This is a genomic window from Veillonella dispar (assembly GCF_900637515.1).
Lineage (GTDB): Bacteria > Bacillota > Negativicutes > Veillonellales > Veillonellaceae > Veillonella > Veillonella dispar.
Map to the genome: position 1 here is coordinate 963874 of NZ_LR134375.1, position 115343 is coordinate 1079216.

Genomic DNA, 115343 nt, shown 5'->3' on the forward strand with positions numbered 1-115343 from the left:
GACGTACATAATACGATCTTGGTCCTTAAAGGATACGACGGCACTAACCTCGAAGAATTCCGACATAATTTAGCCAAGCATGGCGTTATTAAAATATCCTCGACTCCGGAAGTACAAGGCGATGTCGAAGCACTTAACGTTAACGTCGATGCAACTAACTATACGACGATTATTAAAGAACTCGAACGCGCGATTATTACGAATGGACGAGGCTTCGATGCTAAGGACGACCGTATGGCGAATAATCCGAATCAGATGAATATTAATTCGATGTACTCAGATATCGACCTCGACGCTAACGATCTCGAAGCGGAATTCCAAGCGTCGCTGCATCATTTAGTGGACTTTATTAATGCCTATCGTTCCCTTAACAGTCTTCCGATTATTTCTTCTATTAACTTTATCTTTAATAGAGACTTACCAGTTAACCAACAAGATACGATTAATGCAATTAAAGATTCTGTCGGCATCCTTTCCGAAAGAACTCTCGTAGCTAATCATCCGTTTACGCTAAACGTCGACGAAGAACTCGAACAAATTAAGAAAGAGCGACAAGAAGTATTTAACCAAGATTATACATACGAAGGTAACTAATCATGTATTGGGAAGATCGTTTTCTAAGCGATAAAGAACAAAGTATCCTCGATGCACAACAACAGTTTAATGAACTGTCATCGATTACTGAATATGCTCTCGAAAAACAACTATCACAAATACAGTCGTTCTACCAGAAATATGCCGATACTAACGGCATAAGCTTACAAGAAGCCAAGAAACAATTAACGGCAAGAGAACTTAAAGCATTTAAGCTAACACTTAAGCAATATATCAAACTAGCACAACAGAAGAACTTATCTCCTAAGCAGATCAAGCTCCTCGAGAACGCATCCTTGCGCTCACGTCTCTCACGCATCGAAGCGCTCTGGATACATACACAACAATTCGCCGAAGAGATGGCCGCCGATACTAATACCCATTTAACAGATTTCCTTCTTAAGCAATACCAATCTAGTTATTATAAAGCAGCCTATACTACACAATCACTATTAGGTAACTATCAAACATTCAGACAAGTACCTAAGAAACAGATATTAGCCACATTACAGCAACCCTGGAACGAACAAAACTTCTCCGATCGTATATGGCAACAAAAAGACGTACTCATCACAAAGCTACGTCAAGAGATAACACGTTCCTTTATAGCACAAGAACCGTCAGAGCGTACAACAGAACGTATATCACATACATTCGACACACAAATCTCGAATGTACGACGCTTAGTCGAAACCGAAACAGCTTACGTTCAAGAATTAGCTCTACACGATACCTTTAAGGAGTTAAACGTAAAAGAATACCAGATCTTAGCGACGCTCGATAAGCATACGTCCTCGATATGTCGTCACCTCGATAAACATATCGTACCGATGTCCGATTATAAACCCGGTATAACGGCACCGCCATTTCATCCGTATTGTCGTTCGACGATGATACCGAACGTACCGCTTAACTCGCGAGCATCCAGACCAGATCAGAAGACAAAGTACATACCCGATATGACTTATGAAGAGTGGAAGTCCGATTATTTAACCTAATCGGCGCCACTCTTATTATATTGTCTTTTTACATTTTGTAGACGATAAAGAACAAAATTAACTAATTAATTCAATGTGAGATGTGACTCACGATAATCAAACGAACGTATTAATGCAAGGAGTATTTCCCTATGACTAAAGAACAACTATTAGCCCTTAACCTTACCGAAGAACAATGCGCAACTATTCTTGAAGATTATGGTAAGAACTACGTATCTAAAGCTCAATTTAACGAGAAGAACGATGCATACAAGAGCGCTAAGAAAGAAATTGAAAACCTAACTAACGATATTAACACGTTATCGAAAACTAACGAAGCGAACGAAGCATTACAATCTCAAATCAAAGAACTTCAAGACGCCGCAGCAAAAAGAGAAGCCGATTACGTCGAAAATATTAAGAATATGAAAATCGACACAGCCATCGCTAAAGAAGTACTGCAAGCCGGCGCTATGAATCAATCCATCTTAACAGGCTTATTAGATCGCTCTAAGATTACGTACGATAACGATACTATCACTGGTATTCAAGAACAAATTCAATCTTTAAAAGAATCTGATCCATATTTATTTAAACAAGATTCTATTAAAGGAGTTATACCAGGGGAAGCTACACCTAAAACCGATAACGGTTTAACTAAAGAACAATTCAAAAAATTATCTTATCTCGATCGCGTTAAGTTACAAGAATCCGATCCCGATTTGTACGAAGAATTATCTCACTAATTAATTACAAGGAGACCATCTAACAATGGCAAACGAAACGAAACTCGCAAATATTATTAACCCTCAAGTTATGCAAGATATGGTATCTGCTGGCTTGCCTAAAGCATTAAAATTTACACAATTCGCAGCTGTTAACGAAGAACTTAAAGGCGTTCCTGGCGACACTGTAACTATTCCGGCATGGGCTTATATCGGTGCTGCTGAAGACGTAGCAGAAGGCGCTGAAGTAACGACTGCTACTATGTCCGCTTCTACTAAAACTGTACAAATTAAAACAGCTGGTAAAGCTATCACATTGACAGATAAAGCAGTTAACTCTGGTCTAGGCGATCCTGTCGGCCAAGCTACTTATCAATTATCCTTATCTATGGCAGACAAAATCGATAATGACGTATTAGCAGCTTTGGGTACTACTACTTTGGCAGCTACTTCCACAAAAGTTATCTCCTATGAAGGTGTTGTAGCAGCTGTCGATAAATTGAATGAAGAAGGCAACACAGACAAAGTATTGTTCGTAGCTCCTAGCCAAGTAACTACTCTTCGTCTAGATCCTAACTTCATTGACCGCAATAAATATAATGCCGACGTAATGATGAACGGCGAAATCGGTATGATCGCTGGCTGTCGTGTCGTTGCTTCTCGTCGTATCGATGACTCTAAAGCGACTATCGATAACTTCATCGTATGCTTGACTCCAGAAGTCGAAGACGGTACTCCAGCTCTTCCAGCTGTTACTATCTATACTAAAGCAGAAGCTAACCTCGAAACTGAACGTCATGCTAAAGCATTGTCTACTGATATCGTAGTATCTGCACATTATGCCGTAGGTTTGACTAACGAATCTAAAGTCGTAAAAGCAACTTTCAAAAAATAATATAGGTTAATATCATGGATCAAATAAAAGAACTAATACGTATAGCGACACATTTTAACGTGACGCAAGAATACGACTCTGTTCTTCAATATATCTATGATGCGGAACGGCAATATCTTCTTAATATCCTTAACCTAGAAGATTTGCCTTCCGAACTATCTGGGCTGCTCGATAAAAGAGTAGCCGCAAGGTTTATCGATCACCATAAGGATTTAATTCTTAAAGAAGCTGACCTTCAGCCAATCAAACGGTTAAAAGAAGGAGACACTGAAATCGAATTCGGCGGCGATAATACCTTATCATATCTATCTTCTCTTATTAGTAAATGGACTTCATTGGAAGGTACAGACATAACATGTTATCGAACATTAAAATGGTAGCTCGTCAACATTTCGAGCGTCTTTATCAAGATACATGTATTCTTACTGAACAACGAAAGGCTATTCAAGATCCTCTCACTGGCATAATTAAGAACGGCGAACTCGAAGCAATCAGTTACCCTTGTCGAGTTTCATTCAAAACTCTTCAAACTAACGATATTATCAATAAGCTACCATCATCTTCTCAGACAGTAGTCTTATTTATTTCGCCAGATCTCGAGATTAAGCCAGGTACTGATATCGAGGTTATCCGTAATAACCGGCACTTCGCTTATACAGCTTCCTCACAAGTAGCGTTATACGACACTCACCAAGAGATCCAATTAACGCTCAAGAGTAAACATAATGGCTAACGTTACAGTCGACCTCTCGGGATTCGAAGATTTATTAAAGAAGACACAAGAGCTTCAGAATAATATATCGTCTCTTAACGAAGAGATCACCGATAACTTAGCACAACATTATTTGGCAGAAGCTATAGCGAATACTCCAGTCGGAGCGATAGCGATATCGCCGGACGGTAAATACCGTTCAGAATCGGAACACATGAGACGATCGTGGGAAGCAGAACGCATTAACGATACTACCGTTAAAGTACAGAATTCAGCTTCCTATGCTTCGTATGTAAACGACGGCCACAGACAACGACCAGGACGTTTTATACCCGTATTGGGTAAACGTCTTACTAAGTCGTTTGTTAAGGGCTTACATATGCAAGAGAAGGCAGAAGCGGCTACGAGAAGAGCTTCAGACAAGATCATGAAGAACGCGCTCGACGACTACTTATCAACGTGGAGCAAATAATGAACTACATTAACGAAATCATCGACGGCATAGCTAAATCATTATTTAACAGTTTTAAATATCCTATATACATCGACGAGATTAAATCAGATGCACAATTTCCTTGTTTCGTAATAGAGACACTTAATACAGAACAGAAGCATTTACTAGACGTACGTTATGAACGCAGAAATGACTTCGATATTATGTTCTTTATCTCGGACGACGACTATATCGAAGAGCAAAAGGTACAGATTAATCCCGTAACGGAGAGTTTATACTTCGACTTAGAGTATATAACACTCTCTGACGGTTCTCTCCTTAACGGTATCGATATGAGTCACAGGGTTACCGACGGGATACTGCATTTTAAAGTCTCTTATGAATACCATATCTTAAAAGTGTTAGATAAAGATCCTATGCTTACATTAAATCAAACTCAAGAGGTAACAGATAATGCCAAGAACAAAGAAAACTGACGAAGTAGTAGATACTAATGCAGTGAGTGACGTTAACGAAGAAACAACTACTGCTCCAGTTGCTACTTTTAGCCCAGAAGTAATTATCGCTTCTGAACGTTTTAAACAATATGCCGACTTAATTGCCGCTGTCATCGAAGATCGCGAATACAGCATCGAAGAAGTTGAAGCTTTACTACAAGATACTCTTAATAAACCGGTCATTGAAGTTTTCAATGACGAAATCTTTAACGATTAATTATTTTAATAAAGGAGAACTACCCTATGGCATTAGGTGGCGGTTACTGGCTTTTCCAAAATAAAACATTGCCAGGCGCATACATTAACTTCGTTTCCAAGAATAAAGCATTTGCCGAAATCGTAGATCGTGGTTACGCGACTATGGCACTTTCTTTAGACTGGGGCGAAACAGGCAAAATCGTGCGTGTCGAACAAGAAGAATTCCAAAAGGATTCTGTTAAAATCTTCGGTTACGACTATGCACATGAAAAAATGAAAGGTCTTCGTGATCTTTTTATCAATACTAAAACTCTATATCTATATCGCTTAAACTCTGACGCAGTTAAAGCACAATCTACGGTAGCGACTGCTACTTGCGGTGGTGTACGTGGCAACGATATTGCTGTCGCTATCTCTGCCGACATTAACGATGCATCTAAATTCGTCGTAACGACTTACCTTAAAACAGACGATGTCGTTAAGAAAGTCGACGAACAAACTGGTCTTTCTACACCTAAAGAACTCGTTAATAATGCATATGTAACATTCAATGAAATGTCCGCATTCACAGCTCAAGCAGCTACTTACCTTACTGGTGGTACTAACGGTACAGCTGTACAAGCATCTGACTACCAAAAATATATTGAATTAATCGAACCATTCTATTTCAACGTATTAGGTTATACTGGCTCCGATACTACAATTCAAAACTTGTTTATCGCATTCGCTAAACGTACACGTGAAACGACTGGTCAAAAATTCCAAGTAGCACTTTATAACAATACTCGTGCTAATTATGAAGGCGTTATTTCCCTAGCTAACAAAGTAACAGATAGTGGTGCTGAACCTGGTGCTGGTGTCTACTGGTTAACTGGCGCAGAAGCATCTTGCCCTATTAATAAATCTTTGACTAATAAAATTTACGACGGCGAATACAACTTCAACGTTCAATATAAACAATATGAATTAGAACAATTCATTAAAGGCGGCCAAATCGTATTCCATAACGTAGCAGATTCCGCATCTGGCAACGTTAAAGGTAACACTCGTTTGTTATCCGACGTTAATACTTTCACTGAATTCTCTAAAGAACGTACTAAAGACTTCGCTCTTAACCAAGTTATTCGTGTACTCGATAATTCCGCATACGATGTAGCTCGATTATTTAACAATTATTATCTAGGTAAGACACCTAACGATAAAGATGGTCGTATTGCATTGTGGAACGATATCGTTAAATTATTCGAAGACTATGCTAAAGTACGTGCAATTAAAGAATTCGAATCCAAAGACGTTCAAATTCCGACAGAGGGCGACGAAAAAGGTTCTGTAGTCGTAAACTACGAAATCAACCCGACAGTCGCTATGGATAAATTGTACGCTACTTGCTACGTTAAATAAGGAGTTAAATAATGGCACAAATGGCAACAGTTAAAAGCAATGAATTAGCTAAATCTCGTTTAGCTACTTGCTATACCGTTATCAACGGTAAACGATATAGCGTTATGAACGCTAAAAAACTTGAGTATAAGATCGATATCGAAACTCAAGAATTCGGCGTGCTCGGTACTCTTATCGATCAAGCCGGTCAAACTAAAGTTAAAATCACTGGCAAATTATCTCAATTTGATAACGATCCGATCTTCCATGATTTAGCTATTAAATATGCGACTAAAGGCGAACAAACTTTCTTCGATATTTACGCGACTAACGAAGATCCGACTTCCGTAGGTAACATCGGTCGTCGTACTGTTATCTTAAAAGACTGTGTATTTAAAGGTGTTAATACTGTAGCATTCGATGTCGAAGGTAAATACCTCGAAAAAGAAATCGAATTTATTGCTGGCGGTATCGAATACCCAGAACAATTTAAACTTTCCGATAAAATGGAAGGCTAATAACTAACAGGGGGGCGTAAAGCTCCCCATATTTCTTATTCATTTAGGAGAATTTACCTATGTCTAATATCAATCAAATGTCTCTTCGCGGTTTCTTTAAGGACGGCGTTAAAAAGCCTAAAGAATTTGAAGTCGTTATTTCTGAACGTTTTGAAGAAAATGGCGAACCTATTAAATGGGTTATTAAACCATTAACAGGCCGCGAAATCGATTATATTCAAAATCAAGCTAATAAAGTATCTATCGTTAACGGTGTACCTACGACAGAAACTAACCAAGAAAAACTTAAAGAGCTTTTACTCGAAAAAACAGTTAAATATCCAGATCTTATGAATGCAGAATTACAAGATAACTATGGCGTACAATCTGCTAAAGATTTAGCTGGTGAAATGCTAACTGCTGGCGAATATAACTACTTATTCGAAGTGATTCAAAAATACGGTGGTCTTACTACTAAAGTTAACACGGTCGAAGAGTTAAAAAACTAATCCAGCATAGTGGAGAAGACGATGGCAACCCAGAATTTGCCATTTACCACTATGCACTACAAAAACTACATATTAGACCGGGTGAATTTGACGAAATGAGTCTTCAAGAACGAAACTTTATTTTTGCTTCGATTTTAGCTCGAGTAGAAGCCGAGCAAAAAGCCGAAGAGAAAGCTAAGAATAAATAATGGCACAATTACAAAATACCATCACATTAGAGAATAAAGTTTCTCCAGCCCTCGATGAGATAGCTAAGTCTACGAATAAGGCGGCCGAAGATTTTAATAAATTATCTAACAGCATTAATAGATCTGGTGAATCAGCCGAAGCTGCTAAAGGTAGTATGATCGGTTTCCGTGAAGTATTTGCTGGTTCCATACTCGCTAACGTAGCAGTCGGGGCCGTAAATATGCTTACTGATTCTTTCCATAAGATGATCGATACTTCAGAACAGTTTGCTAGTTTCGGTGCACGGTTAAATAATATTGCGGGATCTCAAGCCAAAGCAGCACAGTTAAACGACGAGATTTATGAATCTGCTCAACGTGCTCGTATGGGTTACGAAGATATGATGGAATCTGTCCTTCACTTATCGACAGCCGCTAAGAATATTTTCCCAGATCCACAAGAGGCACTTAAATTTAACGAGATCGTAAGTAAAGCATTCGTCGTTAACGGTGTACAAGGTGAAGCTGCTAAAAACGCTATGACGCAATTAACGCAAGCATTAACATCTGGCGTACTTCAAGGCGATGAATTCCGATCGATTGCAGAACAAGCTCCTATCTTAGAACAGTATGTAGCTGATTATATGAAGGTACCTCGTGAGAACCTTAAGAAGTTAGCTTCTGAAGGTAAGATTACAGCCGATATTGTTCATAAAGCTATTATGGCGGCACAAGACGATGTCGATGCTAAATTTGCGGCTATGCCTCAAACATTTAGCTCTCTCGGTACACAGATCCATAACACTCTTATCAGATCGTTTCAGCCATTATTCGGTTTACTAACTAAGTTAGCTAATGCTCCCGAAGTTAAAGAATTTGTAGCCGGTATCGTTAATAATATTAAATTTATAGCTCCGATTATAACGGGCGTATTTAATGTAATTATCTTTAGTATTCGTAAGGTAATGGCATTCTTCCAACAACATGCCGCTGTCTTCGGTGTACTAAAAGCTGCTATGGCTGTCGTAGCTATCGGTGCTGGTCTATTAGCGGCCGAATATGCCGCTATGGGGATAGCCGCCGCATTTGCCGCGATCAAAACAGCCGTATTAAATTCTGCATTATTAGCATCACCGATTACATGGATTATACTCGGTATCGTAGCGTTAATTATTATAATTTACCAATTAATTAATATGTACGAAGAATGGGCCGGTACTTCCGTTAGCGTTATCGGTGCTATAGCCGCATTATTTGCTCAGTTTGGCGTTCAAGTAGCTAACATATTCGTTGGCTTATGGAACTATATAGCGGCGTTCGCTAATTTCTTTGCTAACGTATGGAAAGATCCATTAGGTGCTGTACAGAACTTATTTATCGATATATGGAATGCGATAGCTGGTTACGTAGCTAAAGCCGTTAATAATATCATCGATTCTATTAACAAGATTCCTGGTATGGATAAGATATTCGGTGGCGCAATAAGTCATGTAGATTCTTTACAGCTAGAACGTGTCGCTATTAATGGTGGCGAAACTACTATTATGGATCGTATGGACTATATCGATGCGTCTCCTTATGTCGATAGTGCTTATAACTGGGGCGCTGGAGTTGGTCAAGGTATATCAGACGGTATTAGTAATGCTATCGGCGGGTTAAATAATGATATTAAAATGCCGGGCGACGATAATAATGCTAATGCTAATGATAAACGTGATGCCGCTACACAAGCCGCTCAAGACACAGCTAAGAATACTGGTAAAACTGCAAAACATACTGAAAAAACTGCTAAAGCACTCCAATTAACAGCTGATGAAATTAAGAACCTTCACCGATCCGTTCAAAACGACGCTATTAAAGAATGGTCTAACAGAACGATCCATATTAATGTGACTAATAACAATAAGATCGATAAAGATGTTAATTACGGCGACTTTACTACTAACTTCGCTAACGGCTTAATCGAGACTGTTAAGAGAAATACCGCGGAGGCACTATAATGTACTATTTTTATTTAAATAATATGCAATTACCTCTTGCTCCTAAGTCATTAGATATTAATTATAACAACAAGAATGAGACCATCGATCTATTACAAACTGGGGAAGTAACGATTCCTAAGCCTATGGGTTTAACTGAATATTCCTTCGAAATCTTTCTACCGAATAGTAAGTATCCTTTTAATCAGTCTTTACTTATGAAAAGTAAGAAGGCCGAATACTACATGAATCAGTTGATCGAAATGAAGAGAGCTGGTAAGCCGATTAATTTTATCGTCGTTCGTATGAAACCGAATGGCGAAATGTTAAGTCAGCTTAATCAACGTGTAACGATCGAAGGTCTTTCACATAAAGAAAGTCATGAATATGGGTTCGATGCTTACCTCGATATCACGTTAAGAGAATGGCGTGATTATGGCACTAAGAAACTCGTAGTCGAAGAAAACAAAGATGGTACGGTTAGTACCGCCGTTAAGACAGAACGTCCTAGCGATAAAATACCAGAGAAAGAAGTTAAATCGCCTAACGGGTTTAATAAAGCCACGTTACAGCGAATCGTAAAACAACAATTCGGCGACACTAATAATTTATTTAAAATCGCCGCTTTAAATAAAATTACAGTACCTTGCTTTTTAGGTGCTAATCAAGCGTTAACTATGTACAAAGAAGGGAAAACTGAAGACTTATGGAAGAATTTAATTCAGAAGTAAAACAAGCGCCTCTTTCTATTGACTATGAGTTAACCGTACTTAAAGGTAAAGAAATTTTATTATTGGATCCTCAAGACGGGGTTACGCTCGATCGTAGCCCTGATCTGGCTCCAGCTAAATTAACGTTTAAAGTATTTAAGGATAGCTTACTCGATATACAAGAAGGCGATCTCGTTAATTTTAAGGTTAACGGTGAACTCGTATTTGTCGGCTATATCTTCGAAAAACGTCGGAATAAAGATAATTTTATTAATGTAACAGCATACGATCAATGTCGTTACTTAAGCTCTGAAGCATACTATATCTTTAACAACGAAAAGAGTGCTTCTGAGTTAATCGTAGCGTTATCGGCTGACGTCGGTATTAAGCTAGGTACCGTTACTCCGACACAACCTAAGATATCGTATGTGTTCGATGGTACGACATATCGTGATATCTTCTTAACAATATTAACGTTAACTTCTGGTCAGTCTCCTAAGATACCGATTAAGTCGACTCCGACTTTAGATCCGAGTCGTTATCGCGGTGGCTTTAGCGGCCTTAATAACGTATCGATGAGTGGTGAGAAAAAAGATCCTACAGAGCGATTAAACTCCTGGGGCAACGAAACCTCAGCTCAGTTACGTGAAGCCAATAAGAAGGATACTGATTCCGATATCGTAGCTCCGAATGGTAAATACTTCGAGAAAAACGATATTCAGTACTTAATGGATAATAAGTACACTAAAGAGCAGGCCATAGCTGAATTATCTAAAACTGATAAGTATAAGAAAAAAGAAGAGAAGCCTAAATTACGCCGACCTTTATATATCGCATATGACGATAACGGTGAATTAACTGTTAAAGAGATAAACGATATGGTAACGGATATCTTAATCGATTCCACTCAAGTAGGCGACTACGATTACATCTCTTCTATCGACAAGAATACATTTACACAGATTTTAGTAGTACGTGAAGCTAACGTTAATGATGGTGGTGTCGAAAAGAAACAGCACTGGAGAACGGGTGCAGCTTACGCTAAAGAACAGTCTAGAAAATGGGGCATACTTCAAAAAGTATTTAAACCTAAAGAAAAAGATATTAACGCTATCGATATGGCTAAGAAAGAACTTGAATTAACGGCTAAGAAAACTCATAGCTTACGTTTAAGTGACTGCTTAGGTCATACCGAGATACGACCTGGTTCTGGTGTATGGCTTAATTTCGATATCGGCGATCAAATCATTAACGAATTAGTGTACGTAGAATCTGTTACACATAAATTTAATAATCATAAACATCTTATGGACTTAGATATCATTTACTTCGACAAAGAAGTACCAGAAATTACGACTGAAGACTGGGGCGATGAAGCCGCCAGAAAACGTATCGAAGAGCTTAAGAAATCTAAATCTAAACGTTCTTCTAAAGGTGGTACTACGACTGGTACTGGTGCTACATCTTCCGCGGCCGTACAAAAAGGGTTAGATTCTGTACTCGGTACATCTTCTCCTTATGGCGATAATGGATGTGTCGATCGTGCTACATTAGCCGGTTCTTACTATAACTCAATGTGTAAAGGTGCTTACGAAGCCGGTATTAAAGACGTACCAGGTCTTAAATCTTACGCAGAAGCTAACGGTTATGCTATCGAAGAGTATACTGGTCAAGCTAATCCTGGCGATATCTTAATTTATGACGAAGAAGAACATGTCGTTGTGGCTGACGGTAACGGTGGCTGTGTCGGCAATAGTACCGATGCTGGTTCTGTAATTCAGTATAGCGATGTTAACTACGCATACCATAATGGCGTACCTCCGACTCATATTATTAGAACGGGTGTTAGATAATGCAAAACGATTATAACAGAATACTTAATACTATTAAGAATGTAGCGGTCGATGCTGTAGCTAGCACTAAGCCGGCTACGATGTTAATCGGTATCGTCGTTTCTGTCGATCCACTACAAATAGCCTTAGACTCTCAATTAATTATCCCGGCTGAACGTATTAAATTAACGAAGAATACGTGTGAATGGACGATGGAAATGAGTGTCGATCATATAACAGAGAACCGAAGTGGTGGTGGCGGTTATGCAGAATTTGCTAGCCATAACCACGAGTATAAAGGTCGTAAGAAGTACTTAGTACATAACGGTCTTAAGGTCGGCGATGAAGTATGGTTATTTCAAGAAACAGGCGGTCAACGATATATCGCTATCGATCGTGTATTTAATCCGAATACGGGGTGTACTACTAAATAATGGCACTAACTCCTACATCAAGCAATAATCAAATAGATAGTAGCTTAGTCGTTACGAAACAAACGTCGAATACCTTTAGAGTTAGGTACGAAAATGACTACAAACTCACTGGTATGTGTGACGATATCGAAGCGATGGAACAAGCTATTTTTAAAATCATTAATACAGAGCGTTATAAATATTTAATTTATGACTGGAACTACGGTATAGAATTAAGCGATTTAATCGGTGAACCTATACCGTATGTTTATGCTGAGATAGAACGTCGCATTAAGGAAGCCTTATTAGCCGACGACCGAATTAAAGAAGTTAAAGACTTTAGATTCTCTAACGAAGGCGGTTCTGTATTATGTTTATTCACAGCCATAACTATATATGGCGATATTAATAACATATCGAAAGAGGTAACGGCATATGTACGAAAATAAAACCTATGAGAACATCTTAGCTGATGCCTTATATAGAACTGGTACTGAGTACGATAAACGACAAGGATCTATGATATATGATTCTCTCGCTCCGTTTTCTTTCGAAATGGCAGAAGCGTATATCATGGCTCAAGTTATTATTAAGCAGACTTATGCTAAGACTGCTGATCGTGATTTCCTAGCTTTAAGGGCACTCGAATTTAATATTATCCCTCGTGAAGCTACAGCGGCCGAAGTGAAAGGTGTATTCGATCGAGCAGTCGATATCGGTACTCGGTTTAACTTCGAAGATCTTAACTTCCGTGTTATCGATGTCATCGATTTATCTAAAAACGAATTTAAGCTAGTATGCGAAACTCCAGGTGCTAAAGGTAACTACTGTATAGGACGTATCACTCCGATTAATACGATCCCGGGGTTACAAAATGCCGAAATTAAAGAAGTATTAGTACCGGGGCAAGACGAAGAAGAAACGGAAGCCTTCCGGGAAAGATATATCCGAGCATTAAAATCTAAAGCTTATGGCGGTAACGGCGCTGATTATAAAGAAAAGGTACTCTCCGTTAACGGCACTGGTGGTTCTAAAATATACAGATGCTGGAATGGTGGCGGTACGGTTAAGGTCGTTATTATCAATAACGAATTTAATAAGCCCTCGCAAGAACTGGTTAAAGAAGTACAGAATGTATTCGATCCGACACCTAATCAAGGTAAAGGCTACGGTTTAGCTCCGATCGGTCATACCGTAACAGTCGAAGCAGCCGAAGAAGTCGTTATTAACTACGAAATCCCTGTCGTAATGGCAGCTGGTCATGAACCTTCTGAGATTCAAACTGAATTGACTAAGAAGATCGAAGAACGTTTGAAAGCTCGACGTAAAGAATGGACGACTCAAGACGAGACTCAATTCTTAACAGTTAGAACTTCTATTGTAACTTCCTTAGCTGTCGATTTAGATAAAGTAATCGATGTAGGCGATATTAAGATTAACGGTCAGAAAGTTAAGCGACTCGATTTACAGCCTAGCCAAATCCCTAAACTCGGTACCGTTACATTAGTTAAAGGTTAATCATCATGACAGAATTCGATAACTATAAACGTATCATCGACCTATCCGAGTTTGCCGTACCGGTATCTGGTAAGGTCGCCGAGATGCAAGAGATCTATAGAGTCGAAAGCATCGAAATGCAAGCTTTATGGAATACTATGGTCGAAATATTCCGAGAGCAATTCATTATAACGGCAGAATCTCATGGTTTAGAACAATGGGAATCCATACTCGATATTATCCCGGCTAGTGACGATACGATCGACGACCGACGCTTTAATATCTTATTAGCCCTTGCCGGTCAACGTCCTTATACCGAGATTAAGCTACGAGAACTTCTCGACGGTATTTGTGGCCCTGGTAACTACCGTATCGTCGAAGATTATAAAAACTATAACGTTCACTTTAAGGTATCCCTCGGCGTTAAAAAACAACGTGATGCCGTATCTAAGCTATTACGAGATTTAATCCCGATGAATCTTATCTACGATGTGGACTTATTATATAACCGTCATATCGATTTAAGCCGATATACACATAAAGAATTAGCTCAATTTACTCATTTTGTATTAAACCAGGAGGTTTTACCTAAATAATGGCTACATATACAAAGAATATTAATTTACTTAAACCAGCCGAACAAGAAAAATACGATGTAAACCTTCGTAATAATAACTGGGATAAGATCGATAAAGCTATCGGCGACACTAGCGATGCTATTAAGGCACATAAAAATGCTAACCCTATCGATCATCCAGACGGTAGTGTTACGACTCCTAAGCTACGCGATAAGAATGTTACGACTGAAAAATTAGCCGATAAATCTGTTACAGCTGCTAAACTAGCCGACGATATTAATATGAAGTTAGATAATAGCTACGTTAAGAAAGCCGGCGACACTATGACTGGCGATCTTAATATCGCTACATCGGCTACGATTAAATTTCAACGTAAAGCCGGCGGTGGCTATCATACTATTTCCGATGGCGGTACTGATGGCGGTGCAACTAATCTCGATTTAGGAAATATTCAATATACACAAGAAGCTAATCTATGCTGTTACAATCGTCCTGGCTGGTATGGTAAAAATAAACAGCGTACATTCCAACCATTCTTAACGATCCCAGATATTAGTGTTACCTATGGCAATATCAGACATGGTGGCACTCTTCCTATTCCAGATGGCTTTAGAGAAGATGAATGTACATGGCTATTATCCGTAGATCAATCAAACGTTGATAGTATTTTCTATGATGTAAATGAAAGTGGTTCTAGCAACATGGTAAATATTCAATGTTGGAGAGAGGGGCGTAAAGTCCATGTAGGAACACTATATAAAGGCTTTGACGGTTTTGCAAGAACATTTAGGGATCAAAGCATACTATATAACAAAAACGGTAATAACACCTACTTTGTGGAAGGTACTGCTAACTATATCTGTATCGCGGTTAAACGAGGTTAGATAATGGAACAAATTAAGCGTAAAGATGAGACATTATATATTGGCTCCGACTGGTCTCGTGTATACGAAATTAAGGGCATGGATCTTAAAGATGCGACAGCCATCTGTAAATTCCGTGATACTAACGATACTTTACTGATCGAGGCCGAATGCACGATACAAGATAATCGCATTTATTTAACCGTTAAATCTGCCCTTAGTCTTAAGATACCGAGAGGCGTTAAGCAAGGTAAATACGATATCTTCCTTATTGGCAATACATATACCTATAAGATCATGATGGGTTCTATTACATTTATTCCAGATGTTTCTATGCACTAAGAGGTTGATATATGGATAAATTAAAAGTTATTACGATCGAACCGACAACTCCTAAAGTAGTCGATGTTACGATCCCATCCTCTAACGTAATCGGTACTGGATATATAGCGGGCCCACAAGGTAAAGATGGCTTACCTGGCCCTCAAGGTCCTCCTGGCCCGAAAGGTGAGAAGGGCGATCCTTTTACATTTAACGACTTTACTCAAGAACAACTCGAATCTCTTAAAGTAACGACTAACGGTGCATCTGTACCTGGTCCTAAAGGTGATAAGGGCGATGCATTTACTTATGCGGATTTTACACCAGAACAATTAGAAGCTTTAAAAGGCCCGCAAGGTGAACGTGGTAACGATGGTTTACCTGGCCCACAAGGTATACAAGGTCCTATTGGTCCTAAAGGAGATACTGGTGAACGTGGTCCACAAGGTATTCCCGGTCCAAAAGGTGACACAGGCTTAACTGGCCCTCAAGGTGCTCGCGGTAATGATGGACAACCCGGTCCTCAAGGTCTAAAAGGAGATCCTGGTCCTAAAGGCGATAAGGGCGATCCATTTAAATTCAGTGATTTCACTCAAGAACAGCTGGCGCAGCTTAAAGGCCCTAAAGGAGATCCCGGTCCGGCTGGTCCTCCTGGTATACAAGGGCCTCCTGGCCCGGCTGGTTCTGGTGGTACTGGTGGTAGTGTAGATTTATCAGATTACACTACTAAAAAAGATGCCGATAATCTTTATCTAAAAAAAGTAGACTTAAGAAATTATTTAACTATGATAGGTGATCCTAAATATGCACTTAAAACAGAGTTAAATAATTATTTGTCTAGAACAGACGCTAATAATCATTATGCTCAAAAGGGCTGGGCGTCTCAAACGTTTGCATATAAAGGTGATTTAGGTAGTTTTATTAAAAAATCAGAGATTGCTCAGTATGCGTTAACACCTGGCGATGCATCTACTCGATACGTCAACAAAATAGAAGGACAATCCTTCGCTAAGAATGCAGATTTAGCTAATTACGTTCCTAAAGCTCAATACGATAAAGATATTGAAGCTCTTAAGAAACGTATAGCTGATTTAGAACACTTATAGGAGTTAAATAATGAATAATATTAGATTCGGCGGCATCCCTTATCTACATCTCGATGTGTATCAAGGACACGATCATGTCTTTAATATTCAAGTCGAAGATGATAGCACTAAGGAGATTATCCGCTACCAAGAAGGAACGTTGACTTGTAAGGTGCGCCGTAATAATCCTCAAGGCGGCGTCGTACTTATATTAACTCCAGTATTTAATAACGATACTAACTGTGTCGACTTATTATTTAACAGTGAAGATACCACTGGCGTTATGTTTTCTTACGATAACATCATGGAGGAAACATTCTACTACGACATTCGTCTCGATCATGACGAGAAAGATGAAGTCGTTTGTTACGGTGATCTCACTATGAAAGCTGGGTGCAGTCAATGATTAAATTAAATCGTGGCCATGATAAGAATATCGTATTATCTAAAGAAGCTCTCAAGGAAATCCGTGGCTTATCGGCTTATGAAATTGCTAAACAAGAAGGCTTTACTGGTACCGTCGATGAATGGTTAGCATCTCTTAAAGGTGCTAAGGGCGATAAGGGTGATACTTTTAAATTATCTGACTTATCACCGGAAGAATTAAACAGTATTAAAGGTCCTCGCGGTGAAACTGGTTATACTGGTCCACAAGGTCCACAAGGCTTACAAGGTCTTAAAGGTGATCGTGGTGAAGTTGGCCCTAAAGGCGATATCGGCTTAACTGGTCCTAAAGGCGAACAAGGTATTCAAGGTGTACAAGGTCCTCGTGGTGAACAAGGTCCTCGTGGTATTCAAGGTAAAGACGGTAAATCGTTTACGTTAAGTCATACTTACTCCACTGTGGAAAAAATGAATGCCGATGCCGATAATATTAATGAAGATGAATTTGTCGCTATCACCGATGGTCATATCTTCATGAAGGATAACGGCGTACTTATCGAAGTATTAAATATCCGTGGTCCACAAGGTATTCAAGGTGAACAAGGTATTCGTGGTGAAGTAGGTCCTAAAGGTGAACAAGGTATTCAAGGCCCAACTGGCCCTAAAGGCGATGCTTTTAAATTTAGTGACTTTACGACAGAACAGCTTGAATCGATTAAAGGTCCAAAAGGCGACAAGGGCGAAGTCGGACCGCAAGGTCCGGCCGGTATTCAAGGTCCAGAAGGTCAACGTGGTCCTCAAGGTGAACGTGGTCCAATCGGTCCACAAGGTATCCCGGGTCTAACTGGTCCAGAAGGCCAGAAGGGCGATAAGGGCGAAACTGGTCCTATCGGTAGAGCTTTTACATACGCCGACTTCACTCCAGAACAGCTTAAAGGTTTAACCGGCCCTAAAGGTGATCGTGGTGAGAAGGGTGACCGTGGCGAAGGTTTCGATATCTATAAAACGTATCCTTCTTTAACGGCTATGAATAACGACGTCGATAATATTCCGTTAAATAAATTAGTTATGATTAGTAGCTCCGTTAACGATGAAGATAATGCTAAAGTTTATATAAAAGAAGCTACCGGCCTCAAATTCTTTATCGACTTAAGTGGTGCTCAAGGTATCCAAGGTCCTGTCGGCCCTAAAGGCGATAAAGGTGATCCTTTCAAATATACCGATTTTACAGCTGCTCAACTACAAGGTCTCAAAGGTCCAAAAGGCGATACTGGTTTACGTGGCCCACAGGGCCCACAGGGTGAACAAGGCTTAACTGGTCCGACTGGTCCACAAGGCCCGATCGGTCGAGCTTTTACTTATAGCGATTTTACTCAAGAACAGCTTAGCGCCTTACGTGGTCCACAAGGTATTCAAGGTGCTCAAGGTATCCAAGGTCAGAAGGGCGAGAAGGGTGAACGTGGCGATCAAGGTCTATCTCCGGAACTAACGTTCTCTCTCGAAGATAATGGCGATTTATTTGTCGACATTAACTACGGAACTTCACCAGCTACTCCGAACACTACATCTGCTACTAAGATATACGATGTCGTATGGGGAATAGCTCAAGCCGGTGCTCCTGGTCCTATTCGTGGCTATCTCGAATATAGTGCATTAAGTGGCTTCGGTAAGCTTCATCTCGATATGAAGGTAACCGGAAATGGGTCGGGCAACGGTGGCGTGTTATGTACGCTTCCTAACGATGCTCCTGTACCGACTCGTCTATTAGAAACTTCTGTCGATGCTGATAATAATAGTGTCTATGTAGAACCTAATAGTCGTGTTGTTAAAGGCTGGGGCGTTGCCGGTAACAATAAACGTTACATATTGGATATCGTAGGTTTCTGGAAGGAGATTTAAATAAATGGCAAGAATTAGATTAGGCAATCTTAAAGGCCCTAAAGGCGATAAAGGCGATCCAGGTCCTCGTGGTCCTCAAGGTATTCAAGGACCTCCTGGTACTGCTGAAAATATCGATTTAACTCCTTTCGTTAAGAAAACCGAAAATACGACTCTAACCGGCCAGTATACTTTTACTAACAATACGCCTATTAAGTTAAATGGCTACAATGTTATATCTGAAAATAATCGTATTTTATTTAAGAATAACGATAATAAGAATGTATTTGCTTTCGATGCCGATACGATTACACATAACGATAAGTCTTTATTAACACAAGATAAAGCTAATACGTTATATGCTCCGATTGGCGATTATGCATTAAGAACAGCATTAAATGCTTATGCTACTAAGACAGATTTAAATAATTACGTCACTACAGTAAATGCTAATAATACGTATCTAAGCAAAACAGATGCAGCTAATACTTATGCTAAAAAAACCGATCTTAATGGTTACGCTACTACAGCTAATTTAAATAACTATTTGACGACTTCTAATGCATCTACTACTTATTTAAATAAAACAGATGCTTCTAGTATGTATGCTAAAAAGACAGATTTAAGTGGTTATGCGGCAAGCTCTACTCTATCTAACTATGTAACGACTGCTAACGCTAATAGTACGTATTTATCTAAAACCGATGCCGATAGTACTTACGCTAAAAAAACCGATGTCGGTAACGGTTTAACTCTTGCTCAAGCTAACGATACTTATGTATCTAAGGCTGGTACTAATAACGTAACCGGTACGATTAATATTAGCCAAACAGCCGGTCTCACCTTAGCTAACCATATCTTAGAGTCTAACCCGACAAACCTCGTTATTAAGAATAAAGCTAACCAACCTATTCTTACAGTATATCCTTCTGTAGCATATCTTAATGGTCGTGAAGTCCTTAACCAATTTAAGGCCGATCAGTTATATGCGCCTAAGACTGCTTTAAATGATTATTTATCTAAAACGGATGCATCTAATACATATGCTACTAAGGCTAACCTTAATAGCTACGTTACGACTAGCCAATATAATAACGATATGAATTCTTTATTAACAGCGTTAAGAAACGTTAATAATTAAGGAGAATACTATATGGCAATACAAGATTTAATTAACGAAGTAAATAGTATTCAATCTAAAAAACAAGCTATTAAAGAAGCTATTACAGCTAAAGGTGTAACCTCGGAAGGTAAATTAAGTAAGTTTGCCGATGAAATTAAGCAAATTACCACTAAGGAACCCGACTGGTACATCGTTAATAAATTCCGATACGATAACGGTAACGAAGCTCTATACGTTAGGACTAGCGATAAAACTGCTGTTTATGCTGATAAATATCAGATGGTTGAAATCGGTGGTGGCGTTACGAGAAGCAATAGTATTAGCAATAGTTTTAATAGTTATTATAATGACGACCTTGGCATCACTAACGGAACTTACTTCCCTCGAGAAACAGCCTACCGTAGCTTTACGACAAAAGACAGCTCTAGTGTTGTATTCGACGGTCATAACGATAATCTTAAATTAACATTTAACAACGGTAAGGATATTGTATTTAACGACGTTAATGCTTATAACTGGTTAAAGGGCTACAGAAATCAGCCTCTAGCCGACTTCAATACTCTTTATCTAAAGTCTGACGGTATTAATAATGAAGGAACAGCTAAGACTTTAAAAGACTTTTTAGCGTCGTCCAATGAAACAAGAATGTCGACGCTAGGAGAATATGGACAAAATCCGTTGTTATTAATAGATTCATCTATTATGATTCAAGCGATGAATCTTAGAAAAATGCCTAAAACAGGCTTTATTTATTATTCTGATAAGACAGTCGATGCTGTTTCCTTAATTCCAGTACTTTATACAAATACTAATAGTGATATTCCATTTTATGAGAACAAAGAGCAATTGTATGGCAACTTGTCTCCAGGCAATTATATCCACTTATACGTAAACAATTCTTTCTTATTAATCGTATTTGTTAGTATAAACTTCGTTGTCGATAGTAATAATCAGAAGCATAAAAATATCGAAGTATATATCTACAACATAGTTAAAGAAAATAAAAATAACATAGACTTTTTCAAACTCATAGACAAACCATTCGAACTGTATCTAACCTTCTCTAACAAGACACAACAACAGTTACAACAAGCTTCTAATACTAAAGTCTTCAGAAATAAAGTACTCGAAGCTAACGGTACTCCAGAAGCTAGAGCAAGTAACTTCTTAACTGGTAGCGACGCTTTGTTAGAAGTTAGTGCGTCTAAAATAACTAATGGTAGATTGCCAGTTAGAAACACAACCGCAAATCTTTTTAAGAAAAACTCAAGAGCAGACAATATTTTTAGGTATCAGACCTCTATTTTTGAAGGCGGTTATATTGCTACATCTTTAGTAGAAGACATTAGATTAAATAAAAAAATAGCTGGCTTTATTCATCTTAATGATGATTCTAATACTATGTTTCCTATTGAGCTAGAAAAAGTACCAGACGAAATAAAAAATAACCCAAAAATTTCATATTATAGACAATATGGTTATTTTTCATCTTGTATAGCTCCTAATGGTATACTTCCAGAGAGAAACAACAAAATGATGGTGTTTGTAAAAGATATACAAGGCGATATCACATGTTTCTACGTCAAAAAAGGCAACGACTATATCACAAATGATATGTTAAGCACTAATCCTAAAAATACTCAACTATATATAACTTCAGATACAGAAAGTCAACAATATTTAACGACTAAGCCGTTAAGCAATATTTGGACTGAAATTAATAGTTTAAATAAAGACGATTTTGAAGCATATTCCGAAGAATAAGGAGAGCCTATGACAACAGCAGAAATTATAACGGCTATAATTAGTGCGATCGGTTTAATATTCGTACTTCTTAAAGGTCTCCATGAACTTGAAGAAGATCGTACTGAACGCAAAGCTTTCGAGAAAAAGGCGACTGCTATTCTCGATAATATCGATGCACAATACCAAGAAATCCAAAAACAGATCGAGGCTTCGAGAGAAGATCGTCGAGTACTCGATCGTCGTATCTCGATAGTAGAGGAATCTACTAAATTAAGTCATACACGTATCGATAGCTTAACTGATAAACTCGAAAAGTTACAAGATAAAATTAAATAAAAACTATTAATAGGAGCCTCTTATAGGGGGCTCCTTTTATAACGAGGTTATGTATGATCGATAATAACAAATTACAAGCTATCGTACAGATATTAGCTGTCGGCGGCTTAGTTATCGCTCTTATTATGTCGATACTATACGACCGAACAGAGTTATCGACGAATATAGCTTCCGGTTTAGTCGGCTTCATTGGTGGAGCTGCTATTATACGCAAAGGAGAAGACAAATGGCATTAGGCGATTTAAGTGCATTATACGAATCGAACGGCGATCCTGGATGTGTATCCTCTGGGGCTGGTGATTTAGGCGGTATTAGTTACGGTGCATACCAACTGGCAAGTAACGCTGGTAGTGTCGATGCTTTCATTGAATGGGGTATCGATTACGGTGCGTATTACCGAGATTATGCAAATAGTTTAAATCAGTACGACGTTAATAGTGATGCTTTTATTAGTCAGTGGAAGTATTTAGCATCGGTAGACCCTCAAGGCTTCTTAAAGATGCAACACGATTACATTAAAAGCGAATACTATGATAAGGCATGTCGTTATTTAGCTAATAATGGACTGCATGCCGACAAACATTCCGAGGCGTTACAAGACGTGATCTGGTCTAGAGCCGTACAATATGGCCCGGGCAACGTAGTCGATTTATTTAACGAAGCATTAACGTATGTACCAGGTTATACAGAAGAATGGAACTTATCCTGGGTCGATGCTTTACGTTTCGATTATGATTTAATTGTCGGTATCTATGAGTCTAATAAATCTAATGAATGGATATCCAATAGCTTAAGCTACGACGTACGACAAGGTGTCTATAACCGTATGGATTCCGAAAAACAAGAAGCACTTACTATGCTTACTAAGGAGATTAACTAATGAACACTTTAACTAAAAACATCATCAACGACGCTATTGAATTGGCAAAAGAAAACGCAGTTAGCGTATTGAAAGGTCTTAAATTCGACGATATTAAAGCTTTAGTCGAAGCCGAAATGACTCGTGTGATTACGCCTCTCGAAGACGAAATTAATAGTACTAACTCTTACTGGGTTAAGATCCGTAACCGTGTCTATATTAGCGTACTAAGAAATAGCGTTAATAGCATCGTTGCTTCTATCCAAAAGAAAATTCAAGAACTATAATCATAGGCCCTGGTTTAACCGCCAGGGCTTTTCTTTTTGTCTTCATTATGCTATCATGAATTTAATATGAAATAGTTGTTTATAGGAGGGTAGTATGGGTACTGACACAGACAAACTAACGACTAGAGATATTGTCAATGCTTTTTATAATAGGTATAGAATACCTAATGAACGAGATAGTATTAATATAGTCGATAGTTTAGGTATACATAATAATGACATTTTTCATCCTAACAGACGATTATCGGTTTGGTTTAGCTTTGGTGAACAGTTATATTTATCGGAAGAAGTATATGGGTATTCACCAGAAAAAATATATAGAGGCTGTTTAAAAGCGATTAGTGAAGATATAGATTCAGAATCGCAACATCAATATTTAGTATTTAGTGTAATTATTCCTTTAGATAAAGCGTTAACTAAAGGCTTCTATGTCAGCCTAGGTGAAGCTTTTACATTACAGAGTTTTTGTAATGACCGTTATTTGTTCAATACTACAAAGTTAGGCATAAGTAGAGACGATACTCAATATAACTACGAGTACTTAGAGGATAATATGTATTTTGGAAATCAGCGGGTTTTTATAGCCAGAGCTGTATTTGTTTTTAATCCTGACAATCCTATACTTCAACAATCGGCTAATGATGAGTTGTTTGAAGACATTATAACTATTAGCGAGGAACTACGGGAATTATACGCACATGAACTCATCGAGCAAGCATATCGTTTCGGCTGTCTTGATCTTATTACTATATAATAGTATTTCACCACGCGTTTCACCATAAGTAGTACACATCCTATTAATATAGATATATACTATATTAATAAGGCGTAGTACCCTCATCTCCACCATATTGAATATATATGCTAGTAGTATAGAATGCTAAATAATGGTTCTATGCTTCTAGCATTTTTTTGTACACAAAAAAATATAAAAGTCAATAATTTTTATCGGTTTGATTGTGCACAATGAATATGAATTAAATCAGATTTTATCTATGTTTTATAAAGGTGGAAGGGTATCGAAAAAATTGACTTTGTCTATAGAATCCTGTAAAATATATAAAGATATTTATGTAATTATGACACATAGATGATTAGTTTCGTGTAAAGGAGTACAGATAATGAAGTTCCGTTATTCCCGTATGTTAGCGGCTCTCGTTGTATCCGCTGTAATGGTTGCTGGTTGTGGCAGTAATCAACAGCAAGCAGGCGACGTGAGTGTCAATGCATACAAAATTACTGCAAGTGATGCACAGGTAAACCAAACCTATGCTGGTACAGTAGTTGCAGAAAACTCTGTAGCTGTACATGCTCGTGTAACCGGTTACGTAGTTGAAAAATATGTTAAAGGCGGGGAGCAAGTTGTTGCTGGCCAGCCATTATATCGTATCGATTCTCGTCAATACGAAGCTACTCTTGCTAATGCAGAAGCACAAGCTGCTCAAGCTAATGCAAACTATAAAAATGCTGAAGTAGACCTTAATCGTTATGAAACATTAGCTCAACAAGATGCTATTGCGCAACAACGTGTAGATACACAACGAAGTACTGTAGAACAAGCTAAGGCAGCTTATGAAGCATACGAAGCATCCGTAAAAATTGCTCAAGATAACTATGGCGATACAATGGTATATGCACCATATTCTGGTACATTACGTATGGATGATATCGATATGGGTACATTTGTACAAGCAGGTTCTACAACATTAGTAACCATTGATTCTATCGATCCAATCTTTGTTGAATTTAGTATGACAGAGCAAGAATATCTTGACTTCATGAAAAATCCAACTGGCGATGATTCCAATGGTCCAAATATTCAATTAAAACTTGCTGATGGCGAAACGTATAATCAACCGGGTTCTATTGTTCAAGCAGCAAAAAGTCTTGATCAATCAACAGGTAAGCTTGTGTTGAAAGCATCTTTCCCAAATCCTGATCACTTGTTATTGCCAAATATGTTTGCTACAGTAATTTCTCCTGGTCAAAAAATTAAAAATGCTATTCTTGTTCCTAGTCGCGCTATTCTTCAAATCATGGATAAAAACTTTATCTTTGTTGTAAATGCTGATGGTGTAGTAGAACAAAAAAGTGTTGAAGTTGGCGGTACAAGTGGTAGCGATACAATTATTAAAGCAGGTTTAGCGCCTGGAGACACAATCATCGTTGATGGCTTAACTAAGGTTAAAAACGGTGCGAAAGTAAATGCAAAATTACTTTCCAAAGAACAATTAAAAGCTACAAAATAGAAGGGGGCTAGATCGTGTCGAAATTCTTTATTAATCGACCTATCTTTGCCATCGTAATAGCCATCGTTATTACTTTGGTAGGTCTCATTTCTATGATGAACCTTCCGATAGCTCGATATCCACAAATTTCTCCTCCTACAGTAAGTGTTAACACAGCCTATACAGGTGCAACGGCTCAAGTTGTTAATGATACGGTAGCCAGTGTTATTGAAACACAAATCGTAGGCGTACAAGATATGGACTATATGACATCTAGTAGCTCTAGTAATGGTAGCTACTCTTTGACTGTTCAGTTCAATCAAGGCACAGATGCCGATATGGATACGGTTAATACACAAAACCGTGTACAAGCAGCACTTGCTCAATTACCTGCAGAGGTACAAGCAGTTGGTGTTACAACTACTAAATCTTCTGGTGATATGGCTATGGTATTCTCCTTGAACTCACCTGATGGTACTTATGATTCTACATTCTTAAAGAACTATGGTACCAACTATATGATGGATGCTATTAAATCTATTAAGGGTGTCGGTTCTGTGCGAGAGTTCGGTTCCGACTATGCTATGCGCATTTGGTTAGATCCAGCGAAGATGCAAAATCTAGGTGTTACTATTTCTGAAGTAACCGCAGCTATTAAGGGACAAAACTTACAGGCTGCAGCAGGTACAGTTGGTCAAAATCCTACTAATGGGGAACAAGCATTTCAATATCCTATCAAAATTGAAGGTCGTCTTGTGACACCTGAACAATTTGGTAACATTGCTATTAAAAGCTCTAATGGTAAGGTATTGCATCTAAAAGATGTTGCTCGCATTCAAATTGGTGCTAAAGGATATGACCTTATTGCTAAGTCCGCGCATAAAGAGGTAGCAGGCTTCGCTATTTCCTTGCAAAATGATGCTAATGCATTAGAAACTATTGCGAATGTTAAGAAGGTACTAGATGAACAATCTAAATCCTTCCCACCAGATATGCAATATAACGTAGTTGTAGATAATACTAAATTCGTAAGTGCATCTATCAATGAGGTAAAGCATACCTTTGTAGAAGCATTACTACTCGTTCTTTTTGTAGTATATGTATTCTTACAATCCTGGAGATCTACAATTATTCCTATGATTGCTGTTCCAGTATCCTTGCTAGGTACATTTGGGGCTTTCGTATTACTTGATTTCTCTATCAATACGTTAACATTATTCGCCATGGTATTGGCTATCGGTCTCGTTGTTGACGATGCTATCGTAGTAGTAGAAGCGGTAGAGTATGAATTAAAATATAATGGCTTACCTCCGAAAGAGGCGGCTATTAAAGCGATGGAAAATGTACAAGGCCCTGTAATTGGTATCGCCTTTGTATTGGTAGCTGTATTCGTACCAGTTGCCTTCATGGGTGGTATGACAGGTATTCTTTACAAACAGTTTGCATTAACAATCGCTGTATCTGTTGTTATTTCTGCGATTATCGCCCTTGTATTAACACCAGCACTATGTGCTACGATGTTAAAACCTCACACACCTAAAGAGCGTGAAGATTGGGTACATCGTCAGTTAAACAAATTCAATGCAGGCCTAGAACGTTTCAGTGATTGGTATGGTATCCAATTGGCTCGTTTAAGTCATCGTTTGAGCTTAACTGTTATTGCATTGTTAATCTTTGCTGGTGGTACTGGTTTAGTATTCCACTTCTTACCAACATCCTTTGTACCTGCAGAGGATAGCGGTTATTATATGATTGCCGTTAATGAACCGCCAGGTGCTACATCTGAGCGTACGATGGCAACACTTGAAAAAATTGCTTCCTTCTTAGAAGGCAAAAATGATCCAGAAAAACCTAAAGATGAGCAATTATTCCAAGGGGTATTTACTGTAGCAGGCTTTGACATCTTAGGGAACGGTCAAAAATCTAGTGCAGGTGTAATCTTTGCCACTATGTCTGACTGGAAGTATCGTACTACACAAGCTACATCTATTAATGCAATGGTTGGTCAAACATTTGGTTTTGCTGCTCAAGGCGTACCAGAAGCAACTGTAGTTGCTTTGAATCCACCATCTATTCCTGGTTTAGGTGCTACTGGTGGTTTCAGTATGTATATCATTAATAAAGCTGGTGACAGCCCTCAAGTTATGGCGGAACGTGCTAATGAATTCTTAGCAGAAGCTCGTAAGAGTCCAGCAATTCAATCTATTTACACTACATTTGATACATCTACACCATCCTTACAGTTTGATGTGAATCGTGAAAAAGCGGCACAAGATGGTGTTGCTTTAGCTGATATTTTCACTACATTACAAGGTTTCTACGGTAGTATTCAAGTCAATGATTTTACCATGTACGGTAAAAACTATAAGGTAGTAGTTCAAGCAGAAGATGCGTACCGCCAAAATGCAGATCAGCTTAATATGTTGGCTGTTAGAAATAGTAAGGGGCTTATGGTTCCTGTATCTAACTACATCACGAAGGAACAAACCGGTATGCCATCTAGTATTACACGTTTCGATAATGCTATGGCCGTACAAATCGGCGGTTCTCAAGCACGTGGTTACTCCTCTGGTGATGCTATTAATGCATTGAAAGAGGCAGCAGCTAAAACTTTACCAGCTGGTTATACATATGACTGGGCAGGTCAATCTCGTGAAGAGTTGAAAGCTGGTTCTCAAACCATCATGATTCTTGGTTTAGGTCTAGTATTTGTATTCTTAATCTTGGCCGCCTTGTATGAATCTTGGAAGGTTCCATTTGCCGTATTGTTCTCCGTACCATCTGGTATGATTGGTGCTTCTTTAGTTCCATTCTTGTTGAACTTTACAGGTAGATATTCTTTAGCAAATGATATTTACATGCAGATTGGCCTCTTAACCCTTGTTGGTTTGGCCGCAAAAAATGCGATTTTGATCATTGAGTATGCTAAGATTCGTGTTGACAAACGTGGCATGAACGTTGTTGATGCTGCTATCGAAGCTGCAAAAATTCGTTTGCGTCCAATCTTGATGACATCCTTTGCGTTCATCCTTGGTGTATTGCCATTGGCAGTATCTACTGGTGCTGGTTCTGGTGCTCGTACATCCATGGGTATTACAGTAGTAGCAGGGATGACAACAGCAACATTGTTTGGTATCTTTATCATTCCAATGCTGTTCATCATCATTGAAACACTTGGACCTGGTTTGTTTACAAACCGCAAAAAAAATCACGACTAATCATTTACATTAGATAATTTTGTAGAATGACAAAAACACGTCACTACTTAGTAGTGGCGTGTTTTTTTATATAATTTATGATATAATAATATAGTTAAAAATCAGATTGACGTAAGTCGATATTAAGTGTGAAATTTATATAAAAGAGGTATATTATGAGTGATGTAAAAACATATGTAGCAGGTCATAAAAGCCCTGATACAGATTCTATTTGTTCTGCTATTTCCTTTGCTAATTTCTTAACACAAATGGGTACACCAGCTACTCCAGTATGTGCAGGTGAAGCAAATAAAGAAACAACATATGTATTGAATCATTTTGGTTTTGAACACCCTCAAATCGTTAAGAATTGGGAAGAATTCGCTCCAGAAGGCGGCAACTTGTACTTAACTGACCACAACGAATCTAAACAAATCATTGATGGTTACAAATCTATGAATATGTGCGGCGTTGTGGATCATCACCGCATTGGTGATTTCGAAACTGATGGTCCTGTATTTATGCGTTTAGAACCAGTAGGTTGCTCCAATACAATCATTACTAAATTGTACATGGAAAACAATCAAGAAATCCCTAAAGCTATTGCAGGCTTGATGTTGTCCGCTATCATTTCTGATACTGTTTTATTCCGTTCTCCAACATGTACTGAAACAGATAAAGAAATGGCTCATAAATTGGCAGAAATCGCTGGTGTAGATATCGAGTCCTATGGCCTTGATATGTTAAAAGCTGGTGCAGATATTTCTGATTTGACTAATGACGATATCGTTCGTACAGATATGAAGGAATTCTCCGAAGCAGGTAAAACAATTTCTATCGGTCAAATTTCTGTTATGGATACTACAGACGTATTGGCTAAACAAGGTGAATTAGTAAAAGCGTTAGAAGCTCTTCGCAGTGCTAACAACTACGATGCATCTTACATCATGATTACAAATATTCTTGATGAAAGCACTACATTATTATTCAGTGGTGATGTGGAAGCAGTAGTAACAAAAGCATTTGAAAAAGAAGTTAAAGACAATGGCGTATTCTTGCCAAATACTATGTCTCGTAAAAAACAAATCGTACCACCAATTCTTGGTGCTATGAAATAGTATAGTAGTATACAAAGGGAAAAGAACGTTGCTTGCAACGTTCTTCTTCTCTATTTATATGATTATCAAATTATAGTATATGTAAGGGCGATAGGGGTGTTCCGATGAATTCATTACTAACAGGTTTAAATAAAGAGCAACAACAAGCCGTTCAACATACGGAAGGCCCTTTATTGATTTTAGCCGGTGCCGGATCTGGTAAAACAAAGGTTTTAACTGTTCGTATTGCACATTTATTAGCTCAAGGTGTTAATCCTTATGAAATTTTAGCTATTACCTTTACCAATAAAGCGGCTAAAGAGATGAAAAGTCGTGTAGAAGGTCTTGTAGGGGATGTAGCCAATCGTATTTGGCTCAGCACATTCCATAGCTTTTGTGCGAAATTCTTGCGCTTTGAATTAGATAACTTCTTGGGTTATAACAGTAATTTTACAATCTATGATACATCTGACTCTCAAGCCGTTATTAAGGCGGCGTTGAAAGCACTAAACTTGGACGATAAATACTATCCCGTTGGTGCTATGATAGCAGCTATTTCAGATGCAAAGAATAAATTACTCTTTGCTTCTGATTTTAGAAAACAAGCGAGAGACTTTTACCAACAAAAGGTTGCTGATGTATATGAGTATTATGAACGTGAATTGCGTAAAAATAATGCCTTAGACTTTGATGATCTTTTATTGGTGGCAGTAAAATTATTGCAATCTAATGAAGCTGTACTAGATAAATATAGCAAGCGTTTTCGCTATGTCATGATCGACGAATATCAAGATACGAACCATGCTCAATATTTATTAGCTAAATTATTAGCCTCTCATTGGAAAAATATTGCTGTTGTAGGTGATGCTGACCAAAGTATTTATGCTTGGCGTGGTGCAGATATTCAAAATATCTTGGACTTTGAAAAGGATTATCCTAACTGTACATCTATTAAACTAGAACAAAACTATCGTTCTACAAAAATTATCCTTGATGCAGCCAATGCAGTAATCGAAAATAACGAAGGACGACCTAAGAAAAATCTGTGGACAGACAAGACAGAAGGCGCTAAAATCCAGCATTTTATAGCTCAATCTGAACATGAAGAAGCGGCTTTCATCGGCGATACAATAGCTAAAAAGCATGATATTCATGGCGTCCCATATGGAGATATGGCTATTCTATATCGTACAAATGCTCAGTCTCGTGTGCTTGAAGAGGCACTTATCAAACGTGCTTTGCCATACACAATGGTGGGGGGCACGAAGTTCTACGATCGGAAAGAAATTAAAGATGTATTGGCTTACTTGCGCGTATTATATAATCCTTTCGATGATTTGAGCCTATTACGTATTATCAATGTACCTAAGCGTAGTATTGGTGCTACTACAGTGGCAAAACTACAAGATTATGCACGTGCAAATGGCACATCCTTGTTTATGACATTAACACAGTTACATCTGGTAGATACGATTAAAGGTAAGACAAAGGAAAAGTTAGAGGAGTTTGGTATCCTTATCTTTACTCTCGTAGCTGAAATGGAAGATAGAACTGTTCTTGATATCTTAGAATCTATTTTAGATAGAACAGGTTACTTGGCACAATTAGAAGAAAGTACAGATCCACAAGATCAGGCTCGCGCTGAGAATATCGGTGAGCTTTTATCTGTAGCTAAAGACTTCCAAGATACAAATCCAACTGGTACAGTGGAGGACTTCTTGGAACAAGTAGCCCTTGTTAATGATGTTGATTCCTTCGAGCAAGAAGAGTCTAAAGTGACATTAATGACATTACATGCTGCCAAAGGTTTGGAGTTTCCAATTGTATTCTTAGGAGGATTGGAGGAAGGTTTATTCCCTCATAGCCGCACCTTGATGAACCCTGAGGAAATCGAAGAGGAACGTCGTCTTGCCTATGTAGGTATTACTCGTGCTGAAAAGGAATTATATATTTCTAATGCCACTACGCGCACCGTATTTGGACGCACTAGCAGCTATTTACCATCTCGCTTTATCGACGAAATTCCTGAAGAGTTAGTAGATGGTTTGCGTGCTAAGCGTAAAGTACCTGATGATATTAAGCGTCATGTGCCGCAACATATGAGTGTCACAAGCCGACCTGTTACGAAGCCAATTGTTCGCAATGAAGTAATTGCTGATTGGAAGATTGGTGATACAGCCATTCATAGTAAGTGGGGCAATGGTAAGGTTATCAATGTTGCTGGTGAAGGGGCTGGTATGAAGCTAACTATTGAATTCCCCACACAAGGTGTACGTGTGGTCATGGCTAAATTTGCACCGGTTAAAAAGGGATAAAACTTATGTATAGCAGTTAACCTCTTTACCTTGCTTGTATGGAACGTATAGATTGTTACTGCATAGTAAAAGGGATGTAATATGAATCCAAAAGATAGAATTAAAGAGTTACAACAAGAGCTAACTCATGCACAGTATTTATACTATGTAAAAGATGCTCCTACAATGAGTGACTTTGAATACGATAAAAAATATCGAGAGCTCGTTGATTTAGAAACAGCTCATCCTGAATATATTGTGCCATCATCTCCAACACAACGTGTAGGCATGAAGGTGGAAGGTTCCTTTGAAAAGGTCGTTCACGGCCGCCCTATGTTGAGCTTATCTAATGTATTTAGTGCTGATGAAGTGCGTGCGTTTGCAAATCGCGTAGAAAAGGAATTGGGCCATAAGCCTTCTGCTTATGTAGTAGAACTTAAAATAGATGGCTTAGCTGTTAATTTGCACTATGAAAATGGCATGTTTGTACGTGCTGTAACACGTGGTGATGGCCGTGTTGGTGAAGATGTTACAGCCAATGTACGAACAATTAAGTCCATTCCCTTATATCTAGAAAATGCACCTGAATTTATTGAGGTTCGCGGTGAAGCCTACATGCCTCATAGCGAATTTAAACGCATAAATGAAGAACGTGATGAAGAGGGCTTGCCAACCTTCGTAAATCCTCGTAATGCTGCGGCAGGCTCCTTGCGTCAACAAGATCCTGCTATTACAGCAAGTAGAAACCTAGCTTTCTTTGCCTATGCTATTGGCTCTGAAGAAGGTGCTAGTATTCATAGCCAAGAGGAATTACTTAAAAGCCTAGAAAGCTTTAAGTTCTCTGTAAATCCTCACTATCGCGTGTGTCAAACCATTGATGAAGTTATTGAAACTATCAATTATTGGGATGAAAAGCGTCATGACTTGCCATACGATACTGACGGTATGGTTATTAAAGTAAATAGCTTTGATGATCAAGAGGCACTTGGCAGTACTGCTAAGGATCCTAAGTGGGCTACAGCTTACAAATATCCGCCAGAAGAGGTAGAAACCATTCTTAAGGATATTACTATCAATGTGGGGCGTACGGGGGTTCTTACTCCAACTGGTGAATTGGAATCAGTATTCGTGTCTGGTACAAATGTGAGTCGTGTTACATTACATAATCAAGACTTCATCAATGAAAAAGATATTCGCATTGGTGACCATGTCATCATTCACAAGGCAGCCGAAATCATTCCTGAAGTTATTCGCGTAGTTCCTGAAAAACGTACTGGTTCTGAAGTTCCTTTCACAATTCCTAACACATGTCCTGTATGCGAATCTCCTGCAGTTCGTCGCGAAGGGGAAGCGGCTGTACGTTGTACGAATAAACATTGCCCTGCTATTGAAAAAGAGCAAATCATTCACTTTGCCTCTCGCGATGCTATGAATATCGATGGTCTCGGGCCTAGCATTGTAGAAAACCTAATCAATAACAAATTAATTACAAATGTTGTTGATTTATATCATTTGACGGTAGATCAACTAGTTACCATGGACCGAATGGGCAAGAAATCTGCTGAGAATTTGGTAAAAGCTATTGCAGATTCTAAAACTCGTGGTTTGGACCGCGTATTATATGGTCTTGGTATTCGTCTAATTGGCTCTAAAGCAGCTGCAACAATTGCTAATGTCGTGAAATCTATGGAACGGTTTATGACTATCACTAAGGAAGAGCTCGTTGCGGTGGAAGAGATTGGTCCTACAATGGCAGATAGTATTGTTGAATACCGTCAAGATTCTGCTCATGTAGAAATCATTGAAGGTTTAATAGCGGCAGGACTTAAGATGACTGTAGATGTTGTTGAAGCTGCAGGCAATCAAATGGAAGGGGAAATCGTCGTTCTTACAGGGAAGCTTGAAGTTATGGGCCGCAGTGAAGCTGGTAAGATTCTTGAAGCTCATGGGGCTAAGGTTACAGGTTCCGTCTCTAAGAAAACAACCCTTGTTATTGCTGGCGAAGATAGTGGTAGTAAGCTTACTAAAGCAAATGAATTGGGTATTCGTGTTATGAATGAAGAGGAATTTGTAGAACTACTTAAGGACCTTGGAGAAATCCAATAGACATACATTCTACAATATTTTGAAAATATATATTATTTGCTTTATAATTAGTAATTATGAAAGGATGTGTCTCGATGAAAATCAGCCAAGAGGAAATTAAAAAAATCGCCTTACTTTCACGCTTGGAAGTTAAGGAAGAACATATGGCACATGTAGAAAAAGAGTTGTCCGACATCTTGACTTATGTTGCTGAACTAGATGCATTAGAACTTGATGGTGTAGAGCCTATGGCTCATGCAGTACCATTGCACAATGTATTTAGAGAGGATGAAACAAAACCATCCCTCGATCATGATTTAGCTTTATCCAATGCTCCAGAAGCAGAGGATGGGTACTTTAAAGTACCTCGTGTTGTACAAGAATAGGAGGTTTCGCTGTGGCAACAATTCATGAATTACACAAGAAACTAGTGAATAAAGAAATCAGCGCTGTTGAATTGACGAATGCTGTTATTGCACATAAAGCGAAAGTGGAACCGACTGTACATGCGTACTTATCCGATTCTCATGATCGTGCTTTGGCTACAGCTAAGCTTGTAGATGAAGCAATTGCTAAAGGTGAAGCTATTTCCCCATTGGCAGGTATTCCTGGTGCAATTAAAGATAATATTTGTATTAAAGATGAACCTGCAACATGTGCATCTAAAATGTTGGAGAACTTTGTGCCTCCATACAATGCGTCTGTTATTGAATGTTTACAAGATAATCATTACATTAGTCTTGGTAAACTTAACATGGACGAATTTGCCATGGGTGGTTCTACAGAGAACTCTGCATTAGCTAAAACTACTAACCCTTGGAATGCTGATTGCGTACCAGGTGGCTCTTCAGGTGGTAGTGCAGCCGCTGTGTCTAGTGGTTCTGCTATTTGGGCTCTTGGCTCTGATACAGGTGGATCTATTCGTCAACCAGCATCCTTCTGTGGCGTTGTAGGTTTAAAACCAACATACGGTAATGTATCTCGTTATGGCTTAATTGCCTTCGCATCCTCTTTGGATCAAATTGGCCCTGTTACTCGAGATGTAACTGATGCTGCTTTAGTATTAAATGCTATCTCTGGTCACGATGCAAAAGATTCCACGTCCATTCCAGGTGCTCGTGTAGATTACACTACTGCCCTTGTAAATGATGTAAAAAATATGAAAATTGGTGTACCAAAAGAATTCTTTGGTGATGGTCTTAATAGCGAAGTTCGAAAAGCCATAGAAGAGGCTATCGAAACATACAAAAAATTAGGCGCTGAAATCGTTGAGGTTTCCTTACCTAACTCTAAATATGCATTATCTGCATACTATATCATTGCTTTGGCAGAAGCTAGCTCCAACTTGGCTCGTTATGACGGTGTAAGTTATGGTATGCGTGTACCTGCAGATAATCTTGTAGATATGTCTACTAAAACTCGTACAGAAGGTTTTGGTCCTGAAGTACAACGCCGTATTTTGTTAGGTACTTATGTATTGAGTGCTGGTTATTATGATGCTTATTATTTGAAAGCATTAAAAGTACGCCGCCTCATTAAAAATGAATTTGATGAAGCATTCTCCAAAGTGGATTTGATTTTAACACCAACTGCACCTAATACATCTTATAAATTTGGTGAAAAAGCAAATGATCCATTGGCAATGTACTTAGAAGATATCTGTACAGTACCAGCAAACCTTGCAGGTATTCCAGGTATTAGCATTCCAGCAGGTATGAGTAGTAGCAATTTGCCAATCGGCTTACAATTGCTCGGTCCTGCTATGGGTGAAGAAACATTGTTACGTGCCGCTTTCACATTTGAACAAGCACGTCCAGACTGTCAATTAGTAGCACCAACTGGGGAGGTTTCTCTATGAGTAGTAAATACGAAACAGTCGTTGGTTTAGAGGTTCATACAGAGCTTAAGACTAAGTCTAAAATCTTCTGTGGTTGTACCACTGAATTCGGCGGCGATCAAAATACACATGTATGCCCAGTATGCCTAGGCTTACCTGGTGCTATGCCTGTGTTAAATAAACAAGTAGTAGAATTTGCTATCAAAGTAGGTTTAGCATTGAACTGTGAAATTCTAAACTTTAACAAATTTGACCGTAAAAACTACTACTATCCAGATTTGCCTAAAAACTATCAAACATCTCAATACGATTTGCCAATTTGCTTGAATGGTCATTTAGACATCGAAGTAAATGGTGAAACTAAACGCATTGGTATTACGCGGATTCACATGGAAGAAGATGCTGGTAAACTAGTTCATAGTGGTAACACTATTTCCGATTCTAAATCTTCTAATGTTGACTATAACCGTACTGGTGTACCTCTTCTTGAAATCGTATCTGAACCAGATATTCGTTCCGGCGCAGAAGCGAGAGCCTATGTTGAAAAACTACGTTCTATCTTGCAATACTTAGAAGTATCTGACGGTCGTATGGAAGAAGGTTCCTTACGTGGTGACTGTAACGTATCCGTACGTTTGCGCGGTACTAAAGAGTTTGGTACACGTACAGAAACTAAGAACGTTAACTCTTTAACAGCTATCCAAAAGGTTGTTGAATATGAAGCATTGCGCCAAGCTAAGTTGATTGAAGCTGGCGGCAAAGTAGATCAAGAAACACGTACTTGGGATGATGCTCAAGGCATTACTATTGGTATGCGTAAAAAAGACGAAGAAAACGATTACCGTTACTTCCCTGAACCTGACTTGGTACCAATTGTAATTACAGACGAAAAAATTGAAGAAGTACGTCGTGCGTTACCAGAATTACAAGATGCTAAGATTGAACGCTTTGTATCTGAATATGGCTTGTCTCGTGAAGATGCTACAACCCTTACTGTATCCCGTAAAACAGCAGATTTCTTGGATGCTACTGTAAAAGCAGGTGCCGATGCTAAGACTGTTGCTAACTGGATGCTTGGTGATTTGTCTAAGATGATTAATGAAAGTGGCTTAACATTTGCTGAATCCAAAGTAAGCCCTGAAAACTTGGCTGGTATGATTGCTCTTATCGATAAAGGTACAATCTCTGGTAAAATTGCGAAAAAGGTTATTGTATCCATGTGGGAATCCGGCAAGGATGCAGATACTATCGTAAAAGAAGAAGGTCTTGTTCAAATCACTGATACTGGTGCTATCGAAGAAATCGTTAAGCAAGTTATTGCTAACAATCCACAACCAGTGGCAGACTTCAAAGGTGGCAATGGCAAAGCTATTGGCTTCTTAGTAGGTCAAGTTATGAAGGAATCTAAAGGCCGTGCTAACCCTGGTATGGTAAATGAATTGCTTCAAAAATACTTGAAAGACTAATTTGTGCGTTAGCCTATAGTCGCATAAGCAATACAAATAAAAATATCCCCTATAGATATATAAACTTATATCTGTAGGGGATATTTATTTGCAATTTTACTGGTAAAATATGGTATAATAGGTTGTATAAAATTAATTATTATTTTGGTCATATAAAGGATTTAACGATGAATGATCAACACAATATAAATAACAATCAAAATACATATAGAAGTAGTGAGCGTAGTGATAGCTACAGTAGTAATACACGTGCTGCAGAACCTAATACACGCGTATTATCTGATGATGAACGCCGTGATTTTGATGGTGTAACCATCGAAGAGGTAGGCGATTCTGTTCATGTGGACTCTACACCTAGTAATATGAATGAAGACTATCAACGTAGTGAAGAATACAATCAATATGGGCCACATGTGAAGGTATATAGCTTTAATAGTACAAGCTGGCTTAGTCGCATCATTTTGATTATCATATTAGCTGTTGTTTTAGCAGCTGTTGTATTCTTTGGTGGCATTATCCTCTCTGTAGTAGGGGTTGTCATTTTAGTGGGTGCTATTGTTTCCTTTATCTTTGGGCTCTTTTAATGGTATAATATATATATTATGACTAGACGGTGGCTGAGCCATTCGATGATTTAAAGGGGACCTATGAACGTAGTTTTATCCACATTAAACTCAAAATTTATACATTCCTCCCTGGCTTTGCGATATCTCAAAGCCTATGGGCAGGCTCACGGACAGGCATACGATATAGTAGAATATACTATTAATATGCCTGTTTTACATATTCTTAGCGATATTACAGAGCGCAATATAGATGTATTGGGCTTTGCTTGCTATATTTGGAACATCGAAATGACATTACATGTGGTAGATATGGTAAAAGCTGTTCGACCAGATATTAAGATCATTTTAGGTGGACCAGAAGTGTCGTTTACGGCAGATGAAATCTTACATCGATGCCATGCTGTAGACTATGTAGTACAAGGGGAAGGGGAAGAAGCCTTTTACCAACTTATTAGTGCATTACAAAATGGTAAGGATGGTTTACAAGAAGAAATTCCTGGGGTACGAGGACGTCATATTTCAGGCGAACTTATGGGCTCTACCGAGGCTGTAGAGGTAAAAGATCTTAGTACTATACCATTCCCATATGTAGAAGAGGATATGGAGGATTTAGAACATAAAATCATCTATTATGAATCCTCTCGCGGTTGTCCATTCTCCTGTCAGTATTGTTTATCTGGTAATAAGAATACAGTACGGTTCTTCCCACAAGACAGAACATTAAAAGAGTTACAATGGTTTATTGATCACAAGGTGAAACAGGTTAAATTTGTAGATAGAACATTTAACTGTGCACCACATCATCATCGTCCGCTGATGGAATTTATGCGTGATGCAGATACAGAGACGAACTTCCATTTGGAAATGGAACCGGAGCTCATGACAGAGTGGGAAACCAATATTCTTTGTGAAACACCACCAGGCCGCATCCAAATCGAGGTGGGCGTACAAAGTACACATAAGAAAACCTTGGATGCTATTAATCGATATAATGATTGGCCGTACATTCAAAAGGCAATTAGACCTATTATTGAAGCAGGTAGAACTCATGTTCATATGGATTTAATTGTAGGCTTACCTTACGAAAATAAAGCACGATTTGGATTATCCTTCAACGATTTATTTAGCTTACAACCTCATGCGCTGCAAATAGGTTTTTTGAAACTTTTAAAAGGCTCTGGTGTACGCCGCATGGAGGAATACCAATACATTAGTGATCCTTTAGCACCTTACGAGGTTTTAAGTACCCATGTATTGCCATATAAAGACGTTCGTTTCTTGAAGCACTTTGAAGATGTATTTGAACGCTTCTATAATAGTGAGCGTTTTAGAACTGTCTTTGGTTATATTGGTAGTAAGCTTATTAAGGAACATACTGATACATCCATAACTGGTGAAGATACAGTAATAAATCATGTACCGACTATGAAAAAGTATGATTCTACCAATGTGGAGCCTAAAAAAGACGCTTTTTCTTATTTTTGTGAAATGACACAAGCTTGGCTCGATGCTGACAATCACAAGGTTAACTTGAAAGATATCGACCAAATCGAGTTCTTATATAATTTCTTTTTGTCTAAAGGCGACAAAGTAGCAGCTGAATTATTACAGTACGATACACTTGTTAGCTATCGAGGTAAGGTTCGAAGTGAAGCCGTAGGTTTGCCTAAGCAGACAAAGGAACTTTTACAAGAAGGGGAAGCATTCTGGCGCAACGAAGAGATTGCAGCCCAGTATATTCCAAACTATACATTTAAAGAGTGGCGTAAGATTCGCCAACAATATGTGGAAATGCCTATGTCTAAAGATACGGCACATGTATTGGGCATAGATAATGTACCTAGTACACCATTTACAGTTGTAATTGACGTTAATAAAGAGGTTAAACCATTTATACGTCCTGACATAGAGGCTTGTTAGTAATACAAAAATAATTTATCTAATTTTGATAGTCGAAATATTACATAACAAGCGATGATTGGTTAGTTAAATAGGAGTGTTATGACCGATACAACGAGACCAAAACGATACCGCATGGTATCTAAATATTATAAAGAAACCTATGGGGAAAAGGTTTATAAATTGCCTGTTGCCTTACCGCTGACGTGTCCAAATCGAGATGGTTCAGCCGGCGTAGGGGGCTGTACCTTCTGTGGTGAAATCGGTGCGGGCTATGAAAATCGTCCTGCTTGGATGACAGTGCGCATGCAATTAGAGGAAAACATTGCTCACATAGGTCCTAAATATAAGGCGAAAAAATTTATACCTTATTATCAAAACTTTAGTAATACCTATTTGGGACTTGATGATTTTAAAAGCTATATGGAGCAAGGTTGCATCGACGAAGCCGTAGGTATTGCTATTGCGACGCGACCAGATTGTATTGCCGATGAATATTTAGATATATTAGCAGACATTAGAGATCGCTTTCAAAAGGATATCTATATTGAATTAGGATTGCAAACGGTCAATTATGATACATTAGAGAAAATTAATCGGGGTCATGATTTAGCTCAGTTTATTGATGCTGTAATACGCATTAAGAGATATGGATTTAATGTAACAACCCATATGATTGTTAATCTTCCATGGGATACTATGAAAGATACCATCGAAGGGGCCCGTATCTTATCAGCCCTCGGTGTGGATCAAGTTAAATTACATGCCTTGTATATCGTTAAAAATACATTGATGGCCAAGTGGTACCAAGAAGGACAGTTCACCTTAATCAGTGCTGAAGAATACGCTGATCGGGTTGTGAATTTTGTTCGTCATTTACACCCTGACATTGTATTGCAGCGTCTTGTTGGGCGAGCGCCTGAAGATAATACATTATTTACGAACTGGTCCATGGGGTGGTGGCGTGTTCAAGATTTAATTGATGATAAATTAGACGAACTGGATGCCCATCAAGGTGATTTATGTGATTATTTAAACGGCAAAGCCGTTCGTAAGTTTATAGATTAGGAGGTTGTATGAGCGAACAAGTATTTACATTTCCTACATATGACCTAGCACAATCCATACTAGGTCAACATAATCGATATTTACATATGATGCTTGAAGTCATCTCTGTAGATGTAGTGGCACGCGGGGATACTGTGGTTATCAAGGGCGATGAAAAGCAAGTAGAGGCTCTGTATCGTACGTTAGAGGAACTGGTATTCTTATATCGTGAAGGCAGTACCATTACTGAGTCCCAAGTTCGTATTGCGGCTAAACTTGTAGCGAACGGTAAAGCTGATGCTGTACATACTATGTTTGAAGATACCTTATCCGTTAATATGCGCGGTAAAAATATTACGCCTAAAACGGAAGGTCAGAAATACTATGTTGATAGCATCCGTAAAAACACTATTACCTTTGGTATAGGCCCTGCCGGTACAGGTAAAACATTCCTAGCCGTAGCGTTAGCCGCATTCTATTTAAAAAATCGCAATGTAGATAAAATCATTTTGACTCGTCCTGCTGTAGAGGCTGGTGAACGATTAGGCTTCCTACCTGGTGAATTACAAGACAAGGTTGATCCTTATTTGCGACCTCTTTATGATGCATTACATGAAATGTTTGGCATCGAGCAAGTACAACGCTTTATGGAACGCGGTACTATCGAGGTAGCACCATTAGCATATATGCGTGGTCGTACCTTAGAAAATGCCTTCGTTATTCTAGACGAAGCTCAAAATACGACGGCTGAGCAGATGAAGATGTTCTTAACACGTTTAGGTAACAACTCTAAAATGGTAGTCAACGGTGATAAGACACAAATTGACTTGCCACCACGTGTTGTGTCTGGTCTCGGCGAGGCTGAAAAGGTATTGCGTCATGTACCTGGTATTAATATGGTTTACTTTAGCGATCAAGACGTTGTTCGTCACGATTTAGTAGGCCGAATTGTAAAAGCTTACGATCAGTATCATGAACGCAAATTAGCTGGTGAGACTGCGGAAACTAACGCAGCATCCAAAGAGCATGTAGCGAAAGGATAAGCATGTATATACATATTAGCTATGATGAAGGAATTCAAGAGGATTCCAATATTGAGGCTGTTATACGCAAGGTCTGTGATGAAGTGAGTCGCGTATATGGTCTTGAAGAAGATGAAATGAGTATTTTACTCTGCGATAATGCTAAGATTCACGAGCTCAATAAAGAATATCGCGGCATCGATAGACCTACCGATGTATTGTCCTTTGCCCTTAATGAAGGGGATGACTACGAAGGCAGTGAAGAGGAACATCACTTACTTGGTGATATGATTATTTCCTTAGAGCGCACTCGTGAACAAGCTATTGAATATGGACATAGCTTTGAACGAGAATTAGCGTATTTAACGACTCACAGTTGCTTACATATCTTAGGCTATGACCATATGAACGACGAAGATAAAAAAGAGATGCGCACTGAAGAAGAATTTATCTTAGGTAATCTCGGTTATGTGCGGGAGGATGCACCATATAATGAATAAGAACGAACATTTTAAATCTGGCTTTGTTGCCGTTGTAGGACGCCCTAATGTTGGTAAATCTACCTTAATTAATGCCCTTATTGGCGACAAAATCGCTATCGTATCCGATAAGGCTCAAACAACCCGTAACCGTATTATCTGTGTATATACAGATGAAGCAAAACAAATCGTTTTCATGGATACACCAGGTGTACATAAGCCAAAACATAAATTAGGTGAATTCATGGTAGATGCTGCCATTGAGTCCTTGAAAGAAACGGAAGCTGTTTTATTTGTAGTAGCAGGCAATGAAAAGCGAGGACCTGGGGACAACTTCATTATTGAACAATTGAAACGTGTAAAGGTTCCTGTTTTCTTAGTTGTTAACAAGATTGATACTCTAAAAAAAGAGGAGCTTTTAGAAGCCATCGTGTCTTATCAAGATGCATATCCATTTGCAGGGGTTATTCCTATTTCTGCAAAGGATAAAGAGAACCTAAATGAAGTTCTAAATGTATTAGAAGAAACATTACCGGAAGGCCCACAATACTTCCCAGAGGATATGATTACGGACCAACCAGAACGTCTTATCATTTCTGATATTGTTCGTGAAAAAATCCTATTGGCTACACGTGATGAAATCCCTCATGCTATCGCTGTAGACGTAGATGAAATGAAAACACGTGATGATGGTACAACCTATATCCGTGCTACTATTTACTGTGAACGAGACTCTCAAAAGGGCATTATCATCGGTAAGAAAGGTGCCTTGTTGAAACAACTCGGTGCTGAAGCCCGTGTAGATATTCAAAAACTATTGGCTACAAAGGTGTACTTAGACCTTTGGGTTAAGGTTAAAAAGGATTGGCGCAATAAATCCGGCATGTTATCTGAACTTGGTTATAGAAAATAATTTTTGCTATAATAAAAACTAACTCGTTTTCCCTATTGTATGAAAGGAATTAAGATGGATAGTGTAGATGGCCTGTTACCCATAGGGTTTGGCCTTGTATGTATATTTTTAATTAATTTTTTTGTGGTCGCAAAGTTCTCCTTTGCTCGCCTTCGTAAAGAGCATGTTGAGGATATGGATATCCTTTTAGAGAAGGATCGAGAGTTTTTATTAAAACTCTATCAAAACCCTGAGTATTTTTTAAATACGACGCAGTTTTTGATTTTATTCTTTATTTTGGCTCTTGCTGGTACAGGCACCTATGTATTTGATAATACCGTAGATCAACTTGTAGCGGTATTTAATGTGCATAGTACATGGATGCACTTCGTATTAGATATACTTTTATTGTTATTAATTAGCTTAATTGTTTTAATCTTTGGTGAAATCGTACCTAAAGCATTGGGCCTTTCGTTCCCAACAAAGTATGTAAATACCTATAGCCGTATCGTAGTAGCGGCTGGTCGTTTGGTATATCCGTTCATTTGGATTGCCAGCAAAATATCCACTGTTATTTTGGACTTTTACAAAACAAAATATTTAACAGAGCTAGACCTTGTGTACTCTGAAGAAGAGATTCGCATGATGATCTCTCGAAGCCATGAAGAAGGTCAACTAGACCAAGTGGAATCAGAGTTGATTGACAATGTATTTAACTTTGTAGATCGTAGAGCTAAAGAGGTTATGGTACCGCGTCAAGATGTGGACTGCATTTTCGTTGAAGACGGCTATGATGAAGCGATGAAATTTATTCGTTCTAAAGCTCATACACGTTACCCTCTATGTGTGGAGGATAAGGATCACATCATTGGTCTAGTTCACATTAAGGACCTCATGGAGCGTCCTAATCAAGCACGTAAGGATTTGCGTAATGTAAAACGAGATATCTTAACTGTGCCAGAGGTAATGAAGTTATCCACACTGCTACAATACATGAGAACTCGTCGTATCTATCAAGCTATTGTTGTAGATGAGTACGGTGGCATGGTTGGTCTCGTAGGCCTTGAAGATATTATCGAAGAGCTCGTTGGGGATATTCAAGACGAACATGAACCACACTTACCAGCTAAAATTGCTTATGCAGATGGTTCCTTCGAATTTGATGGCAAAGTTCTTGTAGATGAAGTAGAGGAAATGATGGACGTTGAAATCGACGATTCCGATTCTGATACAATTGGGGGCTATGTATTTGGTCTATTAGAACGGACACCAATCGTTGGTGATACTGTGGATGCATTGGGATATACCTTTGAAGTAACACAAATGCAAGGTTATCGCGTATCCCGTATTAAAGTAACACCTTTACCTGAAGAGGAAACAACGGAAGAAGAACATGAAGAAGCTTAATGGTGGTTTTAATATACCTGCCATCGTCATTAGTCGAAAAAAACATAAGCTATACTCTGTATTTACTTTTATCACACCTAGCTTAGGACTCATTCGTGCATCTATACCGCATAAGCGAATGATGACTATGCGTAACAGTTCCTATTTACGTCCTTTTAGTGCCATGTATATAACGGTCGTACCTGATGGTGAATATGTAAATGTTACACAGATTGATGGGTCCTATGTGGTAGAATCATTAGATGTAAATTTAGATAATATTGCTTATGCTGCAGTGGCTAGTGAGCTCATTCAAGAACTATTTGCAATGTATGATGTAGATCGCAAGGTGTTTGATACCGTTGTAAACTATTCCAAGCAAATACGGCGCCGCAATGTACAGCTAGGAACGATAATGCTAGGCTGGCAATTACTATCCCTCGCAGGGGTTGTGCCTAGTGCTAATGCTTTTTCACATCAAGATGGTATTGATCCATTCTGGATACAGGTGAAAGAAACAACAAATCTTAGCATTTCGCGTTCTGTGAAAGTTGGATTACCTCAAATTCTCGCTTACCAGTGGGGCGAAGACACGCCTATAGAACTTCCCAAAACAATATGGAAGGAACTAGAAAAACTACTATTTGCATACTGTGAGCAAGAAATCGGTAAACCATTACAAAGCGTTAAGTTTTTAAATTCCATAATTTAATGATAGTAAAAGGCAGTTTGAGAAATCAAACTGCTTTTTTTTATATGTTATGAGATGTTGAATGGAGATATCATTTTCTAGTAAGCATAACTAGTATATATTTTCTGTATCTCAAGACACGTATGAAAAAATATAATACTAATAGACATATGTGCATCTGTAGTTGACACTTTTAATAACAATTATTTATAATATAACAATGTTATATTATAAGTTTTTATAGGAGGTCATTATGCAGCTTTTGGGAAATCTCAAAATACATTTTCTAGCGCTCGTACTAACTGTAGTCGCTGAATTTATAGGCATAAAAAAATTAGGTCCCGTTGTATTATTGCCATTATTGTACACATTGGTTCTAGGTTTATTAATTTCTATTCCTAAGTTTAAAATTCTTACTATTAAACAGATGGAAAAATCTGCTGATTATATCGGTATTGCCGTTATGATCTTGATGGTAAAAGTAGGTTTAGGTATTGGTCCAAATCTTGGTATTCTTACAAGTGCAGGCTGGGCATTATTATTACAAGAGCTTGGTCATTTCTTTGGTACTATTGTATTTGGTTTACCTGTGGCATTATTAGTTGGTATGCGACGCGAAGCAGTAGGTGCTTGTTACTCTGTAGACCGTGAGCCGAACGTAGCAATTATTATCGACAAATTCGGTTTTAGCTCTCCTGAGGGCCGGGGCGTTATGGGTATGTACATCTGTGGCGTTCTTATTGGCGCTATGTGGTCCTCCGTATTGGCTGGTATGTTAGCACAATCTGGTTGGTTCCATCCATTGGCATTAGCTATGGGCGCTGGCGTAGGTAGTGCTAGTATGATGGCTGCCGCTACGGCTCCAATCATTGCAGTATATCCAGATTACGAACAACAAATTATGGCTCTTGCAGGGGCTGCAAACTTGTTGACTACCGTTCTAGGCGTATACTTTGGCCTATTTGTTTCTTTACCAGTTATGGAAAAAACATACAACTTCTTTACAGGTCGTACCCGTGAACAGGATTTAGCAGAGGAGGTAGCAAATCATGAGTAAAAGCGAAAAATTAACACAATTTGTCATCGTTATTTGTATTGCTGCTATCATCACTGCAGTAGGTAATGTAATGGATGGTAAACATCTATTTAGCGATAGCTTAGTTGGCGTAGCTATTTTAGCAGTCCTTGCTACAATTGGTGCATTGCTCTCTAATTTGCCATATGCTAATAAATTACCTATGGTATTCTGGGTTTCCTTAGTCGGTGTTGTTGCATCCTTACCAGGAATGCCTGGCCAAGAATGGATTATTGCTAAAACTAGCCAAGTTACATTCCTTGCTACTACAACACCAGTACTTGCTTATGCAGGTTTATCCTTAGGGAAAGACCTTGGTGCATTCCGTCGCTTATCTTGGCGCATTATTCCTGTTGCACTAGCTGTAACAGCAGGTACTTTCATCTGTGCAACAGCATTAGCCCAATTAGTACTTCATTTAGAAGGTTTAATTTAATACTAAATCATACTGTTAGATGTCTAAATTATGTTAAGATATAATTATAGATTTATATTTTAGAAGATATCTATATATCATGATGACATGATCGACCGTATTTTATACGGTCGATTTTATAAAGGAGATATTATGAGCCGTATGACAAAGGAAGAAGTAAAACAACGTGTTTGTAAAGCTATTGTTGATGCACAACCGCGTTTACGAGAATTAGCAGAATCTATTATGGCTGAACCTGAGCTGGGATTTAAAGAGGTAAAAACCTCTAAAAAGGTTCAAGCTATGTTTGATGAACTTGGCATTTCTTATACTACAGGTCATGCACTGACAGGTGTAAAAGGTAGAATGAAAGGCCGAGATAGTAAATATACGGTTGCCATGGTTGGGGAATTAGATGCCATTCTCTGTCCTCGCCATCCTCGTGCCGATGATTTAACAGGGGCTGCCCATTGCTGTGGTCATAATGTACAAATTACCAATATGTTTGCTGTCGCTATGGGCTTACAAGCGGTGATGGATGAGCTAGCTGGTGATGTCGTATTATTTGCTGTTCCAGCAGAGGAAATGATTGAAATTGATTATCGCAATAAATTGCGTGAGCAAGGAAAATTGAAATATATGGGCGGCAAGCAACAACTCATCTATGAAGGTGCTTTCGATGATATCGATATGGCTATGCAAATGCATGTGGAGACTGCCAAAACACCAGCTGGTGAAATGGGGCTTGGCAGTACATCCAATGGTTTTGTATCTAAACTGATTGAGTATCACGGCAAGGTGGCTCATGCGGCTCAAGCACCTCATGAAGGTATCAATGCTCTTAATGCTGCTTTGATGGGTGTTATGGGGGTTAACTCAATTCGTGAAACTTTCAAAGAAAGCGATTATTTCAGATTCCACCCAATCATTAATCAAGGCGGTACATTGGTAAACTGTGTACCTGATTATGTACAAGTTGAAAGTTATGTACGTGCTTCTAATATCGATGCTATTGTAGATGGTAATCATCGTGTGAATCGTGCCTTAAAAGCCGGTGGTGATGCAGTAGGAGCTACATGTGTTATCAAAGACCTACCTGGTTATTTACCAATGCGTAATGATGAACGTATGAATGCATTATTACGAGAAAATTCAAATCCTATCTTTGGTGAAGCCAATGTATATCAAGGTCCACATATTACAGCTAGTACAGATATGGGGGACGTATCTCACTTGATGCCGGTTATCCATCCATGGGTTGGTTGTATTAATGGTGTACTGCACAGCGCAGAATACGAAATCTCTGTACCTGATGTAGCATACATCAAAACGGCACAAGCCTTGGCTATGACAATTGTAGACTTACTATATGATGACGCAGCAGGCGCTAAAGATGTATTAGACAACTTTACACCAGCATTAAACAAAGAAAGCTATATTGAACTCTTAGATCGTATTGCTAAGGGTGAATAAAATAAACCACCTATCGAAGATGAATTGATTATCTTTGGTAGGTGTTTTTAATTTAAACTCTCTATTGACTTCCGAAAAAAAAAACATAATAAAATATAACAAATGAGTTTATTATTTATTTTTAGAGGATGTATATGAAAAAGAGAGATTTGTTTTTCTGTCTTAGTTTAGCTTGTATTCTACCAATACATATTTATGGTGCTAAACCAATTGATACACAAGCACAACTAGATAGAGCAAGAGAACAGCAATTAGCGAGAGAGGCGCGGCTTGGAGAGGGACGAATTACAGTACAAACAGGTGGATTAGATAGTACATCTGGATCTTTATCATCACAAGGTGGTTATACATACCGGCACAACAGCCAGCACATGTAGGACCATCTTTTTTTGTATCTCAAATACGTATTGTTGAAGAACCTATTAGTCAATCTGCACAATTAACATATAATGATATGACAAATTCAACTATGGATCAGACTACGTTTGTAGATAATAGCTCTGCAGCAAGTGCAAGATTGATTAAAGGTCCTTTGTATTATGAGGCACAAAAAAAGAAACTTCAATTAGACGTACCTAAAGAATTTGGCTTTCTACGAAAAACAATTAAACCATTTATGAATCGTAGACTTACCCTTGAAGATATAAATATTTTATCTAATAGATTAAATAATGCACTTATTGAGTACGGTTATGTCACCTCTAGGATTGGGATTCCATCTCAATCCTTAGCTTCAGGTAATTTACAATTCAATTTACAACTAGGTCGAGTAGAAGCTATATTATATAAACCTTACGTACAGCCATTGCCATGGGAAAATGCATTTCCGATTCGTAAAGGAGATATCTTAAATATTCGGAATATAGAACAAGGTATAGAACAAATGAAGCGTATAGGCTCTCAAACTGTGTCTGTTGAGCTTGAACCTGGTTCAAAACCATTGGCTACTAATATTGTGCTTGAAACGACTAAAAAGCCGCCTATCCATGGAATGGTGTCCATAGATGATTCTGGATTAAAAGAAACTGGAAAACTTCAGTGGACTGCGGCTATTGGTATTGATCGTGTCTTTAATGCTAACGATTCTTTGAATTTAAGTGTTAATCGAGATGCAGCTCAAGATGGTGAACATAAAGGTACCAGAAATCATAGTATTTCTTATTCCATACCTAGAGGAAAGGATACCTTTAGTATTTCCTATAGTGATATGAAATATCACCAAACGATTAATTCTATGGCTACGCCATTTATTAGTTCTAGCCATGCCAAGACAGTTAGAGGTTCATGGAATCATGTATTTCATCGAGATCGAACAACTAAACGTAGTTGGGATATCATTATTAGCAAGCGTAATGCAAAAAATTACATCAATGATGTGGAGGTTGCTGTACAACGCGCCAATACAGCTTCTGTAGAATTCGGTATATCAGAACGAAGATATATTAAACAAAACACGTTATATTCAAGAGCGGCTATTAAACAAGGTGTTGGTTGGTTTGGTTCACAACCTGAATATGGTAATGGAGCACCAAGTACTCGGTTTACACAACTTTTAGTAGATGTGGATTATCAAATGCCTCGTACATGGGGGCATAGGCCAGCAAGTATTACTACATCATTCCATGGACAATGGACATTAGGGGATAAACGTTTATTCTCTAGAGATATGATTAGCCTTGGCAATCGATATACGGTACAAGGGTTTGATGGTGAGAATACATTAATGGCTGAAAGCGGTTGGTATATGCGTAATGAAGTTGCTAGCTATATCCCTAAATGGCGCTCAAGTATCTATGCTAATGTAGATTTTGGCGCTGTATATGGTCCAAGTACAGATGTATTAACAGGTAAATTTATCGCTGGTACTAGTTTAGGGATGAAAGGGCAGTTCAAATCTGGATTATTCTATGATGTATTTGTTGGTGTCCCATTATATAAACCGAGTGGTTATAGAACAGACTCTGTAACTACAGGTTTCCAAGCTGGTATACGATTCTAATTAGTTTGAGTATATGTATTAATAGAGAGAGTAATTATGAAAGAAAAACGATTACAATATAAAATTGCCGTATGGCTTACTATGGGTTTAATGATTGTAGACCCATTAGTAGTTCCATTTGCCTATGCTGCAAATCCTATTGAGGTTGACAAAAATGCACCACATGAAAGACAAGCTACGGTTGGACAAGCTGCTAATGGTATTACATTAGTGAATGTTGCAGGTCCTTCTGCTGGTGGAGTATCTAGAAATGATTATACTAACTTTAATGTACCGCAAAATGGTGTAATACTTAATAACTCCTACCAAATGGCTAATACAAAATTAGGTGGATATGTACCTGGTAATGCTAATATGATGCGCGGTTCTGCCAATGTTATTGTTAACGAGGTTACATCACATAACCCAACTGAGATGAAAGGGTTTATTGAGGTAGCAGGTCGTAAAGCTTCAGTAGTTGTGGCTAATCCAAATGGTATTACTGTAGATGGTGGTGGCTTTATCAATACAGATCGAGCCGTATTAACTACAGGTAAAACAGAATATGATTCAAAGGGAAATCTAAACTCCTATCGCGTAGAGCAAGGTCGTGTTTCTATTAACGGAAACGGTCTTAATGCTAAAGATGCTAACTCACTACAAATTTTAACAGAAGCTACAAATGTAAATGCCGGAGTGTGGGCTAATACAATTGAAACCCGTACTGGCAAAAATACAATAGAGGCTAATACATTAGACACTCAAAAGATTGGTGATTCTAGTAATGTTGGTTTAGATGTCGCTGCTATTGGTGGTATGTATGCTAATTCTATTACCATGAAAGGTACCAATACTGGTCTGGGTGTAAATGTTAAAGGTGTAGTAAGCTCTACACAAGCATCTAGTATTACTAGTGATGGTAAAATTATAGTTGATGGTGGTGTTACAAGTAATGGCAACACTACGTTAGCTGGTCAAAGTATTGCCATTCACAATAGTGGTGTGGTTCAAGGTGATGTATCTACGACGGTAAATAGTCAAGATACACTAAATAATAGTGGTCTTATTAACTCTGGAAACACTACGGCCATAAAAGCAAAATCTGTAGATAATCATGAAGGTGGACGCATTTATGGTGATACTGTAGCTATTGATGCAAATACAGTTATAAATCACACAAATTCTGAAATAGAACAGCGTTACCATAAAGCTGGTAAGGATTTAGAAAAGGCTAAAAATGATCTTGATGCTGAATGGAATGCTGATATCACTAAATATAAAACTAAAACAGAGTTAGAAGCACATCGTCAACGTATTAAAGAGTTAACAAAGACTTATGATGAAGCACAAGAGAACGTTACTGCCATAAAAAAAGAATTAGATACGCATAAGTCAGGTGTCATTGCAGGTCGTAATCACGTTGATATAAATACAGATACAATAAATAATACGGGTAAAGGTTTCATCTATAGTGGTGGCACTATGGACCTTACTGCTAAACAAGGTATAAGTAATACGGGAGCAACTATTAAAGCCGTAAAGTCTATTGAACTAGATACACCTGTAGTAAATAATGAAAATGTTGCATTAGGTGTTAAGCGTATTTCAGATGGTATTACTAAAAATCCTGATAAATTAAAAGTTACTCATCCACATCATAAATTAGAAGGCCAAGTATTTGATAAATCTGAATTCCCTTATGCTGATTATAAAAGTGGCTATGGTACACCTCATGTAAAACCTGTTAAGACTGCTGAAGATGAAGCTTATAATAAAGAAATGGATAAGCGTGAAAACCGTGTTAATGAATTTACTATTATCCGTACCGAAACAGAGCATACTCATAAAGAGGTTACTAATGATGATCCGGGTGTTATTAGTAGTGGCGGTGACGTTGTAACAACAGGTATTCTCCATAATGATAATAGTAAAGTTATTTCTGGGGGCACTGTTCATGCTAAAGGGTCCATACAAAATATATCAGATTCAATAAGTGATAAGACATTCATAACGGGTACTACACAAGAAAGTTATACAACAAAAGTTGATAAAAGCCATCACATAGGGCGTAAAAAGAAACGTAGAAAGTGGAGATCTGAAGTCTATATGACTCCAACTATTACTGAAACCAATCTAAAGCCAATTGGTACAGTTCAAGAGCATGCTGAAGATACATTGTCTAAAGCTACTATTGCTAAGGTAAATGATAGTTTAGATCCCTATGGTTTAGATGGTGGCAAAGGTAAAGAAAGTCATACTATAGATGGTTTATCCTTACCAACAGAGGCACTATATCAAATTCATCCAGATATTACAGCTAATGCTTTGATAGAGACTGATTCTGCTTTTACCAATAGAAAGAATTTCCTATCCTCTCAATATATGATTGATGCCTTAGCAAATGATCCAGAACGAAGATTAAAACGTTTAGGTGATGGATTCTATGAGCAGCAGCTTATTAATGAGCAAATTGTATCAGCTACGGGCAAACAATATTTAGAAGGTTATACAGATAATGAGGCTGAATATAAAGCATTGTTAGAGGCCGGTATAGCCTTTGGTAAAGCTTTTAAATTAGCTCCAGGAATTGCTTTATCTAAAGAACAAATGGAAAGTATAACGACTGATATGGTGTGGTTAGAAACTAAAACAGTTGTAGTAGAAGGAAAAGCTCAACAAGTTCTATATCCTAAAGTATATTTAGCGAAACAACCTGCAAAATCTGTTGATGCAATGGGTGGAATCATAAGTGGTAAAGCTATTGTTAGCAATACTAATGCAGATATTCTAAATCAAGGCATTATGACTGCGGATACAATTGTATTAGGTGCTCATGATGTACAAAATACAGGCCGTATCGATGGACGCAAAGTGAATATTAAAGCATCACAAGATGTAACAAATACAGGTAATATTCATGGTGATAAACAGGTTAACATTAATGCAGGTCGTGATATTAATGTAGGTGCTCATGTAGATAGATTAGAACATCACGATATTGTTAGTCGTCAAGGTACTATTGGTGTAGCAAAAGATGGTGATTTAGTTTTATCTGCGAAACGAGATGTTAACCTTAAAGGTGCTATTGTTCATACTAAAGATAATTCTAAAGCAACGATTGAGGCTGGGAATAATATTAATTTAACAACAGAATCATTATCCTCCAAAAAGGATATGACTGTTAATAGTGATAACTATAATCGTACTGATCGTCGTACAGAATTAGGTACAGCTATTTTAAGTGATGGTCATGTTAATTTGCATGCAGAAAATGATGTAAATATTCGTAATGGTATTGTTAATAGTGAACATGGTGTCACATCTGTTGAAGCAGGAAATGATGTTAACATCACTAATGGAAAAAGTTATAGCCGTGATGAATATGGTCTAAAATACAAAGAAAAGAGTTTACTATCTCGTACAACTAATATCATTCGTACAGATCACGAACATACAGGTGTTTTATCTTCTACGATTGGTGGAGATACGATTAATGTGAAAGCTAATCGCAATGTTTCTGTAACAGGTTCTAATATTTTGGGAACAAAAGATGTATCTGTATCTGCAGGTAATGACGTGCGTACAGATTCTGGTGAAGAAACTCAACGTGATGATGTATATCAATATAGCAAAAAGTCTGGTCTGATGGGGGCAGGTATAGGCTTTACTATTGGTAGTAAAAAAGTGACTGATACATTAGAAGGAAATTCTAAAACTAATGTAAATACATTAATTGGTTCTGCGAATGGAAAAATTAGTATTGATGCTAATAATAAAGCACATCTCACTAGTACTGATATAATTGGTAAAGATGATATTGAAGTTAGTGCTTCTGATATTACTCTTGATGGTAAACATGATACTATAGCATCGAAACAGGAGCATGAAGAAAAACAATCGGGTTTAACTGTTAGCTTAGGTGGATCTATCGCATCAGCACTGACTACTGCACGTGGATTACAACGTAAGGCTAATAGCCGAGATGATAAACGCTTAGGAACTTTAGAATCTCTTGAAGCTGGTAAGGAACTTAAAAAAGGGTACAGTAAGATTCAAGAGTATAAAAACTTTACCCCTGATTTTGTACGAGATGAAGCACAAAAATCAATAGCGTCTGGAATACTTAAAGAACAAAAAGTAAAAGAAATCGATAGTCTTCTACAAAATAATAAATTAACCGACAAAACTAGAAAGGCATTAGAAAAAGAGAGAAAAAGATTAGCTGAAGAAGCAAGTTATGAAAAAGCAAAAGGCTATAATGACTTAAAAGACATAAATGGGGATCAAAAGCAATACAAAGAAAATAAACGGGCAAAAAAAGATGGATTAGCTAATATTCATGTAAGTGTTGGCTCCAGTAAAAGTAGAAGTGAATCAAGATTAGATAGTAGTAAATATGCAGGAGGGCATATAGTATCTGATAATGGAATTAAATTAGTTACAAAACCAACTACAGCTGATTCAGGAGATATAGTGGCTATAGGGGAAACTATTCGAGGAGAATCTGTTGAATTGGATGCGAGTAGAAATCTCTCCTTACAAGCTGGAACAAATACAACTACTATAACTGATAAATATGATAGTAAGGGCTGGTCAATTGGGGCTAACCTTAGTGTAAATGGTGGTGGCTTACTAGGTATTGATGCTAATTATAATAAAGCAAATGAAAATGGTACTACAGTTAAAACAACTCATTCAGGGACGGTTGTTCAAGGAAATAAAGTAATTACAAATTCTGGAGCTGATACTGCTATTGTGGGATCAAAAGTATATGGTGACTCCATTCAATCTCAAATAGGCGGTAATTTAACAATTAAAAGCTTGCAAGATAGTGAAACCTATAGAGGCGAAAAGAAAAATGTAGGATTTAGTATATCTACAAATGGTACAAAATTAGGTGGCGTATCTGCAGAATATTCAAAAGGTAAAATGACTAGTGATTATACAAGTGTTACGGAGCAAGCTGGACTATATGCAGGTGCTGAAGGATTTGATATCACAACTAAAGGAAATACTATATTAGAAGGTGCTGTTATTGATAGTAAGGCAAAAGCAGACAAGAATAAATTATCAACGAATTCCTTAACAGTTAAAGATATTAAAAATAAAGCTGAATATAAATCTAGTAATACAGGTTTAAGTTATACATCTGTATCTGGATTTAAAAATTTAAGTCAAGCAGGTAAAGATGCTGTATATAATTCTCTAGGCTTATTACCAAAATTATTGCCAGATTCAGAAAAATCAGCTGAAAGTACTACAAAGTCTGTTATTTCTAATGGTACAATAACAACAGGATCATCTAATATTGATATTAATAAGATTTCCAAAGATACTAAAAATAGTCTAAATAAACTTGATACTATTTTTGATAAGAAAAAGGTAGAAGAACGGCAAGAATTAGCACGATTATTCGCTAAAGATGCATTTGAGCAACTTCATTATTGGGAGCCTAAAACAAAAGAAGGAAAAGCTGCAAAGGCATTAGCGCATGCAGTAGTTGCTGAAACATCTGCACGTATAGCTGGAAACCCTAAAGGGAGTGGCTTCTATGCTGGTGCAACAAATGAAGCTTTGATTGGTGAAATTCATAAAATTGCTAAATCTAATCCAGCTGTAGCACAATGGCTAAGCGCAAGTTTAGGGGCTTTAGTAAATCACGGGCTTGGTAAATCTTCGATTACTGGAGCTACAGAGGCTCAATATGGAACAAAATGGAACTATGCTGGTGCATTGTTTCGAGTAGGTGTTGGTACGTCCAAAATAGCTGTAAAAACAGCATCTGGAGAAACTATTACAGAGTTTATCCCTTATGTGGGTAACCCGAGCGCATTTGATCAAGTTACAACAAAGCCAGTTTCATTTAGTGATAGAGTTTCTGATCAAAGTACACCTATGGATGATGTAATTCCTCCAGGCTCAGATTTAACTGAATCAAGTAATCTATCATCACCGGTTGTTTTAAAATCAGAGGATTATAAAATATATAACCTTCCACCTGATATAGACAATCAAACTGGTCAAATAAGTGTATGGGATAATGAAAGACAAGAATATGTTAAAACTAATACGTATGAATTTGGTGGAATAAAAGTAAATGATCTAGGGGGTTATGATGAATTTAATCGTGCCATTTTTACTGAGGTCGGTACTGGTAATTTAGTATATGGTATAAATAAATATGGAGTAACCTTATATAGAGGTTCCGATGGTTCACCAAATTGGCATCTTGTTATACCAGAAAATAATTTTGCAAAAATAGGAAAGCTTGATGGAACTTCATTTGAACGTTTAAATATTACAACTGGAGATTTAGATATGCTGAGGGATCCAGGCTCTACAGCTATTTTTGATCCTGTAAATTCACGTATAATAAATAGTAATACAGGAAACCCTCTATCTAATATTGGGTATAAAAATTTTAAAAATAATATTAGTTTAGATACTATATCTAAAAATGATTTGGTCAATCTTCAGTGGGATAACGATGGTGTTACTGTTAAGGTTAAGGGTAAAGATTCTACTACTGATACAATTATTTTTGAAAATATGAGCTCAATGGGATATAAAAATAGTCAAACTGTTTTAGATGGAATACGTAGTGGTGCTATTACTCCAGGTAAACCAAAATTTACCAGAGAGCCTAAGTTTGATTTAGGCTTATCTTCGGTGAAATTAAATGATGGTCCTACAGAAGCTTTTAAAAATTGGAAAGGGATAACTGCTCAAGTAGGCGTAGATTTTCCTGCAACTGAGATTAATATGAGTGCATGGTCCGGAAATTCTGCATGGAGGGATACTAAAATGTATTTTGCTAGAATTAATATTGATACATTTTTAAGAGTAAATAAAAAAGAAGTCTCTATGGGAAGTAAAGGACGTGCTAATATAGGTGAATTAGATTTGAAAAAATCTTTTGATATTGATCGTTTTAAAGTAAATCTTGAAGGGCGTATTGGTTATGGTGCTGGTGCTGGAGTGGAAGGTGGAATCCAATATTCTGATGGTAAGCTAGGTGCTTATTCAAGTTTGCAAAGACCAAAGCTGGGATTGAATGGATCAGCCGGTGTTGATATTGAAATTAATGGTATCAATACTAAATTATTAGAAATAGATAAAAATTTAAATCATGATGATAAAAATAAAACAAAAAAGTAAGAGGTATGAGAATTGACTGTCAAAAATAAATTATTAGATTTTTTAAATGATCAGCGATTTCGTTGGATATCTTCGTTAATTTTATTGCTTGGTTTTTTTATTGGAAGCTTACAAGATATAAATTATGAGTTCTCATTTTCGGTTTTAGAAGGAATGTTTCCCGCTTTTTTATATTCCTGCGTTATGTTGGGACCTTTATATAAAAGAAGAAAACTATATCGATTTATATATAAGCGAGCGTTAAATATATGCGGTTCAAAAACAAAAGTATTTCTTTATATTTTTTTGGGCCTGCATGGTAAATTACTGGGAATTAATGTCACACATAAAAGTAAATTTAAATGGGCGATTATAATTATTAGTTATATAGTTTTTGTAGGCTGGACAATACAAAGTGAGATGCCATTTGTTTTAAAGTTAGTTATTGTAGTTATAGCGACATATAGATTATTAGTTTCTATAAACTCCTAATGAAATAGATGATATTCAGTAGATTGTAATATTTCTAGATAGTGTCAATAATTTAGTGTAAACATCTTTTTATTCTCAATTACCAAACATATTTTGTAACTGGCTAAATGTTACACCAAATTCATGATGTACTTTACCAAAGAATTTAGTATTATACTCAGTAGTAAATGAATATACAAAAGTATCTAATAATTCAATTGACGATATGTAGCCAACAACGTTGAAACCGTGCTCTTGGATATATTTCCTAACAAGCTTATTGCAATCCTTAAAATTCATTACCGACAAAAAGGAGAATGTCCTCTAGACCTTTTTGTTTTGCATGATCTAATAGCCCTTTGTAGACTAATATTCTTTCATTAGGATGTATACCATAATCAACGACATGGTTATCTCTTTATGGTGTAATACCAATTAAAACATGAAGAGCCTCTCTTTGATATGTACCCCCTTTACTGGATAATCAGTAAAGGGGGTACTTTCATGAGATATAGTTATAAATTTAAAAAGAAAGCTATTGAGTTATCTGCCTAAATTATTACTAGATTCAAGTAAATCTTCCAAAAGCACTACGAAGTCTGATATTGCTAATGGTACAATAAAAACACAGACTTCTAATATTGATATTGATAAAATTTCACGTGATACGAAGTATAGTCTAAATAAACTAGATACGATTTCTGATAAGAAAAAAGTAGAATAACGTCAAGAATTGGCTCGGCTATTTGCAAAAGATGCATTTGAACAACTTCACTACTGGCAACCTAAAACTAAAAAAGAGAAAATTTCAAAAGCATTTGCTCATGCTAAAGTAGTAGAATCTTCTGCCCGTATTGCAGGAAATCCAGCTGGAAGTGGATTTTATGCAGGTTTTAGTAATGAGGCGTTGATTGGTGAAATTCAAAAAATTGCCAAATCTAATCCGGCTGTAGCACAATGGTTAAGTGCAAGTTTAGGGGCTCTAGTAAATCATGGGCTTGGTAAATCTCAAATTATTGGTGCAACTGAAGCACAAAATGCAACAAAAAATAATGCATATGGTGTAATGAAAAAGAATACAGAACTCGAACCTTGGGATTATTATATTATCGATCTTTATGGTAACGTATATAAAAGAACTAATACGGACGATTCATTAGTATCGCCATCAGTTGTTCGTAATGGTATCGTAACAACTGTGGTTAAACAAAATCCTGCTAAAGGTTATCAATCTGATGGCCAAGAAGTATTTGTCTATCCAGATGGTCCATATGTTAATATTGATGAGCCATTGGGAAAAGTGCATGTAGGATAAGCACATTTACTAACTAATACAAGTTCTTCATGGGATAATCCTAGTGTAAATAATCCTGCAGTAGTTGAAGAAGCACCAAGAGTTATAGATGCATACCTGAAGAATCCACCAGTAGAATTTATAGAGTTTATAGTAATAGCTCAGAACCAGTATTTACAGGAGAATATCAAGGAAAGAGGAATTTAATGTCAGATGCTACTGCTGTTTATAATCTAGATCATAAAGCTTGATATGCTTGTGGGTATGTTATTTATCGAAATGCAGAAACTGACTCTATTATTCGTAAGCAAAGTTTAGAACAAAAAAAGAGTCAGTAATGGAGGTTATTAATAATCCAGACACTGGCATTGGTATAATGTCTGATACTGTGAGTTATATGACAGACTATAAAGGTCTTGAATACGGTGGAACTGCAGTTACTTTTGGCCAATCTGTACCTAAGTTTTTGGATAATAACTCTCGATTTGAGAGTTTTGAAGGTAAATATTTAGCAGGGGTTAGTGATTTTGGAAGTGAAACGATAAAAGCAAGGTTAAGCCTTAGTACTGCAAATTTATTAGCTCAGGTAAGCAAGTTATGAGTCCATATCCTAATAATTTAAGTATGGCTCAAGAAGTATTGTTTGCTATTTCTGGTGGTTTGATAGTTAATCAGACATTTTCACCAACTATTAATATTACTAATGAAGAAATTAAAAATAAAATCAAAGATATTGAAAAATGAATGGAAAAAATAAAAGATATGGAACTTTTATTAATTGGTTTACTACTATCTAACTATATGTTAATTAAAAATCAACGTAATAATCTCAAAAAATTTATCATAGTTTTTTTATTTAGTAATATATGGGGAGGATTAAATCTTTATTCTATGTTTGAGCATATTAATGGTATTGAAAAAATCAATACATTATGCACATTACTCCTTATTTTGACTGGTGAATATATATTTTATTATCGTTATAAGAAAGGAACATTGTAAGGGATATCTAAAATATATTTTGATATAAATAATTCTTTGTCTATTATTATAATTGTTTCTTTTAGTATTATTGGAATAGTTTTTCTACTCTGGGAACTATTGAGGTGAATATTATGAAAAAATTATTTTTCTATGCATTTGCATTGTTTGTATTAATTTCTATAATTTATTCAATTGTTTATGATTTTATGACCGGTGCTGTAATTCATTATGATTTCTATGGAGCATTCTTTATTTGTTGGTTGATATTCTTTGGTATACTAAAACTTATTCTTAGAGTATAAATTTATTCTTTGACTTAAAGTTAAATTTTTAAATTAATACTAGCTTATTGAGAGGAAAATATAATGCGACGATTAATAGTTTATGGATTTGCAGTATTAGCTATACTAAATATTTTATATGGAATAGTAGATGATCTATTAACAGGAAGTGCAATCCATTATGATTTTTATATAACTTCTTTTATTTGCTTCTCAATATTTTTTATCGTATTAAAATTAGCTTTACGTGTATAAAATAATAGTTTGACATTTTTCCCCCTGTATTGCTACAATATTGTGTATAATATATGCGATGAAGCAGAGTAGTAAACCTCTCTAGCGAGTGAGGATGGTGTAAGCTCACATTTGGTTGAAGGCGCTGTAGAGCATTGGCAGGAACGCAGGTATCTGTTAGTAAAGGCCAACATAGAAAAAAGAGGGCGCAAGCCAAATAGGGTGGAACCGCGGGTATACTCGTCCCTGTAACGTTTTTCGTTACAGGGACTTTTTTGTTTGTAACGAAATGGTTGATTTTATGTCGGTTGTGTAAAGTGGAGGCAGCAATGACATTTCAAGAGATTATTTTAAATCTACAAAAATTCTGGAGCGATCAAGGTTGTATCGTTCAAAATCCATATGACATCGAAAAGGGCGCAGGTACAATGAACCCTGCAACATTCTTACATGCAATTGGTCCTGAACCATGGGCTGTATGTTATGTAGAGCCTTCTCGTCGTCCAGCAGACGGCCGTTATGGTGATAACCCTAACCGTTTGTTCCAACATCACCAATTCCAAGTTATCGTGAAACCATCTCCAGATAACATCCAAGAATTGTATTTACAATCCTTGGCCACTCTTGGTATTCATGCTGAAGATCACGATATCCGTTTCGTAGAGGATAACTGGGAATCTCCAACATTGGGTGCTTGGGGCCTTGGCTGGGAAGTATGGCTTGATGGTATGGAAGTAACTCAGTTCACATATTTCCAACAAGTTGGTTCCATCGACTGTAAACCGGTTTCTGTAGAAATTACATATGGTTTAGAACGTTTGGCTATGTACATTCAAGGCGTAGAAAACGTATATGACCTTAAATGGAATGAAAACGTTACATACGGCGACGTTTGGCATGCTAACGAAGTTGAGCAATCCGTTTACAATTTCGAATTAGCAGATACAGATATGCTTTTCAAATTATTTGATATGTATGAAGCAGAAGCAAAACGCGTTTGCGAAGCGGGCTATGTATTACCAGCTTACGACTATGTATTGAAATGTTCCCACACATTCAACTTGCTTGATTCCCGTGGTGCTATTTCCATCAGTGAACGAACTGCTTTCATCGGCCGCGTACGTGCATTAGCTCGTATTTGTGCACAACAATACCTTGCTAAACGCGAAGAATTAGGTTTCCCACTTTTGAAAGGAGATAAATAAGATGGCAAAGGATTTATTATTTGAAATCGGTGCAGAAGAAATTCCTGCCGGCTTTATGCCAAATATCTTAGGTCAATTGAAACAATTGGCTGAAACAAAATTAAATGATGCCCATCTTCCTTTTGAAAGCATCGCAACCTACGGTACACCACGTCGTTTGGCTCTTATCGTGAAAGGTCTTGCTGACACATCCGCTGAAATCAGCGAACGTCATAAAGGTCCATCTGCATCTATCGCCTATGATGCTGACGGCAATGCAACAAAAGCAGCTATCGGCTTTGCTCGTGGTAAAGGTCTTGATGTAGCTGATCTCGTTGTAGAAGACGGCTATATTTACGCTGAAACTAAAACTGCCGGCGTACCTGCAAAAGATATCGTAAGTGAAATGTTGCCACAATTGATTACAGGTCTTAATTTCCCTAAATCCATGCATTGGGGCAATTTAGATGCTAAATTCGTACGTCCTGTACGTTGGCTTGTAGCATTACTTGATGAAGAAGTAATTCCTGTAGAATTTGCTACTGTAAAATCTGGTAATGTAACACGTGGTCATCGCTTCTTAGGTGCTGATGAAATTACTATTAAAAATGCAGCATCTTATGTAGACACATTAAAAGAAAACTTTGTTATGGTTGATCAAGACGCACGTCGTGAGTTGATTTCCAAACAATTACATGATATAGCAGCTTCTAAAAATGCATCCATTGTTTGGGATGATGATTTGTTAGAAGAAATCAACTATCTTGTTGAATGGCCTACAGCATTGTGCGGTGGCTTTGAAGAGTCCTACTTGGCACTTCCTGATGCAGCTATCATTACACCTATGAAAGATCATCAACGTTACTTCCCATTGGTTGACCAAAACGGCAAATTGTTACCAATGTTCTTAACAGTTCGTAACGGCTCCGATCATTCCATCGAAGTAGTTCAAGCAGGTAATGAACGCGTATTGCGTGCACGTCTTGATGATGCTAAATTCTTCTTCAATGAAGACCGCAAGAAACCTCTTATCGACCGTCAAGATGGTTTGACTAAAATCGTATTCCAAGAAGGTCTTGGTAACTTAGCAGATAAAACTGAACGTTTACTTAAATTGGGCCGTGTATTTGGTGAAGAATGTGGCTTGCACGAAGATGCAGCTGTTGTGTTAGAACGCGCTACAGAGCTTGCTAAAACTGACCTTACAACAGGTATGGTTACAGAGTTCACTGAATTACAAGGTGTAATGGGTAAAGAATACGCTTTACTTGATGGTGAATCTGAAGAGGTAGCAGAAGCTATTTTCGAACAATATTTACCACGTTTTGCAGGCGATGTATTGCCTCAAACTGAAGCAGGTAAAGTATTGTCCATCATCGATAAAGTAGATAACATCGTTGCTACTTTCAGCCGTGGATTAATCCCTACAGGCTCTCAAGATCCATATGCATTGCGTCGTCAAACAATTGGTATCTTGAACATCTTGCTTGGTAGTGAGTGGAATATTAGCTTACGTCCAATCTTCAAAGCATCTATGGAGTTATTGAATGTAGCTGCTGATAAACAAGATGAATTGCTTGGCCAAGTAGAAGAGTTCTTCACACTTCGTTTGAAAAATATCTTCCTTGATCGTGAAGTGCCTCATCATGTCATCGACTTGTTGTTGTCCAACAATGAATTGTCTGTTGCTGATGCAGAAGGTCTTGTAAACGCATTGTTAGCAAATCGCATCGATGAAAATGTTGAGCTTGTTCAAGCTTATACTCGTATGTATAATCTTGTAAAAGATTTAGAATATACAGGCGTTAATAGCGACTTGTTAAAAGAAGATGCTGAAAAAGCATTGTTCGAAGCCGCTTCTAAAGCCTCTGAAGCAAGTCTAGCGGCGTGGGAAGCTAATGATTACGCTGCAGTTGTAGCTGTTCCTGCTACATTAGTTCCAGCAATCAACAAATTCTTTGAAGATGTAATGGTTATGGACAAAGATGAAGCTATTAAATCTAACCGTTTACAACTTGTTCGTTTAGCTTATAGTGTAATGGCTATTATCGGCGATATTAGTGCATTAAAATAATATATTTTGTATTAGATACATTAAATTTTACAGAAATATATGAAAAAAGAGGTACCATTTGGTACCTCTTTTTGCTTTTACGAAGAATATACATATTTTATGCAGGAATTTTTGAGACTATGGCGAATATCTTATAATATACAAAGTTGTATGAGGAGATAACTGTCATGAATCATGATGAATTATATAAAGCCTTATGTAAGGTGCCAAACGGTAAAGAAAAATCTCGTGATAAAATAATTATAGAATTATATATGCGATCTGAAGGGGCATCTCAAAAACAATTAGTGGATGCTCTTAATATGCGTCCTGCTACAGTATCAGAGCAGACCGATATTCTTATTGAATTAGGGTATGTCACAAAGCACATCGATTATATGGATAAACGGATTTCCGTAGTAGGGCTCACTGAAGAGGGGAAACGATTAGGTAAGTCATTATTACATTCATATGACCAATTTCTTAATGTACTATTTTCTGATTTTTCTGATGATGAAAAAGACGATTTATACCGCTTGTTAGGTAAATTAAAGCGCCCAATTTTAAGTAAATAATTAGTTTCTTAAAATTATATAGAAAATACTTGCGAACAGTACGTGATTTATGATACTATATTGCTGTTAATTTGAGACAGTCCGCTGCCTATAAGGTGTAGGTATTGAATGTCTGCAAACAGGAGGAAACAATGAACATTATTAACGTACTTGAACAAGAACAACTTCGTACAGACATCCCTACTTTCCGCGCTGGTGACACAGTTCGCGTACACGTAAAAGTAGTGGAAGGTTCTCGTGAACGTATCCAAGTATTCGAAGGTTTGGTAATTAAACGTCAAAACGGTGGCGTACGTGAAACTTTCACAGTTCGTCGTATTGCATCCGGTGTAGGTGTAGAACGTACATTCCCACTTCACAGCCCACGCTTAGCTAAAATCGAAGTTATGCGCCGTGGTGTTGTTCGTCGTGCTAAATTGTACTACTTACGTAACCTTACTGGTAAAGCTGCTCGTATTCGCGAAAAACGCTAATGTTCATAAAAGGCTGCCGTTGGCAGCCTTTTATTTTTGCTAAAATTTAGATATGAAAGGAAATACTATGGCAGATTCACCTATCGTACATTGGTTCCCTGGGCATATGGCGAAAGCCACACGTATGATTACGGAGTATATCAAAAAGGTAGACGTAGTTATTGAGTTATTAGATGCACGTATTCCTCGTTCTAGTGCGAACCCTGTAATCACAGAACTCGTTGGTCAGAAACCTCATATCGTACTGTTAAATAAAGTAGATTTAGCAGATCCTAAAGCTACAAAGGAATGGACTGAGTTTTTTACTAAGCAAGGTATCACAGTACTAGCTATCGATTCTAAATCTGGCAAGGGGAATAAGAAGTTAATATCTACGGTAGAGCGTTTAAGCAAGCCCATCATAGATCGTTGGGTAGCTAAAGGTATTCGTAGCCGCTCTGTACGTATTATCATCTTAGGGATTCCTAACGTTGGTAAATCTACGTTGATTAACTCCTTAGCTGGCTCTGCTGCAACGCGTACAGCTAACAAAGCAGGTCATACCCGTGGTCAACAATGGGTTAAAATCGGTAAAAATCTTGAATTGCTTGATACACCAGGCGTATTATGGCCTAAATTAGAGGATCAACGCGCAGCGGCTCGCCTTGCTATGACGGGTGCTGTTTCTGATGATGTGTACGACTTAGAGCATGTAATGAAACAGTTATTAAATCATTTATTGACGAATACACCAAATATTCTGGTAGAACGTTATAAATTAAAAGAAGAAGAGATGACAGATGTGGATACTATTCTTGAAAGCATCGGTCGTCGTCGTGGTTGTCTTGTAAGTGGTGGCGTAGTAGACTTTGATAAAGCACGCCGCATCATCTTGCAAGACTATCGCAATACTAAACTAGGTACAATTACTCTCGATAAAGTTGATGAAGAACCATACTATCCTGAAAACGGTGAGGACACACAAAATGGATAAGGATACATTTAGTAAATTAAAAGTGGCAGATATAAAAGCTCTTTTTGAAGCTGAACAAGCCTTAGAGATTTTGCCTTTAGCCCAAGAGGATACTCGTACTTCTGTACAAAAACTGGCCGCTTCTTACATTAAGCGCCAAGAAAAAGAGCTAAATGAACAACAACGCCTCATGAGCATGTATGACTATGAAGGTATGTTCTACGATCAAGGTATGTATCACGTAGCTGGTGTCGACGAGGTAGGTCGTGGTCCTATTGCAGGACCTGTAACGGTAGCTGCCGTTATATTGCCGCCTATGACATTAATTCCTGGTTTAAATGACTCTAAAAAGCTAACAGAAGAAAAGCGTGAAACCCTCTATGATATCATCATGAAAGAAGCCGTAGCAGTAAGCTGTATTTCCTACGGTCCAGAAAAGATTGATGAGCTCAATATCTACGAAGCAACACGCCAAGCTATGTATGAGGCGATTCGAACTCTTAGCGTACCAGCTGAAGCCGTAGTGGCTGATGCTATGAAATTGCCTGATTTGACGATTCCTGTGGAGTCCATAATTAAGGGCGATAGTAAAAGTGCTAATATTGCGGCTGCATCCATCATTGCTAAGGTTACGCGAGATCGATATATGAAGAGCCTTGATGACGAATACCCTGGTTATGGATTTGGTATTCATAAAGGCTATTATACGGAGTTACATAAAGAAGCTGTTGAACAACAAGGTGTAACACCACTACATCGCAAGAGCTTTGAACCTATTAAATCTATCGTTCGTTGGGTTAAACCTGAGTGATTATATTAAATTAAATTTATAATACAAATTGAATATAGTTCATAACCGTAAAGAGGTTCCTATTGGTCACCGATGTGACTATTAGGAACCTCTTTTGTATTTACTTTTATAGTCTCCATATTCTACGCTACAAGTAAGTGTTACCTGTTGAAAGTTTAGATGTAGATTGAGTGATAACTATTCTATAAGTTATTGTAGTTACTACACGTATATAGGAGGTATATATGAAAACGATTAGTACGGGTAAAGCATTCAATGAACTCGATTCCAAGGAACTTGGAAAATGGGGTGAACGGGTGGCCATTAAATATATTGAAAAAATAGGCCTTACTGTCGTAGATACAAATTATCGAACTAGATTAGGTGAAATCGATATTATTGCTAAACGTGATTTAGTGTATCACTTTATTGAAATTAAAGCCCGTCGAGGAATGCAGCATGGATTAGCTCGAGAAGCGGTGACAAAGAAGAAGCAAAAGCATATTAAACGGACAGCCATGTTATTTTTGTATGATCTACATCAGAAAAGACGGCGCTGGAAAGAGTTATCCTTTGATGTAATCGAAGTGTACTTGCATGAAGACTTTCAAAGTTCCATTCATTATTTGCCGCAGTGCTTTTAGAGAGGTTACCTATGTATGCAAAACTTTATGGAGCCACCTTACATGGTATAGACGGATGCATTATTACGGTAGAGGTCGATATATCTCAAGGTTTACCTGTATTTGATATCGTAGGACTGCCTAATCAGTCCGTAAAGGAAGCTCGGGAACGTGTGAGGGCGGCTATCAAAAATAGTGGCTATGACTTCCCTATGAGGCGTATCGTAGTCAATCTAGCACCTGCTACAATTCGTAAAAGTAGTGCAGGACTCGATTTAGCGATTGCATTGGGGGTTCTCGTTGCATCGGGGCAGATAAAGGGACGTAAAGCTAATATTTCAGCTTTATTGAATAGATGTCTATTTATGGGCGAGCTAGCCTTAGATGGTTCCCTGCTACCTACCTTTGGAACCTTGGCGATGTCGTTAGCAGGGTTAGAAGCTAATTACTCTACTATATATACAAGCGTAGAAAATGGATATAATTTGAAAGCTATTCCAAATCTTACTATCTATGGCGAGTCTTCATTACAAAATATTATTACCGTCTTAGAAGACCAAGTTAAATCTAAATCTATTTCAACTTCCAAAAAGGTAAAAATAGGGAACAATCAAGATGAGATATTAACAGATATGATGGATAATAAAAACCATAATACTACGTATGATGTAGATTTTGGTGATGTACAAGGTCAAGAACTTGGTAAACGCGCCATGCTCATTAGTGCTGCAGGACATCATCATTGTATTATGATAGGTCCTCCCGGTGGTGGTAAAACAATGATGGCTGAACGATTACCGACCATATTGCCACCCATGACTTGGAATGAAATGGTTGAGGTCAGTCGCATCCAAGATGTGATCGGTTTACTCGGTGATAAGGGACTCGTTAAAACTAGGCCTTTTAGGCATCCACATCATACGGCGACTTTAGCGAGTATGGTGGGTGGAGGTATACAAGGACGCCCTGGGGAGGTCACACTTGCTCATGGTGGTGTTTTATTTATGGATGAGGCACCTGAATTTCAACGTCAAGTTATTGATGCGTTAAGGCAGCCCTTAGAGTCTCGCACAATTACTATCAATAGGTCTCAAGGTAATTATATGTATCCCGCCAATTTTATTTGTATATTGGCCGCGAATCCCTGTCCCTGTGGTTATTATCATGACCCACATAGGGAATGCATATGTTCTGAAACGATAGTTAAAAACTATCAGCAACGCTTGTCAGGGCCTATTATGGACCGCATTGATTTACATATTCCCGTTGAAAGGCCTACACTAGAACAACTATTAGATAATTCGACGTCTACTATGACAAGTGAAAGCATGAGGCAACAAGTTATGTTGGCAACTGCTTTGCAACAGGAACGTTATGAAAACTTAGAATTTAATTCTAATGGAGCCGTACCTCATAAGGCCATAGGTGAGCTATGTAATATTACTGATAAGGCATGGAGTGTATTGGGCAATATATTTGATCACTTTCATTTAAGTGGGCGTGCCTTTGATCGCATATTAAAGGTGGCTCGTACTATAGCGGACCTTGAGGGAAATCCACAAGTGGAGCCTCATCACATTTCCGAGGCTATGTTGTTTAGAACAGGTAAATAGGTGTAAAGATGACTAGATATGATGATACTATTTATATTGCAGGCTTACAAAGTTTATATAATGTAGGAGCCACACATGTACGGCGTTTCATAGAGGATTTTGGGTCGCCTTATGATGCTTGGGATGCCGTTAAGAAGGTTGAAAATTTAAAGCCTTATACACATATTCCTAACGCTGATAAACGTGCTATAGCATCATCGGCTAAGGATGAAAAGTTAGATTATATAATTCATAAAATAGACGAATATAAGATGGATGTTACTACCTTTTTAGATAAAGATTTTCCATCTATTTTGAACCATATTTATAATCCACCAGCTATATTATTTATGCGAGGCAATCGAGCTTTATTAGATAAAAGACTGAACCGTATTGCTATTGTAGGGGCACGGCGCTGCTCATTGTATGGACGGAATGTGGCGAGAATGCTTGGTAAAGAGCTCGGTAAATACAGCACTATTATAGTCAGTGGAGGTGCACGAGGTATTGATACACATGGTCATGAAGGACTATTAGCTAGCCTAGGGTATGGTATTGTGGTCATGGGTTGTGGCTTAGATATAGTATATCCACGAGAGAATACAAAATTATTTGACCGAATCTTACAAAACAATGGTTTGCTTGTATCTGAATATCCACCTGGTACGCCACCATCTGCTAAACATTTCCCCGCTCGAAATCGTATCATTAGTGGCCTTAGTAGAGGTGTAATCGTAGTAGAGGCAAAAGGAAGTAGTGGTTCATTGATTACAGCGGATATGGCTGTTAGTGAAGGTCGAGATGTATTTGTATTGCCTTGTAATTTATTAGACCATACAGCAGATGGCAATAAATTCCTCATGCGTAATGGAGCCTTTGTATTAACTGGTTATGAGGACATCGTTAAGGAATATCATTTAACCTTACGAGATATGTATAGTACTAAAGAAAAACTTTCACCACCAAATAAAAGAGATACAATGGGCGTAAAAAATAGTAGTCAAATGGTGAATCATGGTCAGGGTGTTGATACACAAGGGCTCTCTATGTTAAGCTTTAGTTTGGATAAGAGTTTAATATTGAGTGAAATACCTCATGATCGTTGTATCACGGTTAGTGATATTTTGAAAGCGACCTCTATTCCATTACAACAACTGCAGCCCTTATTACTAGAGTTAGAAATGGAAGGGGCTATAGAACATCAACCGCCGAGAGGCTATATTAATATGACTAGGAGTGATATACTTGTCCATTAAACGATCAATCGTTATTGGCGAGCCAAAAGTAGCTAGTACTAGTAAAGATACTAAAAAGAAAAGTACTAAGAAAGAGAGTACTACGATAAAGCGTAAGGTTGCTAAAGAAGCCCTTACTCCCATGGGAATTGTACGAGATAAATCTGTACTACAAACGTCCGTGCCACCAGAGCAACGGGAACCACGCGTATATAATCCTGATGGCAAAGTATTGGTTATCGTAGAGTCTCCTGCTAAATCTAAAACAATTGAAAAATTCTTAGGCCCTAACTATGTTGTAAAGGCGAGTATGGGCCACTTACGAGATTTGCCAAAGTCTCAAATGGGCATCGATATCGAACATGATTTCACGCCCCGTTATAGCAATTTGGTAACTCGTAAAAAGGTTATTGATGAACTCGTTTCCTACGCCGATGAAAGTAGTGCCGTATTGCTCGCAACTGACCCTGACCGCGAAGGGGAAGCTATTTCTTGGCATTTAGCGTACATTCTAAATGTAGATCCAACGTCTACATGTCGTATTACGTTCAATGAGATTACTAAAAATGCCGTAGCAGAGGCCTTAGAATCTCCACGTACTATCGATATGAACATGGTTGATGCCCAACAAGCACGCCGTGTATTAGACCGTATCGTAGGCTATAAATTGAGTCCTTTATTATGGAAAAAGGTTTGTAAAGGTCTCAGTGCAGGTCGTGTGCAATCCGTTGCAGTTCGACTTATCTGTGAAAGAGAGCGAGAAATTCAAGCTTTCGTGCCACAAGAATACTGGACTATTGAAGGCAATTTTGAAACGCCTAAAAAAGAGGCTTTCACAGCAGAATTGACTCATATTAAAGGTGAGAAAATCGATATTACTACTGAAAGTGAAGCGCAAGCCGTAGTAGATGCTATTGGCGGAGCCGATGCAGTAGTGACAAATATTGAAAAGCGCAAACGTTCTCGTAAAGCGGCACCTCCCTTTACAACGTCTACGTTGCAACAGGATGGTGTTCGTAAGTTGAACTTTGGTGCAAAGCGTACCATGATGATTGCTCAACATCTTTACGAAGGTCTTGAAATCGGTTCCTATGGTCACGTAGGTTTGATTACGTACATGCGTACAGACTCTACGCGTATCTCTAAAGAGATGCAGGTCATGGCTAAGGATTATATTATTCATAACTATGGTGAAGATTATTATCCTTCTAAACCTAATATGTACGGTGCAAAAGGTTCTGCTCAAGATGCCCATGAAGCAATTCGCCCTACATCTTTAGAGTTAACACCTAAAATGGTAGAGCCCTTCTTGAGTCGTGATGAGCTTAAGTTATATACATTGATTTGGAATCGTTTTATGGCGAGCCAAATGGCACCACAACAAAATGAATCTACAACCATTGAGTTGACGGTTCATGATGATTACACATTTAAAGCGACAGGATCTCGCGTAATCTTCCCAGGTTTTAGTGCTGTCTATGAAGATGCGAAAAAAGAGGATGCTCCTCAATTGCCTGCGCTTAAAAAGAATGATGCAGCTCATACGGTAGAGGTATTGCCTGAACAACATTTCACGCAACCACCTCCACGTTACTCTGAGGCGAGCCTCATCAAAACATTGGAAGAGCTCGGTATTGGTCGTCCAAGTACTTACGCTCCAATTCTAGATACAATCGTAAGCCGTAACTATGTAGAAAATACGAATAAACAATTCGTACCTACAGAGTTAGGCTTTGTAGTGGTAGATTTCTTGATAGCGTACTTTGAAAAAATCATCAATACAGGTTTTACTCGTGATCTAGAAGAAGAACTCGATGCTATTGCATCTGGTAAGGATACATATCTAAAGGTATTGTCTGATTTCTATGAAGTATTCGCTAAAGAGCTAGAAGATGCGAGCGATGTAGATCGCATTGAAATTGCATCTATGGAAAGTGACGAAACGTGCGATCTCTGTCATAGTCCAATGGTATATAAATTTGGTCGCTATGGTAAGTTCCTTGCATGTTCTAACTTCCCAGAATGTAAAAACACTAAACCTATTACGGTAGGGACAGGTGTAACTTGCCCTAAATGTAAAGAAGGGGAAATCGTAGAACGTAAGTCTCGTCGAGGACGTTTGTTCTATGGTTGTAACCGTTATCCACAATGTGATTTCACATTATGGGATAAACCAACCCATGAATTCTGTGATACATGTGGTTCTATTATGGTTGAAAAGACATATAAAAATGGGACGACTAAGAAATTCTGTTCCAATGAAGCATGTCCAACTAGACCTCCAAAGAAAACTAGAAAGAAAAAGAGCGAAGCTAGTGAAGAAACTGTAAAAGAATCTAAAGAAACTAAAGAGTCTAAGAATTCTAAAAAATCTAGCAAAGCTAAAAAAGAGGAAACAACAGTTGAATAATAAAAATGTTATTGTTATTGGCGCAGGGCTAGCTGGCTCTGAGGCGGCTTGGCAACTCGCTAATCGTGGTATTCATGTAGACTTATATGAAATGCGCCCTGTGAAGAGTTCCCCTGCGCACCAAACAGATCAGTTTGCAGAGCTTGTATGTAGTAACTCCTTACGCGCTGGCAATATTGAAAATGCAGTAGGTCTTTTAAAAGAAGAGATGCGTCGTTTAGGCTCCATTATTATGGAATGTGCCGATGCGACAGCTGTACCTGCCGGTGGTGCCTTAGCCGTTGATCGTCACTTGTTCAGTGAAATGGTGACTGAAAAGGTAAAAGGTCACCCTAATATTACAGTGCATCACGAAGAGGTAACCGAGATTCCTGCTGAAGGTACTGTTATTTTTGCTTCTGGTCCCCTTACATCTGAAGCATTAGGGGATAAGATTAAAGAATTAACTGGTGAAACAGGCTTTTACTTCTACGATGCAGCAGCACCTATTGTGACAGCAGAATCTTTGAATTACGATAAAGTATTTGCCGCTTCCCGTTACGATAAGGGCGACGCAGATTATCTTAACTGTCCTATGACAGAGGAAGAGTACAAAGCATTTTGGCATGAGCTTACAACAGCAGAAGCAGTACAACCAAAGGATTTTGAAAAAGAAATCTATTTCGAAGGTTGTATGCCTGTAGAAATTATGGCTAGCCGTGGTGAAGATACATTGCGCTATGGACCATTAAAACCAGTAGGTTTGGTGGATAAACGTACCAATGAGGAGTCTTATGCAGTAGTTCAATTGCGTAAGGAAAATAAGGAAGGTACCATGTTTAACTTGGTAGGCTTCCAAACTCACTTAAAGTGGGGCGAGCAAAAACGTGTATTTGGTATGATTCCAGGCCTTGAAAACGCAGAATTCGTTCGTTATGGTGTTATGCATCGTAATACGTATATCAACTCACCTGAGTTGTTGAACCATGCATTCCAACTAAAAAAAGAACCGCGTTTATTCTTTGCGGGCCAAATGACAGGTGTAGAAGGGTATTTAGAATCTGCTGCTAGTGGTCTTATGGTAGGCTTACAAGTGGATCGTTATTTAGACGACCGTTCATTTATAGACTTCCCTAAAACTACAGCTATCGGTTCTCTTAGCCATTATGTTTCTAACTATGAAGGTTCCAACTTCCAACCTATGAATGTCAACTTTGGCATTATGGATCCATGGCCACAAAAAATCCGCAAGAAAAAAGAGAAAAATGCACTCATTGCTAATCGTGCATTAGAAGAACTAGATGCATTAAAAGCTAAAGAAAATTTATAAGTTTTGGTCTTATAAAATAAATTGCTCAATGCTATATGTGTTTTTAGACTTATAAAGAAAAATCCTTCATTCAATGGGACATCCATGAATGAAGGATTTTTTATTCTCAATATATGTTGCTTATTATATGAAGTTATTTACGTTTTTTTGTTTTAGGCGCTGTCTCTGTAGTTTCAAGTACAGGTTGGTTTTTCTTTTCTAAGTAGCCTAAATAGATAAATAGACAAATGCCTACGATGATGACAATAAGACTAGTCATCTGAGCTGATTTTAAGCCTAATGTTAAGTCTACATAGTCACCGCGTAAGAATTCAAGGAAGAATCTAGCTGTAGAATAGAGAATCGCATAAAGCACGAATACTTGACCTTTAGCATGTTTAAAGGAGCTAAATAATAGGAGGGCTACAAAGATAAGAATGTCGATTTGACCTTCCCAGATTTCGGCTGGCCATAATGGTTGATTGCCGTAGGTGCGATGAGCCAACGTGCTTTCAGGGTAGAGAATACCAAAATTACCGCCCGTAGGATGACCAAAGGCATCGCCATTTAAGAGATTTGCCATACGGCCTACAGATTGTGCCAAAATCAATGCTGGTGCGAATAAATCGGCAAAGGCCCAAAAGTCGATATTATTTTTACGTAAGTACCAATAGCCTGCAATGGTGCCAAGAACGACACCGCCTTGAATGGCCATGCCACCTTGCCATACAAAGGGGATTTCTAGTAAATGATTGCCATAGTACTGCCAATCAAAGAAGAACACATCCCATAATCTGGCACCAATGAGACCTGCTACGGCAACAGTAATGGAAAAGTCGATGATGTGTTCATGCCAACCTCGTCCGTCTTTTTTTAATAAAACATAGGCAACCGAGGCACCACAGATGATAGCTAAGGCTAACATGGCACCATAAGCCCTGATAGGAAAGTCACCTATAAAAAATAGATATTGATGCATATAAAACTCCTTTTGTAATAACTTGTATTGTATAAGGTAAATTATAAATTACATGTACCCTTCATGCAACAACTGAGATGAATTCTATATAATATGGTATAATATAGAGATTGAAATTGTATCCCCTTATGGGGCTAGAGTTAGGAGAGTTCATGATTCGTAAATCTACTATTTTAAAATCCTTAACAGCTTTAGTAATGTCCGCATTATCTACGACTGCAGTACAAGCTGAGGTATTGGTTCCCGTTGACCAATTCTTAGCAAATACAACGCGTCATTACGAAGCAAATCAATATAAAACATCCTATACGGTGTATGTACCTCAAACAGAGTTACAAGGAAATGCTATTGTTTTAAATCCTGCTGCCGTTGGTGAACCTGTAAAATTGCCAACTACAAGTAAAAATGGCATGACCTATGTTGATATTGAGTCTGATCCAGCTATGCTCGGTGTGAGCTATACAAAGGTCAATGGTCAATTAACATTAGGTCCTGCACCGCAAGCCTCTACAGTAAAAGCTCCTTATACAATGCAGACACCATTGTCTTGGGCCTTTGATCCATGGCCAACACAGGGGACTCCATATCAAGCAAAGCTTAATGCTAGCGGTGATAATATTATTTCTCCAAGCTGGTTCAAATTGCATAGCCTTGGACTCGAAGCAAGTCCTAATGTAAGTATTGATTATGTTAACGATTATAAAAGTAAAGGTTATCACGTATGGCCTTTGATTACGAATCGATTTGATCCTGGCTTTACAAGTGGCATCTTAGCAGATCAATCTGTATGGAAAAAATATGCTCATAACCTTGTACAATATGCCTATATTTACGGATTTGATGGTTATAACTTTGACTTTGAAAATATTGATTATGCCGACCGTGATCGTTTAACAGCGTTTGTAGCATATTTATCTAATCATTTACATCAATACAATATTAAAACATCCATTGATGTAACTGGTTATTCTGATAGCCCAGAATGGTCCTTAGTATATAACCGCAGTGCCTTTGCTAATTCCGTAGACTATGTAGTTCTCATGGCGTATGACGAAACATGGGCTAAAAGTACAACAGCAGGTCCTGTAGCAAGTTATCCATGGGTTCGCAACCATACAGAAAAAATGCTTTCTGAAGTACCATCTCAAAAATTGGTACTTGGTGTACCATTCTATATGCGCTTATGGCATGATACTAATGGCTATGCAAAAGGCGAAACTTTGGCTATGAAAAACACGGGTAGCTATTTTGCAAATTATAAAGATAAAATGACTTGGGATGATCGATTGAAACTATATTATTTATCTATCCCAACTGGCTCTGGTTCTGACCGTATCTGGTTCGAAGATAATACGTCTTTAGGTTTGAAACTAGATCTCGTAAAAGAGTTACAGCTCGGTGGTTTTGCTGCATGGCGTAAAGGCTTTGAAGATGAAAGTACTATCGCTATGATTCAAGGTAAAGACTTAGGTCGTGGCATTCCTAAATCTCCTACAGCAGTCGCTCCTGAACCTGTAGTAGAAGAAACAAAACCATTAACTAAACTTGAACAATACAAATTGCGCTTAGAGGAAAAAGAAAAGGCAAAAGCCGCAAAAGCAGAAGCTAAACGCAAGGCTAAAGAGGAAAAAGAATTAGCTAAACGTAAAGCTAAGGAAGAAGCGCAGCAAGCTAAAGCGGAGAAAAAACGTTTAGAAGAAGAGGCTAAAGCGCAAAAGGAACGTGATGCACAAGAGGTAAAGGATAAAATTGCTTCTTATAAGAGTCATGGTTCTGTTCAAAATACAACTACTAAAAACGAATTAACAAAATCTGTACAAGTAGTAAAACGCTAGAGTTTGACTGCTTTCATAGTACGTAGTAAAATAAAAATATTGATTATAAAACGGCAACTAATGAGGTTGACTATATGAGGAGGCCCCTACATGAATGAAAAATATGTAGCCCAAGATATTGAGAAAAAGTGGCAACAGTATTGGGAAGATAACCATACATTTAAAACAGAATATGATGAATCTAAAGAAAAATACTATGTATTAGAAATGTTCCCGTACCCATCTGGCAATTTACACATGGGTCACGTGCGTAACTATTCCATCGGTGACGTAGTAGCTCGTTTCAAAAAAATGAAGGGCTTCAACGTGCTGCATCCAATGGGCTGGGACTCCTTTGGTATGCCTGCTGAAAATGCGGCTATCAAACATGGTATTGCACCTAAAACATGGACACTGGACAATATCGAGAACATGAAATTGCAACAAAAAGCACTTGGCTTGTCCTATGATTGGGACCGTGAAGTTGCAACATGTAAAGAAGATTATTACAAATGGACCCAATGGTTCTTCCAACAATTTTATAAAAAAGGCTTAGCTTATAAAAAAGAAGCGAAAGTAAACTGGTGCGAAACTTGTCATACTGTATTGGCTAACGAACAAGTTATCGATGGCGCTTGCTGGCGTTGTGACAACCCAGTTGAGAAAAAAGACTTGTCTCAATGGTTCTTGCGCATTACAGAATATGCTGATCGCTTGTTAACTGATTTGGACACTCTTGATCATTGGCCACAACGCGTTAAATTGATGCAAAAGAACTGGATTGGCCGCTCTGAAGGTACAGAATTCTCCTTTGAAGTGCCATCCATTAATGAACGCGTATCTGTGTATACTACACGGGTTGATACTATTTATGGCGTAAGCTATGTAGTATTGGCTCCTGAACATCCATATGTAGAACGTCTTATTGAAAATGCTCCTAACAAAGCTGAATTAGAAGCTTTCATTACACGTATGCGCAATATGAGTGATATTGACCGTACATCTACAGAAGCACCTAAAGAAGGTATGTTCACTGGTTCCTATGCAGTAAACCCAATGTCTGGCGAACAAGTTCCTGTGTGGATTGCAAACTATGTATTGGTAGACTATGGTACTGGTGCCGTAATGGGTTCCCCTGCACATGATGAACGTGACTGGGAATTTGCTCACAAATATGATTTGCCTATTAAACAAGTTGTAGCTCGTGAAAGTGAAGAATACAGCCTTGAAAAATGGCAAGAATGGTACCATGAAGATGGTATCCTCGTTAACTCTGGTGAATATAATGGCCAAACATCTGAAGAGGCTCGTAAAACTATTACAGCTGCTCTTAACGAACGCGGCATTGGTGAAGGTAAAGTAAACTTCCGTCTTCGTGACTGGTTGATTTCTCGTCAACGTTACTGGGGCGTGCCAATCCCTGTAGTATATTGTGAAAAATGCGGTGAACAACTTGTTACTGAAGAAGAGTTACCAGTACGCTTGCCAGAGGATGTTAAATTTGAATCTGGTGCTGTATCTCCATTGGCTACATCTGAAAGCTTCCTAAATACTACATGTCCTAAATGTGGTGGTCCTGCACGCCGTGAAACAGACACAATGGACACATTTATCGATTCCTCTTGGTACTTCTTGCGCTATACAGATGCTAAAAATGACCAAGCTCCATTCGATAAAAAAATCGCTAACTACTGGATGAACGTTGACCAATATATCGGTGGTATTGAACATGCTATCTTGCACTTGTTGTACTCTCGATTCTTTGTGAAAGTTATTCACGATTTAGGCCTTATCGAAGCTAATGAGCCATTCCGTGGTTTGTTAACACAAGGTATGGTTCTTAAAGAAGGCAGCAAAATGTCTAAATCCAAAGGTAATGTAGTTTCTCCAGAAGAAATTATCAATACTTATGGTGCAGATACTGCACGTTTGTTCATTCTATTTGCAGCTCCTGTAGATCGTGACCTTGATTGGTCTGACCAAGGCGTTGAAGGTTCTTACCGTTTCTTAGGTCGTGTATGGCGTATTGTTGATGCGTACAACGAAGAAGCTAAGAAAAATGTAACTGGTGAACTTACAAAAGACGAATTTGCATTGCGTCGTGAATTACACCGTGTTATCAAAAAGGTAACAGAAGACCTCGATAACAACTTCAACTTCAACACTGCGATTTCTGCTATCATGGAACTAGTAAATGCTATGTACGCTCATAAGGACAAAGCTGAAACAATCAATAGTGCTTTAGCTAATGAATTAACTCATTCCTTATTACTTCTTTTAGCACCATTTGTTCCTCATATGACAGAAGAGTTGTGGCATGAATTGGGTGAAACTACATCCATCCACGCTGAAAAATGGCCTGTATACGAAGAGGCAGCTCTCGTTGTAGATGAAGTAGAGGTAGTATTACAAGTAAATGGTAAAGTTCGTGATAAACTTACTGTTTCCGTAAATATTACAAAAGAAGAATTAGAAACATTGGCTAAAGAGTCTAGCCGTGTTCAAGAGTTTACAGAAGGTAAAAATATTGTAAAAGTTATTTATGTACCTGGTAAACTTGTAAATATCGTAGTTAAATAACGATATTCTATTCGTTTAATACTGTAAGCCCCCAACTACATAGGTAGAAGGGGGCTTATTTTATAGTGAGGTAATTATGGCAAAACGTAGCGATTATATTTCCTGGGATGAATACTTCATGGGCGTTGCCATCTTAGCAGCGCAACGCTCTAAAGATCCTAATACACAAGTTGGTGCATGTATTGTTAGCAATGATAATAAAATTTTATCTATTGGCTATAATGGCATGCCTTTGAATTGTAGTGATGATGACTTTACTTGGGAACGCGATTCAGCAGACGATAACAAATATTTCTATACTGTACATAGTGAACTCAATGCTATTCTAAATTATCGTGGTGGCTCTCTAGAGGGTTCCAAGATTTATGTTACATTATTCCCTTGTAATGAATGTGCTAAGGCAATTATTCAAAGTGGTATTAAGGCCGTTATTTATCGCGATGATCTCTATAAGGACACAAAAGAGGTAAAAGCATCTAAGCGGATGTTAAAAACTGCAGGTGTAGAGATTATTGAATATAAACCTACAGGCCGTACTTTAAATATCACATTGTAATAGAATAAATTTTTACTATTATCAAAAGACCCTATATACAAGCGTATATAGGGTCTGTTTCATATGTAGTTTTCCAATATAAATTGATATCTACTAGAGACGTTAGACTAGACATATAGTTCTTAGCTGTCATCTAATTTATGATTGTTTTGTAGTTATGTTTTGTAGTTATGTTTATACTTGTAAACGACCATCAATCATAATTTCTACTTCTTGACCGTCACGAGTATAGCCTTTGATGTTCATACGTTCATGGCCAATCATAAAGTCTACATGTGTTAAGGAGTGGTTAAGGCCGCGTTCTTTTAATTCTTCTTCAGATAAACCATTGCTATCTTTGAGGCATGTTGGATAAGAGGCACCAATTGCTAAATGGCAGGATGCATTTTCATCAAACAATGTTTCGAAGAAGATTTGGTTAGATTGACTAATTGGGCTGAAGTGATCAACTAAAGCAACTTCGCCGAGGTAGTGGGAACCTTCATCAGTTTCTACTAATTCTTTCAATACTTCATAACCTTCTTTGGCTGTATATTCAACGATTTTACCTTCTTTAAACGTAAAGGAGAAATCAGAAATAGTATTACCGTGGTAAATTAAAGGTTTTGTACTGTACACAATACCATTAACGCCATTGTATTGTGGAGCAGAGAAAACTTCTTCTGTAGGTATATTAGCATTGAAAATAGTACCATCTTTGGAGGATTCTTCACCACCTAGCCAAATATGACCTTCTGGCAATTCTAATAGGAGGTCAGTACCATTTTCACAAGTATAACGCAATGCCTTTAAGTCTAATTTATTCAATGCTTCACAGCGGTGACGCAATTTTGCCATATGATGACGATACGTATCTTTTGGTTCTACACCTTCAATGCGGCAAAGTTTCAATAATGTATCCCATAATTGGTTAATTTTTTCTTCGTCTGTACCTTTATAGCCTAATAAATCTGCCCAAAGAACTGTTGGTACAGAAGCAACACACCATGTAACAGAAGAGTTCATGATGGCTGTATGATAGAAGGATAACGCTTTATTTAAGTTACGAGATTGTAAGGAAATACGATCTGTTGGAATACCTTCTAAGGCTTTTGGATTAGCGCTGATTAAAGATAAGAAGGCTGCCTTATCATCGATGTATTGTTTGTAGAATTCCGGTATCCAGTTAGCAGGTTTTTCTAAAACAGATTCTTTCGCATGTAATAAACGTTGACGGGCAATTGGGGAGCATCTCCAGTTCAGAACAACCTCCTTAGCACCAAGTTCATAAGCTTCTTCAGTAACAATCACTGCAAAGTCTTTATTTTCTACATCTACAGAAATAACTAATGTTTGGTCTTGCTGCAAGTTTACACCGTATTGTAATAATGTACGGGTATATTTTCTTAATGTATCTTGATTCATAATTTCTCCTTTAATTCGTCATCAATTGTTAAACTCCTGCTAGTGTGACCAATAGAGTCAGTGGTAGGAGTTTTATTTTTCATAGGGAAATCCTTCAGTAGGAGGTGCACTATGAAAGCTAAATTGAAGCCCTATATGATAATTATATTAATCCTATGTGTTTTAGTAGGAATTTGTTTCCTATGGCCTATTATAACAGATGATAGCGATTCTGTCCTAGTTGAAGGGGGTATAGATGGAAATTCTTCTATATCTACTGTAGAACAACAGCCTAATAAACCAATCGCTTATATAACAGGTGCAGTCGCTTCACCTGGTTTATATGAGCTTGAAAGCTCAGCTACTGTAGGTGATATTGTTAAGCTAGCAGGAGGACTATTACCCTATGCAGATGTAGAGTCGGTAAATATGGCTAAGCCAGTTACTGCAGGTGATCATATCCATGTAGTATTTAACTTTCACGGTAATCCTGAAGTGTTATTGCGTGGTAATAAGATAAACATAAACTCTGCCACTGCAAAAGAATTAGACTCTCTGCCAGGTATAGGCCCTGCCATGGCTAAAAGGATTGAAGAATATCGTTCACAAAAAGGCCCTTTTACTTCCGTTGAAGGCATCAAGGGGGTGAAGGGCATTGGTGACGGCGTATTTAAGAAAATTAAAGACAAAATTACAATTTAACAATCAAAATTATAATCACGAAGGTGCGGTTCTGCATACCAATACTATTCATCAAACAAAAGTGGTATTAACTCATAGTCAATGGGCACATGTTATATTAGGATCTATTATTATAGGAACAATACTAGGGTATGGAAATTATTTTCCTGTACTCAATCAAATGCACTACATCTTTGCTATAGGGATAGCCATTATAGGTGTCGGTGTTTTTAAAGCCTTACAATCGGCTAATTGGTGGAGCTCACTTGGTAAGTTAATAGTATTTGTGTCCCTTTTAATAGGACTATCGTATTACCAAACAAATTTACGGATTATACATTTTAATAGCTATACATCATATTATTTGCACCAAGAAGGAGAATATCTTGGTACGGTTGTAATTGCTCCTGAAAGAGTAAATTTGAACGGACATGAGTATTACAAATATACCATTGAAATCCATAGCTTACATCCTTATAAAGATACTGCCAAAAATGATTATATTAATGCTAAGGGCCGTTTACAGATATACTCAAAGGCATCTACCACCAAACATCCCATACGACTAGGGGAATATGCAGTTGTAGAAGGTACCCCAAAGTCCTTATTTCTTATCGAAGAGGAAGGTCGTATTAATCTTCGTGGCCGATATATGAGTTCCAATACTCGAGGACGTATCTATGATGGTGTATATAGAGTTGCGAGTCATAAAGATTTACAAGCATTTCACTTTAAAGAAACCTATTCTGAAGAACTATATAGGAAACTCTTATTTATTTGTGGATTAATACGAGAGTCTATAGATAAAACTATTTCTAATTATCTAGAGGGTCCACAACATGTATTAGCACAATCATTAGCTTTAGGTGGCCATTATAGTGAGCTAGGGGAAGATACAATGAAGGATTTTTCCTACACAGGACTTATCCATATTTTATCCATATCAGGTTCACATATTGCTCTCTTGTTAGCATTGGTATATGGACTGGGACGACTTATTAAATTAAGAAAACGAACCAGTTTGATTATGGGAATTTTAGTGGCCTGTATGTATTGTGGTGTCGTTGGTGGTGATGCTCCTGTTGTACGGACAACGATAATGAGCATACTCATGTGTATGGCTTACATAAAAGGTCGATTATATCAAGCTAAGCAAGCATTATGCATATGTGCCATACTATGTTTAGTATATGATCCTTTTTCTATATTTGATGTAAGCTTTCAGCTATCGTTTGGTGCAACCTATGGTTTGCTCATATGGGGAAAAGTATTATATGAACGTATTCAATGGTTACCTAAATGGATTAAAACACCTCTTGTATTATGTGTATCAGCACAGTTGCTCATCTTGCCTCTACAGCTATATTACTTTCATTATATTAGTATTGCTAGTTTGTTAGCAGCTTGTATAGTGGCACCTTTATTAGATTTATCTATCGTTTTAATTTTTATAAGTACTGTTATTAGCTATGTATTGCCGATATCATTTCTATGGTCATTGATAGATGTACTATTACGTATATCCTTATATTTAAATCATGTGTTAGGTCGTAGTGGCAGTTTACTTTGGTTAGGCATGATGAATCCTTATTGTGCTTATTTGTATTTGGTTCTATTAGGTTTATTTACGTATTTTTTAACCCATAGAAAAAGGTATACTGTTTATATAGTGTTATGTTTAGTTTTTATGGTCACAACCTTTGGTACTTCATATTATGTGACACAGTATCATAAGAATGCATTGGTTCACTATATTCCTATGAAGCAGTGTAATGTATTACTTTGTATAGAACCTAATCACGAAGGGGCCTATGTATTAATTGATGCGCCAGACCATATTAAAACTACACCTAATGAAAGGCTTATCAATCAAGCTATACGGGCATATGGTGTCAATCCAAAAGTTGTAAAAGTAGACTACTTTCATAGTAACGGATCTGCAAAAACAATATATAAAAATAGTATGAAAGAAATCGATGTATATAATGGACAAAGAGGAGAAAAAAATCTAAAATTAAATGATAAGACTAATACATTATTTATTACGAGTCGATCTAGTATAATGAACGAAATTGGTCGCATATTACCGGATAATACTGTTTTATTTAGTAGTCCTCATGGTGCATTACGCGATGTGGACCCATCATCAGAACACATGTATATAATGGGGTACAGTTACATTAAAGATATCTATCTGTGAAAGGAGGAACTATGGTACATATTCAACTCATTTATGGCGATGAGCCACAATTAATTGAAGAAGAAAAACGTAAATTTTTAAGTGCCTATCCTGACCTTCCAGTAACTGTATTAGATGATGAAGCTGGGCCACAGAAAATAAGTGAAAAGCTATGTGAAGATTCGCTCTTTGGCGATCAAAAGGTATTTTGTTTAGTGAATTTACCTATTATTCGTAAAAGCGGTAAAAATAGCGATGCTTGGGTTCCATTATATGAACTCATTATGGAATATAATGGGAATAATCCCATCCTTTTGATTTATCATGATATGATTGATAAACGCATCAAGCAGAATAAAGCGATTTTAGATAAAATTCCCAATCATCAATGTAAGCGCCTTGAAGGGGCAGACCTTGTGATGTGGATACGTCAGTATTGCACTTCTAATGGTTTTAAAATGACACCTGATGCACAGGAATATGTAGCTCATCTCATCGATTTGTGGCAAGATGTACCGGTTTCTTTTATGAGAACCGAATTTGACCGGTATTTTCTACAAATTATAGGTGATAAAGTCATTACTAAAGAGTTTCTCGAAGAAAATGGTAGCGATTATGGGGCTAAAAACATTTTCACCTTTAAAGAGGCTCTGTTAAAACGAGATATTGATACATTGCTTGAACTATTTCCGTTTATGTTCGGCTATAAAGAATTAGACCGTGCAATGAGCTATATTGAGGGGCAATTACGTTTACAGTTACTGGTTAGCGAATGCCGTCAAGCGGGAATGTCTGTTCAAGCTATTCAAAACTTATGTAAGGATCATGATTCGTCATTTAAACCATATCCAATTAAGCTAGCTTATGAGGCGAGTCCTAGAATTTCAATTAAGGCGCTACGAGCTTTATTAAAAGGGCTCTATGAGATTATATTGGATAGCCGTAGCAGCAAGGGCGATATTTGGCGATTTAGAGATTTATGTATTACCTATTGTGGGTATAAGGGATAAAAATGAAAGTACGTTATCGTGTTGTACCAAAACAGAATAAGAAATCATCCTTCTATGTAAACTGTCATAGCCAACATGTGACGATTCAAGCGGCGGACTCGGCCTTTTCCACATTACTTGGTTTGCGTGAAAGATTGTCTGCATGGTATAAGGAAAAAAATATCTCTTTTGACGATATTCCAACTAATACCGATACAGCTTGTTGTTTCGCATGGAAAGTAGATACTGAAACTGGAGAAGGTTTAGATACCTATTATTATGGTGGTGGCTGTGGTGCTGGTGAATGGATAGAAGCGGCAGAAGCGCAACGTGAGGCTGAAGAGGCTAAAAACAAAGTGCCTAGAGGTAAGTCTTTTGCTGGTTATGATCAACAAGATGAATATGATGATGTTGACGAAGATGATTTTGCTCCATTTGTAGAGGCTGTTGAGTTAGGCTATTTCAACAATAGTCCAGTTGTTGTGTCTCGTTCTAATCAAACGGCTGCCGCATCTAGCGGTAGTGATACTGTCGCATCTGTGAGCAGTACACCTAAAGCAAGCAAAGGTTTTGCACCTAAAAGTACTATAAAATCTACTGGAAAAGGTAGTGAAGGGGATAGCAAATATCCTCGTCGTGCACCGAAGGATGCTCCTACTGATGAAGGCATGATTTTAGGACCTAAAATTGAGGGAGTTACCTCTAAAATTATGGGCACTTTGGATACGCCTAGTGTTATTTTTGAAGGTGTATTTGTTGGTCTAGATAAACGTGATACTAAGACTGGTAAAAGTATCGTTAACGGTAGCATCGTAGACGATACGAATAGTATCAAATTTATCAAGTTTACGAACAGCCCTGAAGAAGGGGATGCGCTACTTAAACAATTGAAAGGTTTACAACGTGTACGCGTACAAGGTAGCGTCAGCTTTGATGATCGATTTGATAAGGATTATATCTTATCTATTCGAAGCATTGAAGCTATGGAAACTAATAGCGTGGAGCGCACTGAAAACCGTCCAGACTCCCGTGTAGAGCTGCACTTACATACTAAGATGAGTGATAAGGATGCCCTTGTATCTGTTAAAGACCTATTTAAAACAGTAAAAAAATGGGGTCATCCTGCGGTGGCTATTACAGATCACGGCGTTGTACAAGCCTTTCCAGAAGCTCAAGCTCTTGGTAAAGAGTTGGGCGTTAAGGTTATCTACGGTGTAGAAGGCTATCTCATTGATGATGAAATTGTTGCTCGTGATGAAGAGCTTGTAGTAGATAAGAAGAAGAAAAAAGAAAAAGATAAACGTTACCATATTATCTTATTAGCTAAAAATATGGTAGGTTTGCGCAATCTGTACAAGATGATATCTATTTCTCACCTTGAACACTATAAGGTACGTCCTCGTTTGCCTCGTTCTGTTATTGAAGAACATCGTGAAGGCATTATTATCGGCTCTGCTTGTGAAGCTGGTGAACTTATGCAATCCATTGTTCGCGGCGCTACAAAGGAAGAACTATTAGAGATTGCATCTTTCTATGACTATCTTGAAATTCAGCCACATACAAATAATATGTTCTTGGTTCGTAAAGGGCTTATGCCAGATGAGCAAGCTCTTATCGATATGAATAAAACAGTTATCGAATTAGGGGAAGCTTTAAATAAACCAGTATGTGCTACTTGTGACGTTCATTATTTAACACCAGAAGAAAAAATCTACCGTGAAATCATGTTAACGGCATGTGGTTATCCAGATGCAGATGAACAACCAGATTTACATTTACGTACCACCGATGAAATGTTGGCATCCTTCCCTTACTTAAGTGAAGAAAAGGCCTATGAAGTAGTTGTTACTAATACTCGTGCAATTAACGATAGCATTGAAGATATTAAACCAGTTCCAGATGGCACATATTCTCCAAAGATTGAAGGTGCCGATGAAGCTTTCACAGAAATGTGTTATAGAAATGCGAAAGCCATTTATGGTGACCCATTGCCTCGCGTAGTACAAGAGCGACTTGATTATGAACTAGACTGTATTATCTCCAATGGTTACGGCGTATTGTATTACATTGCTCATAAGCTAGTAAAAAAATCACTTGATGATGGGTATCTCGTAGGTTCTCGTGGTTCTGTAGGTTCTTCCTTTGCAGCAACCATGTCTGAAATTACAGAAGTAAATCCATTACCGCCACATTATGTATGTCCTAATTGTAAGCATTCTGAATTCTTTGAAAAGGGCGAATACGCAGGTGGTTTTGATTTACCACGTAAAGATTGTCCAGAGTGTGGTCATGCGCTACAAACAAATGGCCATGATATTCCGTTTGCCATCTTCCTTGGTTTTGAAGGTGATAAGGTTCCAGATATTGACCTAAACTTCTCTGGTGACTACCAAGCAAAGGCACACAAGTATACGGAAGAATTATTTGGACGCGACAATGTATTTAAAGCGGGTACCATCGGTACTATTGCGGACAAAACAGCATTTGGTTATGTTAAAAAATACGCCGAAATTCGAGATATTCAAGCTCGTAGTGGTTTCTTTGAACATTTGGCAAAAGGCTTTACCAATGTAAAGAATACAACAGGCCAACATCCTGGCGGTATTATGGTATGTCCGCGTGACATGGATGTGCATCACTTTACACCTATTCAGCATCCTGCGAATAAGAAGGAAAGTGGCGTATTAACGACACACTTTGACTATCACTCTATCGAAGGTCGTATGACTAAGCTTGATATTCTAGGTCATGATGATCCGACCATCATTCGTATGCTAGAGGATTTGACGGGTATTGATGCTAAGACAATTCCATTTGATGATCCAAAGACGTTGAGCTTATTCTCTTCTACAGAGGGGATTGGGTTAACACCTGAGCAATTACAAGGTGACCAAGTAGCTAGCTTGGCTGTACCAGAATGTGGTACGAAGTTCGTACGGGGCATGCTTGAAGATTCTCGTCCTCAAACATTCTCTGACTTGGTTCGTATCTCTGGATTCTCTCATGGTACAAACGTATGGCTCGACAATGCTCAAGATCTCATTAAAAATGGTACTTGTAAATTGAATGAAGCTATTTCTACCCGTGATGACGTAATGAACTTCTTGATTCATCGCGGTATGGATAGAAAGCATAGTTTCTTCGTAATGGAAAATGTGCGTAAAGGGAAGGGCATTGAAAAACGGAATAAACAAGGTCAAGCTACGACGGAATTTGAAGCAGAAATGCGAGAAAATAATATTCCTGAATGGTTTATTGAATCTTGTAAAAAGATTTCCTATCTATTCCCTCGGGCCCATGCGGTAGCCTATGTAATGATGGCATTCCGCATTGCCTGGTTTAAGGTATACCATCCATTGGCATTCTATGCAGCATATTTCTCCATTCGAGCGAAGGCCTTTGACTTACGCATTATGACGGGTGACCTTAAAACGCAAATGACTGAGTTCAATCGTATTAAGGCTCTTGATCGCGCTGCCAGTCCTAAAGATAAGGACCTTATGAGCGCTTTAGAAGTATCTATGGAAATGTACCAACGGGGCTATCGTTTTGTTAATGTAGATATTCAACACTCCGAAGCTAGACGCTTTAGCATTAAAGATGGTGCTTTATTGCCGCCATTCTTAGCTATAGACTCCTTAGGTGAAACAGTAGCTGATGCTATTGTAGCTGAACGAGAAGAACGTCCCTTTACATCCCTAAAAGACTTGCAACGTCGTTGTAAGGTATCTAATACCATCATTGATCTTATGAAAGAACTTAAATGCTGTGGTGAACTACCTGAAGACGAACAAATGTCACTCTTTGGGGCATAATAAAACACAAGATAAAACTTAAATACAAAATAAGCACTATATCCAAAATTGGATATAGTGCTTATTTTTCTATATTTTGCTAAAATACAATTAATAATTAATAATGTTACCCACTATAACTATACTACGAGGAGAAAATGATTTTTCTTTTTTTAACATTAATGGCTGTTATTACAGTAGTAGTTCTAGCTAAATCAAAAGAAATATATTTTGTATCTGCTTCTTTTAAAAGAAGTAAATCTTTTTTATTTATACAAATCTTCCAAGTTTTAGTAATTTATTTAGGTTTAATTTTTGCTGATTATAGTAATAAAATATTTGTTATAGTTCTATTCTTAGTATCTATATCCGAAATGCTTAAATTGGTTTATTTGAAGAAAATTGTAAATAAAGAGATTAATAAAGAAACCAATATGCCTTATAAATTAACTGATGTTATTAGTAGATTAAATATCTATAGTCGAATTATCTTTATTATTGTACTCAATACTTTTGCTAATTTTCTTTTATTTAAGTAGATTTTTCTGATAAAGGGAGTGTTAGGAAATGATAAATAAGCATAAAAATCAATCTGTGGAAATAGAATTTTGGGACATTGAGCCTGAGGATGTGCCTGAGTTAGAAGAATCCGATATTCCAGGTGTATATTTTAACGAATTCCGAGAATATGTTGATGAAGAAGGAAATATATTATCTCCATCAGATCTAGATGCAATACGGTATAAAGACGATTACGAAGATGATTATTATAGATAAAAATAATTAAAGTTTGATATTTATTGTGTTTATATTATTGCAAGTTGGTGAATTATGAGAGTTCCGATATATGAAGCTGTAGCACATTATAAAAGGAATGAGACGTTACCTTATACAGAGTATTTTGGCTTAGGCTTTTTTTCCAAGTTATCTTTAGCTGAAAAGGCTTTAGTTGATTCTAAAATATTATCTGGATTTTCTGAGTTAAATGATGATTCCTTTTCTATAACAACTCACTATTTAAATGATTGTGCTCATATAGGTGAGGATATTAACTATGAAATAGTAAATAACAAAATTTATGGTGTTTGGTATGATTACGATATAGATGATTATTATACATGTTTAGGATACATAGGTTTATTTAGTACTTTAAAATATGCAGAGAAAGCAATAGAGTGGTATAAAACCTGGGATATATTTAAAGTACATGGCATAGAGTGTTTAGGAATAAATACTATCACTCTTAATTTGAGGGGATGGACTGAAGGTTTTATAACAATATATGATTAAATTAAGAAAAAAGAGGTGTCATCATTTGATGACACCTCTTTTAAAAGTTTTGCAGTTTATTTAGTTTGGCAGATTTTGTAAATTTGGCAGATTTAGTACAAAGATTTATATTTCATCCAGTTTGTTTTGGCCATTTCTTTAAGTTCTGTACCACGGCCATCAAGGATTGCATTAATCAAGTATTTACTGAAGCCTTTAGCTTGTTGGTAAGCAATTTTTGGAGGCATAGCAAGTTCTTGTTTATCTACGCGAACATTGACGATAACAGGACCATTATGGTTAAGAGCCTCCATAATTTTTTCGTCTACTTCACTAGAATTTTGAATACTTACACCTTTAATACCAGCCGCTTCTGCAAGTTTACCGAAGTCGGGATTTACAAAGTCTGTAGCATAGTCTAAGTAACCAGAAGCTTTCATTTCCATAGCGATGAAGCTAAGTTCCTCGTTGTTGAATACAAAGATTTTGACTGGCAAGTTAAGTTGTTTTAATGTTAACATTTCGCCCATCATCATAGTGAAGCCACCATCACCGGAGAGGGAGATGACTTGACGGTTTGGACATGCATTTTGAGCTCCAATGGCATGCATCATAGCATTGGCCATAGAACCATGGTTATAGGAACCTAAGATACGGCGTTTACCATTTGTTTTTAAGTGACGGGCAGTCCAAATAACTGGAGTACCTACATCAAAAGTAAAGATGGCATCTTCACTTGCTAGCTTATTCAAACGATTAACGAAATATTGTGGATGAATTGCTACACCATCTGGTTCAGCCGCAGCATAGCTATCCAAATTCTCTCTGAATTTTGTATATTCCTTACGTATTGTATCAATAAATTCAGTATTTTCACGTTGACCTACGAGAGGTAACAACTCTTTTAACGTATCTTTTACTGTACCAATAATCCCTTGTGTAAGAGGTACACGGCGACCTAACGCACTAGGATCTCTATCTACTTGAATTACTTTTGCAGTTTCCGGATAGAATGGACGGTACGGGAAGTCTGTACCAAGCATAATGAGTGTATCGCAATGCTCAATAGCACGATAACCAGATGTATAGCCTAATAGGCCTGTCATACCTACATCATATGGGTTATCCCATTCAACCCATTCTTTACCTCTGAAGGCATGTACTACAGGAGCTTGTAAGCGTTTTGCTAATTCAACGACCTCATCATGTGCACCTTCACAACCTGCACCACAGAAGAGGGTAATGCGTTCACCTTTTTCTAAATGAGCAGCCATTTCTTCGATATCTTCACGTTGTGGAACGATATGAGGTAAGCGAGGGTGATGCCATACTGGTAATTCATCAATTTCCGTTTCCATTACTGCTACATCGCCAGGAAGGACGATAACAGCAACATCTTGATTACCAACTGCTGCATTCATAGCACGGAAAAGAATTTCCGGCATTTGTTTTGGATTGGAAACGAGTTCACAGAAACAAGAGCATTCTTTGAATAAGTTTTCTGGATGTGTTTCTTGGAAGTAATTTAAGCCTACTTCGGATTGTGGAATATGGGAAGCAATAGCCAATACTGGAACACGATTGCGATGGCAATCGAATAGACCATTAATCAAGTGTAAGTTACCAGGGCCAGAGCTACCAGCACATACAGTTAATTTATGAGTTAAGGCTGCTTCTGCACCTGCAGCAAAGGCTGCAGTTTCTTCATGTCTAACATGTTCAAAAGCAATCTTACCATTGCGACGTAAACTGTCGTTTACAGAGTTTAAACTATCACCAGTGATACCATAAATGCGTTCGATACCTGCATTGGCTAAGACTTCTATAAGTACATCAGAAATTCGTTTTTTTGCCATATTATCACCTTTATTTAATAAATAATATCAATTAAGTATTGTTATAAAACCATATATTATTATATTAGACCTCTTTGTAGTGTAATTATGTGATAAATGTTACTATTTTATGTATACATAGTTTATACATGTTTATATTGTTATTATAATATATTTTCAATCTAATAAAAATAGAAATAGAACTATAATAATAGTTATTTTATTTCAGGTTATATATTTAATATCTTTTCTCAATAAAAAACTCTTATTGTTGCATAACGTTAATAAAAGTGTTACTATTAATTCATAAACAAAATAGATGAGTCTTTGGGGATAGGTGAAATTCCTTACCGGCGGTATAGTCCGCGAACCTTTTAGGTATGAATCGGTGTAATTCCGATACCGACAGTACAGTCTGGATGAGAAAAGACGAAGCACATTTGACGTGCGTATTTATGATTACCCAAGGACTATGTATATAGTCCTTTTTTTTATTGAGGTGATATGGTGGATGACGTAGCATATATGAAACGCGCCATTGCACTGGCAAAATTAGCCACAGGTCACACCTCGCCAAATCCTTTGGTGGGTGCCGTAGTGGTTAAAGACAATACAATAATCGGTGAAGGTTATCATCATAAGGCTGGTACAGCTCATGCTGAGGTTCATGCCTTAAACCAAGCTGGTGATAATGCTAAAGGTGCTACTTTATATGTAACCTTAGAGCCATGCTCTCATTATGGTAAAACTCCACCTTGTGCGCTGCGTATTATTGAGGCTGGCATAGCTAAGGTCGTTGTAGGTAGTACAGATCCTAATCCACTAGTATCGGGAAAGGGTATGGATTTACTTCGTGAAGCAGGCATAGAGGTTGTTTGCCCTGTATGTAGTGAGGAATGTGCTGAACTAAATGAGCATTTCTTTACATATATACAGACAGGTAAACCTTTTGTAACTATTAAAAGTGCTATGTCCCTTGATGGTAAGATTGCCACTTTTACCGGCCAATCCCAATGGATTACGAATGATTCCTCCCGCCGAGATGGACATATACTGCGTGCTACTCATGATGCCATGCTCGTTGGCATTGGTACAATTTTGGCCGATAATCCTCAATTAAACTGTCGTTTAACTGACACTGAATTATCAGAGGCTTTATTAGATACAAGCATACTTGATGAAACGATTCATGTTCATCAGCCTGATGTAATCATCTTAGATAGTCTAGGTAGAACACCTACCACAAGTCATGTATTTGAAGTAGATAATCGCAAGGTACATATATTTGTATCGAAAGGCTGTCCTAAAGAACGGATACAGGCGCTAGAACAAGTAGGGGCTCTTGTTACTGTTGTTGAATCAGTTGCTACTCGTAAAAGTAAAAGTACAGATATCGTAATAGATATTAAAAAACTATCTATTGATGATATTCTTACGAAGTTGGGTGATTTTGGTTATACTTCAGTATTAGTTGAAGGTGGCTCTGCCATTATAAGTTCATTTGTAGAAACATTGAACTTTGATAAGGTTGTTACCTATATTGGTAATACAATAATCGGTGGAACAGAGGCTACACCTGCTGTAGGTGGTCGTGGCTTTGAAAGTTTAGAATCTTCTCCGCAGTTAACTTTTACAAAAACTAACATATTAGATAATAACATTCGCATCGAAGCGTATCGTCAAGGAAGGAGGGGCGCTTATGTTCACGGGAATCGTTGAAGAAATCGGCCGTGTAGAGAGCATTAAAAAGGGCCCTAAATCCTTAGCCATAACAATTCGGGGGAATAAAATATTTAGTGATTTAAAAATAGGTGACTCCGTAGCTGTTAATGGTGTATGTTTAACGGCTACAACGATTGGTAATGGCGTATTTACAGCTGATGTTATGCCTGAGTCAATCAAGATGACTACGTTCACAAATTTGAAAGTTCATCAACCAGTCAACTTAGAGCGTGCTATGCTCGCTAACGGTAGATTTGGTGGTCATATTGTGGCAGGTCACGTAGATGGGACGGGCCGCATCATTAATCGGGAACAAACGGATAATGCCATTATCTTTACCGTAGAGGCCCCGAAATCCGTAATGGATTACGTTATTTATAAGGGCTCTATTACCATCGATGGTATTAGCCTCACAATTATGCGACGAACGGACAGCAGTTTTTCCGTATCTATCATTCCTCATACCTTGGGCGAAACTATTTTAGGTTCTGCTCATATCGGTACAGAGGTTAATTTAGAAACGGATATCGCTGGTCGATATATTCGTCATTTTATGAATCTCGGTAGTGAACCTACCGAAGAAAAACCTAAGAAATCTATGCAATCCCTCTTAGTAGAGAATGGATTTATATAAAGTAAGGAGCGTTCCTATGAGCGAACAATTACATTCTATTGAAGAGGTCTTACAAGACCTTAAAGCTGGCAAACCTGTTATTATCGTTGATGATGAAAGCCGTGAAAACGAAGGCGATCTTATCATTGCTGCAGAGTTTGCTACACAAGAAAATATTAACTTTATGGTTAAATACGCGCGAGGTATCGTATGTACACCTATGCGTCGTGAAGCCTTAGAAAAGCTTGGCATTCCTGCAATGGTTGCCAAAAATACAGATAACCATGAAACTGCTTTCACCGTAACTGTTGACCATGTAGATACTACAACAGGCGTATCTCCAGCAGAACGTGCGTATACAATTCAAAAATTATTAGATCCTAATGCTAAACCAGAAGACTTCCGTCGTCCTGGTCACGTATTCCCTCTAGTATATAAAGAGGGTGGCGTTTTAGTACGCCAAGGCCATACAGAAGCATCTATCGACCTTTGTCGTTTAGCAGGCTTACAAGAGGCAGCTGTTATTTGTGAAATCACAAAAGACGATGGTGATATGGCTCGTTTGCCAGATCTATTACAATTTGCAAAAGAACATAATCTTAAAATTGCATCTGTAGCAGAACTTATTGAGTATCGTAAACAACATGAAGATATGGTAGAACTCGGTGCTTGTTCTAAACTACCTACTAAATTTGGTGACTTTAATATCTTTGTATTTAAAAATGATTTAGATCATAAAGAACATTTAGCTATTGTTAAAGGTGATGTACAAAACTGTGACGATGTTCTTGTACGTATTCACTCTGAATGTTTAACAGGTGATGTATTCGGTTCTAAACGTTGTGACTGTGGTGAGCAATTAGATAACGCGTTACGTGCCATCGAAAAAGAAGGTAAAGGCGTTGTAGTATATATGCGTCAAGAAGGCCGTGGTATCGGTTTAACAAATAAAATTAAAGCCTATGCTTTACAAGAGCAAGGTTTAGATACTGTAGAGGCTAATGAACAATTAGGCTTCCCTGCAGATATGCGCGAATATTCTTTGGCTGCTCAAATTATCCGTTTCTTAGGTATTAAGAGTATTCGATTGTTGACAAATAATCCAGAAAAACGTCATGGCTTAGAACATTGGGGTATTGATGTCACTAGCCGGGTACCGCTCATTATTGCAGCCAATAAATTTAATGCAGGGTACTTAAGGACAAAAGAAGAAAAAATGGGTCATATGTTAGAAGACTAATCATTTAGTTTTATTTAATAAATTGCTCGTCACATAAGAATTTCCTTTATAGGAATATAGGAGGTCAACATAATGAAGGTTCAAGAAGGTAATTTACTAGGTAGCGGTAAAAAATTTGCTATTATCGGTTCTCGTTTTAACGAGTTCATTACGTCCAAATTAATTGGTGGCGCTGAAGATTGCTTATTGCGTCACGATGTAAAAGAAGAGGATATCACTGTTATCTGGGTACCAGGTGCTTATGAAATCCCATTGATCGCTAAAAAAGCTGCTTCATCTGGTCGCTTCGATGCGATTATCTGTGTTGGTGCCGTTATCCGTGGTGCTACAACTCATTATGACTATGTATGTAATGAAGTAGCTAAAGGTATTGCTCATGTTTCCTTGGAAACAGGTATTCCTGTTATGTTCGGTGTAGTAACTACTGAAAATATTGAACAAGCGATTGAACGTGCTGGTACTAAGGCTGGTAATAAGGGTTACGATTGTGCTATGGGCGCTATTGAAATGGTTAACCTTATCGATAAATTCTAATAATTACATAGTAAACACTCAGTGTCTTATGATGCTGAGTGTTTTTATATTATCGAAAATATGTTCCTTTATCTTGGAAATAGACTAGACGAACATGTATTCTCTATTATTGAAAAGTAAATCTATGACATGATATACTATATAAGCACTATTAAGCGCATATGATGTATTAATTAGAAATAAGGAATGATAGAATGGATTATATAAAACGTTTTACGACCCGCGAAGGGGTCCGTATGTCTTTAGCGGTAACAACAGATACTGTTGAAACAGCTCGCGTGCGTCACGATTTGTGGCCTGTAGCAACAGCTGCTTTAGGTCGCGCTATGACGGGTGCTATTTTGTTGGCAGGGGACTTTAAAAACCATGAAAATGTAAGTCTTCGTATCAAAGGTGATGGTCCGTTAGGAGTTGTTCACGTAGATGCTTTTGCAGATAATACAGTTCGTGGCTATGTGGATGAGCCTCATGTAGATGTACCTTTAAAACGAGCTGGTAAGCTTGATGTAGGTGCTGCTGTTGGTCATAATGGTGAAGTACAAGTTACTCGCTTTACACAATTAGCACAAGATTATACCTCTACAAGTCCAATTCAAAGTGGTGAAGTAGCAGAGGATTTGGCCTACTATTTATATGCTTCTGAACAAGTACCTTCTACTATTAGCTTAGGTGTATTGGTAGACCCAGATTATCATACAGTTGTAGCTGGTGGCTTTATCGTACAAGCTTTACCAGATGCTACAGATGAAGCATTAGCACAAGTAGAAAAGAATATTAACGAACTTGGTCCAATTACAGAGTATTTAAAAGCACATCCAGATGGTAAGGGCCTAATGGAACGCGTTCTTGATGGCTTGACTGTTAATGAAGTATATAATGAACCAATTCAATTCCAATGTCGTTGTGGACGGGATCGCTTTGGTGCCGTACTTATGACATTAAGAGAAGAAGATAAACAGGCTATTTTGGAAGATGAAGTAACAGAACTTGTATGCCATTACTGTAATGAAAAGTATCATTTTAGTCGTGAAGAACTACAAGATATGTTCGAACCAAAAGGTCCAATTCAATAAGATTTTTATAATATGTAGAAAAATACAGGCTACTAGGTTTTTCCTATAGCCTGTTTTTCTATTCTATGAGAAAATAAAAGATAGAGTGATTAATAATAGGAGGTCACAATGAGTGCAATTGGCGTAATTGGTGGTACTGGTGTTTATGATCCGTCCATCTTTGAAAATATTCATGAAGAATCCTTAATGACACCATATGGTGAAATAGATTATGTACAAGGTACATACCATGGAAAAACTGTAATCTTTGTAGCTCGTCACGGCAAAGATCATACAATTCCTCCGCACAAAATTAACTATCGTGCTAATATTTGGGGGCTCAAAAAATTAGGCGTTACATTTATTATCTCTACAACAGCTGTAGGTTCCTTAAATGAAAACTTCAAGCCTGGTCATTTCGTGTTGACTGATCAATTCTTAGATTTCACTAAGAACCGCATCACTACATTCTATGAAGGTGGTGACCGTCCAGTAGCACATCTAGATGTAACAAATCCTTATTGCCCTGAATTACGTGATATTCTTCAAAAGGTAGGTGCTGAACAAGGCCTAACAATTCATAATGGCGGTACCTATGTATGTACAGAAGGCCCTCGTTTTGAAACTCCAGCGGAAATTAAAATGTTCCATATGCTCGGTGGTGATACAGTAGGTATGACAAATGTACCAGAAGTAAATTTAGCTAATGAAGCTGAAATGGCATATGCTACTATTTCTATGATTACAAACTATGCAGCAGGTATTTCTGAATCTGCGTTGACACATGGTGAAGTGGTAGAAATGATGGGTGACATGGCAGCTCAACTTAAAGCTCTTATTTTAGGTGCTATTGATGCAATCGATGTAGATGCTCGTTATGACGCGCATAATCGCATGCAAGAATATGGTGGCTTTAAACTATAATCCATTCATAATGAAATACAATAGTTCATCGAAGGAGAAGGTATGATTAATATTGAATGGCGTAAAGATACGCTGGTATTATTAGATCAAACTAAATTGCCTACTGAAATTACATATGTTCACTGTACAGATTGGCGCCAAGTAGCCGAAGCTATTAAAATGCTTCGCGTTCGTGGCGCACCTGCTATTGGTGTAGCTGCTAGTTATGGCCTCATTTTAGCGGCTATGGAAGCAGGACGTTTGGAGGTTCCTTTTAGTGAACAACTTACAAGCTTATATGAATTTAGTGAGACCTTAAAGGAAACTCGTCCTACCGCAATTAACTTAGCTTGGGCTGTAGATCGTGTTATTTCTCTTGTAAAAGAGCATGTTGAAAGCATGTCTTCTATGAGTGAAGTAGTAGAGCTCATTAGAAAAGAGGCTATTATAATTCACGAAGAAGACGTGTCATTGAACCGTCGTATGGCTGAAGCAGGAGCAACTCTATTTGAAGGTCAAAAAAATATTCGTATTCTAACACATTGTAATGCTGGTGCATTAGCTACAGGTGGTTTAGGAACAGCACTCGGTGTTGTCCGTAAATTACATGAAAATGGACAATTAGAACGGGTATATGCGGATGAAACAAGACCATTATTACAAGGTGCTCGTCTTACTGCTTTTGAACTTCATGAGGATGGTATCCCTGTCACTCTTGAGACTGATAATATGGCAGCTTATGCGATGCAACATGGCCTCATTGATGCCGTTATCGTCGGTGCTGACCGCATCACTACAAAAGGGGATGTAGCCAATAAAATTGGTACCTATGGTGTAGCTGTGCTAGCTAAATTCCATAACATTCCATTTTATGTAGCAGCGCCATATAGTACATTTGACTTTACCCTTGAAAACGGTACGGATATTCCTATCGAGATGCGCGACGATTATGAAGTAACATCTCTACATGGTGTTCAAACAGCGCCTAATGGAATTGATGTACTTAATCCTGCCTTCGATGTGACGCCACATGAACTAGTGACTGCCATCATTACTGAAGAAGGTGTTTTAAAACCAGACTATGAAGAGTCTATTGATAAACTACGTCAAATTGTAGAAGCTAAATAATCTATTATTGTTATGATGTAGATTTATGAGTAAAAGGAGATATTATGCAATCTTTAATTAAAGATATTAATTTAGCAGCAGAAGGCCGCAAGAAAATTGATTGGGTTTCAAACTTTATGCCTACATTAAATACATTAGGCGATCGTTTTGAAGCAGAACAAACTTTCAAAGGTCAAACCATTGTTGTAAGTGTTCACTTGGAAGCAAAAACAGCATACTTAGCTACTGTTTTAAAACGCGGTGGTGCTGATGTTATTGTAACTGGTTCTAATCCATTATCTACACAAGATGATGTAGCGGCAGGTCTCGTTGATATGGGCCTAACTGTATATGCTTGGTATGATTGTACTGAAGAAGAATACTTCAATTTCCTTAATAAGGCACTTGATCATAAACCGCACATTATCATCGATGATGGTGGCGATTTGGTAAACTTGTTACACACAACTCGCCAAGATGCTAAGGAACGCCTTTTAGGTGGTAGTGAAGAAACAACTACAGGTGTACATCGTCTCTATGCTTTAGAGAATGCAAAACAATTGACATTCCCTATGATTGCAGTAAACGATTCTTACTGTAAATATCTCTTTGATAACCGTTATGGTACAGGTCAATCTGTTTGGGATGGTATTATGCGTACTACTAACTTAACCGTAACAGGTAAAAATGTAGTTGTTGCTGGTTATGGTTGGTGCGGTAAAGGCGTTGCTATGCGTGCAAAAGGCCTTGGTGCTCATGTATATGTAACAGAAGTAGACCCAATTAAAGCGATTGAAGCAGTATTTGATGGATTCAAAGTATTACCTATGATTGAAGCTGCTAAAGTTGGGGATATCTTCTGTACTGTAACAGGTTGTAAAGATGTAATCGTGAAAGAACATTACGAAGTAATGAAAGATAAAGCTATTTTGTGTAATGCTGGTCACTTTGATTGTGAAGTTAACGTAGCTGATCTTACAGAACTTGCAGTAAGTCATGAACGAGTTCGTCAAAACATCGAAGGTTATACTATGGCTGATGGCCGTAAACTCTATGTATTGGCTGAAGGTCGTCTAGTAAACCTTGCCGCTGGTGATGGTCATCCTGCAGAAATCATGGATTTATCCTTCGCAATGCAAGCTCTTGCAGCAGAACATATCTTGCATAATGGCAAAGATATGGAACCTAAGGTATATGTATTGCCTCATGAATTAGATGCGGAAATTGCAAAACTTAAATTAAATTCCATGGGTTACGATTTAGATTCCTTAACACAAGATCAAATCGATTACCTTACAAAAGTAAACTAATTTCGAATCGAATTACATCTACATTTAATAGAAAGCTAATGGCTTTGTACTAAACAACAATGTGCTAGATGTATTAGTTTTCTAATTTTACGAATATAACCGAGCTACTTTAGCTCGGTTATACCTATGAGGAAACCTATGTCTGATTTATTGATTACCAATGTAGACGTCCTAACTAATGAGGGCGTTCTTAAAAATCATGCCATTGAAATTGAAAATGGTTATATTGCCGCTATTTTAAAGGATAGTGATATTGAAAAAGCAAAAGATTCTGCAAAGGAAGTACTAGATGGTAAAGGCCAATTAGCTGCACCAGGTTTAGTCAATACTCATACGCACATTGCAATGGGCTTATTTAGAAACTATGCAGATGATCTTGAGCTTATGGATTGGCTAGAAACTGCAATTTGGCCAACTGAAGCCAAGCTTAACGACGAGTATGTACGTTATGGTACACAACTAGGTGTGGCTGAAATGTTACGCTCTGGTACTACAACATTTAGCGATATGTATTTCTTTATGAATACTACAGCTGAGGTAGTAAAAGAAACAGGTATTCGCGCCGTACTATCTCGTGGTTTAGCAGGTGTATCTCCAACAGCCGATCAAGCATTAGTTGAAAATGCTGATTTATTCCGTACTTGGAACGGCTTTGATAATGACCGCATCAAGGTATTATTGGGACCACATGCGCCTTATACTTGCCCAGACGAATATATGGAAAAGGTTATTGCCTTATCCCATGAATTAAATTGTGGTATTCACATGCACTTGTCTGAAACAAAAGGGGAAGTAGAGAATGTTATAAAAGCTACTGGCAAGACACCAATAGCTCATATGCATGACTTAGGCTTATTCTGGAATACTACATTAGCTGCACATTGTGTTCATGTGACAGACGAAGATATGGCTATTATGGCAGAGAATAATGTAGCTGTTGCACATAATCCACAATCCAATTTAAAATTAGCAAGTGGTATTGCTCCAGTGCCTGAAATGATTGCTAAAGGTATTACAGTTGGTCTTGGTACAGACGGTTCTGCATCTAATAATAATGCAGATATGCTTGAAGAAGTACGCCTTGCTGCTACATTGCATAAGGCGCGTCTCTATGACCCTAAAGCGATTCCGGCACAAGCAGCGTGGAACATGGGCACTGTAGAAGGTACAAAAGCCTTAGGTTATAAAGATCTAGGTGTACTAGCTGAAGGGTATCGCGCAGATATCGTATTGTATGATGTATCTGGTATGCACTGGATGCCTCGTTATAACGATTTAGCAGCACTTGTATACTCAGCTAATAGCTCTGATGCTAATACTACAATTGTAGGCGGCAAAGTTCTTATGAAAGATAAAGAATTGCTTACTATTGATGAAGAAAAACTTCGCGTAGAAATTACAAAAGCTCAAGAGTATTTTAGAAACTAATATTTAGCAGCGACTATATTCATTACTATTAACGTATATTAGCTAATAAATGGATTAGTATATAAAGAAAACCCACTCATGATACTTCATGGAGTGGGTTTTGTATTATGTAATAGTAGTTTTACTGACCTATTAGCTATTATTCAATATCTATTTAATTGCTTTTACTAAAAACATAGGTACAGGAATGTAGAATTCATCTTCTTCACTGTAAATACGAGGTCCTACAGTAGGATCAATCGATACAGAGCTGGCACCCATTTTTGTGAGTAGTTCCTTATCCCATTGTGGACGTGTATAGGATGAAATTTCTAGCATATGGTATATTGTGTGGCAACGTTCCTTTAATTCATTGCTAACATGTTCATGCGCATGATGTACAGATTGTGGTAAATCATGATGATTGCGTGCGTGTTCTGCATCATAGTTTAGAATTAAACCACCAGGACGGATAACACGTAACCATTCAGCATAGGCTTTATCTGGATGCGGTAAATTCCATGTCACATTGCGAGCCACAACGATATCAAAGGTATTAGTATCAAAGCTTAGGTTTTCTGCATCCATAACGGAGAAGGTAGCATCAGATTGTAAAGACTCAGCAAGTTGATTAGCCTCATCAATCATATTAGGTGTAATATCGATACCATGTACTGTATGGCCCAATTCAGAGAGAATAATGCTGAAAAAACCTGCGCCACAGCCAATATCTAAAATTCGCAAAGAACGGTCAGAATCAAAAATATGACTCATTAATTCATCGCGCCAAAGTTTAAGCTTAGGGCTTTCCAATTCTTTAGCTCGTAAAGAACCGAAATCACGCGCTCGATCGCTCCAATAAGAGGTAATAAACTCTTTGTCATCCTTCATAGAATGATTTTTTTTAAATATATCGTTCATATTTTTGTTCTCCTCATTTTTAATACACTTAATAGTACCATAAAATGAGAATGTACCATACTATAAATATCACACTTACTACATAAATAATTAATATTGAGTATGATATAATACATCTATATTTTTGTTTTATGAAAGGGCAGGACAATGATTTTACAGACGGGACAACGTACGGATATTCCTGCCTTTTATGGGCAATGGTTGATTAATCGTGTTCATCAAGGATTTGTAGATGTTCGAAATCCTTATAATCTACTGCAGATAACACGGTATCCTATTAATCATGATGTGGTAGATGGTATTGCATTTTGTACAAAGAATCCTTTGCCTTTCATTCCATTACTAAAAGAAATAAATGATTATAGACAGTTTTGGCACATGACCATAACTCCTTATGGTCCAGATATCGAGCCTTATGTACCCAAAGTAGATTCTGTAATAGATGGATTTAAACAAATATCTACGAGACTGAATCCTCAATCCATGGTGTGGCGTTATGATCCTATTATTTTAACCCATAACTATACAATAGATTTCCATTTTGAAAGCTTTTATAACATGGCTAAGGCTCTAGAAGGATATACGGATACGGTAGTTGTAAGTTTCTTAGATATTTTTGATAAGGTGGCTCAGAACTTCCCTGAAGGCTTTAGACCAAGTGTTGATGTACAACATAACCTTATTAAGGAGCTTATTTCTATTGCTCATTCTTGTAATATGGACCTTAAAACCTGTGGAGAAGGGGATACATTTAAAGCATTAGGGGCTAATACGGAAGGTTGTTTAACCTTAGAGTGTTATGAACGGGCTTGGAATGTTTCGTTAAAAGCACCTAAACGGGCACCAGCAAGACCGGAATGTAATTGTTATTTACATGGTGATATAGGTGCCTATGATAGTTGTAGTCATTTCTGTCGCTATTGTTATGCCAATACAAATCAGGCTGCAGTCCGGCACAATCGTATGTTACATGATCCAAATTCTAGTTTACTTATTGGACCGCTTCCAAAAACAGCAATTATCAAAGAAAGCACGGAAAAAAGCTGGATTATTGATACAAATTATAAGCAAGAAACTCTATTTTAGTTGGAATTACGATGCTATATAATGCTTATTTCGTTGACGTATCGTGTAAAATAGATAACAAAGGGGGTTGTCAAAGGGACACCTCAGGAATATAAGAGAGTGAATAGACTTATTAATTGTTTAGTTGTTTTATTATCACAAGGAGGTGTCGTATGATAACCTACAAAAGTGATACTAAAGATTCATCCTTAGTATCACGTGAAGATTCTATGCCAGTTCTTGCCATGTGCTATGATTTTGATAAGACTTTAACCCCGGATGATATGCAGGCACAAGGATTTATTCAATCTGTTGGCTATGATGAGGAGCAAATTAAGCAGTTCTGGCAAGAATCTAATCAATTGGCTAAGAAAAATGATATGGATAATAACTTGGCCTATATGTATAAGATGATCCAAGAAGCAGTAGGTCGCTTTTATGTAACTAAAGAAAAGCTCATGGAATATGGGAATCAAGTAGAGTTGTATGACGGTGTTCGTACTTGGTTTGAACGTATTAGAGAGTATGGATTAGAACATGGGGTTCGCATTGAACATTACATTATCTCTTCTGGATTGAAAGAGATGATAGAAGGCACAGAAATGGCGAAAGAGGGAGCTTTCACCAAAATATATGCCAGTGCATTTATGTTCGACGACAAGGGGGTAGCCGTATGGCCTGCGCAAGCAATTAACTATACGAATAAAACTCAGTTTTTGTTCCGTATTCAAAAAGGAATTCTAGATATTAATGATACAGGCGTTAACGATTATATTAAGCCTGAGGACCAACGTGTACCATTCCGCAATATGATTTATATTGGGGATAGTGATACAGATATTCCTTGCATGAGCCTTGTTAACGCAAATGGAGGTCATTCCATCGGTGTTTATGATCCTATTAAAAAGGACAAAGATAAAGTATATAAAATGATGCGTCATCACCGTATACGCTATTATGCACCAGCAGACTATACAAATGGTTCTCAGTTAGATACATTAGTTAAACAAATTATACGCAAAACAGCAGCATATGAAGTGTTAGAGGGCGAGTATATTCATTGTAAACACGAAGCAGAGGAGTAATATGGAACAATCTAAGTTGACAAGTGAATGGATACAAACGTTTAATCGTTTAGGTTCTGAAGGTAAATTAAAACCTACCGTACCATATCATGATTTATTTAATCGTAAAGAGCTAAAAGGATTTCCGTTACATACATTGCCTATGTGGACTGTAACATTCCCAACAGGCCATATTACGTGCTGTGATCCTTTGGTAACATTACCTAATAAACCAGATACGTATATTAGAACGGTAGAACCAGGTACGTATTTGTTAGAAACAAAAATTATTGAAATTGAACCAAATGAGTATCGCTATGTGGCAAGCCGTGTTGTTTTTAGTGGTAATGAGCCTGTGAACTATGAATTGGCTTTAAAAGGTACGGAAGACTTAACAGATCTTGATGATGGTGAAAGCTACATCGGGTTCCCTGTAGATTCTGGACTTGCTACTGTAGTTGATGCAGAAACTATCGAAACCTATAGAAAGTTTTATGATCAATGGCATACAAACTATCCAGACAAAAATATCTATGATGATTACTACAGTGACTTATTCCAATTAAATGCATTGGCATATCCACAATTCCAACGGTCTAAAGGGGATTGGATTAACTTTACAATTCCTGAAACTGAATTAACAGTACCTATGATTCAATCAGGCTTTGGAGATGGTTTATATCCTGTATACTGGGCCTTTGATAAAGATGGTCAAATCTGCCAACTGATTATGGAATATATTGATTGCAGCGAAGCATATCAATAATATGATCTAGTGTAGTATGTAAAGATATAAACCTAATAAACTTAATATATACAAAAAAGACGCTTAGCATACTAAGCGTCTTTGTCTTTTATATAATATATTTAATTGTAAGGTCTAAACTCCAAAAATCCAGTTAACGAATACACGAAGGATACTAAGGCCTACAATAATTTCAGCTAAGAATCTTAAGGAACCTTCCATACCATTACCTAAATGTTTTAAACTGCCAATTTTGGCTTTACTTACGATGTCACACCAGCACATATAATACCTCCGTGAGAGTTAATATGAGTAAATTACATAATTTATATGACTATTTTACAACCTTATATCAAAAATTTCAATATGTATTTAAAATTAAATAATAATAATTCTACACATACATCTATAATAATGAAATTGTAGTTACCATAAACCTACATAAAATAAGGAATTATAAGCATCTAGTTAGTTTGATATATATTAAGGTTATGTAAGACTTATATAAATATATATAGCTAAATGATGTTATATAAAAAGATAGTTGTATTAGATACTAAACATTATTTAAGAGCTTATATGTATATACACCTAAGGTTAATGATTAATAAGCTTAGAAAACATAATTTAAATATTTACATATATTAATTTTTATATAGTGAGATTAACTAGGTTACATAAATTAAATTAGAATTATAAGGTTAGATAAATTGAGTTAAATATTGTGTAATAGACTGGATTACATAATATGAAACGATAGGATCTGTTGATTGAGTAATTTAAAGGCTTATTTGGGTTGAAATGTAAATAAACTAGCTTATAGATATATAGGTTAGTTTTTTATTTGTTTTTAAATTACTTCCGATAACGATATATTATCGGAAGTAATTATATAAAGAAAATTGGGCCTATATGGCCCAATCCCTTATATTATATAGTTTTTTAGCTATTTAAGCTTATTTACGTTTAAATGTGTATGGTTCGTATTCTACATCATTATGACGGTTAGTCCACCAATTCCAACCGATTCTTGCAAGCTTCCATGCAATAAAGCCTACGATGATTCCCAATACTAAGCCTGTTAATACATCTGTTGGATAATGTACAAATAGATATACTCTAGAAAATGCTACTACTAATGACCCAAGTAATGCTATAATTCCCAAATATCGCTTCTGAGGCGCTATTTGACTCAAGCCTAGGTAAATGGTCATGGCAGATGCAAATGAACCAAAACTATGGCCTGACGGGAATGAATAACTATTTGCTTTTGGTAATGCAGACTCTAATGGTACTGTTACATTAGGAAAATCTACAAATGGCCTTAATCGAGCTACATGTGGTTTTAAACCTTGGTCACCAATGATAAATACAAATCCTAATGCAATTATTATCGCAACGCCTAATACACGATATTTTTTCTGTAACATCAATAATAAGGCAATGACAATCCATAAGGCACCGCTGCCAGTAATTTTTGAAATAAATGCCATAATTGGTGTTAAAAAACTATATACAAGATGGTCATGTACATAGAAGATCAAGGAGTGATCAAATTGTAAGATTGTGTCCATAGTTTCCTCTTCTATTTTACTAAATGATAATTGCTGAGAATGATTGAGAATAGATTATATCCTCAATATTCTGTATTGGATTTCCATATACTTTGTAATATGTATATATTGGTTTCTCAATTACATCCAAATAATAGCCTAAACTATTTATACCTCATGGTCAATAGTTTAGGCTATATTTAATAAAATCTTTAATTATGGTTTCTTTTTATCTGATTTTTTAGTTGAACCTTCAGGTGGCATTGTTATGATCGTATCTACTGGGTCATATACAGATTCAAAGGAATCAGTTTGTGTAACCCAGTTACCATATGTTATGGTTCTATACGTATTCATTGTTAAGCCTACATGCCCCTCTTGTACTTCTTTTTCTTTTAAAGATGGATCTACGCGTGTAATTGTCTTATTTGGTATTTCACTACGATCACCAACTGAAATAGATACATTTTTAGGCTTGTCTTGAGCAGTACCTATAATATAGATGGTTAGTGTACCATGATTCATCACACTGAGAATATAAATGGATTGTTGGTATGGATTTCTAAACTTAAAGTCTAAATAGCCCCATGCTACTGTAGCATCACGACCAGCTTGAATATATCCAACAGGTTCAAAGTGAGGTGTACGTTCTACAATATTCATGCCAGATAATAAGGCTGTATTAAAGATGGTAGAACTAACTTGGCAAATGCCACCACCAATACCTGGAACTAATTTGCCATCAATCATTACCGGTGCATCATCATAGCCAGCCTCAGCAGTACGCTCGCCTACAACATCGTTAAAGGAGAATACTGCACCAGGTTTAATCAATGTACCATTGATTTTATCAGATGCGAGTTGAATGTTATGTGTTCTGCTTTCATTATTTGGATCAAAATCTGTACTAAAGGATGCTAGAACGGTATTTAATGGTTTTAAATCAGAATCAGTAACCTTAATAGTATTTTTTGTGGTAAATACCATAGATAGAGATGTGATGCTTTCTCCAGATTGTAATTGATCCTTAAGGTTTTGTAAGGTTGCATCAATATCAATGCGTTTACCTTCTTTAGCAGGATGGAATACAACTTGACCATTCTCAATGGTTAGATATGCATCATGTCCTGGCGTATCAATTGATTTGGCAAGTTCTGTAAGGTAAGTTTTGCTTTTTACCTCGTCTAGCTTATATTGAGGTTGAAAATGTTGTCCATAATATAAGGCATTAAATCTATGTGAAAGCAAGGTCCACCAATCATCTTCATACCCATATGTAGAAATAGCTTTTACTACAGCCTCAGTATCTACTTGAATACCTAAATCATGATACGTAGCCTGTTGTTTTTTATTATTCCCCATATCAATGGATATAGTCTGTTGTGGTATTTTACTATTTAGTTCTTGTATTCGATCTTGTAATTCACCCTTTGGTGTATTAGATAGATCTGTATCATTGTAAAATACACCATACGATGTATTTTCTGTTGGGATGTATGAGCAGCCGCTCGTACTCAGCAGGACAAGCATAGTCCCTAATATTATATGTTTTTTACTCATTGTATTATAAACTCTCCCAAATTAGTCATTATATTCTCTAATTATAGCATATAAGTACCTATTCTATGGTACAATTATATTGATATTTTTAGGGGTAAGGGTGAATTATGTCAGAGTCTAAGGAACAACAAAAACATTTCTATTTGCGCAATAATGATGCGCTTATGAATAGTACAAAGTTGTCTATGAAAGCCAAGCAAAGTATATTACTATCTAAGGCTGAAAATACTGTGGATGCTTACGAATCGGATTGGGATGATTTCGTAGATTGGTGTACCTATCAAAAGGTATCTTATTTTCCGGCTACACCAGAAACCATAGTTAACTATATTAATGATCTTGCTGATTATGCTAAGGCAAATACAATCTCTCGTCGTATTAGCGCTATATCTGAGAATTATAATGCCTCTGGACATCGGGATAATCCATGTATGGCACCAATCGTAAAACAAGCGTTACGAGGGATTAGACGTTTAAAAGGTACATTCCAACAAGGTAAGACACCAGTTCTATTAGAAGATATCGAAGATATTCTAGATTGTATGACTAAACTAGATGTACCTGAATTACAGCTATTACGAGATAAGGCCATTCTTTTAATTGGATTTATGGGTGCTTTTCGTCGTAGTGAAATTTCAGCTATTACAGTAGAGCATCTACAGTTTTCTCCGCAAGGTGTTGAAATCTTTGTGCCATCCTCAAAAGCGGACCAAGAAGGTCAAGGTGCTGTGGTAGCCATTCCTCATATACCTGGCTCCCCTTTAGATGCTGTGAAGGCCTTACAACAATGGTTACGTGCTTCTGGTATTTCTGAAGGCCCTATATTTAGAGGTTTTACTAAAAATATGTCATTACGTAAAACGGCTATATCCGATAAGATGATTGCAGAAATCGTAAAAAAATATATTTCTCTTATCGGTCTTGATCCAACTATGTATGGTGCCCATAGTCTACGTCATGGCTTTGCAACAACTGCTGCAGCTTATGGTGTAGAAGAACGTAATATTATGCGTCAAACACGTCATCATAGTGTTAATATGGTTCGTCGTTATATTAATGAAGCGAACAAGTTTGTAGACAATCCTATTTCCACAATTTTTGAAAAGCGATTTAAATAACAATCATATATCAGTTAATAAAATAAAGTATATAACAAAAAGCAGCTATCTCTACCGAGTAGCTGCTTTTTTGCGTGGGATATTCCCATATATATTTAGTTTTGAGCCACATAGTCCAAAGCTCTAACTGGACTATTAGATTTATGTGCTGGTACCTTTAATACTGTACCAGGTACAAGTGTACCAGAATCACTGATGTTGTTAAGTTCTTTCATGGCATATACCATTTCTCGAACATCCATATCTTTATGAGCTGTACGAGCTGCAATATCCCACATGGTATCGCCTGCTTGTACCTTTACTTCACGTACTGCATGTGTATTTGTATCTGTTACAGGATTTGTCATATTATAACCAAATAATACTGTTAAACACATTCCTAGCATCATTAATATATTTTTCATATCATACCTCACATTTATATCGAACATAATATCTGAGAACATTTGTTTGTTTACATGAATATGATAGCACACAAACAAATGTTCGGTCAAGACTTTTAGAACAAATGTTTGCAAAAACTTTTAAAATTGCCTATAATAAGTATGTAAGTTAGTAATTATCTTACTTTTTTATTATATAGTATGACATGTGTTATTTTTTACGCATAAAATATTGACAATATATTGACTTTGGAGGTTCATCGTGAGACGCCCTGCTACAGATATTAATACTAAACAGCGCCGTATATTAGATTTTATTAAAGACTCATTACATAATGAATATCGTTGTCCTACAGTTCGTGAAATCTGTACACATGTAGGACTTAGTTCTACATCTACTGTACAATCTCATTTGAATGCTCTTGAAAAGTTTGGTTATATTAAACGAGATCCTAATAAAAACCGTGCTATTACTGTTTTAGAGGATACAAAACCTTCTATTTCTGTAGATGGTAATGAAACTTCCAGTTCAGATAACTTTGAATTTTTAGGTGCCGGTCTTAAACAAGTACCTCTTATTGGTACTGTTCAAGCTGGTATGCCTATTACTGCTGTAGAAAACTTAGAGTCTACCCTTACATTGCCTGTTCAATTGACTGGAGATTCTGATTGTTTTTTACTTCGTGTTCAAGGCGAATCTATGATGAATATCGGTATGTATGAAGGCGATATGCTTATTGTACGTCATCAAAATACAGCTAATAATGGAGACGTTGTAGTGGCTCGTATTGATGATGAAGCTACTGTAAAACGTTTTTATAAAGAAAATGGACATATTCGTTTACAGCCTGAAAATGATGATTTTGATCCTATTATTGTGGATGACTGTCATATTGAAGGCCTAGTAATCGGTCTTGTACGAGATAGAATTTAACAAAAAACGGCTACATATTGTAGCCGTTTTTTTGTTATTATACACTTTATATTTTATTATAACTATTTTTTCTGCGTAGTGTTGCAAATATAGCACCTGAAATATTATGCCATACACTAAAGATAGCTCCTACTAGTGTTGCTAAAGGATTTAATGCAAAATTTGTTGCTGCTAATGTAACCGCTAACCCACTATTTTGCATCCCAACCTCTATCGCTAATGCTGTAGTTTTATCATATCTTAATTTAAGTATATATCCTACACCTAATCCTAACAGCATGCCGAGCATATTATGAATACCAACAACTATTAGTGTTTCTAAGCCAGAAATTAACAGTTTATCTCTATTAACAGCAATAATGGCCGCTATTAATAATATTATAGCAATCATTGAAACAATAGGACTTATACCAGTTAATGTATTAATTCGTGACTTACATACATATTGGATAATTGCACCTAATAAGATGGGGACTATAATCACTTTTATCATAGTTATTATCATTGGTAGTAATGCAACATTTACCCATGTACCTCCAATATATAGGATTAGTAAAGGCGTTACAATAGGGGCTATTAATGTTGACGTAATTGTCATCCCTACTGATAAGGGGACATCACCTTTTGCAATATACGTTATTACATTGCTAGCAGTTCCACCTGGACAACAGCCAACTAATATAACACCTATTGCTATGTCTGGTGGTAACGTAAAAATATGACAGATTCCCCAAGCCAATAAAGGCATAATTGTATATTGAGCAAGTACACCTATACATATATCCTTTGGATGTCGGAGAATACTACACAAATCTTCAAATTTAATAGTTAGCCCCATACCAAACATAGCTATGCCAAGTAAAAATGGTGTATAGGCTACGGCCCAAGAAAAGTAGGAAGGCATTATATAAGCAACACAAGAAAAGCCTATGATTAATATCATTAAGTTTTTAGTTATCAACTGATTTAGTATTATTAGATTCTTCATAACTTCTCCTTCCTAATTTGGATCATAGGAGAAGTTATCTATTAGTCGTGTAGTACCAATATATACTGCCATGGCAACTAGAACAGGTGAAATGACCTTTTGAACAGGTTGCATAGTATTAGCATCTACAACTGAAATATAGTCAATTTTAGCAAGAGGCTCTGACTGTATAATTTCTGTCATAGTATTAATAATGCTATCCGCAGAACAACCTGGTTCAATAGAGGATTTACCTTTTTGAATCGATTTATATAATATAGTTGCTGCTTTACGTTCGTCACTAGATAAATATGTATTACGAGAGGATTTTGCTAATCCATCATGCTCACGCACAATAGGAACACCAATAATATTTACAGGGAAATTTAAATCAAAAACCATTTTACGTATAATAGCTAATTGCTGTGCATCCTTTTTACCAAAATATGCATTGGTAGGCTGTATAATATTAAAGAATTTAGCTACAACAGTACAAACACCTTTAAAGTGAATTGGTCTACGAAGTCCACATAATGTATTAGATAAATCAATAATATCTACGAAGGCCTTTTTATCTTGATACATTTCCTCTGAACTAGGTGTAAATATGAGGTCAACGCCATGTGATTCACACAATTTTTTATCGTTATTAATATCGCGTGGATAGGTGCTTAAGTCTTCATTTTCTCCAAATTGAATGGGATTCACAAAAATAGAGACAATTACCTTATCATTATTCTTTCTAGCTTGATCTATTAAAGAAGCATGTCCGTCGTGTAAAAATCCCATAGTTGGTACATAACCAATCGAATACCCTTCTTTTTTCCAATTACTAATCGTATTGCGTACATCTTCAATTGTAAGTACATGTTCCATAATGATTCCTCCGTTTATTGTAAATACGAAGATAGTCCTATACAGTCTACTGTAATTCGATCAATAACAATTAATTTTGATCAACTAATAAACCATGTTTTTCATAGTTTTTTATTTGATTTATCTTATTGTTTGTATCTACAAATACAACGAGAGGCTTATGGCTCTCAACTTCACTTTCATTTAATTGGGCATAACACATGATTATAATTTTATCATGTACTTGTACATGCCGTGCAGCAGCACCATTTAAACATATAACCCCACTGCCGGATTCTCCAGCTATAGTATATGTACTAAATCGTGCACCGTTATTAATATTTACAATTTGAACTTGTTCATATTCTCGTATTCCTGATGCATTCAATAGATCTGTATCAATAGTAATGCTCCCTACATAATCAAGTTCTGCTTGTGTCACAGTGGCTCTGTGAATTTTACCTTTTAACATTGTTAGTTCCATGTTAAACTCCTTGTGTTTTAATGTAATCGCCTTATGGTCGATTCGAAATATCACAAATTGTTGTTTATCATGAATTAACAGTAGACTAGAGTATAGTTAAAATTACTATCTCCAGAGAGATTATATCATAAATAAAACCTTACATATTATAAAAATTACATCATTTTAGTAATACTATATGAATGCATATTATGCTTCCTACTTATAAAATAAAAACAGTAGCTACTTATGATAGCTACTGTTTTTTTATCTGTATATTTTATTTTACGTATTCTGCTAAAGCTTTATCAATATATGCTGCTTCATCAGCACTAGGATCACACATTGGCAAATTAAATACACCTGCAGGTAAGCCAATTTTACGAGCTGCATATTTAACAGGAATAGGATTTGTAGTGATAAACATAGCTTTTATAATATCTGCTAAGCTTTGATGAATACGAAGTGCTTCGTGATTATGACCCGATTCATAGGCTTGAATCATTGCATTCATATCTTTGCCAGCCACATGGGATACTACGGATACTACACCACATGCACCAACAGATAACATTGGTAATGTAAGTCCATCATCACCGCTGTATACCATGAAATCGTCTCCTGGTATTAAGCGTTTGATTTCAGATGCAATCATAAGATTTCCACTTGCTTCTTTAATAGCGCATACATGTGGATATTCACTGTGTAATTGCGCTAGTGTTGTAGGGAATATACCTGTTCCCACACGGCTTGGTACATTATATACCATGATTGGAAGTGTAGTAGCCTCTGCAATAGCTTTAAAGTGTAAATATTGCCCTTGTTGATTTGGTTTATTGTAGTAAGGTACTACAACTAATAAACCATCAATTCCATCAATTTTAGATACTTCTTTTACAAATTCAACAGAGGATTTTGTGTCATTTGTACCTACATTAGCAATAATAGAACCTTTATGACCACACTCTTTAGCAATAGCTGTAAATAATGCTAATTTATCCTCTTTAGACATGGATGGATTTTCTCCTGTTGTACCGCATACAACAAGTCCATCAGACCCATTATCCAATAAATGATGAGCAATAGCTACACTATTTTCTATATTAAGGGATCCATCATTATTAAATGATGTAATCATAGCCGTTAATACTCGACCAAAGGTTTTCATATCTGTCCTCCCCTTGATAGATTAAAAAGCTTGTTTTTCTACCAAGTATTCAGCAATTTGCAACGCATTAAGTGCTGCACCTTTACGAATTTGGTCCCCTACAATCCAGAAATTCATACCTTTGTCGTTATATAAGTCTTTACGAATACGGCCGATTTCACAGTCGTTTTGATTAGATGTATATAATGGCATTGGGTAAATTTGTTCTGCAGGATTATCTTTTACTTGTAAACCAGGGAATTTCTCACATGCTGCTTTGAAAGCTTCTACAGAAACTGGTTCTTCTGTTTCTACTAAAACAGATTCAGAGTGGGAACGATACACTGGAACACGTACAGTAGTTGGTACAACTTGAATTGTGTCGTCGTGAAGAATTTTTTGTGTTTCATGAACCATTTTCA

At 37.3% G+C, this 115343-nt stretch carries 104 protein-coding genes and 1 riboswitch (2 of these 105 only partly in view); of the genes, 91 read left to right on the plus strand and 13 right to left on the minus strand.

Features of this window, described 5'->3' with window-relative positions:
- The 67 genes from EL171_RS04435 to trmFO all read left to right on the plus strand — a co-directional run.
- Nucleotides 1-594 carry the 3' portion of a phage portal protein gene (locus EL171_RS04435; protein WP_005386440.1) on the plus strand. It extends 810 nt beyond the left edge of the window, so the window shows 594 of its 1404 coding nt (coding positions 811-1404); its start codon lies beyond the left edge, outside the window; its stop codon occupies nt 592-594.
- 2 nt (nt 595-596) lie between these two features.
- Nucleotides 597-1592 carry a minor capsid protein gene (locus EL171_RS04440; RefSeq protein ID WP_005386441.1) on the plus strand — a complete coding sequence of 332 codons (996 nt, stop codon included), beginning with the start codon at nt 597-599 and terminating at the stop codon, nt 1590-1592.
- Between the two features lie 131 nt (nt 1593-1723).
- The gene (locus tag EL171_RS04445) at nt 1724-2317 is read left to right on the plus strand and encodes a phage scaffolding protein (RefSeq protein WP_005386451.1); all 594 of its coding nucleotides are present in this window, start codon (nt 1724-1726) and stop codon (nt 2315-2317) included.
- A 25-nt stretch (nt 2318-2342) separates the two neighbouring features.
- The gene (locus tag EL171_RS04450; protein WP_005386457.1) at nt 2343-3191 is read left to right on the plus strand and encodes a N4-gp56 family major capsid protein; all 849 of its coding nucleotides are present in this window, start codon (nt 2343-2345) and stop codon (nt 3189-3191) included.
- 14 nt (nt 3192-3205) lie between these two features.
- Nucleotides 3206-3571 (plus strand): hypothetical protein, encoded by a 366-nt coding sequence (locus EL171_RS04455; RefSeq protein WP_005386458.1) that lies wholly within the window; start codon nt 3206-3208, stop codon nt 3569-3571.
- A 345-nt stretch (nt 3572-3916) separates the two neighbouring features.
- On the plus strand, nt 3917-4375 hold the full coding sequence (locus EL171_RS04460) for an HK97 gp10 family phage protein (protein WP_005386461.1): 459 nt from the start codon (nt 3917-3919) through the stop codon (nt 4373-4375).
- Nucleotides 4375-4833, plus strand: coding sequence for a phage tail terminator family protein (locus EL171_RS04465; protein WP_005386463.1), 459 nt, complete (start codon nt 4375-4377; stop codon nt 4831-4833). The genes EL171_RS04460 and EL171_RS04465 overlap by 1 nt, the downstream gene beginning before the upstream one ends.
- Nucleotides 4811-5071 carry a hypothetical protein gene (locus tag EL171_RS04470; protein ID WP_005386464.1) on the plus strand — a complete coding sequence of 87 codons (261 nt, stop codon included), beginning with the start codon at nt 4811-4813 and terminating at the stop codon, nt 5069-5071. Before EL171_RS04465 ends, EL171_RS04470 begins: the two co-directional genes overlap by 23 nt.
- 26 nt (nt 5072-5097) lie before the next feature.
- The gene (locus tag EL171_RS04475) at nt 5098-6453 is read left to right on the plus strand and encodes a phage tail sheath C-terminal domain-containing protein (protein WP_005386466.1); all 1356 of its coding nucleotides are present in this window, start codon (nt 5098-5100) and stop codon (nt 6451-6453) included.
- Between the two features lie 11 nt (nt 6454-6464).
- Complete coding sequence (locus tag EL171_RS04480; protein WP_005386468.1) at nt 6465-6950, plus strand: phage tail tube protein; 486 nt, start codon at nt 6465-6467, stop codon at nt 6948-6950.
- Nucleotides 6951-7009: 59 nt separating this feature from the next.
- The gene (locus tag EL171_RS04485; protein ID WP_005386470.1) at nt 7010-7438 is read left to right on the plus strand and encodes a phage tail assembly chaperone; all 429 of its coding nucleotides are present in this window, start codon (nt 7010-7012) and stop codon (nt 7436-7438) included.
- A gap of 187 nt (nt 7439-7625) precedes the next feature.
- On the plus strand, nt 7626-9605 hold the full coding sequence (locus EL171_RS04490) for a tape measure protein (RefSeq protein ID WP_005386471.1): 1980 nt from the start codon (nt 7626-7628) through the stop codon (nt 9603-9605).
- Nucleotides 9605-10315, plus strand: coding sequence for a hypothetical protein (locus EL171_RS04495; protein WP_005386474.1), 711 nt, complete (start codon nt 9605-9607; stop codon nt 10313-10315). Before EL171_RS04490 ends, EL171_RS04495 begins: the two co-directional genes overlap by 1 nt.
- Nucleotides 10291-12147 (plus strand): XkdQ/YqbQ family protein, encoded by a 1857-nt coding sequence (locus tag EL171_RS04500; RefSeq protein ID WP_005386476.1) that lies wholly within the window; start codon nt 10291-10293, stop codon nt 12145-12147. The genes EL171_RS04495 and EL171_RS04500 overlap by 25 nt, the downstream gene beginning before the upstream one ends.
- Complete coding sequence (locus tag EL171_RS04505; protein ID WP_005386478.1) at nt 12147-12560, plus strand: DUF2577 domain-containing protein; 414 nt, start codon at nt 12147-12149, stop codon at nt 12558-12560. The genes EL171_RS04500 and EL171_RS04505 overlap by 1 nt, the downstream gene beginning before the upstream one ends.
- A 113-nt stretch (nt 12561-12673) precedes the next feature.
- Nucleotides 12674-12988, plus strand: a complete 315-nt coding sequence (locus tag EL171_RS04510) for a DUF2634 domain-containing protein (RefSeq protein ID WP_197718129.1) — start codon at nt 12674-12676, stop codon at nt 12986-12988.
- Nucleotides 12975-14057, plus strand: coding sequence for a baseplate J/gp47 family protein (locus tag EL171_RS04515; protein WP_005386480.1), 1083 nt, complete (start codon nt 12975-12977; stop codon nt 14055-14057). Before EL171_RS04510 ends, EL171_RS04515 begins: the two co-directional genes overlap by 14 nt.
- 5 nt (nt 14058-14062) lie before the next feature.
- Nucleotides 14063-14632 (plus strand): putative phage tail protein, encoded by a 570-nt coding sequence (locus tag EL171_RS04520; RefSeq protein ID WP_005386481.1) that lies wholly within the window; start codon nt 14063-14065, stop codon nt 14630-14632.
- Nucleotides 14632-15498, plus strand: a complete 867-nt coding sequence (locus EL171_RS04525; protein WP_005386482.1) for a hypothetical protein — start codon at nt 14632-14634, stop codon at nt 15496-15498. The genes EL171_RS04520 and EL171_RS04525 overlap by 1 nt, the downstream gene beginning before the upstream one ends.
- A gap of 3 nt (nt 15499-15501) precedes the next feature.
- A complete protein-coding gene (locus tag EL171_RS04530) occupies nt 15502-15819 on the plus strand; it encodes a hypothetical protein (protein WP_005386483.1) in 318 nt (105 codons plus the stop codon).
- An 11-nt stretch (nt 15820-15830) separates the two neighbouring features.
- Nucleotides 15831-16904, plus strand: coding sequence for a collagen-like domain-containing protein (locus EL171_RS04535; protein WP_005386485.1), 1074 nt, complete (start codon nt 15831-15833; stop codon nt 16902-16904).
- 10 nt (nt 16905-16914) lie between these two features.
- On the plus strand, nt 16915-17289 hold the full coding sequence (locus EL171_RS04540; protein WP_005386486.1) for a hypothetical protein: 375 nt from the start codon (nt 16915-16917) through the stop codon (nt 17287-17289).
- Nucleotides 17286-19166 carry a collagen-like domain-containing protein gene (locus EL171_RS10050; protein WP_005386488.1) on the plus strand — a complete coding sequence of 627 codons (1881 nt, stop codon included), beginning with the start codon at nt 17286-17288 and terminating at the stop codon, nt 19164-19166. The genes EL171_RS04540 and EL171_RS10050 overlap by 4 nt, the downstream gene beginning before the upstream one ends.
- A 4-nt stretch (nt 19167-19170) precedes the next feature.
- The gene (locus EL171_RS04550) at nt 19171-20286 is read left to right on the plus strand and encodes a collagen-like triple helix repeat-containing protein (protein ID WP_005386490.1); all 1116 of its coding nucleotides are present in this window, start codon (nt 19171-19173) and stop codon (nt 20284-20286) included.
- A 12-nt stretch (nt 20287-20298) separates the two neighbouring features.
- Nucleotides 20299-22032, plus strand: coding sequence for a hypothetical protein (locus EL171_RS04555; RefSeq protein WP_005386492.1), 1734 nt, complete (start codon nt 20299-20301; stop codon nt 22030-22032).
- Nucleotides 22033-22041: 9 nt separating this feature from the next.
- The gene (locus tag EL171_RS04560; protein ID WP_005386493.1) at nt 22042-22350 is read left to right on the plus strand and encodes a hypothetical protein; all 309 of its coding nucleotides are present in this window, start codon (nt 22042-22044) and stop codon (nt 22348-22350) included.
- A gap of 53 nt (nt 22351-22403) precedes the next feature.
- Nucleotides 22404-22586 carry a hypothetical protein gene (locus EL171_RS04565; RefSeq protein ID WP_005386494.1) on the plus strand — a complete coding sequence of 61 codons (183 nt, stop codon included), beginning with the start codon at nt 22404-22406 and terminating at the stop codon, nt 22584-22586.
- Nucleotides 22577-23230 carry a VgrG-related protein gene (locus tag EL171_RS04570; RefSeq protein WP_005386495.1) on the plus strand — a complete coding sequence of 218 codons (654 nt, stop codon included), beginning with the start codon at nt 22577-22579 and terminating at the stop codon, nt 23228-23230. The genes EL171_RS04565 and EL171_RS04570 overlap by 10 nt, the downstream gene beginning before the upstream one ends.
- Nucleotides 23230-23496, plus strand: a complete 267-nt coding sequence (locus EL171_RS04575; protein ID WP_005386497.1) for a hypothetical protein — start codon at nt 23230-23232, stop codon at nt 23494-23496. The genes EL171_RS04570 and EL171_RS04575 overlap by 1 nt, the downstream gene beginning before the upstream one ends.
- A gap of 94 nt (nt 23497-23590) precedes the next feature.
- Nucleotides 23591-24250 (plus strand): hypothetical protein, encoded by a 660-nt coding sequence (locus tag EL171_RS04580; RefSeq protein ID WP_005386499.1) that lies wholly within the window; start codon nt 23591-23593, stop codon nt 24248-24250.
- 367 nt (nt 24251-24617) lie between these two features.
- Complete coding sequence (locus EL171_RS04585; protein WP_039969158.1) at nt 24618-25745, plus strand: efflux RND transporter periplasmic adaptor subunit; 1128 nt, start codon at nt 24618-24620, stop codon at nt 25743-25745.
- 14 nt (nt 25746-25759) lie between these two features.
- A complete protein-coding gene (locus tag EL171_RS04590) occupies nt 25760-28942 on the plus strand; it encodes an efflux RND transporter permease subunit (RefSeq protein WP_005386502.1) in 3183 nt (1060 codons plus the stop codon).
- A gap of 155 nt (nt 28943-29097) precedes the next feature.
- Nucleotides 29098-30039: a manganese-dependent inorganic pyrophosphatase gene (locus EL171_RS04595; RefSeq protein WP_005386504.1), complete on the plus strand. Its 942-nt coding sequence runs from the start codon at nt 29098-29100 to the stop codon at nt 30037-30039.
- A gap of 104 nt (nt 30040-30143) precedes the next feature.
- Complete coding sequence (gene pcrA / locus EL171_RS04600) at nt 30144-32333, plus strand: DNA helicase PcrA (protein ID WP_005386505.1); 2190 nt, start codon at nt 30144-30146, stop codon at nt 32331-32333.
- A gap of 81 nt (nt 32334-32414) precedes the next feature.
- Complete coding sequence (gene ligA / locus EL171_RS04605) at nt 32415-34418, plus strand: NAD-dependent DNA ligase LigA (protein ID WP_005386507.1); 2004 nt, start codon at nt 32415-32417, stop codon at nt 34416-34418.
- Between the two features lie 74 nt (nt 34419-34492).
- Nucleotides 34493-34783, plus strand: coding sequence for an Asp-tRNA(Asn)/Glu-tRNA(Gln) amidotransferase subunit GatC (gene gatC, locus EL171_RS04610; RefSeq protein WP_004696952.1), 291 nt, complete (start codon nt 34493-34495; stop codon nt 34781-34783).
- 11 nt (nt 34784-34794) lie between these two features.
- Nucleotides 34795-36255 (plus strand): Asp-tRNA(Asn)/Glu-tRNA(Gln) amidotransferase subunit GatA, encoded by a 1461-nt coding sequence (gatA, locus tag EL171_RS04615; protein ID WP_005386511.1) that lies wholly within the window; start codon nt 34795-34797, stop codon nt 36253-36255.
- Complete coding sequence (gatB, locus tag EL171_RS04620; RefSeq protein WP_005386512.1) at nt 36252-37700, plus strand: Asp-tRNA(Asn)/Glu-tRNA(Gln) amidotransferase subunit GatB; 1449 nt, start codon at nt 36252-36254, stop codon at nt 37698-37700. Before gatA ends, gatB begins: the two co-directional genes overlap by 4 nt.
- A gap of 167 nt (nt 37701-37867) precedes the next feature.
- On the plus strand, nt 37868-38284 hold the full coding sequence (locus EL171_RS04625) for a hypothetical protein (RefSeq protein WP_005386513.1): 417 nt from the start codon (nt 37868-37870) through the stop codon (nt 38282-38284).
- A 63-nt stretch (nt 38285-38347) separates the two neighbouring features.
- Nucleotides 38348-40186: a B12-binding domain-containing radical SAM protein gene (locus EL171_RS04630; RefSeq protein ID WP_005386514.1), complete on the plus strand. Its 1839-nt coding sequence runs from the start codon at nt 38348-38350 to the stop codon at nt 40184-40186.
- 81 nt (nt 40187-40267) lie between these two features.
- Complete coding sequence (gene mnmL / locus EL171_RS04635) at nt 40268-41233, plus strand: tRNA modification radical SAM protein MnmL/YtqA (RefSeq protein ID WP_024066217.1); 966 nt, start codon at nt 40268-40270, stop codon at nt 41231-41233.
- A gap of 8 nt (nt 41234-41241) precedes the next feature.
- Complete coding sequence (locus EL171_RS04640; protein ID WP_005386516.1) at nt 41242-42255, plus strand: PhoH family protein; 1014 nt, start codon at nt 41242-41244, stop codon at nt 42253-42255.
- A gap of 2 nt (nt 42256-42257) precedes the next feature.
- On the plus strand, nt 42258-42734 hold the full coding sequence (gene ybeY / locus EL171_RS04645) for an rRNA maturation RNase YbeY (protein ID WP_005386517.1): 477 nt from the start codon (nt 42258-42260) through the stop codon (nt 42732-42734).
- Nucleotides 42727-43626: a GTPase Era gene (gene era, locus EL171_RS04650; RefSeq protein ID WP_005386518.1), complete on the plus strand. Its 900-nt coding sequence runs from the start codon at nt 42727-42729 to the stop codon at nt 43624-43626. Before ybeY ends, era begins: the two co-directional genes overlap by 8 nt.
- 54 nt (nt 43627-43680) lie before the next feature.
- Entirely contained in the window at nt 43681-45012 is a 1332-nt protein-coding gene (locus EL171_RS04655; RefSeq protein ID WP_039969164.1) for a hemolysin family protein, read from the plus strand.
- Complete coding sequence (gene recO / locus EL171_RS04660) at nt 44999-45703, plus strand: DNA repair protein RecO (RefSeq protein WP_005386520.1); 705 nt, start codon at nt 44999-45001, stop codon at nt 45701-45703. The genes EL171_RS04655 and recO overlap by 14 nt, the downstream gene beginning before the upstream one ends.
- Nucleotides 45704-45935: 232 nt before the next feature.
- A complete protein-coding gene (locus EL171_RS04665; RefSeq protein ID WP_005386522.1) occupies nt 45936-46739 on the plus strand; it encodes a DUF3100 domain-containing protein in 804 nt (267 codons plus the stop codon).
- Complete coding sequence (locus EL171_RS04670) at nt 46732-47193, plus strand: hypothetical protein (RefSeq protein WP_005386525.1); 462 nt, start codon at nt 46732-46734, stop codon at nt 47191-47193. Before EL171_RS04665 ends, EL171_RS04670 begins: the two co-directional genes overlap by 8 nt.
- 132 nt (nt 47194-47325) lie before the next feature.
- Nucleotides 47326-48645, plus strand: coding sequence for an amidohydrolase (locus EL171_RS04675; protein WP_081442683.1), 1320 nt, complete (start codon nt 47326-47328; stop codon nt 48643-48645).
- Between the two features lie 134 nt (nt 48646-48779).
- Nucleotides 48780-49022: a hypothetical protein gene (locus EL171_RS09985; protein WP_039969167.1), complete on the plus strand. Its 243-nt coding sequence runs from the start codon at nt 48780-48782 to the stop codon at nt 49020-49022.
- A gap of 92 nt (nt 49023-49114) precedes the next feature.
- Nucleotides 49115-50644, plus strand: a complete 1530-nt coding sequence (locus tag EL171_RS04680; RefSeq protein WP_005386531.1) for a ShlB/FhaC/HecB family hemolysin secretion/activation protein — start codon at nt 49115-49117, stop codon at nt 50642-50644.
- Nucleotides 50645-50680: 36 nt separating this feature from the next.
- Nucleotides 50681-57781 carry a two-partner secretion domain-containing protein gene (locus tag EL171_RS04685; protein ID WP_005386533.1) on the plus strand — a complete coding sequence of 2367 codons (7101 nt, stop codon included), beginning with the start codon at nt 50681-50683 and terminating at the stop codon, nt 57779-57781.
- A 12-nt stretch (nt 57782-57793) separates the two neighbouring features.
- Nucleotides 57794-58252 carry a hypothetical protein gene (locus EL171_RS04690; protein ID WP_005386535.1) on the plus strand — a complete coding sequence of 153 codons (459 nt, stop codon included), beginning with the start codon at nt 57794-57796 and terminating at the stop codon, nt 58250-58252.
- Between the two features lie 712 nt (nt 58253-58964).
- The gene (locus EL171_RS04700; protein ID WP_005386538.1) at nt 58965-59546 is read left to right on the plus strand and encodes a hypothetical protein; all 582 of its coding nucleotides are present in this window, start codon (nt 58965-58967) and stop codon (nt 59544-59546) included.
- Between the two features lie 316 nt (nt 59547-59862).
- The gene (locus tag EL171_RS04705) at nt 59863-60126 is read left to right on the plus strand and encodes a hypothetical protein (RefSeq protein WP_005386540.1); all 264 of its coding nucleotides are present in this window, start codon (nt 59863-59865) and stop codon (nt 60124-60126) included.
- 143 nt (nt 60127-60269) lie between these two features.
- Nucleotides 60270-60527, plus strand: a complete 258-nt coding sequence (locus EL171_RS04710) for a hypothetical protein (RefSeq protein ID WP_005386544.1) — start codon at nt 60270-60272, stop codon at nt 60525-60527.
- An 826-nt stretch (nt 60528-61353) separates the two neighbouring features.
- Nucleotides 61354-62229 carry a glycine--tRNA ligase subunit alpha gene (glyQ, locus tag EL171_RS04720; protein ID WP_039969172.1) on the plus strand — a complete coding sequence of 292 codons (876 nt, stop codon included), beginning with the start codon at nt 61354-61356 and terminating at the stop codon, nt 62227-62229.
- Between the two features lies 1 nt (nt 62230).
- Nucleotides 62231-64282: a glycine--tRNA ligase subunit beta gene (glyS, locus tag EL171_RS04725; protein WP_005386547.1), complete on the plus strand. Its 2052-nt coding sequence runs from the start codon at nt 62231-62233 to the stop codon at nt 64280-64282.
- 167 nt (nt 64283-64449) lie between these two features.
- Nucleotides 64450-64836, plus strand: coding sequence for a MarR family winged helix-turn-helix transcriptional regulator (locus tag EL171_RS04730; protein ID WP_005386549.1), 387 nt, complete (start codon nt 64450-64452; stop codon nt 64834-64836).
- 131 nt (nt 64837-64967) lie between these two features.
- Nucleotides 64968-65309 carry a 50S ribosomal protein L19 gene (gene rplS, locus EL171_RS04735; RefSeq protein WP_005377523.1) on the plus strand — a complete coding sequence of 114 codons (342 nt, stop codon included), beginning with the start codon at nt 64968-64970 and terminating at the stop codon, nt 65307-65309.
- A gap of 67 nt (nt 65310-65376) precedes the next feature.
- A complete protein-coding gene (ylqF, locus tag EL171_RS04740) occupies nt 65377-66282 on the plus strand; it encodes a ribosome biogenesis GTPase YlqF (RefSeq protein ID WP_039969175.1) in 906 nt (301 codons plus the stop codon).
- Nucleotides 66275-67072, plus strand: coding sequence for a ribonuclease HII (locus EL171_RS04745; protein ID WP_005386552.1), 798 nt, complete (start codon nt 66275-66277; stop codon nt 67070-67072). Before ylqF ends, EL171_RS04745 begins: the two co-directional genes overlap by 8 nt.
- Nucleotides 67073-67296: 224 nt before the next feature.
- Nucleotides 67297-67695, plus strand: a complete 399-nt coding sequence (locus EL171_RS04750; RefSeq protein WP_005386554.1) for a YraN family protein — start codon at nt 67297-67299, stop codon at nt 67693-67695.
- A gap of 11 nt (nt 67696-67706) precedes the next feature.
- Nucleotides 67707-69287 carry a YifB family Mg chelatase-like AAA ATPase gene (locus tag EL171_RS04755; RefSeq protein ID WP_039969179.1) on the plus strand — a complete coding sequence of 527 codons (1581 nt, stop codon included), beginning with the start codon at nt 67707-67709 and terminating at the stop codon, nt 69285-69287.
- 8 nt (nt 69288-69295) lie between these two features.
- The gene (gene dprA, locus EL171_RS04760) at nt 69296-70522 is read left to right on the plus strand and encodes a DNA-processing protein DprA (RefSeq protein ID WP_005386558.1); all 1227 of its coding nucleotides are present in this window, start codon (nt 69296-69298) and stop codon (nt 70520-70522) included.
- The gene (gene topA / locus EL171_RS04765; protein ID WP_039969181.1) at nt 70512-72911 is read left to right on the plus strand and encodes a type I DNA topoisomerase; all 2400 of its coding nucleotides are present in this window, start codon (nt 70512-70514) and stop codon (nt 72909-72911) included. The genes dprA and topA overlap by 11 nt, the downstream gene beginning before the upstream one ends.
- On the plus strand, nt 72904-74220 hold the full coding sequence (trmFO, locus tag EL171_RS04770; protein ID WP_005386561.1) for a methylenetetrahydrofolate--tRNA-(uracil(54)-C(5))-methyltransferase (FADH(2)-oxidizing) TrmFO: 1317 nt from the start codon (nt 72904-72906) through the stop codon (nt 74218-74220). Before topA ends, trmFO begins: the two co-directional genes overlap by 8 nt.
- 133 nt (nt 74221-74353) lie before the next feature.
- On the opposite strand, the gene lgt is transcribed toward trmFO, so the two are convergent.
- Nucleotides 74354-75178 (minus strand): prolipoprotein diacylglyceryl transferase, encoded by an 825-nt coding sequence (lgt, locus tag EL171_RS04775; RefSeq protein ID WP_005386563.1) that lies wholly within the window; start codon nt 75176-75178, stop codon nt 74354-74356.
- 152 nt (nt 75179-75330) lie between these two features.
- Here lgt and EL171_RS04780 point away from each other — a divergent pair, with 152 nt between their 5' ends.
- The 3 genes from EL171_RS04780 to EL171_RS04790 all read left to right on the plus strand — a co-directional run bounded on the left by EL171_RS04780 (nt 75331) and on the right by EL171_RS04790 (nt 80128).
- Nucleotides 75331-77013: a glycosyl hydrolase family 18 protein gene (locus EL171_RS04780; RefSeq protein ID WP_039969183.1), complete on the plus strand. Its 1683-nt coding sequence runs from the start codon at nt 75331-75333 to the stop codon at nt 77011-77013.
- Between the two features lie 90 nt (nt 77014-77103).
- Complete coding sequence (gene leuS / locus EL171_RS04785; RefSeq protein ID WP_005386567.1) at nt 77104-79572, plus strand: leucine--tRNA ligase; 2469 nt, start codon at nt 77104-77106, stop codon at nt 79570-79572.
- Between the two features lie 76 nt (nt 79573-79648).
- Nucleotides 79649-80128 carry a deoxycytidylate deaminase gene (locus tag EL171_RS04790; RefSeq protein ID WP_005386569.1) on the plus strand — a complete coding sequence of 160 codons (480 nt, stop codon included), beginning with the start codon at nt 79649-79651 and terminating at the stop codon, nt 80126-80128.
- A 174-nt stretch (nt 80129-80302) separates the two neighbouring features.
- Here EL171_RS04790 and EL171_RS04795 read toward each other — a convergent pair whose 3' ends face one another.
- Nucleotides 80303-81532, minus strand: coding sequence for an aminopeptidase (locus EL171_RS04795; protein WP_005386571.1), 1230 nt, complete (start codon nt 81530-81532; stop codon nt 80303-80305).
- A gap of 111 nt (nt 81533-81643) precedes the next feature.
- Here EL171_RS04795 and EL171_RS04800 point away from each other — a divergent pair, with 111 nt between their 5' ends.
- The 7 genes from EL171_RS04800 (at nt 81644) to EL171_RS04830 (ending at nt 90444) form a co-directional block, all read left to right on the plus strand.
- Nucleotides 81644-82213 (plus strand): ComEA family DNA-binding protein, encoded by a 570-nt coding sequence (locus EL171_RS04800; protein ID WP_005386573.1) that lies wholly within the window; start codon nt 81644-81646, stop codon nt 82211-82213.
- A complete protein-coding gene (locus tag EL171_RS04805) occupies nt 82170-84392 on the plus strand; it encodes a ComEC/Rec2 family competence protein (protein WP_005386574.1) in 2223 nt (740 codons plus the stop codon). The genes EL171_RS04800 and EL171_RS04805 overlap by 44 nt, the downstream gene beginning before the upstream one ends.
- 11 nt (nt 84393-84403) lie before the next feature.
- A complete protein-coding gene (holA, locus tag EL171_RS04810; protein WP_039969188.1) occupies nt 84404-85381 on the plus strand; it encodes a DNA polymerase III subunit delta in 978 nt (325 codons plus the stop codon).
- Between the two features lie 2 nt (nt 85382-85383).
- Complete coding sequence (locus tag EL171_RS04815; RefSeq protein WP_005386577.1) at nt 85384-89175, plus strand: PolC-type DNA polymerase III; 3792 nt, start codon at nt 85384-85386, stop codon at nt 89173-89175.
- Between the two features lie 161 nt (nt 89176-89336).
- Nucleotides 89337-89693 (plus strand): hypothetical protein, encoded by a 357-nt coding sequence (locus tag EL171_RS04820; RefSeq protein WP_126413483.1) that lies wholly within the window; start codon nt 89337-89339, stop codon nt 89691-89693.
- 55 nt (nt 89694-89748) lie between these two features.
- The gene (locus EL171_RS04825) at nt 89749-89931 is read left to right on the plus strand and encodes a hypothetical protein (RefSeq protein WP_232013656.1); all 183 of its coding nucleotides are present in this window, start codon (nt 89749-89751) and stop codon (nt 89929-89931) included.
- Between the two features lie 54 nt (nt 89932-89985).
- Entirely contained in the window at nt 89986-90444 is a 459-nt protein-coding gene (locus EL171_RS04830) for a hypothetical protein (RefSeq protein ID WP_005386583.1), read from the plus strand.
- A gap of 92 nt (nt 90445-90536) precedes the next feature.
- Here the strand turns inward: EL171_RS04830 and poxB are convergent, their stop codons facing one another.
- Nucleotides 90537-92279: a ubiquinone-dependent pyruvate dehydrogenase gene (gene poxB, locus EL171_RS04835; RefSeq protein ID WP_005386585.1), complete on the minus strand. Its 1743-nt coding sequence runs from the start codon at nt 92277-92279 to the stop codon at nt 90537-90539.
- 298 nt (nt 92280-92577) lie between these two features.
- Nucleotides 92578-92693: riboswitch (FMN riboswitch) on the plus strand.
- A gap of 69 nt (nt 92694-92762) precedes the next feature.
- Between poxB and ribD the strand changes: the two genes are divergently transcribed.
- From ribD to EL171_RS04880, 9 genes are all read left to right on the plus strand, one after another.
- Nucleotides 92763-93977, plus strand: coding sequence for a bifunctional diaminohydroxyphosphoribosylaminopyrimidine deaminase/5-amino-6-(5-phosphoribosylamino)uracil reductase RibD (ribD, locus tag EL171_RS04840; RefSeq protein ID WP_005386587.1), 1215 nt, complete (start codon nt 92763-92765; stop codon nt 93975-93977).
- Complete coding sequence (locus EL171_RS04845; RefSeq protein ID WP_005386588.1) at nt 93958-94614, plus strand: riboflavin synthase; 657 nt, start codon at nt 93958-93960, stop codon at nt 94612-94614. Before ribD ends, EL171_RS04845 begins: the two co-directional genes overlap by 20 nt.
- Nucleotides 94615-94630: 16 nt before the next feature.
- Nucleotides 94631-95833 (plus strand): bifunctional 3,4-dihydroxy-2-butanone-4-phosphate synthase/GTP cyclohydrolase II, encoded by a 1203-nt coding sequence (locus EL171_RS04850; RefSeq protein ID WP_039969190.1) that lies wholly within the window; start codon nt 94631-94633, stop codon nt 95831-95833.
- Between the two features lie 72 nt (nt 95834-95905).
- Entirely contained in the window at nt 95906-96367 is a 462-nt protein-coding gene (gene ribH / locus EL171_RS04855) for a 6,7-dimethyl-8-ribityllumazine synthase (RefSeq protein WP_005386591.1), read from the plus strand.
- A gap of 194 nt (nt 96368-96561) precedes the next feature.
- Complete coding sequence (gene hslO, locus EL171_RS04860; RefSeq protein ID WP_005386593.1) at nt 96562-97440, plus strand: Hsp33 family molecular chaperone HslO; 879 nt, start codon at nt 96562-96564, stop codon at nt 97438-97440.
- Between the two features lie 108 nt (nt 97441-97548).
- Nucleotides 97549-98343, plus strand: a complete 795-nt coding sequence (mtnP, locus tag EL171_RS04865) for an S-methyl-5'-thioadenosine phosphorylase (RefSeq protein ID WP_005386595.1) — start codon at nt 97549-97551, stop codon at nt 98341-98343.
- Nucleotides 98344-98385: 42 nt separating this feature from the next.
- On the plus strand, nt 98386-99450 hold the full coding sequence (mtnA, locus tag EL171_RS04870; RefSeq protein ID WP_005386597.1) for an S-methyl-5-thioribose-1-phosphate isomerase: 1065 nt from the start codon (nt 98386-98388) through the stop codon (nt 99448-99450).
- A 44-nt stretch (nt 99451-99494) separates the two neighbouring features.
- A complete protein-coding gene (locus tag EL171_RS04875; RefSeq protein WP_005386599.1) occupies nt 99495-100739 on the plus strand; it encodes an adenosylhomocysteinase in 1245 nt (414 codons plus the stop codon).
- A gap of 138 nt (nt 100740-100877) precedes the next feature.
- Nucleotides 100878-102167: an amidohydrolase gene (locus tag EL171_RS04880; protein ID WP_039969193.1), complete on the plus strand. Its 1290-nt coding sequence runs from the start codon at nt 100878-100880 to the stop codon at nt 102165-102167.
- 150 nt (nt 102168-102317) lie between these two features.
- Here the strand turns inward: EL171_RS04880 and EL171_RS04885 are convergent, their stop codons facing one another.
- Nucleotides 102318-103067 carry a class I SAM-dependent methyltransferase gene (locus EL171_RS04885; RefSeq protein WP_005386602.1) on the minus strand — a complete coding sequence of 250 codons (750 nt, stop codon included), beginning with the start codon at nt 103065-103067 and terminating at the stop codon, nt 102318-102320.
- Between the two features lie 147 nt (nt 103068-103214).
- Between EL171_RS04885 and EL171_RS04890 the strand changes: the two genes are divergently transcribed.
- The 3 genes from EL171_RS04890 (at nt 103215) to EL171_RS04900 (ending at nt 105962) form a co-directional block, all read left to right on the plus strand.
- On the plus strand, nt 103215-104153 hold the full coding sequence (locus EL171_RS04890; protein WP_005386604.1) for a DUF1848 domain-containing protein: 939 nt from the start codon (nt 103215-103217) through the stop codon (nt 104151-104153).
- A 152-nt stretch (nt 104154-104305) separates the two neighbouring features.
- The gene (locus EL171_RS04895) at nt 104306-105217 is read left to right on the plus strand and encodes a haloacid dehalogenase-like hydrolase (protein ID WP_005386606.1); all 912 of its coding nucleotides are present in this window, start codon (nt 104306-104308) and stop codon (nt 105215-105217) included.
- A gap of 1 nt (nt 105218) precedes the next feature.
- Nucleotides 105219-105962 carry a DUF4241 domain-containing protein gene (locus EL171_RS04900; protein ID WP_005386607.1) on the plus strand — a complete coding sequence of 248 codons (744 nt, stop codon included), beginning with the start codon at nt 105219-105221 and terminating at the stop codon, nt 105960-105962.
- Nucleotides 105963-106076: 114 nt separating this feature from the next.
- On the opposite strand, the gene EL171_RS09930 is transcribed toward EL171_RS04900, so the two are convergent.
- From EL171_RS09930 to EL171_RS04910, 3 genes are all read right to left on the minus strand, one after another.
- Nucleotides 106077-106226 carry a hypothetical protein gene (locus EL171_RS09930; protein ID WP_005386608.1) on the minus strand — a complete coding sequence of 50 codons (150 nt, stop codon included), beginning with the start codon at nt 106224-106226 and terminating at the stop codon, nt 106077-106079.
- Nucleotides 106227-106897: 671 nt separating this feature from the next.
- Nucleotides 106898-107515: a phosphatase PAP2 family protein gene (locus EL171_RS04905; protein ID WP_005386609.1), complete on the minus strand. Its 618-nt coding sequence runs from the start codon at nt 107513-107515 to the stop codon at nt 106898-106900.
- Nucleotides 107516-107710: 195 nt separating this feature from the next.
- Nucleotides 107711-109054 carry a VanW family protein gene (locus tag EL171_RS04910; RefSeq protein WP_005386610.1) on the minus strand — a complete coding sequence of 448 codons (1344 nt, stop codon included), beginning with the start codon at nt 109052-109054 and terminating at the stop codon, nt 107711-107713.
- A gap of 107 nt (nt 109055-109161) precedes the next feature.
- On the opposite strand from EL171_RS04910, the gene EL171_RS04915 reads away from it, so the two are divergent.
- Nucleotides 109162-110172 carry a site-specific integrase gene (locus EL171_RS04915; protein WP_005386613.1) on the plus strand — a complete coding sequence of 337 codons (1011 nt, stop codon included), beginning with the start codon at nt 109162-109164 and terminating at the stop codon, nt 110170-110172.
- A gap of 95 nt (nt 110173-110267) precedes the next feature.
- Here EL171_RS04915 and EL171_RS04920 read toward each other — a convergent pair whose 3' ends face one another.
- Nucleotides 110268-110576: a LysM peptidoglycan-binding domain-containing protein gene (locus EL171_RS04920; protein ID WP_039969196.1), complete on the minus strand. Its 309-nt coding sequence runs from the start codon at nt 110574-110576 to the stop codon at nt 110268-110270.
- A 241-nt stretch (nt 110577-110817) separates the two neighbouring features.
- Here EL171_RS04920 and lexA point away from each other — a divergent pair, with 241 nt between their 5' ends.
- On the plus strand, nt 110818-111489 hold the full coding sequence (lexA, locus tag EL171_RS04925; RefSeq protein ID WP_005386617.1) for a transcriptional repressor LexA: 672 nt from the start codon (nt 110818-110820) through the stop codon (nt 111487-111489).
- A 46-nt stretch (nt 111490-111535) separates the two neighbouring features.
- On the opposite strand, the gene EL171_RS04930 is transcribed toward lexA, so the two are convergent.
- The 5 genes from EL171_RS04930 to EL171_RS04950 all read right to left on the minus strand — a co-directional run.
- Nucleotides 111536-112477, minus strand: a complete 942-nt coding sequence (locus EL171_RS04930; RefSeq protein WP_005386618.1) for a bile acid:sodium symporter family protein — start codon at nt 112475-112477, stop codon at nt 111536-111538.
- 12 nt (nt 112478-112489) lie between these two features.
- Nucleotides 112490-113332: a pantoate--beta-alanine ligase gene (panC, locus tag EL171_RS04935; RefSeq protein ID WP_005386620.1), complete on the minus strand. Its 843-nt coding sequence runs from the start codon at nt 113330-113332 to the stop codon at nt 112490-112492.
- A gap of 70 nt (nt 113333-113402) precedes the next feature.
- Entirely contained in the window at nt 113403-113795 is a 393-nt protein-coding gene (panD, locus tag EL171_RS04940) for an aspartate 1-decarboxylase (RefSeq protein WP_039969198.1), read from the minus strand.
- Between the two features lie 259 nt (nt 113796-114054).
- Nucleotides 114055-114942: a 4-hydroxy-tetrahydrodipicolinate synthase gene (gene dapA / locus EL171_RS04945; protein WP_005386622.1), complete on the minus strand. Its 888-nt coding sequence runs from the start codon at nt 114940-114942 to the stop codon at nt 114055-114057.
- A gap of 21 nt (nt 114943-114963) precedes the next feature.
- Nucleotides 114964-115343, minus strand: the 3' end of a protein-coding gene (locus tag EL171_RS04950) for an aspartate-semialdehyde dehydrogenase (protein ID WP_005386623.1). It continues 652 nt past the right edge of the window; 380 of the gene's 1032 nt are visible here — the last part of the coding sequence; the start codon falls outside the window, past its right edge; it ends in the stop codon at nt 114964-114966.

Coding starts and splice junctions, on each gene's coding strand:
- EL171_RS04440 (WP_005386441.1), top strand. CDS start 597: ATGTATTGGGAAGATCGTTTTCTAAGCGATAAAGAACAAAGTATCCTC.
- EL171_RS04445 (WP_005386451.1), top strand. CDS start 1,724: ATGACTAAAGAACAACTATTAGCCCTTAACCTTACCGAAGAACAATGC.
- EL171_RS04450 (WP_005386457.1), top strand. CDS start 2,343: ATGGCAAACGAAACGAAACTCGCAAATATTATTAACCCTCAAGTTATG.
- EL171_RS04455 (WP_005386458.1), top strand. CDS start 3,206: ATGGATCAAATAAAAGAACTAATACGTATAGCGACACATTTTAACGTG.
- EL171_RS04460 (WP_005386461.1), top strand. CDS start 3,917: ATGGCTAACGTTACAGTCGACCTCTCGGGATTCGAAGATTTATTAAAG.
- EL171_RS04465 (WP_005386463.1), top strand. CDS start 4,375: ATGAACTACATTAACGAAATCATCGACGGCATAGCTAAATCATTATTT.
- EL171_RS04470 (WP_005386464.1), top strand. CDS start 4,811: ATGCCAAGAACAAAGAAAACTGACGAAGTAGTAGATACTAATGCAGTG.
- EL171_RS04475 (WP_005386466.1), top strand. CDS start 5,098: ATGGCATTAGGTGGCGGTTACTGGCTTTTCCAAAATAAAACATTGCCA.
- EL171_RS04480 (WP_005386468.1), top strand. CDS start 6,465: ATGGCACAAATGGCAACAGTTAAAAGCAATGAATTAGCTAAATCTCGT.
- EL171_RS04485 (WP_005386470.1), top strand. CDS start 7,010: ATGTCTAATATCAATCAAATGTCTCTTCGCGGTTTCTTTAAGGACGGC.
- EL171_RS04490 (WP_005386471.1), top strand. CDS start 7,626: ATGGCACAATTACAAAATACCATCACATTAGAGAATAAAGTTTCTCCA.
- EL171_RS04495 (WP_005386474.1), top strand. CDS start 9,605: ATGTACTATTTTTATTTAAATAATATGCAATTACCTCTTGCTCCTAAG.
- EL171_RS04500 (WP_005386476.1), top strand. CDS start 10,291: ATGGAAGAATTTAATTCAGAAGTAAAACAAGCGCCTCTTTCTATTGAC.
- EL171_RS04505 (WP_005386478.1), top strand. CDS start 12,147: ATGCAAAACGATTATAACAGAATACTTAATACTATTAAGAATGTAGCG.
- EL171_RS04510 (WP_197718129.1), top strand. CDS start 12,674: ATGTGTGACGATATCGAAGCGATGGAACAAGCTATTTTTAAAATCATT.
- EL171_RS04515 (WP_005386480.1), top strand. CDS start 12,975: ATGTACGAAAATAAAACCTATGAGAACATCTTAGCTGATGCCTTATAT.
- EL171_RS04520 (WP_005386481.1), top strand. CDS start 14,063: ATGACAGAATTCGATAACTATAAACGTATCATCGACCTATCCGAGTTT.
- EL171_RS04525 (WP_005386482.1), top strand. CDS start 14,632: ATGGCTACATATACAAAGAATATTAATTTACTTAAACCAGCCGAACAA.
- EL171_RS04530 (WP_005386483.1), top strand. CDS start 15,502: ATGGAACAAATTAAGCGTAAAGATGAGACATTATATATTGGCTCCGAC.
- EL171_RS04535 (WP_005386485.1), top strand. CDS start 15,831: ATGGATAAATTAAAAGTTATTACGATCGAACCGACAACTCCTAAAGTA.
- EL171_RS04540 (WP_005386486.1), top strand. CDS start 16,915: ATGAATAATATTAGATTCGGCGGCATCCCTTATCTACATCTCGATGTG.
- EL171_RS10050 (WP_005386488.1), top strand. CDS start 17,286: ATGATTAAATTAAATCGTGGCCATGATAAGAATATCGTATTATCTAAA.
- EL171_RS04550 (WP_005386490.1), top strand. CDS start 19,171: ATGGCAAGAATTAGATTAGGCAATCTTAAAGGCCCTAAAGGCGATAAA.
- EL171_RS04555 (WP_005386492.1), top strand. CDS start 20,299: ATGGCAATACAAGATTTAATTAACGAAGTAAATAGTATTCAATCTAAA.
- EL171_RS04560 (WP_005386493.1), top strand. CDS start 22,042: ATGACAACAGCAGAAATTATAACGGCTATAATTAGTGCGATCGGTTTA.
- EL171_RS04565 (WP_005386494.1), top strand. CDS start 22,404: ATGATCGATAATAACAAATTACAAGCTATCGTACAGATATTAGCTGTC.
- EL171_RS04570 (WP_005386495.1), top strand. CDS start 22,577: ATGGCATTAGGCGATTTAAGTGCATTATACGAATCGAACGGCGATCCT.
- EL171_RS04575 (WP_005386497.1), top strand. CDS start 23,230: ATGAACACTTTAACTAAAAACATCATCAACGACGCTATTGAATTGGCA.
- EL171_RS04580 (WP_005386499.1), top strand. CDS start 23,591: ATGGGTACTGACACAGACAAACTAACGACTAGAGATATTGTCAATGCT.
- EL171_RS04585 (WP_039969158.1), top strand. CDS start 24,618: ATGAAGTTCCGTTATTCCCGTATGTTAGCGGCTCTCGTTGTATCCGCT.
- EL171_RS04595 (WP_005386504.1), top strand. CDS start 29,098: ATGAGTGATGTAAAAACATATGTAGCAGGTCATAAAAGCCCTGATACA.
- pcrA (WP_005386505.1), top strand. CDS start 30,144: ATGAATTCATTACTAACAGGTTTAAATAAAGAGCAACAACAAGCCGTT.
- ligA (WP_005386507.1), top strand. CDS start 32,415: ATGAATCCAAAAGATAGAATTAAAGAGTTACAACAAGAGCTAACTCAT.
- gatC (WP_004696952.1), top strand. CDS start 34,493: ATGAAAATCAGCCAAGAGGAAATTAAAAAAATCGCCTTACTTTCACGC.
- gatB (WP_005386512.1), top strand. CDS start 36,252: ATGAGTAGTAAATACGAAACAGTCGTTGGTTTAGAGGTTCATACAGAG.
- EL171_RS04625 (WP_005386513.1), top strand. CDS start 37,868: ATGAATGATCAACACAATATAAATAACAATCAAAATACATATAGAAGT.
- EL171_RS04630 (WP_005386514.1), top strand. CDS start 38,348: ATGAACGTAGTTTTATCCACATTAAACTCAAAATTTATACATTCCTCC.
- mnmL (WP_024066217.1), top strand. CDS start 40,268: ATGACCGATACAACGAGACCAAAACGATACCGCATGGTATCTAAATAT.
- EL171_RS04640 (WP_005386516.1), top strand. CDS start 41,242: ATGAGCGAACAAGTATTTACATTTCCTACATATGACCTAGCACAATCC.
- ybeY (WP_005386517.1), top strand. CDS start 42,258: ATGTATATACATATTAGCTATGATGAAGGAATTCAAGAGGATTCCAAT.
- era (WP_005386518.1), top strand. CDS start 42,727: ATGAATAAGAACGAACATTTTAAATCTGGCTTTGTTGCCGTTGTAGGA.
- EL171_RS04655 (WP_039969164.1), top strand. CDS start 43,681: ATGGATAGTGTAGATGGCCTGTTACCCATAGGGTTTGGCCTTGTATGT.
- recO (WP_005386520.1), top strand. CDS start 44,999: ATGAAGAAGCTTAATGGTGGTTTTAATATACCTGCCATCGTCATTAGT.
- EL171_RS04665 (WP_005386522.1), top strand. CDS start 45,936: ATGCAGCTTTTGGGAAATCTCAAAATACATTTTCTAGCGCTCGTACTA.
- EL171_RS04670 (WP_005386525.1), top strand. CDS start 46,732: ATGAGTAAAAGCGAAAAATTAACACAATTTGTCATCGTTATTTGTATT.
- EL171_RS04675 (WP_081442683.1), top strand. CDS start 47,326: ATGAGCCGTATGACAAAGGAAGAAGTAAAACAACGTGTTTGTAAAGCT.
- EL171_RS09985 (WP_039969167.1), top strand. CDS start 48,780: ATGAAAAAGAGAGATTTGTTTTTCTGTCTTAGTTTAGCTTGTATTCTA.
- EL171_RS04680 (WP_005386531.1), top strand. CDS start 49,115: ATGGATCAGACTACGTTTGTAGATAATAGCTCTGCAGCAAGTGCAAGA.
- EL171_RS04685 (WP_005386533.1), top strand. CDS start 50,681: ATGAAAGAAAAACGATTACAATATAAAATTGCCGTATGGCTTACTATG.
- EL171_RS04705 (WP_005386540.1), top strand. CDS start 59,863: ATGGAGGTTATTAATAATCCAGACACTGGCATTGGTATAATGTCTGAT.
- EL171_RS04710 (WP_005386544.1), top strand. CDS start 60,270: ATGGAAAAAATAAAAGATATGGAACTTTTATTAATTGGTTTACTACTA.
- glyQ (WP_039969172.1), top strand. CDS start 61,354: ATGACATTTCAAGAGATTATTTTAAATCTACAAAAATTCTGGAGCGAT.
- glyS (WP_005386547.1), top strand. CDS start 62,231: ATGGCAAAGGATTTATTATTTGAAATCGGTGCAGAAGAAATTCCTGCC.
- EL171_RS04730 (WP_005386549.1), top strand. CDS start 64,450: ATGAATCATGATGAATTATATAAAGCCTTATGTAAGGTGCCAAACGGT.
- rplS (WP_005377523.1), top strand. CDS start 64,968: ATGAACATTATTAACGTACTTGAACAAGAACAACTTCGTACAGACATC.
- ylqF (WP_039969175.1), top strand. CDS start 65,377: ATGGCAGATTCACCTATCGTACATTGGTTCCCTGGGCATATGGCGAAA.
- EL171_RS04745 (WP_005386552.1), top strand. CDS start 66,275: ATGGATAAGGATACATTTAGTAAATTAAAAGTGGCAGATATAAAAGCT.
- EL171_RS04750 (WP_005386554.1), top strand. CDS start 67,297: ATGAAAACGATTAGTACGGGTAAAGCATTCAATGAACTCGATTCCAAG.
- EL171_RS04755 (WP_039969179.1), top strand. CDS start 67,707: ATGTATGCAAAACTTTATGGAGCCACCTTACATGGTATAGACGGATGC.
- dprA (WP_005386558.1), top strand. CDS start 69,296: ATGACTAGATATGATGATACTATTTATATTGCAGGCTTACAAAGTTTA.
- lgt (WP_005386563.1), bottom strand. CDS start 75,178: ATGCATCAATATCTATTTTTTATAGGTGACTTTCCTATCAGGGCTTAT.
- EL171_RS04780 (WP_039969183.1), top strand. CDS start 75,331: ATGATTCGTAAATCTACTATTTTAAAATCCTTAACAGCTTTAGTAATG.
- leuS (WP_005386567.1), top strand. CDS start 77,104: ATGAATGAAAAATATGTAGCCCAAGATATTGAGAAAAAGTGGCAACAG.
- EL171_RS04790 (WP_005386569.1), top strand. CDS start 79,649: ATGGCAAAACGTAGCGATTATATTTCCTGGGATGAATACTTCATGGGC.
- EL171_RS04795 (WP_005386571.1), bottom strand. CDS start 81,532: ATGAATCAAGATACATTAAGAAAATATACCCGTACATTATTACAATAC.
- EL171_RS04800 (WP_005386573.1), top strand. CDS start 81,644: ATGAAAGCTAAATTGAAGCCCTATATGATAATTATATTAATCCTATGT.
- holA (WP_039969188.1), top strand. CDS start 84,404: ATGGTACATATTCAACTCATTTATGGCGATGAGCCACAATTAATTGAA.
- EL171_RS04815 (WP_005386577.1), top strand. CDS start 85,384: ATGAAAGTACGTTATCGTGTTGTACCAAAACAGAATAAGAAATCATCC.
- EL171_RS04820 (WP_126413483.1), top strand. CDS start 89,337: ATGGCTGTTATTACAGTAGTAGTTCTAGCTAAATCAAAAGAAATATAT.
- EL171_RS04830 (WP_005386583.1), top strand. CDS start 89,986: ATGAGAGTTCCGATATATGAAGCTGTAGCACATTATAAAAGGAATGAG.
- poxB (WP_005386585.1), bottom strand. CDS start 92,279: ATGGCAAAAAAACGAATTTCTGATGTACTTATAGAAGTCTTAGCCAAT.
- ribD (WP_005386587.1), top strand. CDS start 92,763: ATGGTGGATGACGTAGCATATATGAAACGCGCCATTGCACTGGCAAAA.
- EL171_RS04845 (WP_005386588.1), top strand. CDS start 93,958: ATGTTCACGGGAATCGTTGAAGAAATCGGCCGTGTAGAGAGCATTAAA.
- EL171_RS04850 (WP_039969190.1), top strand. CDS start 94,631: ATGAGCGAACAATTACATTCTATTGAAGAGGTCTTACAAGACCTTAAA.
- ribH (WP_005386591.1), top strand. CDS start 95,906: ATGAAGGTTCAAGAAGGTAATTTACTAGGTAGCGGTAAAAAATTTGCT.
- hslO (WP_005386593.1), top strand. CDS start 96,562: ATGGATTATATAAAACGTTTTACGACCCGCGAAGGGGTCCGTATGTCT.
- mtnP (WP_005386595.1), top strand. CDS start 97,549: ATGAGTGCAATTGGCGTAATTGGTGGTACTGGTGTTTATGATCCGTCC.
- mtnA (WP_005386597.1), top strand. CDS start 98,386: ATGATTAATATTGAATGGCGTAAAGATACGCTGGTATTATTAGATCAA.
- EL171_RS04875 (WP_005386599.1), top strand. CDS start 99,495: ATGCAATCTTTAATTAAAGATATTAATTTAGCAGCAGAAGGCCGCAAG.
- EL171_RS04880 (WP_039969193.1), top strand. CDS start 100,878: ATGTCTGATTTATTGATTACCAATGTAGACGTCCTAACTAATGAGGGC.
- EL171_RS04885 (WP_005386602.1), bottom strand. CDS start 103,067: ATGAACGATATATTTAAAAAAAATCATTCTATGAAGGATGACAAAGAG.
- EL171_RS04890 (WP_005386604.1), top strand. CDS start 103,215: ATGATTTTACAGACGGGACAACGTACGGATATTCCTGCCTTTTATGGG.
- EL171_RS04895 (WP_005386606.1), top strand. CDS start 104,306: ATGATAACCTACAAAAGTGATACTAAAGATTCATCCTTAGTATCACGT.
- EL171_RS04900 (WP_005386607.1), top strand. CDS start 105,219: ATGGAACAATCTAAGTTGACAAGTGAATGGATACAAACGTTTAATCGT.
- EL171_RS09930 (WP_005386608.1), bottom strand. CDS start 106,226: ATGTGCTGGTGTGACATCGTAAGTAAAGCCAAAATTGGCAGTTTAAAA.
- EL171_RS04905 (WP_005386609.1), bottom strand. CDS start 107,515: ATGGACACAATCTTACAATTTGATCACTCCTTGATCTTCTATGTACAT.
- EL171_RS04910 (WP_005386610.1), bottom strand. CDS start 109,054: ATGAGTAAAAAACATATAATATTAGGGACTATGCTTGTCCTGCTGAGT.
- EL171_RS04915 (WP_005386613.1), top strand. CDS start 109,162: ATGTCAGAGTCTAAGGAACAACAAAAACATTTCTATTTGCGCAATAAT.
- EL171_RS04920 (WP_039969196.1), bottom strand. CDS start 110,576: ATGAAAAATATATTAATGATGCTAGGAATGTGTTTAACAGTATTATTT.
- EL171_RS04930 (WP_005386618.1), bottom strand. CDS start 112,477: ATGAAGAATCTAATAATACTAAATCAGTTGATAACTAAAAACTTAATG.
- panC (WP_005386620.1), bottom strand. CDS start 113,332: ATGGAACATGTACTTACAATTGAAGATGTACGCAATACGATTAGTAAT.
- panD (WP_039969198.1), bottom strand. CDS start 113,795: ATGGAACTAACAATGTTAAAAGGTAAAATTCACAGAGCCACTGTGACA.
- dapA (WP_005386622.1), bottom strand. CDS start 114,942: ATGAAAACCTTTGGTCGAGTATTAACGGCTATGATTACATCATTTAAT.